General features: G+C 51.7%; 106 protein-coding genes and 2 pseudogenes (2 of these 108 running past the window's edge). 66 read left to right on the forward strand and 42 right to left on the reverse strand.

The genetic code is table 11. The annotated features are described in order from the left end of the window. Nucleotides 1–381 carry the 5' end (the start) of a type I pantothenate kinase gene (gene coaA / locus IDM48_RS03310; RefSeq protein WP_190618020.1) on the reverse strand. The gene continues 576 nt to the left of window position 1, outside the view, so the window shows 381 of its 957 coding nt (coding positions 1–381); it begins with the start codon at nucleotides 379–381; its stop codon lies off the left edge, out of view. Nucleotides 382–530: 149 nt separating this feature from the next. Here coaA and glmS point away from each other — a divergent pair, with 149 nt between their 5' ends. The 3 genes from glmS (at nucleotide 531) to IDM48_RS03325 (ending at nucleotide 4,568) form a co-directional block, all read left to right on the forward strand. Continuing rightward, a complete protein-coding gene (glmS, locus tag IDM48_RS03315; RefSeq protein WP_190618606.1) occupies nucleotides 531–2,414 on the forward strand; it encodes a glutamine--fructose-6-phosphate transaminase (isomerizing) in 1,884 nt (627 codons plus the stop codon). A 127-nt stretch (nucleotides 2,415–2,541) separates the two neighbouring features. Continuing rightward, nucleotides 2,542–2,988, forward strand: coding sequence for a holo-ACP synthase (locus IDM48_RS03320; RefSeq protein WP_190618022.1), 447 nt, complete (start codon nucleotides 2,542–2,544; stop codon nucleotides 2,986–2,988). After that, the gene (locus IDM48_RS03325; protein WP_190618024.1) at nucleotides 2,985–4,568 is read left to right on the forward strand and encodes an NAD(P)H-hydrate epimerase; all 1,584 of its coding nucleotides are present in this window, start codon (nucleotides 2,985–2,987) and stop codon (nucleotides 4,566–4,568) included. Before IDM48_RS03320 ends, IDM48_RS03325 begins: the two co-directional genes overlap by 4 nt. 73 nt (nucleotides 4,569–4,641) lie before the next feature. On the opposite strand, the gene IDM48_RS03330 is transcribed toward IDM48_RS03325, so the two are convergent. The 3 genes from IDM48_RS03330 to IDM48_RS03340 all read right to left on the reverse strand — a co-directional run bounded on the left by IDM48_RS03330 (nucleotide 4,642) and on the right by IDM48_RS03340 (nucleotide 8,450). Further along, on the reverse strand, nucleotides 4,642–6,117 hold the full coding sequence (locus IDM48_RS03330; RefSeq protein WP_190618026.1) for a sugar transferase: 1,476 nt from the start codon (nucleotides 6,115–6,117) through the stop codon (nucleotides 4,642–4,644). Between the two features lie 275 nt (nucleotides 6,118–6,392). Further along, the gene (locus IDM48_RS03335) at nucleotides 6,393–7,178 is read right to left on the reverse strand and encodes a phosphatase (RefSeq protein ID WP_190618028.1); all 786 of its coding nucleotides are present in this window, start codon (nucleotides 7,176–7,178) and stop codon (nucleotides 6,393–6,395) included. A 15-nt stretch (nucleotides 7,179–7,193) separates the two neighbouring features. Beyond that, complete coding sequence (locus IDM48_RS03340; protein ID WP_238398023.1) at nucleotides 7,194–8,450, reverse strand: glycosyltransferase; 1,257 nt, start codon at nucleotides 8,448–8,450, stop codon at nucleotides 7,194–7,196. A gap of 123 nt (nucleotides 8,451–8,573) precedes the next feature. On the opposite strand from IDM48_RS03340, the gene alr reads away from it, so the two are divergent. Genes alr through tsaD form a run of 5 tightly spaced genes read left to right on the forward strand, consistent with a single transcriptional unit; the run spans nucleotide 8,574 to nucleotide 12,738 of the window. Next, on the forward strand, nucleotides 8,574–9,797 hold the full coding sequence (gene alr, locus IDM48_RS03345; protein ID WP_190618030.1) for an alanine racemase: 1,224 nt from the start codon (nucleotides 8,574–8,576) through the stop codon (nucleotides 9,795–9,797). Between the two features lie 3 nt (nucleotides 9,798–9,800). Beyond that, nucleotides 9,801–10,409 carry a tRNA (adenosine(37)-N6)-threonylcarbamoyltransferase complex ATPase subunit type 1 TsaE gene (gene tsaE, locus IDM48_RS03350; RefSeq protein WP_190618036.1) on the forward strand — a complete coding sequence of 203 codons (609 nt, stop codon included), beginning with the start codon at nucleotides 9,801–9,803 and terminating at the stop codon, nucleotides 10,407–10,409. Between the two features lie 27 nt (nucleotides 10,410–10,436). Further along, complete coding sequence (gene tsaB / locus IDM48_RS03355) at nucleotides 10,437–11,147, forward strand: tRNA (adenosine(37)-N6)-threonylcarbamoyltransferase complex dimerization subunit type 1 TsaB (protein ID WP_151145531.1); 711 nt, start codon at nucleotides 10,437–10,439, stop codon at nucleotides 11,145–11,147. Beyond that, a complete protein-coding gene (gene rimI / locus IDM48_RS03360) occupies nucleotides 11,148–11,645 on the forward strand; it encodes a ribosomal protein S18-alanine N-acetyltransferase (protein WP_190618038.1) in 498 nt (165 codons plus the stop codon). Beyond that, nucleotides 11,638–12,738, forward strand: a complete 1,101-nt coding sequence (gene tsaD / locus IDM48_RS03365; protein ID WP_190618040.1) for a tRNA (adenosine(37)-N6)-threonylcarbamoyltransferase complex transferase subunit TsaD — start codon at nucleotides 11,638–11,640, stop codon at nucleotides 12,736–12,738. Before rimI ends, tsaD begins: the two co-directional genes overlap by 8 nt. On the opposite strand, the gene IDM48_RS03370 is transcribed toward tsaD, so the two are convergent. Together IDM48_RS03370 and IDM48_RS03375 are read right to left on the reverse strand one after the other, a co-directional pair. Next, complete coding sequence (locus IDM48_RS03370; RefSeq protein ID WP_238398024.1) at nucleotides 12,722–13,879, reverse strand: glutamate--cysteine ligase; 1,158 nt, start codon at nucleotides 13,877–13,879, stop codon at nucleotides 12,722–12,724. The two genes, tsaD and IDM48_RS03370, sit on opposite strands and share 17 nt — an antisense overlap. 124 nt (nucleotides 13,880–14,003) lie before the next feature. Beyond that, the gene (locus IDM48_RS03375) at nucleotides 14,004–15,290 is read right to left on the reverse strand and encodes a class I SAM-dependent methyltransferase (protein ID WP_190618043.1); all 1,287 of its coding nucleotides are present in this window, start codon (nucleotides 15,288–15,290) and stop codon (nucleotides 14,004–14,006) included. A 209-nt stretch (nucleotides 15,291–15,499) separates the two neighbouring features. Between IDM48_RS03375 and groES the strand changes: the two genes are divergently transcribed. From groES to IDM48_RS03425, 10 genes are all read left to right on the forward strand, one after another. After that, nucleotides 15,500–15,796 (forward strand): co-chaperone GroES, encoded by a 297-nt coding sequence (groES, locus tag IDM48_RS03380; protein WP_198924120.1) that lies wholly within the window; start codon nucleotides 15,500–15,502, stop codon nucleotides 15,794–15,796. Between the two features lie 33 nt (nucleotides 15,797–15,829). Next, nucleotides 15,830–17,416, forward strand: coding sequence for a chaperonin GroEL (groL, locus tag IDM48_RS03385; RefSeq protein ID WP_145175079.1), 1,587 nt, complete (start codon nucleotides 15,830–15,832; stop codon nucleotides 17,414–17,416). Between the two features lie 213 nt (nucleotides 17,417–17,629). Continuing rightward, entirely contained in the window at nucleotides 17,630–19,720 is a 2,091-nt protein-coding gene (locus IDM48_RS03390) for an acyltransferase family protein (RefSeq protein ID WP_190618045.1), read from the forward strand. 50 nt (nucleotides 19,721–19,770) lie between these two features. After that, complete coding sequence (locus IDM48_RS03395) at nucleotides 19,771–21,804, forward strand: acyltransferase family protein (protein WP_190618047.1); 2,034 nt, start codon at nucleotides 19,771–19,773, stop codon at nucleotides 21,802–21,804. 181 nt (nucleotides 21,805–21,985) lie between these two features. After that, the gene (gene guaB / locus IDM48_RS03400) at nucleotides 21,986–23,503 is read left to right on the forward strand and encodes an IMP dehydrogenase (protein ID WP_068169442.1); all 1,518 of its coding nucleotides are present in this window, start codon (nucleotides 21,986–21,988) and stop codon (nucleotides 23,501–23,503) included. A 57-nt stretch (nucleotides 23,504–23,560) separates the two neighbouring features. Beyond that, nucleotides 23,561–24,691 (forward strand): GuaB3 family IMP dehydrogenase-related protein, encoded by a 1,131-nt coding sequence (locus IDM48_RS03405; RefSeq protein WP_068169437.1) that lies wholly within the window; start codon nucleotides 23,561–23,563, stop codon nucleotides 24,689–24,691. 109 nt (nucleotides 24,692–24,800) lie between these two features. Continuing rightward, nucleotides 24,801–25,769, forward strand: coding sequence for an SURF1 family protein (locus IDM48_RS03410; RefSeq protein ID WP_190618049.1), 969 nt, complete (start codon nucleotides 24,801–24,803; stop codon nucleotides 25,767–25,769). Further along, complete coding sequence (locus IDM48_RS03415; RefSeq protein ID WP_068169432.1) at nucleotides 25,766–26,332, forward strand: DUF3817 domain-containing protein; 567 nt, start codon at nucleotides 25,766–25,768, stop codon at nucleotides 26,330–26,332. The genes IDM48_RS03410 and IDM48_RS03415 overlap by 4 nt, the downstream gene beginning before the upstream one ends. A gap of 81 nt (nucleotides 26,333–26,413) precedes the next feature. Continuing rightward, nucleotides 26,414–28,006 (forward strand): glutamine-hydrolyzing GMP synthase, encoded by a 1,593-nt coding sequence (gene guaA, locus IDM48_RS03420; protein ID WP_190618051.1) that lies wholly within the window; start codon nucleotides 26,414–26,416, stop codon nucleotides 28,004–28,006. A gap of 629 nt (nucleotides 28,007–28,635) precedes the next feature. Next, nucleotides 28,636–28,776 (forward strand): hypothetical protein, encoded by a 141-nt coding sequence (locus tag IDM48_RS03425; RefSeq protein WP_190618052.1) that lies wholly within the window; start codon nucleotides 28,636–28,638, stop codon nucleotides 28,774–28,776. Between the two features lie 129 nt (nucleotides 28,777–28,905). Here the strand turns inward: IDM48_RS03425 and IDM48_RS03430 are convergent, their stop codons facing one another. Next, on the reverse strand, nucleotides 28,906–29,133 hold the full coding sequence (locus tag IDM48_RS03430) for a VOC family protein (protein ID WP_202939904.1): 228 nt from the start codon (nucleotides 29,131–29,133) through the stop codon (nucleotides 28,906–28,908). Beyond that, nucleotides 29,106–29,255, reverse strand: coding sequence for a hypothetical protein (locus IDM48_RS03435; RefSeq protein ID WP_190618054.1), 150 nt, complete (start codon nucleotides 29,253–29,255; stop codon nucleotides 29,106–29,108). The genes IDM48_RS03430 and IDM48_RS03435 overlap by 28 nt, the downstream gene beginning before the upstream one ends. Nucleotides 29,256–29,422: 167 nt before the next feature. Between IDM48_RS03435 and IDM48_RS03440 the strand changes: the two genes are divergently transcribed. Beyond that, a complete protein-coding gene (locus IDM48_RS03440; RefSeq protein ID WP_190618056.1) occupies nucleotides 29,423–29,938 on the forward strand; it encodes a hypothetical protein in 516 nt (171 codons plus the stop codon). Nucleotides 29,939–30,010: 72 nt separating this feature from the next. Here the strand turns inward: IDM48_RS03440 and IDM48_RS03445 are convergent, their stop codons facing one another. The 3 genes from IDM48_RS03445 to IDM48_RS03455 are packed head-to-tail and all read right to left on the reverse strand — an operon-like array spanning nucleotide 30,011 to nucleotide 34,370. Further along, a complete protein-coding gene (locus IDM48_RS03445; protein ID WP_190618058.1) occupies nucleotides 30,011–31,750 on the reverse strand; it encodes a glycoside hydrolase family 13 protein in 1,740 nt (579 codons plus the stop codon). Nucleotides 31,751–31,760: 10 nt separating this feature from the next. After that, nucleotides 31,761–33,479 (reverse strand): glycoside hydrolase family 13 protein, encoded by a 1,719-nt coding sequence (locus tag IDM48_RS03450; protein ID WP_238398026.1) that lies wholly within the window; start codon nucleotides 33,477–33,479, stop codon nucleotides 31,761–31,763. 12 nt (nucleotides 33,480–33,491) lie between these two features. Further along, nucleotides 33,492–34,370 (reverse strand): endonuclease/exonuclease/phosphatase family protein, encoded by an 879-nt coding sequence (locus tag IDM48_RS03455; RefSeq protein ID WP_068168206.1) that lies wholly within the window; start codon nucleotides 34,368–34,370, stop codon nucleotides 33,492–33,494. Nucleotides 34,371–34,618: 248 nt separating this feature from the next. Here IDM48_RS03455 and IDM48_RS03460 point away from each other — a divergent pair, with 248 nt between their 5' ends. The 5 genes from IDM48_RS03460 (at nucleotide 34,619) to IDM48_RS03480 (ending at nucleotide 41,998) form a co-directional block, all read left to right on the forward strand. Further along, nucleotides 34,619–36,283: an alpha-glucoside-specific PTS transporter subunit IIBC gene (locus IDM48_RS03460; RefSeq protein WP_190618060.1), complete on the forward strand. Its 1,665-nt coding sequence runs from the start codon at nucleotides 34,619–34,621 to the stop codon at nucleotides 36,281–36,283. A gap of 80 nt (nucleotides 36,284–36,363) precedes the next feature. Continuing rightward, complete coding sequence (locus IDM48_RS03465; protein WP_238398027.1) at nucleotides 36,364–37,152, forward strand: MurR/RpiR family transcriptional regulator; 789 nt, start codon at nucleotides 36,364–36,366, stop codon at nucleotides 37,150–37,152. Then, nucleotides 37,149–37,607, forward strand: coding sequence for a hypothetical protein (locus IDM48_RS03470; protein ID WP_068168212.1), 459 nt, complete (start codon nucleotides 37,149–37,151; stop codon nucleotides 37,605–37,607). The genes IDM48_RS03465 and IDM48_RS03470 overlap by 4 nt, the downstream gene beginning before the upstream one ends. A 271-nt stretch (nucleotides 37,608–37,878) precedes the next feature. Continuing rightward, nucleotides 37,879–41,793: a DEAD/DEAH box helicase gene (locus IDM48_RS03475; protein ID WP_238398028.1), complete on the forward strand. Its 3,915-nt coding sequence runs from the start codon at nucleotides 37,879–37,881 to the stop codon at nucleotides 41,791–41,793. After that, the gene (locus IDM48_RS03480) at nucleotides 41,777–41,998 is read left to right on the forward strand and encodes a hypothetical protein (protein ID WP_141669322.1); all 222 of its coding nucleotides are present in this window, start codon (nucleotides 41,777–41,779) and stop codon (nucleotides 41,996–41,998) included. Before IDM48_RS03475 ends, IDM48_RS03480 begins: the two co-directional genes overlap by 17 nt. A 96-nt stretch (nucleotides 41,999–42,094) precedes the next feature. Here IDM48_RS03480 and IDM48_RS03485 read toward each other — a convergent pair whose 3' ends face one another. After that, nucleotides 42,095–42,292, reverse strand: coding sequence for an FmdB family zinc ribbon protein (locus IDM48_RS03485; RefSeq protein WP_068168218.1), 198 nt, complete (start codon nucleotides 42,290–42,292; stop codon nucleotides 42,095–42,097). 46 nt (nucleotides 42,293–42,338) lie between these two features. Continuing rightward, nucleotides 42,339–42,968 carry a 5-formyltetrahydrofolate cyclo-ligase gene (locus IDM48_RS03490; protein ID WP_190618063.1) on the reverse strand — a complete coding sequence of 210 codons (630 nt, stop codon included), beginning with the start codon at nucleotides 42,966–42,968 and terminating at the stop codon, nucleotides 42,339–42,341. Nucleotides 42,969–43,134: 166 nt separating this feature from the next. Between IDM48_RS03490 and galU the strand changes: the two genes are divergently transcribed. The 5 genes from galU (at nucleotide 43,135) to IDM48_RS03515 (ending at nucleotide 48,537) form a co-directional block, all read left to right on the forward strand. Beyond that, nucleotides 43,135–44,037 carry a UTP--glucose-1-phosphate uridylyltransferase GalU gene (gene galU, locus IDM48_RS03495; RefSeq protein WP_068168224.1) on the forward strand — a complete coding sequence of 301 codons (903 nt, stop codon included), beginning with the start codon at nucleotides 43,135–43,137 and terminating at the stop codon, nucleotides 44,035–44,037. A 132-nt stretch (nucleotides 44,038–44,169) separates the two neighbouring features. Further along, entirely contained in the window at nucleotides 44,170–45,084 is a 915-nt protein-coding gene (locus IDM48_RS03500) for a hypothetical protein (RefSeq protein ID WP_190618065.1), read from the forward strand. A gap of 95 nt (nucleotides 45,085–45,179) precedes the next feature. Next, nucleotides 45,180–46,832: a CYTH and CHAD domain-containing protein gene (locus IDM48_RS03505; RefSeq protein WP_190618067.1), complete on the forward strand. Its 1,653-nt coding sequence runs from the start codon at nucleotides 45,180–45,182 to the stop codon at nucleotides 46,830–46,832. Between the two features lie 291 nt (nucleotides 46,833–47,123). Continuing rightward, nucleotides 47,124–47,570, forward strand: coding sequence for an SNARE-associated domain-containing protein (locus tag IDM48_RS03510; RefSeq protein ID WP_190618068.1), 447 nt, complete (start codon nucleotides 47,124–47,126; stop codon nucleotides 47,568–47,570). A gap of 28 nt (nucleotides 47,571–47,598) precedes the next feature. Then, on the forward strand, nucleotides 47,599–48,537 hold the full coding sequence (locus IDM48_RS03515) for a LysR substrate-binding domain-containing protein (RefSeq protein ID WP_190618070.1): 939 nt from the start codon (nucleotides 47,599–47,601) through the stop codon (nucleotides 48,535–48,537). A 46-nt stretch (nucleotides 48,538–48,583) separates the two neighbouring features. On the opposite strand, the gene IDM48_RS03520 is transcribed toward IDM48_RS03515, so the two are convergent. After that, the gene (locus IDM48_RS03520; protein ID WP_238398029.1) at nucleotides 48,584–49,645 is read right to left on the reverse strand and encodes a mechanosensitive ion channel family protein; all 1,062 of its coding nucleotides are present in this window, start codon (nucleotides 49,643–49,645) and stop codon (nucleotides 48,584–48,586) included. Nucleotides 49,646–49,736: 91 nt separating this feature from the next. Here IDM48_RS03520 and IDM48_RS03525 point away from each other — a divergent pair, with 91 nt between their 5' ends. Genes IDM48_RS03525 through IDM48_RS03535 form a run of 3 tightly spaced genes read left to right on the forward strand, consistent with a single transcriptional unit; the run spans nucleotide 49,737 to nucleotide 52,613 of the window. Next, nucleotides 49,737–50,240, forward strand: coding sequence for an NUDIX hydrolase (locus IDM48_RS03525; RefSeq protein ID WP_083147094.1), 504 nt, complete (start codon nucleotides 49,737–49,739; stop codon nucleotides 50,238–50,240). Next, entirely contained in the window at nucleotides 50,234–51,382 is a 1,149-nt protein-coding gene (locus IDM48_RS03530) for a glycine betaine ABC transporter substrate-binding protein (RefSeq protein WP_190618072.1), read from the forward strand. Before IDM48_RS03525 ends, IDM48_RS03530 begins: the two co-directional genes overlap by 7 nt. A gap of 10 nt (nucleotides 51,383–51,392) precedes the next feature. Next, on the forward strand, nucleotides 51,393–52,613 hold the full coding sequence (locus IDM48_RS03535; RefSeq protein WP_190618074.1) for a pyridoxal phosphate-dependent aminotransferase: 1,221 nt from the start codon (nucleotides 51,393–51,395) through the stop codon (nucleotides 52,611–52,613). A gap of 106 nt (nucleotides 52,614–52,719) precedes the next feature. On the opposite strand, the gene IDM48_RS03540 is transcribed toward IDM48_RS03535, so the two are convergent. Next, a complete protein-coding gene (locus IDM48_RS03540) occupies nucleotides 52,720–53,004 on the reverse strand; it encodes an exodeoxyribonuclease VII small subunit (RefSeq protein WP_190618075.1) in 285 nt (94 codons plus the stop codon). 9 nt (nucleotides 53,005–53,013) lie between these two features. Further along, on the reverse strand, nucleotides 53,014–54,324 hold the full coding sequence (gene xseA / locus IDM48_RS03545) for an exodeoxyribonuclease VII large subunit (protein ID WP_190618077.1): 1,311 nt from the start codon (nucleotides 54,322–54,324) through the stop codon (nucleotides 53,014–53,016). Nucleotides 54,325–54,453: 129 nt separating this feature from the next. On the opposite strand from xseA, the gene IDM48_RS03550 reads away from it, so the two are divergent. Both IDM48_RS03550 and IDM48_RS03555 read left to right on the forward strand, forming a co-directional pair. Continuing rightward, nucleotides 54,454–55,608: a bile acid:sodium symporter family protein gene (locus IDM48_RS03550; protein WP_190618079.1), complete on the forward strand. Its 1,155-nt coding sequence runs from the start codon at nucleotides 54,454–54,456 to the stop codon at nucleotides 55,606–55,608. 5 nt (nucleotides 55,609–55,613) lie between these two features. Beyond that, nucleotides 55,614–56,711 (forward strand): 4-hydroxy-3-methylbut-2-enyl diphosphate reductase, encoded by a 1,098-nt coding sequence (locus IDM48_RS03555; RefSeq protein WP_190618081.1) that lies wholly within the window; start codon nucleotides 55,614–55,616, stop codon nucleotides 56,709–56,711. 190 nt (nucleotides 56,712–56,901) lie between these two features. On the opposite strand, the gene IDM48_RS03560 is transcribed toward IDM48_RS03555, so the two are convergent. Further along, nucleotides 56,902–58,416: a DNA recombination protein RmuC gene (locus IDM48_RS03560; protein ID WP_190618082.1), complete on the reverse strand. Its 1,515-nt coding sequence runs from the start codon at nucleotides 58,414–58,416 to the stop codon at nucleotides 56,902–56,904. Nucleotides 58,417–58,716: 300 nt separating this feature from the next. Between IDM48_RS03560 and IDM48_RS03565 the strand changes: the two genes are divergently transcribed. Together IDM48_RS03565 and ychF are read left to right on the forward strand one after the other, a co-directional pair. Beyond that, nucleotides 58,717–59,043, forward strand: coding sequence for a DMT family transporter (locus tag IDM48_RS03565; protein ID WP_151147847.1), 327 nt, complete (start codon nucleotides 58,717–58,719; stop codon nucleotides 59,041–59,043). Nucleotides 59,044–59,169: 126 nt separating this feature from the next. After that, complete coding sequence (ychF, locus tag IDM48_RS03570; protein WP_145175023.1) at nucleotides 59,170–60,255, forward strand: redox-regulated ATPase YchF; 1,086 nt, start codon at nucleotides 59,170–59,172, stop codon at nucleotides 60,253–60,255. 98 nt (nucleotides 60,256–60,353) lie between these two features. Here ychF and IDM48_RS03575 read toward each other — a convergent pair whose 3' ends face one another. Continuing rightward, the gene (locus IDM48_RS03575; protein ID WP_190618084.1) at nucleotides 60,354–61,895 is read right to left on the reverse strand and encodes a hypothetical protein; all 1,542 of its coding nucleotides are present in this window, start codon (nucleotides 61,893–61,895) and stop codon (nucleotides 60,354–60,356) included. Nucleotides 61,896–62,194: 299 nt separating this feature from the next. On the opposite strand from IDM48_RS03575, the pseudogene IDM48_RS11630 reads away from it, so the two are divergent. Further along, nucleotides 62,195–62,773: pseudogene (locus IDM48_RS11630) on the forward strand (dihydrodipicolinate synthase family protein). Nucleotides 62,774–63,187: 414 nt separating this feature from the next. Then, nucleotides 63,188–64,483, forward strand: coding sequence for a CoA transferase (locus IDM48_RS03590; RefSeq protein ID WP_190618090.1), 1,296 nt, complete (start codon nucleotides 63,188–63,190; stop codon nucleotides 64,481–64,483). A gap of 17 nt (nucleotides 64,484–64,500) precedes the next feature. On the opposite strand, the gene IDM48_RS03595 is transcribed toward IDM48_RS03590, so the two are convergent. Next, the gene (locus IDM48_RS03595) at nucleotides 64,501–65,007 is read right to left on the reverse strand and encodes a tetratricopeptide repeat protein (protein ID WP_190618092.1); all 507 of its coding nucleotides are present in this window, start codon (nucleotides 65,005–65,007) and stop codon (nucleotides 64,501–64,503) included. A gap of 55 nt (nucleotides 65,008–65,062) precedes the next feature. Between IDM48_RS03595 and IDM48_RS03600 the strand changes: the two genes are divergently transcribed. The 3 genes from IDM48_RS03600 to IDM48_RS03610 all read left to right on the forward strand — a co-directional run bounded on the left by IDM48_RS03600 (nucleotide 65,063) and on the right by IDM48_RS03610 (nucleotide 67,212). Next, complete coding sequence (locus IDM48_RS03600; RefSeq protein ID WP_190618094.1) at nucleotides 65,063–65,881, forward strand: hypothetical protein; 819 nt, start codon at nucleotides 65,063–65,065, stop codon at nucleotides 65,879–65,881. A gap of 99 nt (nucleotides 65,882–65,980) precedes the next feature. Then, on the forward strand, nucleotides 65,981–66,475 hold the full coding sequence (locus tag IDM48_RS03605; protein WP_238398030.1) for a S41 family peptidase: 495 nt from the start codon (nucleotides 65,981–65,983) through the stop codon (nucleotides 66,473–66,475). A 206-nt stretch (nucleotides 66,476–66,681) separates the two neighbouring features. Beyond that, the gene (locus tag IDM48_RS03610; protein WP_083147137.1) at nucleotides 66,682–67,212 is read left to right on the forward strand and encodes an O-acetyl-ADP-ribose deacetylase; all 531 of its coding nucleotides are present in this window, start codon (nucleotides 66,682–66,684) and stop codon (nucleotides 67,210–67,212) included. Nucleotides 67,213–67,291: 79 nt separating this feature from the next. Here the strand turns inward: IDM48_RS03610 and IDM48_RS03615 are convergent, their stop codons facing one another. Next, nucleotides 67,292–68,134, reverse strand: a complete 843-nt coding sequence (locus tag IDM48_RS03615; RefSeq protein WP_190618095.1) for an APC family permease — start codon at nucleotides 68,132–68,134, stop codon at nucleotides 67,292–67,294. Nucleotides 68,135–68,334: 200 nt separating this feature from the next. Next, entirely contained in the window at nucleotides 68,335–68,607 is a 273-nt protein-coding gene (locus IDM48_RS03620; protein WP_145173576.1) for a hypothetical protein, read from the reverse strand. A gap of 179 nt (nucleotides 68,608–68,786) precedes the next feature. Between IDM48_RS03620 and IDM48_RS03625 the strand changes: the two genes are divergently transcribed. Genes IDM48_RS03625 through IDM48_RS03635 form a run of 3 tightly spaced genes read left to right on the forward strand, consistent with a single transcriptional unit; the run spans nucleotide 68,787 to nucleotide 70,953 of the window. Then, the gene (locus IDM48_RS03625) at nucleotides 68,787–69,713 is read left to right on the forward strand and encodes a patatin-like phospholipase family protein (RefSeq protein ID WP_190618097.1); all 927 of its coding nucleotides are present in this window, start codon (nucleotides 68,787–68,789) and stop codon (nucleotides 69,711–69,713) included. A gap of 39 nt (nucleotides 69,714–69,752) precedes the next feature. Continuing rightward, nucleotides 69,753–70,106 carry an MFS transporter gene (locus tag IDM48_RS03630; protein WP_186303144.1) on the forward strand — a complete coding sequence of 118 codons (354 nt, stop codon included), beginning with the start codon at nucleotides 69,753–69,755 and terminating at the stop codon, nucleotides 70,104–70,106. Then, the gene (locus IDM48_RS03635; protein ID WP_186303143.1) at nucleotides 70,042–70,953 is read left to right on the forward strand and encodes an MFS transporter; all 912 of its coding nucleotides are present in this window, start codon (nucleotides 70,042–70,044) and stop codon (nucleotides 70,951–70,953) included. Before IDM48_RS03630 ends, IDM48_RS03635 begins: the two co-directional genes overlap by 65 nt. Nucleotides 70,954–71,032: 79 nt before the next feature. Here the strand turns inward: IDM48_RS03635 and IDM48_RS03640 are convergent. Beyond that, a pseudogene (locus IDM48_RS03640) lies at nucleotides 71,033–71,452 on the reverse strand (P-loop NTPase family protein); the annotation flags it as partial. A gap of 146 nt (nucleotides 71,453–71,598) precedes the next feature. On the opposite strand from IDM48_RS03640, the gene IDM48_RS03645 reads away from it, so the two are divergent. Then, nucleotides 71,599–72,591: a DMT family transporter gene (locus tag IDM48_RS03645; protein WP_190618099.1), complete on the forward strand. Its 993-nt coding sequence runs from the start codon at nucleotides 71,599–71,601 to the stop codon at nucleotides 72,589–72,591. A 63-nt stretch (nucleotides 72,592–72,654) separates the two neighbouring features. After that, nucleotides 72,655–73,152 (forward strand): thiol peroxidase, encoded by a 498-nt coding sequence (gene tpx / locus IDM48_RS03650; protein WP_068168965.1) that lies wholly within the window; start codon nucleotides 72,655–72,657, stop codon nucleotides 73,150–73,152. A 208-nt stretch (nucleotides 73,153–73,360) separates the two neighbouring features. On the opposite strand, the gene IDM48_RS03655 is transcribed toward tpx, so the two are convergent. After that, the gene (locus IDM48_RS03655; protein WP_190618101.1) at nucleotides 73,361–73,705 is read right to left on the reverse strand and encodes a branched-chain amino acid transporter permease; all 345 of its coding nucleotides are present in this window, start codon (nucleotides 73,703–73,705) and stop codon (nucleotides 73,361–73,363) included. A 63-nt stretch (nucleotides 73,706–73,768) separates the two neighbouring features. On the opposite strand from IDM48_RS03655, the gene IDM48_RS03660 reads away from it, so the two are divergent. Further along, complete coding sequence (locus IDM48_RS03660) at nucleotides 73,769–74,227, forward strand: OsmC family protein (RefSeq protein ID WP_068168969.1); 459 nt, start codon at nucleotides 73,769–73,771, stop codon at nucleotides 74,225–74,227. Between the two features lie 120 nt (nucleotides 74,228–74,347). Then, nucleotides 74,348–75,835 (forward strand): amino acid permease, encoded by a 1,488-nt coding sequence (locus IDM48_RS03665; protein ID WP_145173559.1) that lies wholly within the window; start codon nucleotides 74,348–74,350, stop codon nucleotides 75,833–75,835. A gap of 101 nt (nucleotides 75,836–75,936) precedes the next feature. On the opposite strand, the gene IDM48_RS03670 is transcribed toward IDM48_RS03665, so the two are convergent. Continuing rightward, on the reverse strand, nucleotides 75,937–77,274 hold the full coding sequence (locus tag IDM48_RS03670; protein ID WP_190618103.1) for a DUF2252 domain-containing protein: 1,338 nt from the start codon (nucleotides 77,272–77,274) through the stop codon (nucleotides 75,937–75,939). Nucleotides 77,275–77,430: 156 nt separating this feature from the next. On the opposite strand from IDM48_RS03670, the gene IDM48_RS03675 reads away from it, so the two are divergent. Continuing rightward, nucleotides 77,431–78,054, forward strand: a complete 624-nt coding sequence (locus IDM48_RS03675; RefSeq protein ID WP_190618104.1) for a thymidine kinase — start codon at nucleotides 77,431–77,433, stop codon at nucleotides 78,052–78,054. Between the two features lie 76 nt (nucleotides 78,055–78,130). Here the strand turns inward: IDM48_RS03675 and IDM48_RS11810 are convergent, their stop codons facing one another. The 5 genes from IDM48_RS11810 to IDM48_RS03700 form a co-directional block, all read right to left on the reverse strand. Next, on the reverse strand, nucleotides 78,131–78,307 hold the full coding sequence (locus IDM48_RS11810) for a CBS domain-containing protein (protein WP_190618624.1): 177 nt from the start codon (nucleotides 78,305–78,307) through the stop codon (nucleotides 78,131–78,133). A gap of 36 nt (nucleotides 78,308–78,343) precedes the next feature. Next, nucleotides 78,344–78,571, reverse strand: a complete 228-nt coding sequence (locus IDM48_RS03685; protein WP_190618106.1) for a CBS domain-containing protein — start codon at nucleotides 78,569–78,571, stop codon at nucleotides 78,344–78,346. Between the two features lie 107 nt (nucleotides 78,572–78,678). Beyond that, on the reverse strand, nucleotides 78,679–79,455 hold the full coding sequence (locus IDM48_RS03690) for a transposase family protein (RefSeq protein ID WP_190616923.1): 777 nt from the start codon (nucleotides 79,453–79,455) through the stop codon (nucleotides 78,679–78,681). 507 nt (nucleotides 79,456–79,962) lie between these two features. Further along, nucleotides 79,963–82,356: a P-loop NTPase gene (locus IDM48_RS03695; RefSeq protein WP_190618109.1), complete on the reverse strand. Its 2,394-nt coding sequence runs from the start codon at nucleotides 82,354–82,356 to the stop codon at nucleotides 79,963–79,965. A gap of 239 nt (nucleotides 82,357–82,595) precedes the next feature. Next, nucleotides 82,596–84,815, reverse strand: a complete 2,220-nt coding sequence (locus IDM48_RS03700) for an NADP-dependent isocitrate dehydrogenase (RefSeq protein ID WP_190618111.1) — start codon at nucleotides 84,813–84,815, stop codon at nucleotides 82,596–82,598. 193 nt (nucleotides 84,816–85,008) lie between these two features. On the opposite strand from IDM48_RS03700, the gene IDM48_RS03705 reads away from it, so the two are divergent. The 4 genes from IDM48_RS03705 to IDM48_RS03725 all read left to right on the forward strand — a co-directional run bounded on the left by IDM48_RS03705 (nucleotide 85,009) and on the right by IDM48_RS03725 (nucleotide 89,714). Continuing rightward, on the forward strand, nucleotides 85,009–85,398 hold the full coding sequence (locus IDM48_RS03705; RefSeq protein ID WP_190618112.1) for a DUF488 domain-containing protein: 390 nt from the start codon (nucleotides 85,009–85,011) through the stop codon (nucleotides 85,396–85,398). 30 nt (nucleotides 85,399–85,428) lie between these two features. Beyond that, nucleotides 85,429–86,427, forward strand: a complete 999-nt coding sequence (locus tag IDM48_RS11635) for a TIGR00730 family Rossman fold protein (RefSeq protein ID WP_190618114.1) — start codon at nucleotides 85,429–85,431, stop codon at nucleotides 86,425–86,427. 40 nt (nucleotides 86,428–86,467) lie between these two features. Next, complete coding sequence (locus IDM48_RS03720) at nucleotides 86,468–87,418, forward strand: VOC family protein (RefSeq protein WP_238398031.1); 951 nt, start codon at nucleotides 86,468–86,470, stop codon at nucleotides 87,416–87,418. 211 nt (nucleotides 87,419–87,629) lie between these two features. Beyond that, nucleotides 87,630–89,714 carry an alpha/beta hydrolase family protein gene (locus IDM48_RS03725; RefSeq protein WP_202939905.1) on the forward strand — a complete coding sequence of 695 codons (2,085 nt, stop codon included), beginning with the start codon at nucleotides 87,630–87,632 and terminating at the stop codon, nucleotides 89,712–89,714. 6 nt (nucleotides 89,715–89,720) lie between these two features. Here the strand turns inward: IDM48_RS03725 and IDM48_RS03730 are convergent, their stop codons facing one another. Further along, complete coding sequence (locus tag IDM48_RS03730; RefSeq protein ID WP_190618118.1) at nucleotides 89,721–90,185, reverse strand: hypothetical protein; 465 nt, start codon at nucleotides 90,183–90,185, stop codon at nucleotides 89,721–89,723. Between the two features lie 35 nt (nucleotides 90,186–90,220). On the opposite strand from IDM48_RS03730, the gene IDM48_RS03735 reads away from it, so the two are divergent. Beyond that, nucleotides 90,221–90,901 (forward strand): pyroglutamyl-peptidase I, encoded by a 681-nt coding sequence (locus tag IDM48_RS03735; RefSeq protein ID WP_202939906.1) that lies wholly within the window; start codon nucleotides 90,221–90,223, stop codon nucleotides 90,899–90,901. Between the two features lie 3 nt (nucleotides 90,902–90,904). Continuing rightward, nucleotides 90,905–91,396, forward strand: a complete 492-nt coding sequence (locus tag IDM48_RS03740) for a DUF805 domain-containing protein (protein ID WP_190618120.1) — start codon at nucleotides 90,905–90,907, stop codon at nucleotides 91,394–91,396. Nucleotides 91,397–91,542: 146 nt separating this feature from the next. On the opposite strand, the gene pgi is transcribed toward IDM48_RS03740, so the two are convergent. Continuing rightward, complete coding sequence (gene pgi / locus IDM48_RS03745; RefSeq protein ID WP_190618122.1) at nucleotides 91,543–93,219, reverse strand: glucose-6-phosphate isomerase; 1,677 nt, start codon at nucleotides 93,217–93,219, stop codon at nucleotides 91,543–91,545. Between the two features lie 374 nt (nucleotides 93,220–93,593). Here pgi and IDM48_RS03750 point away from each other — a divergent pair, with 374 nt between their 5' ends. The 6 genes from IDM48_RS03750 to IDM48_RS03775 all read left to right on the forward strand — a co-directional run bounded on the left by IDM48_RS03750 (nucleotide 93,594) and on the right by IDM48_RS03775 (nucleotide 102,518). Next, entirely contained in the window at nucleotides 93,594–95,519 is a 1,926-nt protein-coding gene (locus tag IDM48_RS03750; RefSeq protein WP_238398032.1) for a BCCT family transporter, read from the forward strand. A 358-nt stretch (nucleotides 95,520–95,877) separates the two neighbouring features. Continuing rightward, nucleotides 95,878–97,785 carry a translational GTPase TypA gene (gene typA, locus IDM48_RS03755; protein ID WP_190618124.1) on the forward strand — a complete coding sequence of 636 codons (1,908 nt, stop codon included), beginning with the start codon at nucleotides 95,878–95,880 and terminating at the stop codon, nucleotides 97,783–97,785. A gap of 94 nt (nucleotides 97,786–97,879) precedes the next feature. After that, nucleotides 97,880–99,235 (forward strand): PIG-L family deacetylase, encoded by a 1,356-nt coding sequence (locus IDM48_RS03760; protein ID WP_238398033.1) that lies wholly within the window; start codon nucleotides 97,880–97,882, stop codon nucleotides 99,233–99,235. A gap of 144 nt (nucleotides 99,236–99,379) precedes the next feature. Then, nucleotides 99,380–99,703 carry a ferredoxin gene (fdxA, locus tag IDM48_RS03765; RefSeq protein ID WP_068171450.1) on the forward strand — a complete coding sequence of 108 codons (324 nt, stop codon included), beginning with the start codon at nucleotides 99,380–99,382 and terminating at the stop codon, nucleotides 99,701–99,703. A 244-nt stretch (nucleotides 99,704–99,947) separates the two neighbouring features. After that, nucleotides 99,948–101,033, forward strand: a complete 1,086-nt coding sequence (gene dapC, locus IDM48_RS03770) for a succinyldiaminopimelate transaminase (protein ID WP_238398070.1) — start codon at nucleotides 99,948–99,950, stop codon at nucleotides 101,031–101,033. A gap of 198 nt (nucleotides 101,034–101,231) precedes the next feature. Beyond that, nucleotides 101,232–102,518 carry a citrate synthase gene (locus tag IDM48_RS03775; protein WP_151147264.1) on the forward strand — a complete coding sequence of 429 codons (1,287 nt, stop codon included), beginning with the start codon at nucleotides 101,232–101,234 and terminating at the stop codon, nucleotides 102,516–102,518. 102 nt (nucleotides 102,519–102,620) lie between these two features. Here the strand turns inward: IDM48_RS03775 and galE are convergent, their stop codons facing one another. Beyond that, the gene (gene galE / locus IDM48_RS03780; RefSeq protein WP_190618129.1) at nucleotides 102,621–103,634 is read right to left on the reverse strand and encodes a UDP-glucose 4-epimerase GalE; all 1,014 of its coding nucleotides are present in this window, start codon (nucleotides 103,632–103,634) and stop codon (nucleotides 102,621–102,623) included. A 98-nt stretch (nucleotides 103,635–103,732) separates the two neighbouring features. Next, nucleotides 103,733–104,689, reverse strand: coding sequence for a 2,3,4,5-tetrahydropyridine-2,6-dicarboxylate N-succinyltransferase (gene dapD / locus IDM48_RS03785; RefSeq protein ID WP_190618131.1), 957 nt, complete (start codon nucleotides 104,687–104,689; stop codon nucleotides 103,733–103,735). Between the two features lie 97 nt (nucleotides 104,690–104,786). On the opposite strand from dapD, the gene dapE reads away from it, so the two are divergent. After that, nucleotides 104,787–105,926 carry a succinyl-diaminopimelate desuccinylase gene (gene dapE, locus IDM48_RS03790; RefSeq protein ID WP_190618132.1) on the forward strand — a complete coding sequence of 380 codons (1,140 nt, stop codon included), beginning with the start codon at nucleotides 104,787–104,789 and terminating at the stop codon, nucleotides 105,924–105,926. A 71-nt stretch (nucleotides 105,927–105,997) separates the two neighbouring features. Here the strand turns inward: dapE and IDM48_RS03795 are convergent, their stop codons facing one another. Genes IDM48_RS03795 through IDM48_RS03810 form a run of 4 tightly spaced genes read right to left on the reverse strand, consistent with a single transcriptional unit; the run spans nucleotide 105,998 to nucleotide 109,210 of the window. Next, on the reverse strand, nucleotides 105,998–106,900 hold the full coding sequence (locus tag IDM48_RS03795) for an amino acid ABC transporter permease (protein ID WP_190618134.1): 903 nt from the start codon (nucleotides 106,898–106,900) through the stop codon (nucleotides 105,998–106,000). Continuing rightward, on the reverse strand, nucleotides 106,897–107,580 hold the full coding sequence (locus tag IDM48_RS03800; RefSeq protein ID WP_068171431.1) for an amino acid ABC transporter permease: 684 nt from the start codon (nucleotides 107,578–107,580) through the stop codon (nucleotides 106,897–106,899). Before IDM48_RS03800 ends, IDM48_RS03795 begins: the two co-directional genes overlap by 4 nt. A 30-nt stretch (nucleotides 107,581–107,610) precedes the next feature. After that, nucleotides 107,611–108,462 (reverse strand): glutamate ABC transporter substrate-binding protein, encoded by an 852-nt coding sequence (locus IDM48_RS03805; RefSeq protein WP_190618630.1) that lies wholly within the window; start codon nucleotides 108,460–108,462, stop codon nucleotides 107,611–107,613. Nucleotides 108,463–108,481: 19 nt separating this feature from the next. Beyond that, a complete protein-coding gene (locus IDM48_RS03810; RefSeq protein ID WP_190618632.1) occupies nucleotides 108,482–109,210 on the reverse strand; it encodes an amino acid ABC transporter ATP-binding protein in 729 nt (242 codons plus the stop codon). 211 nt (nucleotides 109,211–109,421) lie between these two features. Between IDM48_RS03810 and IDM48_RS03815 the strand changes: the two genes are divergently transcribed. The 3 genes from IDM48_RS03815 to IDM48_RS03825 all read left to right on the forward strand — a co-directional run bounded on the left by IDM48_RS03815 (nucleotide 109,422) and on the right by IDM48_RS03825 (nucleotide 111,348). After that, nucleotides 109,422–109,742, forward strand: a complete 321-nt coding sequence (locus tag IDM48_RS03815; RefSeq protein WP_068171423.1) for a DivIVA domain-containing protein — start codon at nucleotides 109,422–109,424, stop codon at nucleotides 109,740–109,742. Then, the gene (locus IDM48_RS03820; protein ID WP_238398034.1) at nucleotides 109,735–111,054 is read left to right on the forward strand and encodes a hypothetical protein; all 1,320 of its coding nucleotides are present in this window, start codon (nucleotides 109,735–109,737) and stop codon (nucleotides 111,052–111,054) included. Before IDM48_RS03815 ends, IDM48_RS03820 begins: the two co-directional genes overlap by 8 nt. A gap of 129 nt (nucleotides 111,055–111,183) precedes the next feature. Then, nucleotides 111,184–111,348, forward strand: coding sequence for a DUF3117 domain-containing protein (locus IDM48_RS03825; protein WP_068171418.1), 165 nt, complete (start codon nucleotides 111,184–111,186; stop codon nucleotides 111,346–111,348). Between the two features lie 69 nt (nucleotides 111,349–111,417). Here the strand turns inward: IDM48_RS03825 and IDM48_RS03830 are convergent, their stop codons facing one another. Further along, complete coding sequence (locus IDM48_RS03830; protein ID WP_145173508.1) at nucleotides 111,418–112,089, reverse strand: hypothetical protein; 672 nt, start codon at nucleotides 112,087–112,089, stop codon at nucleotides 111,418–111,420. Between the two features lie 143 nt (nucleotides 112,090–112,232). Continuing rightward, nucleotides 112,233–112,889, reverse strand: a complete 657-nt coding sequence (locus IDM48_RS03835) for an O-methyltransferase (RefSeq protein ID WP_186303140.1) — start codon at nucleotides 112,887–112,889, stop codon at nucleotides 112,233–112,235. 99 nt (nucleotides 112,890–112,988) lie between these two features. Here IDM48_RS03835 and IDM48_RS03840 point away from each other — a divergent pair, with 99 nt between their 5' ends. Continuing rightward, the gene (locus IDM48_RS03840) at nucleotides 112,989–113,360 is read left to right on the forward strand and encodes a twin-arginine translocase TatA/TatE family subunit (protein WP_068171410.1); all 372 of its coding nucleotides are present in this window, start codon (nucleotides 112,989–112,991) and stop codon (nucleotides 113,358–113,360) included. On the opposite strand, the gene IDM48_RS03845 is transcribed toward IDM48_RS03840, so the two are convergent. The 3 genes in view from IDM48_RS03845 to IDM48_RS03855 are tightly spaced (at most 32 nt apart) and all read right to left on the reverse strand, a layout consistent with a single transcriptional unit that may run on beyond the window. Next, nucleotides 113,357–114,514, reverse strand: coding sequence for a P-loop NTPase (locus tag IDM48_RS03845; protein ID WP_190618136.1), 1,158 nt, complete (start codon nucleotides 114,512–114,514; stop codon nucleotides 113,357–113,359). The genes IDM48_RS03840 and IDM48_RS03845 overlap by 4 nt on opposite strands. A 32-nt stretch (nucleotides 114,515–114,546) precedes the next feature. After that, the gene (locus tag IDM48_RS03850; protein WP_083147266.1) at nucleotides 114,547–115,188 is read right to left on the reverse strand and encodes a DUF1003 domain-containing protein; all 642 of its coding nucleotides are present in this window, start codon (nucleotides 115,186–115,188) and stop codon (nucleotides 114,547–114,549) included. Beyond that, nucleotides 115,181–115,343 carry the end of a magnesium transporter MgtE N-terminal domain-containing protein gene (locus IDM48_RS03855; RefSeq protein ID WP_068171404.1) on the reverse strand. It continues 1,157 nt past the right edge of the window, so the window shows 163 of its 1,320 coding nt (coding positions 1,158–1,320); the start codon falls outside the window, past its right edge; its stop codon occupies nucleotides 115,181–115,183. Before IDM48_RS03855 ends, IDM48_RS03850 begins: the two co-directional genes overlap by 8 nt.

A 115,343-nucleotide genomic window follows, 5' to 3' on the forward strand; every position in this document is an offset into this window, starting at 1 on the left:
GGTAGTAACGAGTTGTACACGAGGGGTGGATGGCCAGCGGCGCAAAAGTGCTTGCAGAATACGAGCTGTGGTTGACTTCCCGGCAGCCACCGAACCAGCGACTCCAATAATAAATGGAACACGGCGCTGGGAGACCCCAAGGAAATCATTAGTCATATGGTTGAGAGAGCTGGTGGCATTCACATAGAGATTCAGCAGCCGAGAAAGGGGCAAATAAACTTGCCGAACTTCCTCAACATTCATTGTTTCCCCTAAACCACGAAGGTCTTCAATCTCCTCTTGGGTGAGAGGAACCTGAATTTCTGAAGCGAGTCGAGCCCATGTAGTTCGATCAAGCTCGGTGTACGGGGAGAACTTTGGCAACAATGAAGCGGCGCTCATTGTCAATATCTTAGTTATACGAATGCCCGCAACCTAATCTTTAGAGCTTAAAAGACTTGAAGGATGAGATAAACGCAATAGATAACCGAAGAGTGGACAACACGAGTGTTTACCAGTACATACACCTGCTCTCAGGTATTATTACCCACATGTGTGGAATTGTTGGATATGTAGGTCTGGGTCATACCCTAGACGGTAAAGAATTCGGTCATGGTGCATACGATGTGCTCCTGGAAGGTCTCCGCCGCCAGGAATACCGTGGTTATGACTCCGCTGGTGTAGCAGTCATTGGTGACGAAGGTATTGAGTACCGCAAAAAAGCGGGTAAGCTGGTCAACCTTGCCAATGAAGTAGAAGCTCACCCTCTCTCAGAATCAAACATCGGAATTGGACACACCCGCTGGGCAACCCACGGCGGACCTACCGATGCAAACGCTCACCCCCATGTGGTCGACGGCGGCAAAATGGCTGTTGTGCACAACGGCATTATCGAAAACTTCGCAGAGCTCCGCACCGAACTTCTCGCTGAAGGTGTGGAATTCAAGTCAGAAACTGACACTGAAATCGCAGCAAACCTCATTGCAAGCATTTACAACAAGCTTGAGGACAAAAACCTGACCGAGGCTCTTCGCCTCGCTTCGAATCGTCTTGAAGGTGCCTTCACCATCTTGGCTATTCACGCAGATCACAAAGATGAAGTAGTGGCAACCCGCCGCAACTCACCTTTGGTTATCGGTCTGGGCGAAAACGAAAACTTCCTTGGTTCTGATGTTTCCGGTTTCATCGACTACACCAAGAGCGCAGTTGAAATGGGCCAGGATCAGATCGTTACCATTACCGCTACCTCCTACAGCATTATCGACTTCGAAGGTAACGCTGCAGAAGGCAAGCCCTACGCTATCGAGTGGGACGCAGCAGCTGCTGAAAAGGGCGGCTTTGACTCCTTCATGGAGAAAGAAATTCACGAACAGCCCGCGGCTGTGCGCGATACCCTGATGGGGCGTTTCGATGAAAAGGGTAACCTGACTCTTGACGAGCTCAAGATCGATGACTCGATTCTGCGCTCCATCGATAAGATCATCGTGGTAGCTTGCGGTACCGCTGCCTATGCAGGTCAGGTTGCACGCTACGCTATCGAGCACTGGTGCCGTATCCCCACCGAAGTTGAGCTCGCACATGAGTTCCGCTACCGGGATCCCATTGTGAACGAGAAGACCCTGGTTGTTTCCCTTTCTCAGTCCGGTGAGACCATGGACACTCTGATGGCTGTGCGCCATGCACAGGAACAGGGCGCCAAGGTTGTTTCCATCTGCAATACCACCGGCTCCACCCTGCCTCGTGAATCAGACGCTGCTCTGTACACCCACGCAGGTCCTGAGATTGCTGTTGCCTCCACCAAGGCATTTCTGTCCCAGATCGCCGCAGCTTACTTGCTGGGTCTATACCTCGCACAGTTGCGCGGCAACATGTACAAGGACGAAATCCAGAGCGTTCTGAAAGAACTGCAGGCTATGCCTGAGAAAATTCAGGCAATCCTGGACAACGAACAGCAGATCAAGGATCTGGGCATTGAGATGAAGGACTCCGATTCGGTGCTCTTCCTCGGCCGCCACGTTGGCTTCCCCGTAGCGCTAGAAGGCGCTTTGAAGCTCAAGGAAATCGCTTACATTCATGCTGAAGGATTCGCCGCTGGCGAGCTCAAACACGGTCCGATCGCTCTGGTCGAAGAGGGTCAGCCCATCTTCGTGGTTGTTCCTTCACCTCGCGGTCGCGATTCCTTGCACTCCAAGGTCGTATCGAACATTCAGGAAGTCCGCGCCCGTGGTGCAGTAACCATTGTGATTGCAGAAGAAGGCGACTCCACAGTGGAGCCTTACTCCAACCACATTATCCGTTACCCCCAGTGCCCCACTTTGCTGCAGCCTCTGCTGGCTACCGTGCCTTTGCAGATTTTCGCTTGCGCACTCTCCGGTGCTAAGGGTCTGGATGTTGATCAGCCTCGTAACCTTGCAAAGTCAGTGACTGTTGAGTAAACAGACTACTCACTAGCTTGAGCTAAGGTGAAGTAAAAAGGGACGCTACCTGCCAGGGGGGGCGTCCCTTTTTCGTGCCCTGATAGCGCAGGTGTCTAAACTGGATACAGAAGAAAGGACCGCCGCAGTGATTATAGGTACGGGCATCGACGTGGTAAACCTTGACCGGTTTGCCTCCATTATTGAGAGAAATCCTGCGCTGATAGAGCGCGTATTTGTGCCGGCAGAAAGGGGAAAAACGCTCCGATCATTGGCGGCTCGTTTTGCGGCTAAGGAGGCAATCGCTAAGGCATTGCGTGCACCGAGTGGCATGGTATGGCAGCATTGCTGGATTGAAAATACTGACGACGGCGCGCCCTTCGTAGTTACTACGGGCACGGTTGCGGATCGCGCAGCATCCTTAGGTATTAATCGCTGGCATCTGACTATTACCCACGATGACCCTGTTGCAATTGCCTCTGTGGTTGCCGAACACCTCACGCTAGAAGAACAGGAAATTTTACTGCAGATTGACGCTGAGGGGGCTCACCAGCTCATATCAGTGGAACCCGCCGTGGAAGGAGAAAGCCGATGATTTCTGCCTATTCAGGAAGTACTATTCGTGCTATTGAAGAGCCGGTGGTCAGCGCACCGGACTACGACGGTTATCTGATGCAACGCGCAGCCCTGGCGTTGAGTAGCTCCCTTGAAAACTATCTGGGCGCGAAGAACAAAGTGCTGTTGCTGGCGGGGAAGGGTAATAACGGTGCTGATGCTCTGTTTGCCGGCGCATCTCTAGCTCAAGGAGGAACCGCTGTAGATGCTCTCCTTACCGAGGGTTCCGCCGTCGAACATGCCTTAGATGCTTTCCTCGAAGCCGGGGGAGAAGTCCTGGCAGGGCTGCCCGAGTCGTTGGACGACTACGCCGTAGTGGTCGATGCAATTCTGGGAACTGGGTCCCGAGGGGGATTACGGAACACTTCCCAGCAGGTAGTGCAGAGTTTGAGGGAAATTCAGCTACGTGGGGAGCTACCGGCGGTCGTTGCCTGTGATCTTCCCTCCGGTATAGACGCCGATTCAGGGGAAGTATTTGAACCGGTTCTGCGGGCGCAACGCACCGTGACTTTCATTGCAGCTAAGACCCCTTTCCTCACTTCAGCCGAAACTCTCTGCGGGGAAATGGTGGTTGCTGATTTAGGAATTTCTGATTTGTTGAGGGAGACAACAGCTGACGCGGTTCGCTATTGCGATGCTGAACTGGTCGGTTGTTTGCCCCAACCCGGAGCATTTGACCATAAATACACGCGCGGAGTTTTGGGGATGATTTGCGGAAGCGAAGAGTATCCCGGAGCCGCTTTAATGAGCACCCAAGCCGCCGTCCATACGGGACCCGGTATGGTTCGTTTCGTAGGAACAGACCGCCTCAACTATCAAATCCAGCTCAATACACCTGAAGCTGTGTGTAGCCAGCAGAAGCCGGAGGAACTTCACGTACAAGCATGGGCGGCGGGATCAGGGGCTAATCCCGAATATCGACAGCAGGACCTCCTACATGCTATCCAGGCGAAAGAGGCAGCAGTTTTGGACGCCGCCGCTGTCGAAGTAGCTGGCCGCTGGGTGGCGATGGAAGCAATCCTGGGTAGCCATAAAATTCTTACTCCACATGCCGGCGAATTGGAAGGTTTTCTGCAGTGGATACAAGTACTCGATGCCCAGCGGTGGGAAGAGAAGATGGGGGAAGAAAAAGCTCCCTCCCGCGCAGACATAGAAGCGCATCCAGTTTTCTGGGCGCGACGAGCAGCTGTGCTGAGCGGAGCAACAGTGCTGTTGAAAGGGGCAACTACTCTGATTGCGTCCCCCAGCGGAAAAGTTATCAGTGTTGCTCCAGGAACTCCCTGGCTAGCCACTGCAGGCAGCGGAGATACGCTATGCGGGATTCTCGGTGCCCTGCTGGCTCAATATGAAGCGTCTCTTGAACAAGAAAATTCAACCATGCCAGCATCGGGAGAAGAGAAGCCTGAACTTGAAAATTATGCACGGATTGCAGCCTGTGCCGTTCGAATCCATCATCTAGCAGCGGACGTCGTCCACCAGGGCGGTCTGCAGGGACCTGTGCCGCCGTCTCAGGTTGTCCGACATATTCCGCAGGCCGTGGCTACTTTCTTAGCTTCCTAGGTGCTTTCAAGCGCAAAAATGCCGGTTGCTTCTTCACAGAAGTAACCGGCATTTTCTTCTCATCCCTACATGTTTAGTAAGCGCCTTCCTGGGCGAATACAGCGCGAACTGTGCGGAAGAGAATGACCATATCGCCAATAACGGACCAGTTCTCCACATAGTAGAGATCCAAGCGAATGGACTCTTCCCACGAAAGATCAGAACGGCCAGAAACCTGCCACAAACCGGTAATACCGGGCTTTACCAACAGACGGCGATAAGCGTCTTCCTCATACTGCTCTACTTCAGATTCCAGAGGTGGGCGAGGACCTACCAACGACATATCGCCAATGAGTACGTTCCATAGCTGGGGGAGTTCATCGATTGAATACTTACGAATGAACTTACCAATTTTGGTAATGCGAGGATCGTCAGCCATCTTGAAGAGAATGCCGTTACCCTCGTTCTGCGACATCAGCTCTTTTTTCAGCTCTTCAGCGTTAGTTACCATCGAACGGAACTTCACCATGTGGAAAGGACGACCGCGGTAACCTACACGCTGCTGCAGGAAGAAGATCGGTCCTCCGTCAGACTTCACAATCAAAGCTACAACGAGCAAAAGAGGTGAGAGAAGAATGAGACCGAAAGATGCCGCGACGATGTCAATTGTGCGCTTGACCAGAGCAGAGAAACCCTCCATGCGCGGGGTCGAAACGTGAATGAGTGGAACACCGTTGAGCGGCTGAGTGCGAATACGCGGACCGGCAATGTCAGTCATTGCGGGGGCAACGATCAGTTTGACGTGGCCAGCTGCCAGGTCCCAGCCCAAAGACCGAAGCTCTTTAGGGGTAAGACGGTGACCCGAAGAAACAGCAACCGCATGAATATTGTGAGCGCGGCAGGCTTCGAGAATCTCCTGGGAATTGGTGCTGTACCCCAACACAGGTACGTCGTACCCAGCAACGGTAGTGCCGGCTTCAAAACCGGGAAGATAGAAAGCGACCGGGTTAAGACCGGACTGCTTAGCACCATGCAAAGTGTCATAGAGGTGAGCGCCGGAAATTTCGTCGGAAACCACCATAACGCGAGTAAGCGCACGTCCCTTGTTACGCCAGTGCACTAGATAGCGGCGTAGGCACCACCGCGTAATGAGCAAAAGTGCAAGACCCAAAGGGTAGGCAACCAGAATGTAGGCACGGGCAAAGTCAATAGTCGTGACGTACGAGAAAATTGCTACCGCACAGAAGAAATACGTGGTTGCTTTGATAACTAGGCGGTATTCGTCGTTGCCTTGACCTAGATAGCGAATATTTCGTGAGTTAGCAATCTCCAAGGAAATGAACCACAAAATGCCAATGATGATTCCGGTTGCGCTGTAATCCAAAGTTGCTTCGGCACGACCGAGTACGTTGGCATCACGCCAACCAAAACTCACCACGTGTGCGACGATGATAGTAATTGTTATTGCGAGAAAATCACCGATATTAAGAGCGGCAACGATTTTAGGTTGCCACGTGCGCGTGTCGCGAGTTTCTGCCCAGCGCTCTTCGATGATGGATTCGTTCTCCACCTAGTTAATCCCCTTTTTATTTGCCCTCTGCCTCTATGAGGATACTTTTCGTCAATGCGACGAAAAGACCCTATTACCTCATAGAGTTCTATTCTAAACTTCATATTTCTATATCAGTATCAAAAATAATATGCGTGTTATATGCTCAGTCGGTCTTGCAACACCGACTGTTCCCTAAACCGGGGACAAAATACCCTCTCACTAGGGTATAAGTATCCTGCTATTTAGGGGGGTAAACGTGGGCAAGATGATAGAAAAAAGATAGAGGATGCCTCTTATCCCAGCAAACCTGCCTTAGTTAAGATAAATTCGGTTACCGGCTGGTAAAGATGAGGATTTACATTATCGTCCATAGGAACCGCTACCAAAAGTTGCCCCTGCTCAGCCGAAACAAATAGACCGGGATCGTTACAATCTGCAATGCCGATTGTGGCTAGCCCAGCGCTAGCAGCATACCCAGCCAGACCATGATCAGCAATCACCAGATCAGGTTCGGTTCCCCGTTCTCTGAGCTGACGGAGAGAAAGCTCCATCGGACCGGGAAAATGCGTGTGCTGTAGGTTGCCATACTGTTCAAACATCACTACATCAAGAATCTGCCGAATTTCGCCGTCGAGAAATTTATCTCCCTCTTGAATCTGCAAAATTTCTGCCCCAGCACTCTCAGCGTAGCGCGCTAGCTCGCAGTAGATGGGGAAAAGTCCGGCAGGGTGGCCGGTTCCGAATAGTAATTTTTGCTGGTTACCGACCGCACGTCCGAAGATTTCTGAATACTCATAGAGAGCCTCAATACATTTTTCTGCGCTGATGGAATCCTGACCTTCGAGGAAAGAAGCCTCATCCTTTGTTCCCACCCGCCGTGCCATCAGCTCTAAAATATCTTCATAGGTCCAATCCCTGGTCCACTTCACACCAAATTCCAGGTGCTCGTTGCCCTCCACGAATCCGTGCATGTGGCTGATGTTGTTCTCGCGAGTGGTCGCTATATCGCCGCAAATACGGGCCTGATTCAGATAATCTGCAAATTCTTGGTCAGTGAGCGTAAATTTTTTGAGTTTCATGGAAGCTCCTAGTCTTTAGCGGTCAGTAAAGGACGGTTTTGAAAGGGAAGAATAAAGTTCAAAGAGATGTTCTGCGGTGAGGACCCACGTCTTGCGAGCAGCTCGTTGTGCGGCAAAAGCCCCAAGATTCTGGCGTAATTGGGGGTGGCGCACAAGGTGTTCTATAGCCTGTGCCCAGTCCGCAGGGGTCCGGCTGGCAACCAATACACCTGAGCGTTGATTCTCAACGGCAGCCGCTAATCCATCTGCATCGGTAGCAATGACCGGGGTTCCGCAAGCCTGAGCCTCTAAAGCGACCAGCCCAAATGTCTCCGACGACGAGGGACACGCCACTATATCTGCCCTTCTGAACTGCTGGGCAAGATCGCGGGAAGAAACCGGAGGAATAAGTTCTACCTGCTGTTCTAACCCGAGCTCCTGGGCGCGTGCCAGAAGCCGCTCCTCAAAGTCGGTGTTCGAGCGCCCTATGATCGTAAGGTTCACCGCCAGGTCTGCAGGGAGTAAAGCCAGGGCTTCCACCAGAATTTGCGGCCCCTTCAGGGGCTGAGGACGACCAGCAAAAACAAGATGCGCGGAAGTGGCAGAGCCCGCATGCTCAGCTTGTTCACCGGTAGTCGGCTTAAAAATACCGGTATCTACGCCGGGCTCAATAATCGAAATCTTGGCAGGATCCGCCGCATAGAAGCGAACCATCTGCTCTTTCTCTACCGCGGTATTGACCACCAGTGCCGCACACTTCTCGACAATTTCCTGTTCAGCACGGCGTCGTTCGGCCGGCTCATGCGGCTCGCCGGCGCCTGCCCGCGCGTTCTTAGCTGCGGCGGTAGTGTGCATGGTATGAACCACCGGGATATCCTCGCCATACTGCAATGCCACCAAACCTGAGAGCCAATAGTGAGAATGAATGATGTCGGGGGAGCGGCGGGACTTTTGCTGAACTCGGCGCGCAAATTCATCGATGAAACCAGGGAGCTCGGACTTCTTAGCACCGAACGCTTCTTCAATCTCAATCATATGGACGACTGCGCGCTCGGAGACCTGCTGGCAGGAGCGTTTCAAACGTTGCGGCGCCAGAGTAAAAATTTCAACGGAGAGCTGAGGAAATTCTGCCAGAAGTGCTCGTAGCGAACGGTCAATATACACATTCATTCCACCGGCGTCGCCCTCACCGGGTTGAGCTAGCGGGGAAGTATGCATCGAAATGATGTGAAGGTGCACACCGTTCTCCGAGGTTTGTACCTTGCACTCATCTGCAGTAAATATCTCATTCACAGCTCTAACTCTAGGACACACTCAGATGCTGCTCAAAGATTAAAGAAAGGTGCGCTTAACCGGGATAATACGCAAGGGCGTAAGATTTAGAAAGCAATGACCCTCTACGTTCAGGAGAAACGCATGTCTGCCACGCCATCTTTTACACCCGTGCTTGCGCCTGGTGCTCCCGAGCGCATGGCTGTCATTGACCTGAACGCTGTACGCCACAACGTGAGACACCTCAAGACTGAGATAGGGGAGCGTACCCTCATTGCCGTGGTGAAAGCTGATGCCTACGGACACGGCGCTATAGAAGTAGGACGAGCGGCGCTAGAAGCGGGAGCAGATATGTTGGGCGTTGCCCACATCCGTGAAGGTTTGTCCCTACGTCGTGCTGGAATCGACGCCCCGCTACTGGCCTGGATGCACACTCTCAACTCTGATTTTTCCCGGGCGCTGACAGGAAATATTGAGCTGGGGGTCTCGGGTTGGGATTTGGACGCCGTCGCCGAGACTGCGCAAAAAGTAGGAACCCGCGCCGTCGTGCATATAAAAGTTGATACTGGCTTGGGGAGAAATGGCTGCACCCTCGCTGATCTGCCCGCTTTGCTGCACCGAGCTCGTGAGTATGAAGAGCAAAATCTCGTGACCGTACGAGGTGTCTTTACCCATCTGGCAGTAGCCGACGAACCTGCCCGTACCGAGACTCTCACTCAGCTGGAAGCCTTCAACGCTGCTGTCAATCATGTACGCCAGGCAGGGCTGAACCCCGAACTTTTCCATATAGCTAATACACCCGGCACGCTGATGCACGGGCAGGAAGCAATTCCTGAAGAACTCCTGGGTAACGCGGTTCGAGTAGGTTTGGGTGTCTATGGACTATCGCCCATCTCCTCACATGATCCTGAAGATTTTGAGCTTCAACCGGTCATGACCTTTCAAACCTTTATCAACTCCGTCAAAGAAGTACCTGCCGGACAAGGTGTTTCTTATGGATTGAACTATCGCACCGAAACCCCCACCACCCTTGCACTGGTGCCTGTGGGGTACGCCGACGGGGTTCCGCGCGTCGCTTCCAACGCCCCCGTGCGCATCTACCCTGCCGGTGCACAAGCCCAGACTTATCAGGTGGTAGGTCGAATTGCTATGGACCAAATGGTCATTGACTTAGGTAAACCCGGACTATCTGACCCCGAATTTGGGTACCTAGGTGCGCCCGTCGTCCTCTTTGGCAACGGAGAAAATCCGTCAGTGACCGAATGGGCAGAGGCTGCAGGTACTATCAACTACGAAATCGTCACACGCATATCCTCTCGTGTGGACCGCGTATTTATTGACGAATCGACATCAACCAGCGAGAGCTAACAAATGACCGCACTTTCGAAAATTGATATTGCATTACAAGGCCCCGAACATACCCGATCGGTAGCACTAGCCTTAGCGCCGCTCCTGCAACCGGGTGATTTGCTTATTCTCACGGGAGAACTAGGGGCAGGAAAAACTACTTTCACTCGCTCTCTGGGGGAGGGGCTTGGCGTCCGAGAAGGTGTCATCTCACCCACCTTCGTTCTCTCACGAGTGCATCCCAATCTCCCCGACGGTCCTCGCCCCGGTGGCCCCGATTTAGTACACGTCGATGCTTACCGCTTGAGCTCCGCCGAAGAAATCGACGACCTCGACCTCGAATACTCAATGGATCAGTCCGTTACCGTTATTGAGTGGGGTAGAGACAAAGTGGAGCATCTGGCAGAATCACGATTAGATCTTGAACTCACCCGCGTAACAGGTGCAGATATCGAAGCTGGTTTAGAATTCGTTGCCACCGAAGAACACGATCCCTGGGAAGAAAACGAGGAAGCTGAAGAAGATGCTCCCGAGCCGCGTTCCCTGAGAATCCTCGCCTCCGGCCCCCGCTGGGAAGGCACAGCATGGAGCGAACTATCTCAGGCGCTTGAGAGCGCGCCCCTCACTGCATAACCACCACTGGAAGTTGATACAAATACCGTGCTTGTACTTGCTTTAGATTCCTCGGCAACCGCCTCTGTAGCACTCGCAAAGATCCACCAGGACAGCGGAGAAGTCGAGATGCTCGCTCACCGACGTACCTCAGATACTCGTTCACATGCTGAAGTCATGGCTCGCTTTGTAGAAGAGACCCTTCACGATGCCGCAGTTGACCCCTTTTCGATAGATGTCATTGTATGCGGCACCGGCCCCGGACCTTTCACCGGATTACGCGCAGGTATCGTCACCGCCCGTACTGTGGGATTTGCCTGGAACAAGCCGGTGCTGGGGCTGATGAGCCTCTATGCACTTGCAGAGTACGTGTTTGAAGACGCGCGAAGGGCGGGAAACGACAGCTTCGTGATTGTAACTGACGCGCGACGCCGCGAAGTTTATTCCGCGAAATTCTTACTGGAGAACAAGGGGTACACCTTGGTTTCTGGACCCTGCGTGGGACCTGCAGAGGAAGTTCCCGACGTCGCCGCATACGGCAAAGGTGCTGGGCTCTACTCCGATGTGATGAAGACCGTGGAGGGTTTCGAAAACCATCAGCCTGACGCCGAATATCTGCTGAAAGCCGCTTCTCGGCTGGGACTAGAGAACCTCTCCGAGGACACTTCAGCACTTTATCTCAGGGATTCTGACGCCAAAGTTCCTGCTGCCCGCAAAAAAGCAAGTATTTCTGCCGTTACCGTGCCGGGTGAAAAATAAATGCTGCATTCCGAACTGCCTGCCGTGGCTCACGCAATAATGCGTGAAATGACCCTTCACGATGTAGAAGCTGTGCATACCGCAGAACTCTCCCTTTTCCCCGCCGATGCCTGGCCACTGGAAATGTTTTTTGCAGAGATTCAGCACCCTACCCGCGCCTATGTCGTCATTGAAAAAGAGGGCGAAATCGTAGGTTATGCCGGTGCTATGTGCATAGCAGATACCGCCGATATTCAGACCATTGCGGTTCTGCCGCAGTATGAAGGGCAAGGGTACGGCAGGGCTATGTTGGATTTCTTACATCGTGAATCAGCGCAACGAGGCGCTCAGCGTATTCTCTTAGAAGTTCGAGCGGATAACCTGCGGGCTCAAAATCTCTATCATCTGAACGGATACCGGCAGATACACTGCCGCGCCGGGTACTATAACGACGGTGTAGACGCCCTCATCATGGAAAAATCTCTGACACTCAATTCACCGGGAGCAACGCATGACTAAAGAACCTCTAGTGCTAGGGATTGAATCATCCTGCGACGAAACGGGTATTGGCATTGTGCGAGGTAATACTTTGCTCACCAATGCCGTGTCATCTTCGATGGATGAACACGTGCGGTTTGGGGGAGTTATCCCGGAGATAGCATCTCGTGCTCACCTGGATGCTTTTGTTCCTGCTCTGCAGAGTGCGTTGCGGGAAGCCGATGTCACGCTCGATGAGATTGATGCCATTGCAGTGACGGCAGGGCCAGGGCTTTCTGGTGCTCTTATGGTGGGTGTCTCTGCCGCCAAAGCTTTATCCGTTGCTACGGGCAAACCGCTCTATGGTATCAATCACCTGGTAGCGCACGTCGGCGTGGGATTACTGGAAGACTCTGGAATCGAAGGTCACGGTGCTGAACTGCTCGACCAGCTCCCCCGCGAAGGACTTGGAGCGCTCTTAGTTTCAGGCGGTCACACCGAGATTCTGGCGGTTCGAGACATTACCTCGGATGTTGAACTCTTAGGGGCAACCCTGGACGACGCCGCCGGCGAAGCGTACGACAAAGTCGCGCGTTTGCTAGGTCTCAACTATCCAGGTGGCCCCGCCATCGATAACGCGGCACGAGCTGGTCACCGAAAAGCGTTTAACTTTCCCCGCGGATTATCCGCGCGCAAGTTCATGGGCACCGCCGAAAATCCCGGTCCCCACCGCTATGATTTCTCTTTCTCAGGCCTCAAAACAGCTGTGGCACGAGTAGTCGAAGGATTCGAAACGCGAGGAGAGGAAATCCCCGTTGCAGATATCGCGGCGTCCTTCCAGGAATCCGTCGTGGACGTCATTACTAAAAAAGCAATGCTTGCTTGCCAAGAAAAAGGAATCAAAACGTTGCTTCTAGGCGGGGGAGTAGCGGCAAATTCCCGCCTGCGCCAGCTCGCTGCCGACCGTTGCGCTGAACACGGGATTACCCTGATTATTCCCAAACTCTCGCTGTGCACCGATAACGGGGCTATGGTCGCCGCTTTGGGCGCACGACTGGTGGCAGAAGGTAGAGAGCCTTCTGGAATCGATTTTGAAACCGATTCTTCGCTACCGGTGACTACCGTGCTGATCTAAAGTACGGAGACTTGGTCTGCTCCACGAGATAGCGCACGACGGCGGTCAAATCATTATTGCTCTCCTGCGCTATCTTGCGTTGCTGGGCAGTGCTGCCGCCGTCCTGAATCATCCGTTCAATCTGCGCTAGATCATCTGAGCAATCTAAATCGCGGGCAATAGGTTCAAAGATATTAAGCAGACGCTCAATATCTTCGGTCACTAGCAACTCGTTATTGTCGTTGTCTTGGATAATAATCGCATCCAAGCCGTAGCGAGCGGCGCGCCATTTATTTTCCTGCATATGCCAGGGTTTTAGCGGCGCTAAAATTTTTCCCGCTTCATAATCGCGTGAGAGCGATTCCACCAGGCACTGATCAAACGCTACAAGCCCGGAAATATCGTTGAGCGAAGACAAACCATCGCATACGCGCATTTCAACAGTGCCGTAATGAGCTACCGGGCGGATATCCCAGCGGTTCTCGCTAGGATCATCAATCACACCGGTCACCATCAAATCTTTCAAAAAGACTTCGTAATCTTCCCAGCTCTCAAACGAGAAGGGCAGACCTGCGGTGGGCAGCTGCTGGAACATGAGCGCACGCTGGCTCGCATAACCGGTATCGAAGCCCTCCCAGAACGGAGAGGACGCCGAAAGCGCCAGCAGATGCGGATAGAAATTACTCAAACCATTCAATACAGGCAATGCCTTGGCTTTACTATCAATACCGGTATGAACGTGCACACCGTAAATCATCATCTGCCTACCCCAGTACTGGGTGCGATCCAGCATCTTCTGATAGCGATCTTTATTGGCGATAGGTTGGTCAATAGAACGAGAAAAGGGATGAGTACCCGCCGAAAAAATTTCAATACCCAACTGGTCGGTGGCGACCATAAGTTGTTCTTTTGCTTTCTCTAACTGGTGGACCGCTTCGGCAACATTGGCGGAAACGCCGGTAACGAGCTCCACCGTATTATCTAAAAATTCACCGGTAATATGCGGGCCGGTGGAAGCATCTAACAGTTCAGGAGAAAGTTCCTCTATCACATCGAATACTTCTTGCGCTCGCGAGGTGAGCTCCATGCTCTTGCTATCGACGAGCGCTAATTCCCACTCAACACCGAGGGTTGATTGAGCCGATTTGGCGAATGAAATCACGGAGGTTCTCCTGAATGATGAGAAGTGAGGCATCTGACCTTAATTATAGGTCAGCGAAAAAGTGGATTTTACATACGAGTACACATAGTGAGATGTCTCTCAGGGTGCTAGAAAAGGGAGGCTCTTATCCGGTAAAAGTCATCAGCGGTTGGGCCGATAACGCCAAGCGTCGAGATGCTGTGCCTTCCCCTAGCCTCGTGACAATCAGAGTGCCTTCAACGGAACCCTTTTTCTTCTTGCTCTGCCCCAGGAGCTTTTTACGGAGTTGCTCAGGAACAATATCTACCCCGCGTTTTTTGATGGTAAGCGTACCGATGTTTTCTTCGCGCACCCATTTTTTCAACACTTTTTCTTGCAGAGGCATCTCGCCAAGAATTCTATAGCCGCTCACGGCAGGGGAGTCTAGCTCCTTGTCGGCGCTGAGATAGGCAAGGTGTTTGTCTATCAAATGTGCATCGAGCTGGTCCGCGAGTTCACTCACCAGGTGCGCACGCACAATAGCGCCGTCGGGTTCGTAGAGGAAATCTTCAATCTCGCCCGATTCCGCCGGGGGAACCTCAACGTCATCGATAGCGCTGGTGATTTCAAAGAGTATTTCAGGTTCCAGTGGGTGAGGGGAAAGCAACGTTGCACTGCGGCGCACGTTCTTACGGGCGAGCGCATTGAACCACAGAACTACTTCTACCACTTGGCCGCCGTGGCTAATCCATTGGGCTTCGCACTGCTCGGGAATTTCATGATGGGGGATTCCCGGCCCCATCTTCACACCCATGGGGATACCGGTTTGAGCCAGTTTCACCACAAACGATAGGGGAGGAGAGAACGCTTCGGCGTCGAAAATTCGAGACGAGGTTCGCCCCTGCTCCACTGTGCGTCGGGCAGGATCTAGCCAGAGCCCTTGAACGGGGTTTCCTTCGTTATCTTTTAGCTCAGATATATCGAGGTGCTCAACATTTCCCACTTTCACCATCGAACGAGGGTAGTCGGAGAGATTATGGGCAGTCATAGCGGCGGTAGCTTCATCAAGCTCCACCGCAAGCACGCTCATGCCCGCGCGCGAAAATTCTAGAGAATCTGCTCCGATGCCACACCCTAAGTCTGCAACTGACACCACGCCAGCTTCTTTGAAACGCTGAGCATGCAAACGCGCCACTGACGTACGGGTTGCTTGCTCGAAACCAGCCTCGGTCAACACCATTTTTTGAGCGGCTTCGCCAAATTTAGAGAGTGCCTGCGTGCGCAGCTTCGCTTGATTCAAAATGGCGGATACGGAGGGAGGGGCAAACCCTTCAGCTCGCAGAGCACTGGCATATTCCAGAGCATTCTTCTGCAGGTAAGGGACGAATCGGTCCACGGTTTCAAGTTCTCGCACAGATAGTGCAAGCGCCGGAGGCGAAGAAAGTAAAGACATCACTGCTCATCTTAGCGAAGACATTCGATGCGCTCATCGCGAAACGCCCGTGCTTTCTTGACCCTGAAACGCCAGCGGTTCTAAAGTTTGTATTAGCACTTGACCGCTCACAGTGCTAAACGCCTTCGAGGGCGGCACCGCGACGACGTCCTTGATAGCTCTCTGGAAACGGTCACCCATCATAAGATTTCATCATCGATGAAGGAGTAATAATGTCTTCCATCAAGCCTCTTGAAGATCGCGTAGTAGTTCAGATTGTTCAGGCAGAGCAGACCACCGCGTCAGGTCTGGTAATTCCCGATACCGCTAAAGAAAAGCCCCAGGAAGCTAAGGTCGTAGCTGTTGGCCCCGGTCGCGTAGACGACAAGGGCAACCGCCTTCCCGTCGACGTAGCAGAAGGTGACACCGTTATCTTCTCCAAGTACGGCGGAACCGAAGTTTCCTTCGAAGGTCAGGACTACCTGATTCTTTCTGCACGCGACGTTCTCGCAGTAATCTCCAAGTAAATTATTCCCACAAACTAAGGAGCTGATGAGTTCATGGCAAAACAGCTAGAATTCAACGATGCTGCTCGCAAGAGCCTCCAAGCCGGTGTGGATAAGCTTGCAGACACTGTCAAGGTCACCCTGGGCCCTCGCGGCCGCAACGTGGTTTTGGATAAGCAGTGGGGCGCACCCATCATTACCAACGACGGTGTTTCCATTGCCCGCGAGATTGAGCTGGATGACCCCTACGAAAACCTTGGTGCACAGCTTGCCAAGGAAGTAGCGACTAAGACGAACGACGTTGCCGGTGACGGTACCACCACCGCTACCGTGCTTGCTCAGGCTTTGGTTGCCGAAGGGTTGCGTAACGTTACCGCAGGTGCGGCACCTGGCGAGGTTAAGCGCGGTATCGAGCTAGCTACCCAGGCAGTTTCGCAGCGCTTGCTCGATAACGCGCGCGAAGTTCAGGGCGAAGAAGTAGCTCACGTGGCTGCTATCTCAGCCCAGTCACCTGAAATTGGTGAGCTTCTCGCAGAGGCATTTTCTAAGGTCGGTCAGGACGGTGTCATCACCATTGAAGATGGCTCCACCACCGAAATCGAGCTGGATATCACCGAAGGTATGCAGTTCGACAAGGGTTACCTCTCACCTTCTTTCGTTACCGACGCAGAGCGTGCCGAGGCAGTTCTCGAAGATACCGCAATCCTGCTCTACCAGGGCAAGATTTCCACGGTTCATGAGATTATGCCCCTGCTGGAAAAGATTGTTCAGGCGAAGAAACCGCTGACCATCATTGCTGAGGACGTAGAAGGCGAAGCTCTCTCTACTTTGGTCGTCAACAAAATGCGCGGCAACCTCAACGTTGTTGCGCTGAAGGCACCCGGTTTCGGCGATCGCCGCAAGGCTATCTTCGAAGACCTTGCCATCTTGACCGGCGGCACGGTTATCACTAACGAACTCGGCGTCACTCTAGATTCAGTCACCATGGAGCAGCTTGGCTCTGCCCGCCGTGTGACCGTAACAAAGAACAACACCACCATCGTTGACGGCGGAGGTACCTCCGATGCCGTTGCTGATCGTGTGGCTCAGCTCCGCAAGGAGATTGAGCGTGTTGATTCTGAATGGGATCGCGAAAAGCTCAAAGAACGTCTGGCGAAGCTGGCTGGCGGCGTCGGCGTCATCAAGGTGGGTGCAGCTACTGAGGTCGAGGCTAAAGAACGCAAGCACCGTATTGAAGATGCTGTTTCCTCCACTCGTGCGGCTCTGGAAGAGGGCATCGTAGCAGGTGGCGGTACCGCTCTGGTTCATGCTTTGGCAGCTTTAGACGAGGTTTCACTCGATTCTAAGGACGCCCAGACCGGCGTAGAAATCGTCAAGCGTGCACTTGTTCAGCCCCTGCGCTGGATTGCAGAAAACGCTGGCGAAGACGGCTATGTGGTTACTTCAAAGGTTGCTGAACTTCCCTTGGGTTCGGGCTTCAACGCGAAGACCGGTGAATACGGCGACCTCATGGGCGCCGGCGTCATCGATCCTGTGAAGGTTACCCGTTCAGCTTTGGAGAACGCATCTTCTATTGCTGCGCTGGTTCTTACCACCGAAACCCTTGTAGTGGAAAAGCCTGTAGAAACTGAAGACGACTAGAAGAATTTGTTCTAACCCGTCTTGACTAAACAGACAATTCCCCTCCTTTGTGATTACTCACAAAGGAGGGGAATTCTTATTTCGCCGACTGATTCGTCAGTAAACTTCAGGTAACGTGTTCATAGCCAAATTGGTAATCACACCCTTAGGAAATATTCACTCTTGTCTCCTTTCAGAGCGAGATGTGAATACCGCACCAGATGATTGAAGCAGATGACAAATTCCCACAACATGTCTTCTGTTCCCTTAAGCAATAAACAGGGAACTCAGATTATTAACAATCAATCGAATCGCAAATTCCGCCCTGAAATTCAGGGTCTGCGCGCGCTTGCATTGCTCTTGGTCGCCGCATACCATCTGTGGTTCGGTAAAGTCTCAGGCGGCGTTGACGTCTTCCTGCTCATCTCAGCTTTCTTGATGACGGGGTCGTTCGTCCGCCGTATGGAAAACAATAAGTTTGCCGGCTTCCGCTCGGTGGTTGACTATTGGATTCACGTGTTCAAACGTATCCTGCCGTTGGCTTCTGTAGTGGTCGTTGGAATCCTGCTGGGTTCTTACCTTTTCCTTCCCGCTGACCGGTGGGAAAGCCTGCTTTCTGAAGCAAAATCTGTAGTTTTTTACTACCAAAACTGGTGGTCCATTTCTAACCTGGTGGACTACTATGCCGCTGACTCCTCTGTGGCATCTCCTTTCCGCCACTACTGGTCTCTATCAGTGCAGGGTCAGATTTACCTCTTGTGGCCGCTGATCTTTTTGCTGGGATGGCTGATTATTCGTGCAACGCGGGTGAACGTCCGCGGATTGATGCTTCTCATCTTCGGCACCATCTTTGCCGGTTCTTTGGCATATTCGATCTTTGTCACCGCAACGAGCCAGCAGACTGCTTACTTCAATACTTTTGCGCGTTTGTGGGAATTCGCGTTGGGTTCTTTGGTGGCTATTGTGATGCCCTGGCTCAGTATTAACCGCTATGTGCGTGCGGCAATGGGCTGGGCAGGTATCGCCATGATTATTAGCTGCGGTTTCATTTTTGACGTCGAAGGCGTCTTCCCTGGCTACCATGCGCTGTGGCCCACACTTGCGGCATCGATGATTATTATCGCCGGAGATACTCAGACTGCATTCGGTCCAGAACGTTTGCTGACCTTGAAGCCACTCATGTGGTTGGGTAACTATTCTTACGGCCTCTACCTGATTCACTGGCCGCTTCTGGTATTCTTCCTCTCACGCAACCACACAGAAAAAGCAGGTTTCGTATCGGGTGTAGGACTACTGACCCTTTCTGTTCTTTTCTCCTACATCATCACCCGCTATATTGAACAGCCGTTGCGCGCATGGAAGGCTCCCGACCTTTCGCCGATTCGTGGGCTCGCTGTGGTGGCTGCCTGCATCGCGCTCGTCATGATTCCCACTCTGGGATGGCAGGGCAAGCTCGCCTACGATGCTTATAAAGCAGAATCACTCAAGGCACTTAACAACCCCGGTGCAGCTGCTCTGGCAGCAGATTTCAAATTTGAGGGTGACGCTAATGCGGCACCATTTCCCACCCTCGCTCAACTACCTGACGACTGGGCGAACGTAGGCACACCCTGCACTGCAGATAACTTGCCGTTCTCAACAGATGTTGTGCTCAAAGATCACTGCAATACTGCTAACCTGCCAGAACACCCCGATAAAATCGTGGTCGCTGTAGGAAACAGTCATATGCAGGTGTGGTCACCAGCGCTGACCGAGTACGCCAAAGAAAACAACTGGGCACTGTACTACTTCCTAGAAGGTGGTTGCTTCTTTGATCAGTTCAAAGACGGGGATCCTAACGTCTGCGCTAATTTTTCCAATCAGGCAGACAAATTTGTTCACGATGCTGGAGCTGAAACGGTTGTAGTAACCGGGTCCCGATCAGTTCCGAACGGTCCTGATGAAGTAACTGATGGAATGAAGGACCGCATTGGGTCTCTGACTGGCGAAGGGTTAGAGGTCATTGCGCTACGTGACCACCCTCGTTTTGATTCCAGTTTTGCTGACTGCAATAGCAAGGGAGAAATTTGTTCTAAGCCAGCTGGGCAAGACATACATAACAACCCGTTGGACTCGTTAGAGCAACAGTACCCAGGCTTCTCTACAGTCAATCTCACCGATTTAGTGTGCCCTGATGGTAACTGCCCTTCGATCATTGGAAATGTATACACCTATATGGATGCAAACCATATATCTAAGAGCTACATAGATACTGCTATCCCTAATTTCATTGACCGTTTTGAACCGGCTGTAGAACGAGCAGAAGGCTCTACGAAATCTGAATAACGGACGTTGTACCGCACGCCGTACCTCAAAAATTATTCGTCGGAGGAATGATGAACAGCACTCCTAGTTCACCGCGCAAGTTCCGCCCTGAAATTCAGGGGCTGAGAGCTTTCGCGGTGACGCTGGTGGCTATCTACCACATTTGGCTGGGGCGCGTATCCGGCGGTGTGGATATCTTTCTTCTGATTTCGGCTTTTTTGATGACTCTTTCGTTTACTCGAAAGATTGAAAGTGGTCAGCCGATTTTTGCACGGGCTGTATTGAGGTATTGGGTTCATACTTTCAAGCGGATTCTGCCGCTTGCTACGGTGGTTGTATTGGCGACGCTCTGGGGGACCTGGCAGATACTGCCCGCACCCCGCTGGGCGGGCATCATGGAAGAAGCCAAAGCCGTTATTCTCTATCGAGAGAACTGGTGGTCCATTTCAAATATGGTGGACTATTATGCGGCGGATTCCTCCGAAGCTTCACCGCTGAGGCACTTCTGGTCCCTTTCGGTCCAGGGGCAGATTTTTATCATCTGGCCTTTGCTGTTCGCTTTGTGCTGGGTGCTGTATAAGATTTTTCGCCGTCGCCCGCGCGTCATTCTCTTCAGCGTTTTCGGAACCGTGTTTGGCCTTTCACTGGCTTATTCTGTATGGCTCACTGGCGCTGACCAGGAGATCGCTTACTTTTCGACGTGGACCAGGCTCTGGGAATTCGCCCTGGGATCGCTTCTTGCCATTGCTCTGCCGTGGATTAGAATTCCGCAGCGCCTTCGAGGGATGCTCGGCTGGGTGGCGCTGGTAGCTATCGTGAGTTGTGGAATCATCCTCGACGTCGAGGGTGCCTTCCCCGGATATATTGCGCTATGGCCCACTCTTGCTGCTGCTGCAATCATCGCAGCGGGTGAATCCGGCACACGATGGGGCGCAGACCGTTTCCTCTCGACCAAACCCATGCTGTGGTTGGGCAAATATTCTTACGGGCTGTATCTAATTCACTGGCCGCTTTTGGTGTTTTACCTCTACAAAGTACAGCAGGAGAAAGCCGATTTATTTGCCGGTTTGATTCTTCTTCTCGTATCGGTGGCGCTCTCCTGGATCCTGACGAACGTTATCGAACGCCCCCTCCGGTCTTGGTCCTGGTTAGATGCGCGGAACTGGCGTTCAGCACTCGTCATTGCGGCGTGCACCCTGGCTGTTATCACCGTATCTAACCAGTGGTCAGCAGATTTGCAACGTCAGCAGGCAGAAATTCAGGCTAATGCGGCAGTTGATAATCCGGGTGCTCAAGTTCTTCAAAAGGGTTTTGACAAGCCAGTATCTACCGATGCTCAGTATTTGCCACTTTCTGCCGAGCGATATGATGATCGCCCCATTTACGCTAACCATTGCGCCCCCGAGGTTTTGAAAAAATATGGTTTTGAGGAATGGAACTGCAACCAGTTAGTGGCGAATGAGAAGCCAACTCAAAAAGTGATTGCTGTCGGAAATTCTCACATGGACCAGTGGGGAGATGCTCTGATTGCCCTCGCGAAAAAAGAAGGCTGGGACTTGCAGTATGTGCAGTTTAACGACTGCTACTTTCTAGAGCCCAGCATGAACACTGAAAAGCCTGACTGCCAGGCATGGGTAGAAAATACCCAGCGCTATATCGATGGCATGCACCCGGACCAGGTTATTATCATCGGTACCATTAGCTTGCCGGACGAAGGCGGAGAAATTGTGCCTACCGGTTTGAGAGATTTCGCGAACCATATGCAGCAGCAAGGAATTGAGCTCATTGCGTTGCGAGATAATCCCCGTTTCAAAGAGACACACGCAGATTGTGAAACTCGCACCAAAGGATTATGCGATTTTGATTCGGAGCTAGCGAGAACGCCAAGCCCGCTCACTCAGTTTAAAGATATTCCTGTTGTAGCGCCGGTGGATATGACGGATATTATTTGCCCGAATGGTTCTTGCCCATCGGAGATCGGCAACGTCTATGTTTACCGAGATGACTCTCATTTGACACGAACTTACGTGCTCTCTGCTAAGAATATTTTTATTCAGCGAGTGGAAGATGCCATAGCAGAGCGGGAGGCTCGCAACACTCAATAGGTAGTGGGGAATAAGCTGAACCGAATAGGCGTTGAGGTGGGCAACATCGCCAGTGTCCTTTTAACCGCAACACAGTGGGGTTCGAAGAATCCTCGATGGGGTTTAGAATTGAGACTGGATATCCAATTTTTGGCGAACTGCGACCACCGAAAAGCACAACAACCGAAAGGTTCGGGCATATATGTCAACTCCCACCGCTCTCTCCGAAGACCCCTTTGGCTTCACCGGTCTGACCTACGACGACGTCCTACTGCTTCCGGGCAACACTGACGTCAATCCCGCAGATGCTGATACCAGCACTAAACTTTCCAAGCGTATTACTCTCAAGACGCCCATCATTTCAGCGGCAATGGACACGGTGACCGAATCTGATTTGGCGATTGCTATGGCTCGTCTGGGCGGTATGGGTGTGCTTCACCGTAACCTTTCGATTGAGGATCAGGCATCCCACGTTGATCGCGTGAAGCGTTCAGAGTCGGGCATGATTACCAACCCCGCAACTATTGGCCCCGATGCAACTATTGAAGAACTTGACCAGGTCTGCGGTCACTTCCGCGTATCTGGTCTACCCGTAGTGGACGAGAACGGCGTGCTGGTTGGCATTATCACTAACCGTGACATCCGCTACCTTCCCGAGAGCGATTACACCACTCGCACCGTGCGCGAAATCATGACTCCTATGCCTCTCATCACCGGTCGTGAGGGCATGGACAAGGATGAAGCTTTCAAGCTCCTGGCCGATAACAAAATCGAAAAGCTGCCCTTGGTCGATAACGACGGCAAGCTCACCGGTTTGATTACGGTCAAAGACTTTATCAAGACCGAGCAGTACCCCGATGCCACTAAGGACGACGAAGGCCGCCTCCGGGTCGGCGCAGCTGTTGGCTTCTTCGGTGACGGCTACGAGCGAGCGATGACCCTGGTTGAAGCCGGTGTTGATGCGCTCTTTATTGATACCGCCAACGGACACTCTCAGGGTGTCTTGGACATGATTGCCCGCCTGAAGAAGGATTCAGCTGCAGCGCACGTCGATATTATTGGCGGCCAGGCAGCAACCCGCGAAGGCGCTCAGGCAATAGTTGATGCTGGCGCAGACGCCGTCAAGGTGGGCGTTGGTCCCGGTTCAATCTGCACCACCCGAATTATCGCCGGTATCGGCGTACCCCAGGTAACCGCCATCAATGAGGCAGCTAAAGCTGCTATCCCCGCGGGTGTCCCTGTTATCGCCGATGGCGGTATGCAGCACTCCGGTGAAATCGGAAAAGCTCTCGTTGCCGGCGCTGATTCAGTCATGATGGGCTCGATGCTGGCAGGTACTGCCGAGGCTCCCGGAGATCTCATTTTTGTGGATGGAAAGCAATTCAAGGCATACCGCGGTATGGGTTCACTAGGGGCTATGGTTTCTCGTGGCCGCCATAAGTCATACTCCAAAGACCGCTACTTCCAGGCAGATGTTTCCTCCGAGGAGAAGCTCATCCCCGAAGGTATCGAGGGTCAGGTTCCCTTCCGCGGGCCTCTTTCCTCTGTTCTGCACCAGCTTGAAGGCGGCTTGCGCCAGACAATGTTCTACACGGGCGCTCGCACCATTGAAGAGCTGAAGTACAAGGGTAAGTTTGTGCGTATCACCCCGGCAGGTCTGAAGGAATCACACCCTCACGACATCATGATGACCGTAGAAGCCCCTAACTACCGCCGCTAAAAACGTATTCAGCGTGGGAACTCCGATTAAAGCTCCCACGTGCTGAAAGGAAAATTCGTGACCGAGATTGAAATTGGATTGTCCAAGCGTGCTCGCCGTACGTATTCTTTGGACGACGTAGCTCTGGTACCATCCCGCCGTACTCGTGACCGCGCCGATGTTGATACCAGCTGGCGAATTGACGCATTTACGTTTGATACCCCTTTGATTGCTGCTCCTATGGACTCAGTGATGAGCCCTCAGACTGCTATTGCTCTGGGTAAATTGGGTGGATTGGGTGTGTTGAATCTTGAAGGTTTGTGGACTCGTTATGAGGATCCTCAGCCTTATCTCGATGAGATTACCGCCTTGGATCTGCAGGATCATGTGGCTGCTACTCGTCGGATGCAGGAGATTTATTCTGAACCGATTAAGGCAGAATTGATTACCGAGCGTCTGCGGGAGATTCGCGAATCTGGCGTAATCGTAGCCGGCGCACTGACTCCACAGAACACTCAGGAATTTTATGAAACCGTGGTGAAGGCTGGAGTGGATATCTTTGTGATTCGCGGGACTACTGTTTCGGCAGAACATGTGTCTTCAAACCATGAACCGTTGGATCTTAAGAAGTTCATTTATGAGTTGGATGTTCCCGTGATTGTGGGAGGTGTTGCAGGTTACACGCCTGCGCTTCACCTGATGCGCACCGGTGCTGCTGGTGTACTCGTAGGTTTCGGTGGCGGCTCTTCTAAGACCAATCGCCGTGGACTGGGTATTCAAGCTGCGATGGCAACAGCCATCGCAGATGTTGCTGCGGCTCGTTCTCGTTACTTGGATGAATCTGGTGGTCGTTATGTGCATGTTATTGCCGACGGTGAGCTTGGCCGGTCAGGCGATTTGGTGAAGTCTTTGGCGCTCGGCGCTGATGCTCTGATGATCGGTGCACCTTTGGCACGCGCCGAAGAAGCTCCTGGTAAGGGCCTCTACTGGGGTAATGAAGCCCACTCCACCGATTTCCCTCGCGGCATCCGTACCCAGCTGGGAACCAGTGGAACGATGGAAGAGGTTCTTTATGGGCCCTCCCATCACACCGATGGTACTTCTAACATCATGGGCGCTATACGCCGTTCGATGGCAACCTGCGGTTTCACAGACCTCAAGTCCTTCCAGCGTAGTGAAGTTGTATTGAATGGCTTCCACGCGGAATAAATCATAGGATTGCGAACGGCTCAACGTTTGCTGTGAATGCCCTGCCACCTCCGAATAATCAGCGGAAGGGGCAGGGCATTTTCTATCAAAAACAGATAGGCTGGAAAGCGTGTTCAAATTAGCTCTCGCTCCTCGCTGGATCGCCGCATTACTGCTTGTGCTGGCAGTGGCATTCGGTTTTGTGATGCTCAGTAAATGGCAGCTTAACGCGTCAACTCTAGGGCAGGTGAGCGCGGAGCCCGCTAAAGAGGTGGTGCATCCCTGGGATTCGGTGCTGATTGAACACGAGCCTTTGACAACTACTGAAGCGGACACCATGGTGAGCGCTACAGGAAAGTACGTTCCGGGTTCTTCATACCTGGTGGCCGAGAAGCTGCATGAGGGTGAAAAAGGATACTGGGTGATGAGCGAATTCACCCCGGACGATGGAGCGCAAGTAACGGCTGCGGGCAAGGTTCAACAGCGCAGCATTGCGGTTGCTCGCGGATGGACTGCATCACCTGAAATACCTCAGGAACCTTCAGGCGAGGTGACTATTGCAGGTCGCGTAGTTGCCAACGATGCTCCGTTCTACTCTTCCGACCTGACCGAGGAAGAGAAAACCCAGGGAAGAACTTTGGGCTCGGCGTCGGCTGCTCAACTCAGTAATATATGGGACGTGCCGCTATACGGTGCGTTACTCACCAACGACGCTGAGGTGCCCGCCTCAGAAAAACTGCCGCTGAACGAAGACGGCACACTATCTGACTCAGCAACTATCCTGGGTCAAAGCGAGCAGCTTAAACCGGTCCACGCTCAGCAGGTAACCGATGAAGAGGTCAACTGGCTCAATATCTTTTATGCTCTGGAATGGATTGTCTTCGCAGGATTCGCGGTGTACCTCTGGTGGCGGATGCTTCGCGATTCTTACCGCGAACAAAACAATCCAGCCCTGTACTTCGAATACGAAGGCGAATACTGGCTAGATGAAGAATCAGGCCGTTATTATTACTGGGATCCAGCAGACCAACAGTATTATTTCTTTGACGACGTCCCGCGTGATGACCGCGCGGGCAATGACGGAAAGTTGCATCAGTGACTGAACACAATACTCCGCGACCTGCACCGCAGGTTCGCCCTACCGAACGAACCGATGGTAAGAAAGTTACTCTTTCCGAAGGAGGACGTGCCGACGGCAAGGGCGGGTTTACCGTTCGTAAGAAATTTGGTGGCACTGAATCACAGATTCGTGGTGCGCTCACTTTCTATAAATGGTGCGCCTGGATTTCCGGTACTTTCCTACTCCTTTTGGTCGCTGAAATGGTCACCCGCTATATCTTTGGCTATGACCTCATCGCCGGTGGCGCCAACGCCCAAACCGGCGAAACGGTTGCCCTGGGCTGGTTAGATCGGGATATGGGAAACCTTACCGGTGGTATCAACATTTCTACCTGGATTCTCATCGTTCACGGTTGGTTCTATGTGGTGTATCTCTTCTCCTGTTTCCGCCTCTGGTTGCTCATGCGTTGGGGTCTGCCTCAGCTCATCGTGATGGCGCTCGGCGGCGTAGTCCCCTTCCTCTCCTTTATTGTGGAGAAGCGAATCCATCGCGAGACCCTGGAATTGCTTGACGCTAACCCCCAGGCGACCAAGCGTTACTAGGCCTCGTGCTTTAGAATGGCTTTATATCCATTTCGTGTGGTGAATCCATACGAGAAAACAATCGATCATATAAGGTGACTCGTGACAACATCAGCACATTCAACCGAGCTCGAAGAGCGTCCGGTTCTGGTGATTGACTACGGCGCTCAGTACGCACAGCTTATCGCTCGTCGCGTCCGTGAGGCCGGAGTTTATTCCGAAATCGTTCCGCATACTCTTGCCACAGAAAAGATTTTGGCAAAGAACCCTGCCGCTATCGTGCTCTCCGGTGGTCCTTCCTCGGTCTATGCCGAAGGTGCTCCTGCAGGAGATAAGGCTCTGTTTGAAGCTGGCGTACCGATATTCGGTATTTGCTATGGTTTCCAGTTGATGACTCAGACTTTGGGCGGAACCGTATCTCATACTGGCCGCCGCGAATATGGCGCGACCGACGCTACGCTGTGTGCTGAGAATTCTTCCTTCCTCACCGGAACCCCCAAGGTGCAGAACGTGTGGATGTCCCACGGGGATTCCGTTTCCGCAGCTCCCGAGGGATTCGAAGTTTTGGCAACTACTCCCGGTGCAGACGTCGCTGCGATGGTTGATGAAGGGCGAAAGCTGGGTGGTGTGCAGTGGCATCCTGAGGTCAATAACTCTGATTACGGTCAGCAGGCGCTCGAGAACTTCTTGTATAACATTGCCGGTGTAGAGAAGTCGTGGTCCACCGGCAACATCATTGAAGAGCAGGTTGAGAAGATTCGTGAGCAGGTTGGTTCTGCTCGGGTGATTTGTGCTCTTTCCGGTGGCGTTGATTCCTCGGTTGCTGCGGCTTTGGTCCATAAGGCTGTGGGCGATCAGCTAACCTGTTTCTTTATCGATCACGGTTTGCTACGCCAGGGTGAGCGCGAGCAGGTTGAGAATGATTACGCCTCCACCATGGGTATCAAGGTTGTCACCATTGATGAGTCAGAACGTTTCTTGACTGCTTTGTCTGGTTTGACTGATCCTGAAGAAAAGCGCAAGGCTATTGGACGCGAGTTCATTCGCTCGTTTGAGGACGCTCAGCGCAAACTTATTGAAGAAGCTTCAGGTGAAGGCGGCGAGATTAAGTTCTTGGTTCAGGGTACCTTGTATCCCGACGTCGTTGAATCCGGTGGCGGTGAGGGTGCTGCGAATATTAAGTCTCACCACAATGTGGGTGGTCTGCCTGAGGACATGACCTTTGAGCTGGTGGAGCCTTTGCGTACTTTGTTCAAAGACGAGGTTCGTGCGATTGGCCGCGAGTTGGGTGTGCCCGAGAAGATTGTGGCTCGTCAGCCGTTCCCTGGCCCTGGCTTGGGTATTCGTATTATTGGCGAGGTTACTTTTGACCGACTTGAGACTTTGCGTGCTGCGGATGCGATTGCGCGTGAGGAGCTCACTAAGGCTGGTCTGGATGAGGAAATCTGGCAGTGCCCTGTTGTACTTCTTGCTGATGTTCGTTCGGTGGGTGTGCAGGGTGATGGTCGTACTTATGGTCATCCGATTGTGTTGCGTCCGGTTTCTTCTGAGGATGCGATGACGGCGGATTGGACTCGTTTGCCGTACGATGTGTTGGCGCGGATTTCGAATCGTATTACTAATGAGGTGTCTGAGGTGAATCGAGTGGTGCTCGATGTGACGTCGAAGCCGCCGGGAACGATTGAATGGGAGTAACCGCAATTTTCCGAGCGCGCGAGGAAGTAAAAATTGCGGTTACTATCCTGAGGCGGAGCCGAAGGAGATAATGTTTCAGTTTTTCCGAGCGCGCGAGGAAGTAAAAATTGCGGTTACTATCCTGAGGCGGAGCCGAAGGAGATAATGTTTCAGTTTTTCCGAGCGCGCGAGGAAGTAAAAATTGCGGTTACTCGGCGAAGCCGGAGTTTTGTTTTCGGTAACGAAGGTTTCCGAACGCGTTAGTTCCGCTGTCGGGCGAAGTCAGAGGCTCTCATTTTCTTGTTGTTTAGAGAATGGGAGCTTTTGTTTTGCTATTGATGGGGGTCGAGATACTCTTTTGAACGAGTAGTTCATGTGAAGTACCAGAAAGGTAGACGAGGTACCGTCTTGATACGGTACCTCGTTTACTTTTCTGGTATGTCGCCGGGGGGGGAGGGGACAGGACGGTCTGGGACGAGAGTAGTCAGCCGCGTAAAACCTCAAAATATTCTTCAGATAATGATTTTTTGTCGGTATCCATGAAACAGCTCACTACTAACCCTACTTATTTTCTGAAATTTTCCTGTATACTAAGAGAGCTAAAATGAGAACCTTTCAACAACGATGAAAGTGAATTAGGGGGAAAAATTATGAATACTCTTTTGAATAAATTACGTATTAAGCTCACTGAAATTGCTCGCGATCCTAAGAATCAGGAAAAGATTCGTCAGTATGCGGGTAAGGCTGTTGAAGTTGTGCAGGGCTTCCTTCGCAACCGCAAGCGCAAGTAGCATGAGTTGAAAATTCCCCGTCCTCTGTTGAGGGCGGGGAATTTTTGTCGTCCGGGGAAGGGCTTAGTCACCAATGTTGAAGAGCCATGCAATACCGAATTTGTCGGTAAACGAACCAAAGTGTGCGCCCTACGGAGCTTCAGCGAGTGGCTGCAGGTTGGTCGCGCCGTCGGATAGCTTATTGAACCATTCGTTTGCTCGGTCGAGGTCGGAGAGGTTACCCAGAATTGCGGCTTCCATGTTGGCGGTCGCGTTGTTTTCTGGTTTCTGGATGGCGGCGCCGTCGGATGCCTGAAGGGTGAAAGGCTCGGCGGTGAGTTCGCCGTGCATCACCATGTCGGTATATTCGGGGTCCACGGGGCGTGGAAATCGTTGAAGTTGGCAATGTGTAGCTCGCCGCCGAAAACGCTCTGGTAAAAGTTGAGTGCTTCACGGGCTTCACCGGTGAAAGTGAAATAAGGATTGAGGCGAAAAGCCATCAAAATCTCCTAGTGGGGAAGAAATGGCGGATAATCTATCCACCGAAATTAGTTTACTCAGCAAAGAAAAGATAGGGGTAAACGCCTCGGAAGGAAACTTTAACTTTCTTCTAGGAGTTCCCTGAGCGATTTGTAACATATACTGGCTAAACCGATAAGGGGAACCCATGTCACGTATCTCTACATCTCTTTCAAAACTTGCCATCGTTTCTGGTCTACTCCTAACAACATCTGGATGCACAACTCACGAGGTAGAACCGAATACGACGGCATCATCTGAGATAGCTACGACAACGGATGCTGGTAGCCCGTCTGAAATAGCTCCGGGATATTCTGCTGAAACACCCCTGCACAGTGACGAAGAAATCGCGGTATTTCAGGAGCAAAAACGACAAAACCTTATTGCCCAAGGGCTAGACCCTGAGAGTATTTATGCGAAGTACCCGGATATTATGTGCCACGGTGCTTCATTCGGTAGCGAAGAGGATATTAGGTCTTCTCTCGGGGTAGTGTCCGCGGAAGAAGTTGACCGACAGCTTGAATTTATGCGCAATGCTCCTGCAGAAGTTAAACAAATGAGTGAGCGGAATTCACATGCGCTGGTGGGTACTTTAACTGTGATGACCTGGGCAGATAAAGAGCAGTGTGACCTCTATGGAGAGGGTATTCAGCTTGCCGGTTAAACCCGCAATGGTGAGGATAACTCATAAGATGCCTGCACCTGATGAATCAACCTCACCATCCTTGAGGGAAAATTATCCTTCAGCGGCGATACGATAGACCTTCGACTCGTAAGGGCGTAGCGTTTCGCCCAAGTCATCCTCATAATTAGAAATGACTAGGGTGCGCTGCGCTTCGAATTCTTCAGTGAGCAACTCGAAATCGCGGATAATCTCTCGATCGGTGAAGTTATTAATCACCAGGAGCTTCTCGCCGTTGTTTGCATGACGTTCATAGGCGTAGACGGCGGCGTCCTCTGGATCGATCGGGACAAAACGTGCGTAGACCATCAACTCTTTGAGTTCGCCTCGGCGAAGTTCAATGAGCCGCTGGTAGTGATAGAACAGCGAATCTGGATTGGCTAGTGCGGCGTCTGCATTGATGCTCTGATAATTTGCATTCAACCCTATCCAGGGGGTGCCGGTGGTGAACCCCGCATTAGCTTCGGCGGACCACTGCACAGGGGTGCGCGCATTATCGCGGCCCTTGGCATAAATCATCTGTAGTACGTCGTCGGCTGAATATGTACCGTGGCGCTCCACCAGATTTTCATAGAGGTTAGTGGAATCAAGATCCCGGTAATCAGAGATAGAGGGGAATTGCACGTTAGTCATGCCGAATTCTTCACCCTGATAGATGTAGGGAGTACCCTGCATGAAATGCAAGGTAGTTGCTAGCATTTTGCCCGACAGCTCGCGGTATTCGGCAGAGTCATTGCCAAAGCGGGAGATAACGCGGGGCTGGTCATGGTTATTCCAGTAGAGCGAACCCCATGCTTTACCGTCCAGCTTGACCTGCCATTCGTTGAGCACTGCCTTCAAATCGCGCAGGTCGTATTCTTTGACACCCCATTTGCCAAGCCCCAGCGACTCGTCGCTATCGACACCCATATGTTCAAAGTGGAAGAGCATATTGAGTTCTTCTGCTTCGAAACCTGCAAAAAGGAGAGCTTCGTCGGCGGGAGTTGCCGACATTTCGCCGACAGTCATGGCATCGCGGTTTGCGACAGTAGCTAGGTTGAGCTCGTGCATCCACTCGTGAACCCGGGTGCCGTTGTGGATGATGAAAGCGGTGGAGGGGGAGTGCTTTTCGGGGTTGACGTTGGGGTCATCGGGCAAGCCCTGAGGTTTTGAAATGATGTTGATGGCGTCCAAGCGGAACCCATCAATTCCCTTATCGAGCCACCAGTTAATCATCGAATAGAGCTCGTTGCGGAGGGCGGCATTTTCCCAGTTGAGATCGGGTTGCTTGGTGGAGAAAACGTGCAGGTACCATTGGTCGGTTGCAGCGTCGTATTTCCAGGCTGGTCCGCCGAATTCCGAGATCCAGTTGTTGGGTGGGAGAGCATTTCCTTCCTTATCGGTGCCTGAAGAGTCCCGCCAAATGTAGTAGTCCCGGTAGGGGTTCTCGCGCGAAGCACGGGATTTTTGGAACCATTCGTGCTCATCAGAGGTGTGGTTGACGACGATGTCGAGCAGAATCTTGATGCCGTGCGCATGCGCGGTAGTCAGTAGCGTGTCGAAATCTGCCATCGTGCCGAATTCGCTCATGATGTCTTGGTAGTTACTGATGTCGTAACCCATGTCGTCATTCGGGGATGCGAACATGGGGCTCAACCAGATTACATTGATTCCCAACTTCGCAAGGTAGGGGATGCGCGCGGTGACACCGGGAAGATCCCCGATGCCGTCGCCATCAGAGTCTTGGAATGAGCGGGGCCATACCTGGTAAACCACTGCTTCTTTCCACCATTGTTGTCCGGCATATGAAGTCATGTTTTTCTCCTTAGCGGTTCGAAATTCGGTAGACCTTGCCCTCATAGGGGCGCAGGGTTTCTACGGCGTCGTCTGGATAGTTTGAGATGAGGAGCTCTGCTGAATCGTCGAGTTGCTCGAAAGTTCGGGTGAGCTGGCGGTCTGTAAAGTTACAGATCACCAGAAGTGATTCGTCGTCCCCGGTGCGCAGGTAGGCATAGACTTCCTCATCGAGGGGATTTTCTGCATTGTCGAGTAGTTCATACGTGCCGGTGATCATCAAGGGAGTGCTGTGGCGCAGCTCGATGAGACGGCGATAGAAATGGAATATTGAGTCTTCATCAGCTACAGCCTGCTCTGCATTGATTTCCTTATACCGGGGATTCAACCCCAGCCAAGGTTTTCCGGTGGTGAATCCAGCGTTTTCCTCTGCTGACCACTGCATGGGAGTGCGCGCGTTGTCTCGCCCGGATGCCGAGATGAAACTGAGCATTTTTTCAGGTGGAATGAGCTTCGATTCTTCGACGTATTCCCGCCAAGCATTATGGATTTCGAGATCGTCGTAGTCTTCTACCTGCTCGAAGAAGACGTTGGTCATGCCCAGCTCTTCACCCTGGTAGATATAGGGTGTGCCCTGCATAAAATGCAGGTTAATCGCTAGCATTTTGGCGGAGAGCACCCGCCAGGCGGGGGAGTCGTTACCAAAACGGGAGACGGCGCGAGGCTGGTCGTGGTTATTCCAATAGAGGGAATTCCAACCCTTACCTGCCAGGTCGTTTTGCCATTTGCTGAGTACCCGTTTGAGATCAACGAGCTTGAACTTTTCATCGTTCCATTTGCCAAAGCCCTCCGGGTTAGAATCAACGTCCATGTGCTCAAACTGGAAGACCATCTGTAGCTCATCGCGGTCAAAACCGGTGTACTTGAGCGCGTCTTCTGTGCTGACATCGGGGGTTTCACCCACCGTTACCACATCGTACTTTGAGAGCACTTCACGGTTCATTTCCTGCAGGTACTCATGGACGCGCGGACCGTTGGCCGCCATCCAGAGCGCTGACTCATGTCCGCCGGCTTCTACCTCAGGATCGTTGGGGTAGGCAGGATCTTTAGAAATCAGGTTAATGACATCCATTCGGAAACCCGAGACACCCTTATCCAACCAGAAACGCATGATGTCATAGACTTCCTGGCGCACGGTGGGATTATCCCAATTCAAATCCGGCTGCTTCTTAGAGAACAAGTGCAGGTAGAACTGTTCGGTTCCCTCGTCCCATTCCCACGCCGACGGCGCAAAGGCAGAAATCCAGTTGTTAGGAGGGAGGGGAGTGCCGTCGTCGTCATAACCTGCGGCGTCCTTCCAGATGTAATAATCGCGGAATTTATTGTCACGAGAAGACCGTGCCTGCTGGAACCATTCGTGCTCGTCAGAGGTATGGTTGACCACCAAATCCATCATGATTTTGATGTCGTTCTCTTGTGCGACCGCCATCAGCTCATCAAAATCTGCCAGAGTACCAAACTCATCCATAATCTGGCGGTAATCGCTAATGTCATAGCCATTATCATCATTGGGCGATTTATAGACTGGGGACAGCCATACCATGTCCACACCGAGCTGTGCCAAGTAGGGTATACGCGAGGTAATACCGGGCAGGTCCCCGATACCGTCGCCGTTAGAGTCCTGGAAACTACGAGGATAAATCTGGTAGATGACCGGCTCTTGAAACTTCATGATGTCTGAGTTGCTCATGGGAGTTAACCTTTACTGTTGCTTCGGGGAAGTCAGATCGGCAGTCTGCATTAATGTAGCGGCGTCGATCTCAACCACAATTCCTGAATGATCCGAAATAGCATCCTCGCTATTATCGGGAAAAACTACGGTGTACTTCTCGAAGGGAACTTTCTCAGAGGAGAACACAAAATCAATGCGCATTTCGCGAGTTGCACTTTCCCATCCTGAAATTTTTTTGTGCACGGTGAACTCACCTTCTTTGAGCTGCGCTAACTCAAAAGCGTCATGCCAGCCCGCTTGGAGAATCTGCCGGTAGCCTTCGTCCTCAATAGCGGCATCGTTATTGAAATCTCCCAGCAAAACAATGGGGGAATCACCGGCGAGATCGCGCATCTGCTGATCGAGAACCGCAAAATCATGTTCAAAGAGGTGAATATCGTGCATCAGCCACCAGTTCATGTGCACACTGGCAATCCACAAACTCTTTCCCTGCACCTCTACCTCTGCGGCAAGAGCGCACCGGCGAAATACATCGGTGTAGGTAAAACGAGCCTCGCTCAATTCAAGTAGCTGAACTCTGCGAACCGGAATACGAGAGAGAATAGACAACCCCTCGTCATAACGATTCCACCCTTCATGTGAATCTCCCCAGCTCCATCGGTATTCGCCGGTTCGTTCCTGAATAAATTTCATGAGAATGAACGCGAAGTTACTCTCTTTCAGAGGCACATCAGTGGCAGGTAGAAACGCTTCGCCACCGTCTACCGGAGCACTCACCAAGTTTTGATTAATCTCCTGAAGCGCGACGACGTCGATCTGCTCATCCACAATAAAATCAGCAAGAATCTTGATTTTGTGAATCTGGTGGATTTCCAGCCAACTGTGCGTATTCAGGGTTAAAAATTTCACGGTGTGGTCTCTATCGTTGTGCCTGCAGTGTTGTCTTCTATTCTAGGAATCCGCCACGAGTCGAATCCTGCGAGCGTCCTCGATTTCCTGCCATCTTTTGACACCTTTGTGCCGGATTCTGAAATTCTTGCCAGAATGTGGCAACTTATAGTGAACACGAAGTTAAATCATCCATACTCACCTATAGTTCACAGTGAGAAAACACTCATAATTCATTTTCATTCTTCTTGGTGAAAGGGGTCTCTCCAATGATGGAAAAGATCCAGAGGTTCGGTTCGGCGATGCTCGCGCCCGTCCTCATCTTTGCTTTCGCTGGTCTCGCAGTTGGTATCGCAATTATTTGCAAGAACGAGCAGTTGCTCGGTTCTATTGCCGCTGAGGGAACCGGTTGGTATAACTTCTGGTCTGTTTGGGAATCCGGCGCTTGGACCGTATTCAACCAGATGGAACTCCTCTTCGTTCTTGGTCTGCCTATTGCGCTTGCCAACAAGGCTCAGGCACGTGCGGTTCTTGAAGCCGGTATGGTTTACCTGACCTTCAACTACTTTGTGGGCTCTATCCTCAGCATCTGGGGCCCTAACTTCAACATCGATTTCAACCAGGACATCTCTGAGTCCGCCGCTGGAACCGGTTTGAAGATGATTGCTGGTATCAAAACCCTCGATACCGGTATCTTTGGCGCGATTATTATTTCAGCAATTGTCGTGTGGTTGCACAACCGCTACTTCGAAAAGAAGCTTCCTGACTTCCTCGGTATCTTCCAGGGAACTCAGTATGTCTACGCTTTGGGCTTCTTCCTAATGATGCCTGTTGCTCTACTCTTCTGCTGGCTATGGCCTTTCGCTCAGCAGGGTATTGCTTCCATGCAGGGTCTGTTCATGTCCTCGGGCGTCTTCGGCGTATGGCTGTACGTTTTCCTCGAACGTATCCTCATTCCTACCGGTCTGCACCACTTCATCTACACCCCCTTCGTCTTCGGTCCCGCTGTTACTCCAAACGGCATCACCAAAGACTGGGTGGCAGCACTACCTGAAATGGCTAACTCCACCAAGCCCCTCTCTGAGCTATTCCCTGGTGGCGGTTTCGGCTTGCACGGTAACTCTAAGGTCTTTGCACCTATCGGCATTGCAGCAGCGTTTTACTCCACCGCTCGCCCTGAGCGTAAGAAGGAAACCCTTGCTCTGCTCATTCCTGTGTGCCTTACCGCAGTTCTAATTGGTATTACTGAACCTTTGGAATTTACCTTCCTGTTCTTGGCGCCTCCACTGTTTGCAGTTCACGCGGTGTTGGCAGCAACCATGGCAGCTACCATGTACGCCTTTGGTCTGCGCGGTAACATGGGTGGCGGTCTGATTGACTTCCTCTTCCAGAACTGGATTCCCCTGTGGAGCAACCACCACAGCACCTACATCGCTCAGATCATTATTGGTCTGATCTTCACCGCCATCTACTTTGTAGTATTCCGCTTCCTGATTCTCAAGTTCGACTTCAAGACCCCCGGTCGTGAAGACACTAACGAATCACCCAAGCTGTACTCCAAGGCAGAATACAAGCAGGCGAAGAAGGACGGCACGCTCAAGGCTGGTTCAAGTGTAGCTGCAGGCTCAGCCGCCGCAGCTGGCGTGGCAACAGCAGAGGCTCCCTCCGACCTTTCGGACGATCCTTACTCCCAGCGAGCTAATGACTTCCTCGCATTGCTAGGCGGAGCTGAGAACATTACCTCGGTTAACAACTGTGCAACTCGTTTGCGCGTGTCCGTTGATGACCCAGAGCTTGTAGCAACTGAGGGCGACTTCAAATCTGCAGGTGCTCTTGGCCTGGTCAATAAGGGCAAAGCTCTTCAGGTGATTGTTGGAATGGACGTACCTCAGGTGCGCGACCGCTTTGAAAGTATGGTCAATTCCGGCAAGTAACCTTCCCTGGGTAAACGCCTGCAAGAAATAAATAAAAGGCTCTTGGGTTATCGGGCATGTAGTATCTAAGAAGATACTTGTTGCCTGATACTCAGGAGCCTTTTGTGGATTTGCAAACTTTAGTGAACAAGCATCAGTCTCACTTTTCTGAGACTGAACGAGAAATTCTTTCTTTTATGCTTCAGCACGAAGAGTTTGTGGCTGAGGCAACTATTTCTTCGCTGTCCAATCGCACTTTTACGTCGACGTCGAGCATTATTCGTCTCACCAAAAAGCTGGGGTTTTCTGGTTTTGCAGAACTCAAATATTTTGTGAAAACATCCCTTTCCCAGCTGGTGCCGCAAAATTCGGACTTTGTGCAAAGCGGTCGCGACGATGTTTTTAACACTTTGGAGACCTTAGAAAACACCGACGTTGAACGTATCCTGAAGGTCATCCATGACGCCCGAACCGTCTACTGTTTTGGTACAGGGTATGCCCAGCGCAATGCCATTCAGGAGTTTGCCAAAGCAATGCTGGTATGCGGAAAATTCATGCATGTTATTCCCGCACGGAACGAATTTGCCGGATCCCTATCGGTCATGAGCCCCCAGGACGTGGTGATTGTGGTATCGCTATCGGGTAATACTGCATCGGTTTTGGATACCATCAAGCTGCTGTCCGTACGTAAGATACCCATGATTGCCATTACTGCCGAAGGCGTGAACGTCATTGCTAGCCACCCCACATACAACCTTCACTACCACTCCACACCTACGCGCTTGAAGCAAAATAGTAAGCCCTACCACTCTTTCATAGGGCTCAACATCCTCTTGGATTATCTAGTGCGTAAGTACATTGGATTTATAGATCAAGAAGAAATCTCATGAGAACTATCCTGGCTGTCTTAAACAACCCTCATAAGCTGTACACATATTTGCTGGCTTACTGGTTGATTAGCCCTCTGTTGTACCTGATTTATGTCTATATAATTTCGCAAAATGCGGGCACACCGTTTCGGGAGCTTCTCAACACGCCCACCGTCGCTCTGGCATTTTTGATCGCGTGCATGACTTTGGTTCTAGCGGGAATGCTGAAACTAGCACACGATGAAAACGAGAATACGGTACGAGTGTTCGCACTCTACTCGGCAGTTCAACAGCTCTTAGTAGGAAACCTCATCGGCGTATTACTGTCCGTTTTTCTTACCCGTTCACTCTGGTGGGAACAGCGTGAGCAGTTCGGTCCCCGCTTCAAGTGGGTGTTGGTAGCTGGGATGGTTCTCATTGCTTTTCTTACTTTCCTGGTACTTTTAGCCGGAATGAACTTCTTCCACGTCGTCTAATAAAACTGCCCCAGCGCCAACGAATGTTGACGGTGGGGCAGCAGTTACTTAATCCGTATGATGTTATAGAGAGATTAATTTATAAGGTATTCCTGCAGCCAGGTACAGCGTGAGGCAAGCTGGCTGGGTCTGGCGTGAATCGCCTCTGTGAGCGCTAGCGAACCAGGCGAGAGGGATTGCTTGCCGACGCTGTGCCGGGCAGAAGACGGCCATAACTTTTGAATAAATCTCAAAACCGTGAACACCAGACCGTATGAAAGAGCAATTCTTCGTGAACGAACAGTCAAACGCCGCATCAACCTCTTCGAATCCGCAGGGTTCGCAAGGGGGCAATTCTGCTCCTGCGCCGGTGTCGTTCCCCGAACCTCCCACGGAAGATACCCGGAACCACTCTATTGAAGAAGGTTTGGACGCCTGGGGTAAGCAAATGGATCTTTACACAGGTCCCGATGCTCTCTTGGATTTTAATCAGGTCGATTACGTCCACATCGACATCACCGATGCCAACCCTTCCGGTCTTGCCCAGCTGATGATGGGACGTAAAACCAGGCTTTCCACGATTATCCGTGATAAATCTAAATTGCAGTCGGCTATGGACGCCGCGCAGACCTTGCGGAGCAAAATCTTTGAGTTAGAAACCCATCACGGTCTCTCTGCGGGCTATTTTGCTGCAGGTACGGCGTCGTGGCTTTCTCGGTCTGTGCAGAAAAACGGCATGATGACCGAAAAGCGATTTATTGCGCCCATTCTTCTGGCACCGGTTTCGATTTCAGTGCACCCTACCAGTAACGATTTTGAAATTAAGCTCACTGGCGCAGCTCAGCTTAATCCCGCGATGGTGCGGCAAATCAATAAAGAGTACGGAATCAACCTGGAGAACATGGATATTGCAGAACTTGCAAACTCCATGAGCAAGCTAGATCCCGAGCCCGTGATTGATCGTATGCGAACCTCGGTGAACCATATTCCCGGGATGATGATTGAGTCTAAGTATCTGATTTCTACTTTTGCTGACGTCAAAGAAAGCACCTCGGAGCTCCCCGACAAAGCACTCACACCGCTCGTCCAAAACCTTGCGCAGCTTGCCCTCGAACCAGAAGACACCATGTGTCCGGAAGTTTTCGTCAATAACAGTGCGCTTGATGTGGACCACCGCGATCCTGAAAACGAGATGTTGGTCTTTGACGCCGACGCCGCATCGCAGGACGTCATTGATTTAGCGACTGCCGGGCATTCGTTGGTGGTTACCTCTGCCTCCGGTACAGAACCTCTAGAAACTGCTGCGAATATCGCAGCTTCTCTGATGAGCCGCGGCAAATCTGTGCTGGTAGTGGGGGAGAAGAGCTCCACCGTGGAGGAATTCTCCGGTCTCATCAAATCTGCTGGGATGCAGGAGCTTACCCTTGATTTGCTCAGCGAAAGCACACCGGAAAACCTGCGGGATCTTATGGTGCGCGCTATCGTTCGCAACGAACAAGTTGCCGAGCCTAACATGCGCGAAACGTTTGAGACACTTAAAGAAACGAGAGAGCGGTTAGCTAACCACACTGCTGCACTAAAATTCACCGAATCCCGCTGGGGCTGCTCGGTCTATGATGCGCTACAGACCTTGGCTGCCCTCACCGCCCAAGAAGAGGCACCTGCAACTTCTATTCGTTTTAGTCGCGAGGTTTTGGACAACCTTACTGACCGCGCTGACGTTACGGAGAAACTGCAGAAACTCGCTGATTTAGCTGCTTTCAAGCCTTCCACTCATCTTTCTGCATGGAAAAACGCTAAGCTCATTACAACCGATGAGTGCAAGGCAGCCCACGAATTAGTCATTTCACTGCGGGATTCGATGGAGAGCCTACACCGGAAAATGAGCGCACTTTGCGCCGAAACCGGAATGCGTTTGGGGCGCACCCTGGAAGAATGGACCGAGCAGCTTTATCTTTTGGAGCGAATCGGCGCTACGCTGACTCGATTCCGCGTCGATGTCTATGACCGACCCGTCACGGATCTTATGGCAGCGACGGCCTCTGGCTCATGGCGTCGCGAACACGGCGTGGAAATGAGTAGCATTCAGCGCTCCCGCCTACGCAAAGCGGCAAAAGAATACATTCTTCCGGGCATCCATATCGGAGATCTTCACGAAACTCTTCAAATTATTCAGAGCCAGCGCGAAGAATGGATTAGTTGGGCAGAGGACCCGCGCGAACCATCAGTTCCTGCAGAAACGATGGAAATCAAGTCTGCCCTTCGGTTGCTCAAACTTGAATTTTCCGGGCTGGAAATTGTTTTAGAAGACAGCCCTGAAGGTAACGAATTTGAATCGATTGATGTTTCTATCGTTCTTCAGCGCCTTATGAATCTTGAGGCTGACTACCGTAACCTGATGACCCTGCCCGAACGCGACCAGCTTACCGCTGAACTTAAGACGCAGGGACTTGAGGCCTTGATGTCTGATTTGCTAGAACGCCAGGTTTCCCGCGACCTGGTAGGTGCAGAACTTGAGCTGGCATGGTGGCAGAGCGCCCTGGAAATGATGATGTCTTCGCAGGAACTTGAAATCCTCGATGGCGCAACCCTGAGAGAGCTTGAAGGCAAGTTCCGCATGGCAGATTCTGCCCATATCGCTGCCGGCGCTGCCCGTTTGAGTGCTGCAATCGCTCGCAACTGGAACCATAAAATTGCTCAAGATACCGAAGGCTCTGCCTACCTCAAGAGCCAACTCACCGGCCACGAATTCCGGTTTGATCAATTGCTAGAAAACGCTCCTGGCATGGCAACAGCGCTGTACCCGCTGTGGATTACAAGCCCCTTTGCCTTGAGCCGACGTATTTCCCCGCAGATGCGTTTCGACTGCGCCATCTTGCTCGACGCCGAATCGTCGCCCATGGCGGCAAACCTTCCCGCAATCACCAGAGCTGATCAGGTCATTGCCCTGGGTGACCCTCACTCGGGTTTCCCCGCACCGTTCATGGTCTCCGCTGTCGCCAAATCGGCACCGGTGGATACTGACCATAACATAGTGAGCACCTACTCGGCACTCTCCAAAATCCTGCCCAAGCGCACGCTCTCACTGCTCAAAGATCGCGCGGTGGACCCCGCCGTCTTTGCCTACCTGAACGAGCATTTCTACGATGGCAAACTACGGGCATACCCCTGGGGCGAAGAAATCTCCCAGACCACCCCGGCATTCATCGCAGAATACCTCGACTCCACAGGCAAGATTAGCGATAACTCCAACCTCGATTCCCCTGAATTCGAAGTACAACGAGTTGCCCAGCGCGTCCTCGAACACGCCTATAAAAACCCCAACCAATCGTTGGCTGTGGTGACGGCATCTCCCCGCCACGCCCGGCGCATTGCCGAATCGGTGCGCTCCATGCTTGCCCAGTATCCGCAGATGGCGCCGTTCTTCAGCGGCGGTCGCGAACCTTTCCGCGTGGTCGATTTAGCGCGAGCGGGCGGAATGGTACGAGACGTTATCATTTTCTCCCTGGGTACAGGAATTGGGCGTCAAGGTGCTGTCAACCACCAGCTGGGTCAGCTCTCTGAAGAACACGGTCGCGAGCTTCTAGTTTTAGGCCTATCCCGCGCTCGCCATCTGACACGTTTCATGGCTTGCGTTCAGCCCAAAGATTTGGATCCCGAGCGTCTGGAATACGGTGCGCGCGATTTGTACAATATTTTGCGTGACCATGAGGCTTACCTCGAACGCCAGGGCCTAGAGCAGACGGCAACTATTACCGATAAAATTCCTGCCAACGAATTCCTGAAGAATACCGATATCGAAGCAATCGATATGGGGGATTGGCTGCTGAACGATATGGTTCGCCGTCTGCATGATCGCGGGGTAAAACTGCGAGAGAGCGAATACGACAATATCTCTTTGGTGGCATTGAGTTCCGAGGAATCGTTGATGGCTGGTTCAACGTTGAGCCCCCGCCAGCGCAAAATGGGAACTGAAACCCCTCCTTTGAAAGTAAATCTGCCGTTGGCAGCGATTTCAGACGGGTCTGAGGAGTTTGCGCGAATGAGTGTTCGTGAGCGTTCTCGCCTGGTTCCTGACCGTCTATCGAAGACTGGCTGGAACTATCTAACGCTATGGACCATTGAGGTCTTTTCAGACCCTGAGTCCGTGGTCGATCGGATGTGCCTTTACCTGGGAATTGAGGGGTCAGATGATGACGCCGAATGAGGGGAGCGCCTATTCACCAATTCCCCGCAGACGTCGAGGCAACCGTCGGGCAACTTCAGGTGAGTCTGAGTTCAAGCAGGAACCACGTCTTGCCGGTCTGGAAAACTCTGCGCATCCAATTCAGCGCGACCCTGCGGAGCTGAGCGAGCAAACTGAGCGCGACCGCTGGCTGAAGGAGCAGAAGCCTCCGCACCACTCGCTCTAAGTTGCACCATTCCCTCTCAACCGAGCGGTAAGAGCATGTAAAAGATTCGGCGGTACAGAATACACATTCTGTACCGCCGATTTTTTATGTTAAGTGCTAGGAATCTGAAGAGCCTGAAGATTTATCGGTGCTGTAGAAACCCGATCCTTTAAAGACCACTCCCACATTTCCATATTTTTTGCGGAGCTGATCTTCGCCGCAACTGGGGCATGTTTTGAGTGGGGCGTCTGAGAAAGACTGATGTTCCTCAAAAACAAAGCCACAGTTTTTGCACTGGTATTGGTAGACAGGCATTTTTCTCCCTTGAACAACTTTTCGAAGATAATCTTACTCTGCCGCGTTAGCTTTTGAGTTTCGTGATTCCTTCTTCGGTGAGGACCTGCTCCAGGTGAGAGTCCCATGTGTCGGTGGGGAGAGCGTCGAGTATCTCTCGGGCAAAGACAACACCGAAGGTAAAGGGGCTTTTCGCTATTTCTTCGGTCAGGAACCTGTCGTAGTACCCGCCGCCTTGGCCTAATCGTGCCCCGTTGACGTCGTAGGCTAGAGCGGGAACGAAGTGGACGTGGGCGTCGAGAAATGCCTGGGTATCTAATTTTTCTCCCAGCGGCTCTTCAATGCCCATGGAGTTTTTGGCGAATTCAGTCTCAGGCGTCCACCGTACCCAGCTCAGTTGGCGTTGGGGCTCTACTCGCGGAACCAAAATAGTGTGGCCGGCTTCGGAGAGAGCGGTGAGACCGGGGATGAGCGGTGGCTCGACGTCTACGGGCAGGTAGGCGGCGATGGTGAGGTGGGTTTGTCCCAATTGTTGACAAGCCTCGTGCACAATATCTTTCATGTTCTGCTCAAAGTTCTTAGACCACTGTGGAGGATGGGGAAGTGCTGCAGCGCGACGGGCTCGAATAGACGCACGGAGAAGTTTTTTATCTGCGGCAATCTTCTCAGCAGTATTGGGGTGGCTAGGGGACATCATTATTTTCCTTCTGTCAGTAATGTTCTCTTCCCAATGTATGTAAGGGAAGCGTTCATGCAAAGTGCTTTCAGAATAAAGTAAAAAGCTTTGTCCCCAAATCTGTCATTTTTCTCTGTTGTCCTCAGATGAGCGTTGATTTTTGGTCAACTCAGGTATCGTAATTCTTATGACTGACAAGAATAAGAAGCCTGTAACTAAGGCTGTGATCCCTGCAGCTGGTCTCGGAACTCGCTTCCTCCCAGCCACCAAAGCAACTCCTAAAGAGATGCTTCCGGTAGTGGACCGCCCTGCTATTCAATATGTAGTGGAAGAAGCTATCCGTGCAGGTTTGAATGATGTTCTGATGATTACCGGCCGCAACAAGCGTGCCCTGGAGGATCACTTTGACCGCGTTCCTACGCTGGAAGACCAGCTAGAAGAGCAGGGTAAAGACTCCTTGTTGCAGAAGGTACAAGATACGAACGATATGGGTGAAATCCATTATGTTCGCCAGGGTGACCCCAAAGGTTTGGGCCACGCTGTGTTGCGCGGAAAGATTCACGTGGGCGACGAGCCTTTCGCTGTACTTTTGGGTGATGACCTCATTGATGAGAAGGAAGACCTTCTCTCTGAAATGGTTGCTGTACAGGAGAAAACCGGCGGCTCTGTTATTGCTTTGATGGAAGTTCCCGAAGATCAGATTTCAGCCTATGGTTGCGCTGCTATTGAAACCGTTGAAGGCGAAGATTTCTTCAAAGTGACCGAACTGGTTGAGAAGCCTGCTAAAGAAGAAGCTCCTTCTAACTATGCAGTAATTGGTCGCTACGTTCTTTCTTCGAAGGTATTTGAGGTACTGGAGAACACCGCACCTGGTCGCGGTAACGAAATTCAGCTTACCGATGCTCTTCAGACTCTAGCTAAGGGCACCGGTCAAGGCGACGGCGTCTACGGCGTTGTTTTCAAGGGTCGCCGTTTTGATACAGGCGATAAGCTGAGCTACCTGAAGGCAAACGTCATTCTAGCTGCAGAACGTTCCGACCTCGGACCGGAACTCAATAAGTGGCTCAAAGAATTCGTCAATAACCAGTAATTGATTATTCTTCAAAGCGAGATTACTTATTATGAGTAATCTCGCTTTGGTGTACCCATATTTGGGAGTACCTTATGTAAGATTGAAAGTCCTAGAGATATCGTGAACTTTTGATGAAAAGTGGTTTTGGCTATGGCTTCCTCTTGGCTTGGGGCAACGAGCGTTCTGCTCGTTCTCGCTGTCATTATCTTTTTGGCACTACCCAAGTTATTGCAGCGCTCACAAGACACCACTATCGCTGCAGAACGGTTTGCTGAGGATATTTATCTCGATGCGCAGACTGGCCTAGCGGGGGAACCGCTCGCTCATACGGCAGTACCTCACTCACGCTTAGCAGCTCCATCCGAGGAACCCACTCAACTACGGGATGCCGAACAACCAGCTTTCACTATCTATTGGGGCCGCGTTCTCATCTTTGGGGTGGGCGTCTTTGCATTGCTGACCGCTTTCTTCACCTCACTTATCGCCCTATTTACTGCTCTTTCATGGGCTATGCCCGCTACTAGCTTGTTGGTTGCCGGTGCCTGCGTGGCAACTCTGCGTGCCTTTGCTTTGCACGATGCTAAGAAGCGTGGTCACCATGCGGTAGCCACCCGTCCAACCATAGAACACGAAGAAATTGTGTTGCGCCCGCGGGAAAAATCCCAGGAGAAAGCCCCGCTTACCCTGGAGAATCTGCCTGAAAACGCGAACGTCCGTATCAAGCCTTCAAAAACGGATGATCAAGTACCCGTGGCTTTTGCCGCCAAATCTTTGCGCTATGCCCGCACCCACCATCAGTCCGAGCGCCCGGTACTTGAAGGCACCGCCACTTCTACTCCTTTAGAAGAACGCCGTTTGCCGGAAGAACCCTTTGAATCTGCCGTAGCTGAATGGCAGCCCACACCGCTTCCCGAACCTATTTACACAGATTTCGAACTGGTTCGGCCCGAAGGTCAGAGCTCGATCCCTGCAGAGTTCACGTTGCCGGTGCCGCCGTCGTCGTCACCGACCATCGTTTCGGGATCATCGCTCGATGATATTCTGAATCGCCGACGCCGCCCCTAAAATTCCAAGCGCCTGTTTTCCTTCAGAGAAAGCAGGCGCTTGTACTATTTTGAGTAGAGAATCCTCTGCACAGCTCACGAAGGAGAAGACCGCCCATGGTCGAGCATCATCTTGAAGTGGAACGTAAGTACGAGTTTGTCGGTGGAGACGGGGAACCGACTCATGTTGACTGGTCAGCTCTGGATGGATATTCGGTGCAAAAGCCGGTTGAGGAGCATCTAGAAGCGTCCTATTTTGATACCGCCGATAACGATTTGAGCCGTAATCTCGTAGCACTGCGCCGTCGGCTGGGCGGGTATGACCAAGGATGGCACATCAAATTTGATGATCGCGCTGGCGCTCGCCATGAGATGCACTTTGACTTGCTTGCAGATGAAATGAAAATGCCCGCGCGGGTTTCTAAATTTGTACGTTCGGTAACACTGGGGGATGAGCTGCATGAGATAGTTTCGCTCATTACTGATCGAATCCGCACGGTTCTCAAAGATTCTAACGGCGTGAGTGTAGCTGAAATCTGCCAGGACGCCGTTCACGCTCACGACTTTTCAACGGGTATTGAACGTCAATGGAATGAATGGGAAATTGAACTTTTGGAAAGCGGCGAGAAAAGCCCCGCTGAAATCTTTGCTGATTGTGAAAAGATTTTATTTGAAGCAGGTGCGAAGCCCTCAAAGTCTCCGGCAAAAATTGCCCGCGCGCTGGGGCAAGACGGCGAGTTTGAGGCTAGACGACAGGGGAAAACTCTTTCTGATGAGCAGCTCGTCAAGAAGACAAAGAAGAACGATAAGAAGAACAAACGCCGCGTTCAAGACACCGCACCCCAAGACTCTTCAGAGCTGCTTCAGCACGTTCTGCACATGCTCACCAGTAACCTCATGCTGTGGGAGCTTAAATTCCGTGCGGGCACACCTGAAACTGTGCACGGGATGCGCATTGGAACGCGGCAGATTCAATCCGTCTTGCGCTATGCGGTGCGCCCGTATGTGAAGAATGAGGTCGAAGCCGAAGCGGTAGAGCAGCTGATTGGTTCTTTGAAGAAGCTGATGAAGGGTCTCTCTTCTGCGCGAGATATTGATATTCTGACTGACTTTCTAGGATCAGTTGAGGTAAGACCGGGTTTGGTGAGCGAAAAATCCCGTGAGGAACTCGAAGAATATCTGGCGTTAGATGACGAAGACGCCTCAAAGAGCGTCCTGCGGCTCTTGGATTCTGAGGAGTATTTGAAGCTTCGTGTGGCGTTGATTGAGCTAACACAGAATTTGGATATGGCTGTCACGCTACCTCTCAATGCAGAGAACTTTGTAAATAAGGTAGCTAAGCGCATTCGCAAACACCTGAGCAGCTTTCTCAAAGCCGACTATAAAGATTTATGGGAGCTGAATCCTTCTGCCTTCGCCTACGACGAGGTACATAACGATGTTCTGTTTGAAATACGCCGTGATGCGCAAGCCGCACGCTACTGTCTCGAAGCTTTTGAAATTGCGGGAATTAAGCTTTCTAAAGATCACAAGAAACTGCGTAACTACGCCGGTGAGCTCCATCGGGAGATTTCAATATTATCTGATGAAAACGTAGTGGTACGCTGGCTGGAAAGAAGTAGCCGACGCGCAATGAACCACCAAAGTGACCGGCTGGGCATTGGATATCTGCTCGGGCGCTCCAGCTATTATGCGGTGGGCTTGCGTATGACTCAGCATTCTTTTGTGCCGGCTGAGCTCAAACGCATCAAGAAGCTTGATTTGAAATAAGAAGCAGGGACATACAACCCAACTTAAAGTGCGGGGGTGGTCAACCAGCGGTTGACCACCCCCGCTTCACACACAGGAAGAAAAGTCTTCTGAAAAAGCCGCCGATTTTCGTCTTCCCACAAGGCGTAAATCATTAGCTAATAAAAATATAACCTAATTACTTTGTGTTGACCAGATATTTCTTTTAAAGAAATGAAGAAACTCTGGAATCACCTCACCCTATGCTGTTCTTCACGCCGAGCAAAGAAGCAGATAGCTCCGAGGGAAGACCACACAGGTAGTATTGAATGCGTGTTCGAATGGATCGACAGCTTGCACTGGTCCTTAGCAATCGTTTTCTTTTGGATCATAGGAATCCTTCGCACCAGCATCGTATTCGCTCTAGGGTGGAGCGCCTCTGCCGGTACCGAACGATTTAAACGACTTCAACGAGCTATGGATAGCCCCATCTACCGGCGCGCGCAAGCATTTATCAACCAATGGGGCGCCCTTGCTGTGCCCCTGTGCTTTCTCACGGTCGGATTTCAGACCGCCGTCATCCTAACTACCGGGTTCACCCGTATGCCCTTAATTCGCTGGATTCCCGCCATGCTTTTGGGAACTCTGCTCTGGGGAATCATCTATGGCACTATAGGCATGGCAGTCTTCTGGGCATGGCTCGAAAGACCCTTTATGGCCCTGGCGCTCATTGCAGTGGTGGTACTGGTGATTATCGTCGTGCGGCGTCGTCAAAAATAAGACCTGCAGACCGTGCTACCTTTGCGGTATGACTCTTGTGCACCTGGAAGATTTTCATCCGCTGCTACTTCAGCCGGAGAAAGCAGAATATATTGGCTGGGCGCCGGACGCCGAACAACTGCGCGTGGGATATGTACCGGGTGTTATGCCTGGAAAATGGTTCAACCGCTGGCATCAGCGCTATGACATTCACCGCGCCCTTATAGAAATTCCCCTGGCGGAAAAGCGCGGAGTTGATGCGCTGAACCAAACCCATGAAGGAAATCCGTTAGCGCACATGGTGTTGTTGCGTCCAGAAGAAGAACCCGACTGCTTAGATAAGAAACGCTTTCACGCTATTAATCTCTACCGGGAAAAGCAAGTAGTAGTGCTTCCTACCGATCATGTGCTTACTGTATATGAAGATTCTGTTCCGCTGGCAGAACTTGCGGAAGAATTCATGCTTCAAGACCCTCAAACGGTACCGCAGTGGGCAGAAATTTCTGCTGCTTATCGGCAGGCGAATCCGCAGAAGTTACCGGCGACGCGCCATATTCACGATGCGGTTGAGCTGGTGGCAGCGGGACTGGGGCTACTTATCGTTCCGCTATCGGTCGCTCGTTATCACCACCGTAAAGATTTGACCTACCGGTATGTTGAAGAGCTGGATGAATCGGCCGTCAGCCTGGTGTGGGAGCGAAAATTCCGCTCGAATGAGGACGAACAGATCATCCAAGATTTTGTGGGTATTTGCCGCGGACGCACGGCGGGATCAGACCGAGGATCTGAAAGCCTGCAAACCCTCAAAGAAAAAGCCGCGAGGGAAAAAGAAGAAGCCAAGCAAAAACGACGTGCGGCGAATGCGCGCCGGGAAACCCGGGACCGCAAGGCGCGTAACGCCAAAAACAATGGAAATGTCCGCCAACATCAAGCTCAAAAGGGCAAGAGTGCTCCACCGCGCGGTTCAGGCGGCCGCAAGAAGCGCTAGAGAAAACCCACCTCAGCCTTGTGGCTGAGGTGGGTAGAAAACTCTCTTAGGAAGAAGCTTCGCCGGGTTCAGGATGTATTCGAGCAACCACGGGCATTTCCTGGGTCTTAGGATTGAATGTTCGAACCAGCGACTGGTTAGCTAGCGGAATACGAGCCCCGTTTTCATCGAGAGCCCGCTTCAGCGCCACTCGTAACACCCGCGCTACAGCCCACTGTTCACTGGGCGCGGTCTTAACAGAGATACGCAGGGTAAGAGATTCACCGGTCACAGATTCCACCCCGAGAACCTCTGGCTCACCCATAATCGAGCGTTTAATATCCGGGTTGCTCAGTGCGCGGTGCGCAGCTTGGAGTAGGATTTCACTAATTTCTTCGATGTCCGAATCGTAAGGGACAGGCAAATCGATATTGGTACGCGCCCAGCCCTGAGAAGAGTTACCCACCCTCAAAATTTCGCCATTGCGCACATGCCAGAGCGTACCGTTGACGTCGCGTACCTGAGTGGTTCTCAACCCGACTGCTTCAACTGTGCCGGAGGCTTCGCCCAAATCGACGACGTCCCCAATTCCTAGCTGGTCTTCTGCCACAATAAAAATACCCGAGAGAAAATCTTTCACCAGTGATTGCGCACCGAAAGAGAGCGCCACGCCGGCGATACCCGCCGAAGCAATAACTGGGGCTATATTGTATCCCAGTTCAGAAATAATCATGACGATAGCAACGGTCCAAATCACGATGGCCGAAACCGAGCGAAGAACGGAACCCACCGTTTTGGCGCGTTGGGACTGGCGTGAATTGCTCTGCAGATTATCGGGCACATACTGAGTTGCCTGCGTGTGCGGGTCTTTGGCAGGAACAATTCGGTATCTTGTTCCCTTGGCTACTTGGTTGGTGATATGCCGAATGGCAACCCCCAGCACAAGTCGCAGAATCATAGCCCCCACGATGATAAGCACGATACGCAACGGCTTATCCAACCAAAAGTCAGTACTCAGCACTCGCTGAAACAGATGAGTCGTTTCATCCGCAGTGTTTTCTAGCGTATAAATATCACCGGTGAGGGCTGCGCCCAATGGAAAAAGAAGCATATTTTTAAGAGTACTCACCGCGAGCGCAACCCCCACAATTTCTGGGGAGTTTTCAGAGAACATTGACTGTACTGTGAGGAGTAGCTGAGACATTCGTTAAGATAGAACCATGCCCCTCGTTATGGATACCAGACCTGCCGCCTACTGCGTGATTGTGCGCGAAGGCAAGATACTTCTTACTCATTTTTCAACGGTCACCGCTGCGGGGCATCGCATTTCTGGGTGGACTCTGCCCGGCGGAGGAATGGAAAGAGGGGAACAGCCTGAGCAGACTGCCCTTCGAGAAGTCTTTGAAGAAACCGGTTATGAGGCACAGGTTGACGGGCTAGTGGGTGTGCACGCGGGGTATTCTGATCGCCCAGATGGTTCCACCTTTTGTGCTTTGCGCACTGTTTTTACTGCTCGAATTGTCTCTGGCGAATTCGCAATCGAAGCTGACGGTAGCACTAACGACGCTCGATGGGTTCCCCTGAACGAGCTCGACCTCTATATCCCACAGGCTTCAAAACATTCAATGTCACCGCATTTTCTGACTGCCGTAGTAGCCATGATGGGTTTCGATTCTGCCCTGGACTGGAGCAAAGCCGTGGAAAAGGAGCTACCTGCATGCTGAACCTCTCTCACACCCTCTCTCGACGACGCGCGGTAGCTTTGAGTAGCGTCGGACTCCTTGCAGCCCTGAGTGGCTGCGGTGGTACAGGTGGGATCCAAGAAGACCCTCAAGCCGCGGAATTTGGAACCATCAAAATCTCTAAGGGACTCTCCCAGGAAACTGAAACGGTAGCTAATATCTATGCGCAGGCACTTCAAGAAGCGGGCTACTCTGTTGAAATCGTAGATACCGGCGATACCCGCGAAGACTACCTCAACGCCATGGGCGGGTTGGAAGAACCAGAGGCTTCTACCGCCTCAGCTTCTCCCACCGGAATTACACCTTCTGCCGATCCAGCAACAGTCGATCTCACCCCTGATTATTCGGGTAATTTGTTGTACGAGCTGACTGACAACGGCGCTTTTAGTACTGCTTATATCGAACAGCAACGTAAAGCCTCTGCAGAAGCAACTCAGTCTGCCTCCGCTGAAGTCACCTCCGCTGAATCCGCTGAAGCAAATGAAACCCCCACCGCTTTAGCCACACCATCACCCCAGGAAACCTCCCTGCAAGCGCCCTCTATGTCCTCTAGCGACATTCTCGATTCCATTGACCGCCTGCTACCCAGCACCCTGCAGTTACTGGCAGCTTCGGACGGCCAAAACCGCGATGCGCTCGTCGTCACTCAAGCTACAGCTGCTAAATACGAACTTAACTCCATGACGGATCTCAGCGACTTCTGTAAAAAACTAACCTTCGGAGTCACCACAAAATTTAGTGAGAAGCCCCATGGGCTGAAAGCACTCTCAGAGTATTATCAGTGCAAACCAAAAGCTGTAAAAATCTTTGACGATCAAACAGAGCTCTCCCGAGCACTGGCGTCCAACGAGGTACAGGTAGCGGATATATATTCGGCATCGTCTCAAATCAGCCAAAACGCATATAAAGTTCTGGACGATCCCGCAGGAATCTTTATTCCCCAGCAAATCGTGCCGATTATGCGCGTCAATGAGTTGCCCTCCAGCGCTCAAGACGCCGTCAACACCGTATCCCGCCAAATCACAACCGACGATCTCAAAACCTTTGACAGACTGACCCACGGCTCAGAAGCAATGACACCCGAAGAAGTGGCAAAATTCTGGCTCGAACGTTCAACGGAGTAACCTAGGCACTATGGCATCTTTTAAACAATCCGCAAAACTTCAAAACGTTCTCTACGATATTCGTGGACCGGTACTCGATGAAGCTCAGCGTATGGAATCACAAGGGCACCGTATTCTCAAGCTCAATATCGGTAACCCCGCGCCGTTTGGCTTTGAAGCCCCAGATGCCATCATGATGGATATTATCCAGCACCTTCCCGAAACTCAGGGCTACTCTGATTCACGTGGTCTCTACTCGGCGCGTACCGCCATTGTGCAGTACTACCAGACCAAGGGAATTCTGAACCTCGAACCTAACGACGTTTATCTGGGTAACGGCGTTTCCGAGCTGATTCCCATGACCTTGCAGGCGCTGTTAGATCCGGGCGACGAAATTCTTATTCCAACCCCTGACTACCCGCTGTGGACGGCATCCACTGCGCTCGCCGGGGGTACTCCGGTGCATTATCTGTGCTCCGAAGAGGACGACTGGCAGCCAGACTTTGAAGATATCCGTTCGAAGATTACCGAACACACCAAGGGAATTGTGGTCATCAACCCCAATAACCCCACCGGTGCGGTCTATAGCAAGGAAGTTCTGCAATCTATCGTAGATATTGCCTATGAATTTGGGCTCATCATTTTCACCGATGAAATCTACGAAAAAATTACCTATGACGGCGTTGAAGCCATCAACATGGCAACTCTGACCAAAGACGACGTCCTGTGCCTCACCTTTTCCGGACTCTCCAAGGCATACCGCGTGTGCGGTTACCGCGCTGGCTGGGTTGCCATCGCCGGCCCCAAATACGCAGCCCGAGACTACATTCAGGGCATCAATCTGCTGGCATCCATGCGGCTGTGTGCAAACGTGCCCGCCCAGCATGCCATTCAAACGGCGCTGGGGGGTTACCAGTCTATTAATGATCTGATTCTGCCCGGTGGACGCCTCAAAGAGCAACGCGATCTTTCCTTTAAGATGCTCAACGAAATCGACGGCGTGAGCACCAAGCAGGCAGACGGCGCGCTGTATCTCTTCCCGCGCATCGACACCGATAAATTCAACATCACCAGCGATGAGCAGTTTGCCTTTGACCTGCTGAAAGAACAGAAAATTCTCGTCAGCCACGGATCAGCCTTCAACTGGAAGCAACCGGACCACTTCCGCCTGGTTTTCTTGCCCGATACCCAGACTTTAAAGTCCGCATTGGAGCGGCTGGGGAATTTCCTTGATGACTACAAGCAGAACTAGGCAGTCTTTTGCGCTGATTGAGCGCTAGTTCTTCTGAAAGACCGGTGTCCCTGGTGGGGTTCACCGGTCTTTTGTCTGTTACTTGGGATGGGCTACTCCCAACGCTCTATTCGGTATCTGAGGATGAACGCGCCTCTTTAGCTGCAGTAAGACGTTGACGGGCGCCGTCCAACCACGCTTCACAGCGGGTAGCAAGTTGCTCCCCACGCTCCCACAAAGCAATAGTTTCTTCCAAATTCGAAGACCCTGACTCCATGCGCGAAACCACCTGCATGAGTTCTGCCCGAGCCTGCTCATAGGAGAGCTCTTCAACCGGTGCGCCCTGAGCGGAAACGCTGAATTCGATGTTCTGGGCTGCCCTTTTATGTTCGGTGTTGTTCTGATCTGACATGATGTTTCCTTATTCTGATGTTGAGATATTTGAAGAGTAAGTGGCGGAGACTGTGGCTTCTGCCGATCCGTGCGCGGCACGCACAACAATCTGCTCACCAGGTTCTAGAACTGCGGCGTCTTTGACGAGCGTGCCGTCAGCTTTTTGAGTAAGCGTATAGCCACGCTCTAAAGTGTGCTGGGGTGATAGGGCCCGTACCCGGGCTTTGAGCTGAAAGACGACGTCTGAGGCTCGATTAATCTGGAATTGTGCCGCAGCGAATCCCCGCGAGCGAAGCCGATCAATATCTTCTTCTCGTTGAAGCAACGTCGAATCAGGTTGAGCCAGCGCCGGTCGACTCCTCAGCTGTTCTAGCGCGTAACTTTCTCGTTCGATGAGCTGCTCTACAGAGCGTTGTAAATAGACTCTCGCTTGGGCAACGCGCAAACGTTCTTCTTCAACATCAGGCACTATTCGCTTTGCCGCGTCCGTAGGCGTAGACGCCCGTAAATCTGCAACGAAATCGAGAAGCGGAGAATCCGCTTCGTGCCCGATAGCAGAAACTACCGGAGTCTCAGCGGCAAAGACAGCTCTTACCAGCGCTTCTTCGGAGAAAGGCAATAGATCTTCCATAGAACCGCCGCCGCGAGCAATCACGATGAGGTCGACGTCGTCGCGCCCATCAAGCTCCTGAAGAGCTTCAGTGACCTGCCGGAGCGCGTGCACTCCCTGTACCGCTACTTCACGAATTTCAAATTCGACAGAGGGCCAGCGCAGGGTGGCGTTGCGGATGACGTCTTTCTCCGCATCTGAATCTCGACCGGTAATCAGTCCAATCCGATGGGGCAGAACGGGCAGAGCTTTTTTGTGGTGAGCTTCGAAAAGCCCCTCTGCAGCGAGTTGCTGCCGTAACTTTTCGATTCTCTCTAACATGGTGCCCAAACCCACCGGTCGAATATCGTGACCGAGCATCGACAGCCTACCGGTCTTGACCCAAAAATCAGGTTTGAGCTGAACGACTACCCGCTGACCGCGCTCTAAATCGCTGGACAGACGGGCAGTTTCCTGGGCGAAAAGAGTGACCGGCACCGAAACTTCTTCATTGACGTCGCGCAACGTCAAATAGGTAACGCGCGCTCGCTTATTGAGTTCGATAATCTGCCCCTCCACCCAGGTAGGGGAGCACTGTGCAATATACCCATTGAGCTTGTGTGAAAGCATATGCAGCGGCCAGGGATTATCCGGGGTGGTTTGCGCAGCGCGCGCCGGTAAATCACGCCGAGCATCTGATGGGTCGGCTGTGTTATCCGGAACCAAAGTGGGTTCGAGAGAATCGCTCATGCACATATCATGGCATCGACCACTGACATTTTAGAAAGTTTTTAGCTTCTGCCTGAAAAAATTTGAAACGTGGGCAGGTTGACTTTCAACTCACAGCGTAAATAGATATTGATTCTGTACGGTTAACACATGGCGAACCAACAGCATTCCGGTTCTTTTTCAGCGGAAGAACCATCTTCACGCCCTCACGCGGCGTCGAGCAGAGCTCCTGAAAACTCAGGTAGCTGGCGCAATATTACAGTTGAAGCGGAAAACCGTAGAAGGCGACCAGCACCTTCTGTTACCGCGAAAGAGGCTTATGCAACGCGGCCCCGTCCGCGTTTTTCCGCTGCCCGTAAATTTTTGGCGGTTCTTTTGGCTCTGACGGCGCTTCTGCTGGGGGCTAGCGGTGCCACAGCCTATTGGGCTCAGAAAAACTTTGTTGAGCCCGCTGGATTTTCTGCCATCAGCGCCAACATGGCTCAGGACAAAGAATTTCAGCATGAGCTTGCCCAAGGCGTGGCTCACGACGTCATGCAATCTGACAACATCAAACAGTATTTGGGCGAAGGCGATTCTAAAGATATATTCAACCCCTTAGATATCATTGGATCCTTAAAAGACTGGGGTTATGACCAGGTTGAGGGCGTAGTAACAGGCGCGACGACGGCTGTTGTAGATTCGGAAAATTACCCCCAGGTATGGAATCAAGTCATGATGGACACTCACGCCTATAACCTGGACGAATCGAAAACAGACTCTGTTATTGACATCACGGCGGTTTACCAGCAAGTGGACCAACAGGTTGGCTCCATTATGGGATTTGACCCCGATTTAGTCGGTAGCGACCGCCACCTCATCACCTTGGATGCAACAAATGGTACGTCCCTGCGCGACGTCGTCACCGGTGTGAAAAATTTTGCTGCAACCTGGCAGACACAGCTTATTCTTGCAGCGGTTGCTCTTTTCCTAGCATTCTTGCTCTGGCCTCGTGGACGTCTTTTGTTTATCGGCATCGCGGTATTAATTGCTGGAGGGTTATTGTGGTTCGGTTCATTAGCCACCGAGGGAATATCTACGGCGGCTCGCTCGCTGAATTTAACGTCGAGCGTAGGGCAGGTCTTCATCCAAGGCCTAGCTAACCAGTACGCCCATTCGCTCTCAGGTTTTGCAGGATCGTATGTTGCTCCATTTTTGATTATTGGTGCGGTGCTTGTCGCGTTAGGTATTGCCGCTCAGATCGCGGGGCTCTCTACCAGGAACCGTTCCGCCCGCTCGCTCCCATTTCAGAACACAGTAGGATAGAGGGTATGTCCACAACACAGGTTGATTCTTCAGTATTACTCGGCTTTCCGCAGGTGCCTCGTACGCGCCGTTCTCGTGAAGAGATCGAAGCGGCTGCTGCAGTGAACGGAGAGAAAAAAGTTTTGCTCGCTGCCCCTCGTGGCTATTGCGCCGGGGTTGACCGCGCCGTCATCGCCGTTGAAAAAGCGCTGGAGCACTATGGGGCTCCGGTTTATGTGCGTAAGCAGATTGTTCATAACCGCCATGTGGTAGAGACCCTTGAATCTCAAGGCGCTATTTTCGTGGATGAGGTAGAAGAAGTGCCTGAGGGCGCTGTGACCGTCTTTTCGGCGCACGGTGTTTCACCTGCAGTTGTGAATGCTGCTGAAGAGCGTTCTTTGAATACGATTGACGCCACCTGCCCGCTGGTTAATAAGGTTCACCGTGAGGCGGTTCGGTTCGCCAAGCAGGATTACGATATCTTGCTGATTGGTCACACTGGCCACGAAGAAGTTGAAGGTACCGCGGGAGAAGCCCCAGAGCATATTCAGATTGTGAATTCACCGGATGAGGTGGATCAGGTGGTAGTACGTGATCCCGATAAGGTGGTTTGGCTGTCGCAGACGACTCTCTCCGTTGACGAGACCTTGGAGACTGTGGCGAAGTTGCGGGAGCGTTTCCCCTCTCTGCAGGATCCTCCGTCGGACGACATTTGCTATGCGACGTCTAACCGTCAGGGAGCTATCAAGGAGATTGCTCCGCAGGCGGATCTGGTGATTGTGGTGGGTTCGGCAAATTCGTCCAATTCGGTGCGGTTGAAAGAGGTCGCTCTGGAGTACGGTGCGCGTCGTGCTGAGCGTGTTGACTTTGCTAACCAGGTTGATGAAGCCTGGTTTGAAGGTGTGGCGACGGTCGGATTGACCTCCGGCGCTTCTGTGCCTGAGGTTTTGGTGGAAGACGTATTGCGTCTTCTGGCTGATTACGGATATCAGGATGTTCAGCCGGTAGAGACCGCTAAGGAAGATATTTTGTTCTCTTTGCCGAAAGAGCTGCGCGCGGCGTTGAAGAATGACGGCGATACCAGCAATCAGTTGGGAGGACGAGGAGCGAAGCCGACCCGCTAACGGCGTAGCCTATAGCGGGTCGACTTCGCGACGAAGTCCTCATCCGTTAAAAAATCGCCCCAGTGGGGCGATTTTAGGATGTGAGGTGCGAAGCCGACCAGATGAGCTTCGCGGTTCCGAGCGTGCGAGGAAGTAAGAGCGAAGCGAATTGGGCAGGGCGTGAGCTCCTTTTTCAATCCAATCTCGTGATTTATTCGTTCCATGAGTCGTAGTCGAAGGGCTGCTCACCGCTCGGGTGAGCGGCTCTTTTGCTGTCTGCGCCTTGGTCAATGGGGCGCTCGGTGATGATAGCGGGGCCGTCGTAGTCGTCGTCGAGTTCATCGTTGAAGCCTTCGGGATATTGGTCCCACAGCGGTACATTTTCGAAGGTGGGTTCGTAGGCTGATTGTTCTGGATCGAGGATGTGGTCGCTCGCATCTAAAGATGAAGGTTCTGGGTCGTCGAGATCGCCGTTGTTGAAGGCAGCTAGATACTGCTGATAGGAGTCGTCCGCTGCATCTGAGTTTGTTGTTTCGGCAGCGGAGTCGGTCTCGGATTCGTCGAGAAATTCGACGGCGGTAAGAGGCTTGACGGTGGAGCTAATAGGTTCGGTCTGTAAATCGTCCACGAGGTTTGCCGAATCTAGCTCGGCAATTTTTCGCGCGGTGACAAAGACGCGGGTTTCGAGGGAACCGACCAATCCGTTATATGAATCGACCGTGCGGCTGAGCATACGACCCATGGACGCTAAATGTGAACCGGCTGTTCCTAGACGGTCGTACAGTTGTTTGGAGAGCATAAATAGTTCGCGGGCGTTGTCGGTCAGCGCATCTTGACGCCAGGAGAATGAAATCGCTTTGAGCGAGGAAAGTAAAGAGACCGGCGAAACGAGAGCCACGTTCTTCGATGCGGCGTAGTCCAATAGCGTGGGGTCTGCCGTCAGCGCAGCAGATAAGGCAGATTCAGCGGGTATAAAGCACAACACCAGTTCGGGAGAAGCCTCGAATCCAGCCCAGTATTTTTTATTCGCCAGCGCATCAACATGCGATTTCACTGCTTTAGAATGGCGCAAAAGTTCGGCTTTTTTCAGCTGGTCGTCGTCGGCATCTTGCGCTCGTAAATAGGAATTCAGCGGTGCTTTAGAATCGGCGACAATGGTTTTGTTGCCGGGTAGATTGATGACCATATCGGGGCGGACCGCGCGGTCTTCATCTTTGCCACTGGTTGCGGTGGCTGAAACTTGCTCGGAGAAGGAAACATGGTCGGTCATCCCTGCCGCTTCAACCACGCGCCGCAGTTGTGCCTCGCCCCAGGTACCGCGCGCAGAGCTGGAACGCAGAGCGGTAGAAAGTGTTGAGGTGACGTCACGCAGCTGTTCCTGTGTTTGTACAGAATTCTTCAATGCCTCGGATACTGAGCCAAACTGTTCGGCACGCTGGGTTTCCATCGAACGCACCGATTTTTCCATGGTGGCGAGCTGTAGTTTGACCGGGGCGAGTGCCTGAAGCACATCGGCATCGGCGCGGGAGCGTTCTTCTAAGGATTCCACGCGTTCTGCCAGCAAATCGCGGGCTTGCGACGCCGCTGCAAGATCGGCACGCAACTGGGAGTTTTCGTTCTGCAGGGCGCCGGATGGGCCAGCGCCCGCGCGTCCTAAAAACCAGCCCACCGCAATACCAAGGATGAGCGCCAGAGCTAGGGCAAGAACCAGGGTCAAAGAATTCATGGTTCAACATTGCCACGAGTGACTGACAAAATAAGAGTAATTAGCCGATCCTTGCAGAATTTCCCGCACGTCTCTGGCGAGATACCAGAAAATCACGCGAGATACCGTCTTGAAACTGTACCTCGTGAACTTTTCTGGTACCTCATATGAGGTACTCGTTCAAAGTAATAGCTCAACCTTGTCGGTAGCGTTCATCGCCTCCACCACATGTTTTGCAGCGCTGGGTTACACGAGAGATATCCTTATCTTCTAGGGAGGCTTCCCCTCAAAAATTCAACTGTTCTTCGAAAGTGGGCTCGTGTGCCTTATTTGTTTCTTGCGCTAGCTATTGGTGCTGAGCTGCTGGCAACTTCTTTGCTGAAAAATACGGATGGATTCACTAAAATACTGCCGACTTTGCTGTGCCTGGGGCTCTACGGGGTTTCTTTCTTTGGGCTAGCACAGGCAGTACGCGATATCCCGGTAGGCGTGGCTTATGCGATGTGGTCGGGTCTTGGAACCGCCGCAATCGTTGCCATTGGCGCTATCTTCTTAGGCGAACCGCTAACGGTTACCAAGGTCGTGGGCGTGGGCCTCATTATCGGCGGAGTGGTGCTGTTGAATCTTGGGGGAGCGGCGAGCCACTAGAGCCAGTTTTATACGTTTTGTCACTGATTTAGACTGACATTTGTCATGGTCTAAAGTTTGGTTTAGAGATACTTCACTCGCCCGGATTCTTAGGGCTTGCACATCAAAGAAGGTAAGGTAAAACCTGTGGCTTTAACTATCGGAATTGTGGGTCTGCCCAACGTTGGCAAATCGACCCTTTTTAATGCATTGACCAAGAACACCGTTCTGGCGGCGAACTACCCCTTCGCAACCATCGAACCTAACATCGGCGTCGTGAACCTCCCAGACTCGCGCTTGAACCGTTTGGCTGAAATTTTCAGTTCCGAACGCATTCTGCCTGCAACCGTGTCCTTCGTGGATATCGCAGGTATCGTGCGTGGCGCATCAGAGGGTGAAGGGTTGGGCAACCAGTTCCTCGCCAACATCCGCGACGCGCAAGCAATTGCGCAGGTTGTTCGCGTGTTCGACGACCCCGACGTCATTCACGTGGACGGCAAAGTTGACCCCGTTTCCGATATGGAAACCATCAACACCGAGCTCGTTCTAGCAGATATGCAGACTCTTGAAAACGCTATTCCTCGCCTCGAAAAGGCTGTGAAGATTAAGAAGGGCAACGCCGCCGCACTGGAGGAATACAAGAAGGCGCAGAAAGTTCTTGAAGAGGGGCATACCCTTATTTCCCAGCAAAAAGAAGCTGGTCTAGATTTCTCCCTGCTCAAAGAATTGAACCTTCTCACCACCAAGCCTTTCATCTACGTGTTCAATGCAGACGAAGGTGTTTTGGGCTCTGAAGAAAAGCAGCAGGAACTGCGCAATCTCGTTGCACCTGCAGAAGCCGTATTCCTGGACGCAAAACTCGAAGCTGACTTGGTCGAACTTTCAGACGAAGAAGCTGCAGAGATGCTTGAAATGAGTGGACAGGACGAGTCTGGTCTAGATCAGCTGGCTCGTGTTGGCTTCTCCACACTGGGATTGCAGACTTACCTCACCGCAGGTCCGAAAGAATCACGCGCTTGGACCATTAACCAGGGCGATACCGCTCCTCAGGCAGCGGGTGTTATTCACACCGACTTTGAGCGTGGTTTCATCAAGGCTGAAGTTGTGTCCTTTGAAGATTTGGACGCCGCCGGTTCAATGGCGGAGGCAAAGTCTCGCGGTAAAGTCCGCATGGAAGGCAAGGATTACGTGATGCACGATGGCGACGTCGTGGAATTCCGCTTCAACGTCTAGTCTCTAGAACACTAAAAAGCCCCTGTTCACTCGCATAGCGTGGGAGAACAGGGGCTTTTAGTATAAGAAGCTACATTTATGAGTAGATTCTTAGTACATTACTTAGTTGTCAGTTCAGTAACCTGGCCGGTTTTAGGAGACCAAGACAGAGTCTTTCCCTTACTGAATTTGACGGTGACGGTGCCGTCCTTCTGCACAGTTTCATCTGTTACGGGGTAGCCAAACTTTTCGACGGAACCCCAGTTCTTATAAGCGTTATTAATGCCGCCCTTACCCACGAGTGTATGGGTTCCGGTCTGAGCCGACCAGTAGAAAGCTGTTTCTGAACCATCTGATCGGCGGAAAGTTTGAGTAGCTCCGCCTTCAGCCATCGCTGATTCATTGGCTGCGGGGAACCCGTATTTGCCCGTTCCACCTTCTCGAGTGAAGCGGCCACCGATAGCGCCAGGCTCCCACACCTTATAGGTTCCTGTGTTGGGCGCCCAGTAGAATGCTGTTACCTTACCTGTGGCAACATTTCTAAATTTCTGCATGGCTCCGCCTGCAATTGCGGTCTCGTCAAACATGGGGTAGCCGTGACCGTTTTCATAACCGCCCGCGCGGTAAGCTGCGCCTATGCCGCCGTTATAGTTCACCGCATGGGCACCGGTTGCATCAGTCCAGTAGACGGTCGTGTTGTTACGGAAATTCTGCGCCGCGCCGCCGTCCACGGTGCTGAATTCATTCGTGGTGGGGGCGCCAAGAGTAGAGGCATGACCGTAATAGTAATTGCCGATTGCTCCCATGAGTTTGAAGGACGAGCGCTTTTGAACGCCTGCCTCGTTGAGTGATTTTTCCAGAATCCAGGGGAAGTCGTAGGCGTAGTGGTCACCGGCAGTATGGTTCATGTTGGTGTTGTAGAAACCGCTATTGCGGTATACCGAGTTACCGGCATGTGCTGCACCCCAGGCTGACCAATTCGTCGGCCAGGTGACTCCTGCACCATCACCGTAACCTACGTACCAGTCCATAGGCATGCCCTTAAAGTTGCTTGAAGGAGCGGTGAGAATACCATTTGAATTTCCGCCGCCCACCATGATGGAACCGCCTCCCGTGCGCCACGATTCTTGATTGCGCGCATTAAGTTCAAAGGTTTCAATTTCGGCGCCTCCCGAGTAACCGAGCGTCCATACTTTCGAACGATCAACGGCAGTATTGCTAATAAACCAGTTAGCAAATGAACGGAAATAGTTACCGTTTGAATACTGATTTTCCCACCAGGTAATGCCGTCGCCGGATGGATTTTGGTCAGGGGAAATAACGGGAACGAAAAGCATGTTTCGTTCGTTGGCGACTTTAGCCATACCCGTTAGCGCTGGGTCGCTGGGGTTGTGTACTTTTGATTGCCATTTTTCCCAGTAGTCGCCGTCCAGGTAGAAGACGACGCCGACGGGCTGGGACCAGTCAATTCCGTTGGCGTACACGTGGTACTGGGAGTTTCCGTAAGGGCGAAACTGCCCGGTTGTTGTATATGCCTCGGCGGGCGCTGTGGAGATGGTTGCTGAGAATGCCGAACCTGCGACGAGGGCGAGAGCTGCGAGGGTTTTGGTAGATTTTTTGGGGGCGCGCGATTTGGGCACACGGGGGAGTGCGAAAGTCATCTTTACCTTCATATGAAATCAGAGGGGGGAATGTATGCGGCTGAGAGCAAAAGTTTTCAGCTATTTTTAGAATACTAATATTTGAGTATTGATATTGAAAATGTGGAGTGTGGTGGAAGAAATACCTTTGACGATTATGATTTTTTCACTGGATGAAAAACGAATGGCTTGAATCTTTCCATTTTTTGTTACCGGTGGGTTATAAGGGCATCTAAAAGTTATTCGCCGTACCAACTAAACTAGCCCTATGAGTGAGCTTACTTTTACTGACATCAGCGCTTTCCCTCTCACCCCTTTTCGTGAGCGAGATAGATCAGCAGAGTTTTGTTACTTTGCTTGAACGACTGGAACAATCGCAGGTTGGTTCAATCGTTGTACTTGGCTCTACCGGCTCTTATATGTATATGAGTCCGACCGAACGCGAGCACGCCGTCGTCCTCGCTGCGGAAACGATGCAGAGCAAACCGCTCATCGTGGGTGTTGGTGATGTGGCAACTCGGCAGGTTCTAGAACATATTAAAGTTGCTGAACAAGTAGAAGCTAGTGCGGTGCTGGTTGCACCTGTGAGCTATTAGCCTTTAACCGCAAATAAGGTGTTAAATCATTTCGCTACCAACTGTCAGAACACTGAACTCCCGGTGATTGTTTACGACAATCCTTCCACCACACATTTCAATTTCGATATAGAACTTTATGCCCGTCTTTCAGAATTGCCAGGAACCAAATCAATCAAGATTCCGCCCGGTTTTGTGGTAGGTGAGAATCCTGGTGCGGCAATAGCTGCTCTGAAGGCAGAGATTTCGGACGACGTCAGTATCGGTATTTCTGGCGATGGTGCGGCGGCACGCAGGTTAGTTGCCGGATGCGATCTCTGGTAGCCGGCAATTGCGGGAATCTTACCTCATCTTGCGTAGGAAATTTATGGTGCTGCGCGCTCGCAGAGACCTGAAAGCGCTTTACAGGTTTCGTCAAAGTGCCAACCTCGGGGGGATTTATTCGCCGAATGCGGTGGAATCGCTCGCGCGATTGCCGCAATAGCGGAGTTGAAGGGGTTGGTTCCTTCACCCTGTTTACCGGAACCGTTCTTGGTTTGGCCTAACTACCTGCAACAAAGAATAAATGAGGTGGTGGGTTCTCTGGCGTTGTGATATTAACGATTAAGTAATTTTAGCTTTCAATACACAGCTTAAAATCGGTGTGAAGTTTTATCAGATTATTGAAATGTATGCTGTTTCAAACGGATATATAAAGATAATTGACTGTCAATAGATGGGGTACGGTAGGGAGACCTAATGAATGAACGCCAATATGAGGAATGGAAATCTTGTCCTCTCGACGTTGAAACTCTAGCTAAACACTCAGTTCGTTCGGCTTCCAAAGCGGCTCAAATGGTAGCGGATACCAGAGGTATAAAATGTAGGATTTCTAGCGACTTAGCGCAGATACCATTCTCATTTTCGAGCTTAGAGAACCTAAAAGTTGATGATACTCCTACGATTGGTTGGGGCGACCTATCGGGATTCTTTCAGGCATCTGATGGGTGGGTCCGGTTACATGGAAATTACGACCATCATGCAACCGCCATAGCTAGCACTTTTAAAATAAAAAGCAAAGAAGAATTGAGGAAGATTCTTCCAACAATTTCAAAGTATGAAATCGAAGAATCTATCATAGACCGGGGAGGAATTGCATCAGCAGTTAGAGAGGTAGGGGAATGGCAACGGCACCCCCAAGGGATAGTAGCGGCGTCTACTCCGTGGGTGGAGTTGGATTTAGAGCCTCAATCTGCTGAAATTTATCAAACGAAAAATCCCTCCCTTCCTTTGGAAGGAATAAGAGTGCTGGATTTGACACGAGTTATTGCCGGTCCAACTTGTACTCAGCTCCTTGCTTGCCTTGGTGCGGAAGTTTTAAGAATAGACCCTCCTGCTTTACCAGAGTTAAGGGATCAATATATTTCTAATGGTATGGGGAAAAAATCCGCTGTCGTTGATCTTTATATCCATAAAGAATTAATCCATAAACTTCTGCCTAAAACGCACATTTTAGTTATGGGTTATACTCCCAGGTCGTTAGATAAGTTTGGTCTGAGTATTGAGGGATTGAGACATAGATATCCAAATCTTCTTATCGCTAGTTTGTCTGCTTGGGGAGATTCTGGTCCTTGGGGCTCACGAGCTGGATTTGATTCAATCGTTCAAGCAGCCACAGGAATTTCTGAACTATGCAGTAAATCTAATCCATTAGAGGGCGGAATTCCAGGGGCTCTACCGGTTCAAGCTCTTGATCATTCCACTGGATTTATCCTCGCGAAGTATATTCTTGAATCTCTAGCTCATCATAAATCGGGTGTGATTAAAACTAGTCTTCTTGGCGCAGCTCGAGCACTAATTAGTATGAATAATAGACAACCTTCTCATGATAAATTCGAAAGTTTTACACATAAGAATATATCTTTAATTCATTCTCCGTATGGAAAGCTGTCGATGCCATCGATACCTATCACTTTTAATGGAATATATTTGAAAGGAAAGATTGTTAAATATGGTTCTAGTCTCCCAATGTGGTCTAGCCTAGAAGTTTCTTAGGTTCGCAAATTCACGACTTATTTAATAAATTCACTACTTTTATTCATTTGATAAGTATTTAACTTCATAAAATCATAAGCCTGTTGTGAAGATGCAATTATTTCAGGGGCTACCCCCAGGGATTTTCTGAGGGTAAGAGACTGGCGGAACTCATCTAGTGCACTTTGGTAGTCTCCGGCGTAGAGCAGAATCTTTCCCAAATGTTGATGCAACGTTGCTTCTATACAAGGGGCAGAAACGTTTTTGAGTAAGTCACGATAAATCTGTTCTGCTTCTGGGTATCTTTCTAAATCTCTAAAGCAGTCAGCTATAAGAGCCTGCCGGCGAGTTGAAACGGGCTTCTTATCCAACAGTCGAAGCGCTTGCTCTGGATAGCCCGTCCATAATAATTCCAAAGGAACAAACAGATTATCTTGCTCGAATACTTCTCTGAAAAGAGTATGGTCGGTTATTTCGGGAAGTAACGTTCTGCCAGAAATCATCCACCCAAGGCCACCTTCTATATCGTAAATAGGTTGAAACATTAGTTCGCCCCTGCAGACTCGCTTGGTTGTTCAAAACTAAAGTTATAGTAAATCCATGGTGGCTTTTAACTTAGATTCATCACTCACCCTGTACCTTGAATTCGAAGAGTGGCTGAATGAATCAATGCTCAATCTTATTGCACAAGAAATTGATGAGTATGAGGCTGTCCTGGGCGTCAAAGTAAAGGTGGGTAAGGCACCGCAGGCCGCCCCAAAATGGTGTATTGAAGAAGTACCTCAAAAGGAATTTCCGTCGTTGGCATGGGACGACAAGAACCGCATTCTAACGAGTCACGTCAGTGATGAGAACCAGTTTCTTGCTTCTCTCAGTTTGCTTCATTCGCTTGCGAACTCAGCGGACGGCGTAGTTCACGGGAAGCAACCTGAAACTGTTGAAGACGCCATCGAACTTCTCATTCAACAGTGCAAAAATACCTATCCTTATTTCGAATTACGCAGGTTGGACTGGGATTCCATTCTCGCCAAAGCACTTTCAAATCTGCCACTTACCTGGGATGAATTTGGCGTTTGGTCTCAGGAACTAGTTGCTCAACTCGGGGACGCTCATACAGCTGTTATCGACAGCCGTTTATGCGGTTATAACCCGCCTTATACAGGAGAACTTAGAGACGGAATAATAGTGCTCACCGAAGTACCTCCTCATTCAGCTGCTGTCTTAGCTGGGGTCCAGCAAGGCTGGGCTATAGAAGTTGAAAACGCAGAATTTTGGGAAAGAATAACAGGTGCCTCGCCTCAGCAATATAGATTCATCACTGCTCGCAACGCGATGGCAATTCCCCAATCTTCACGTGTTTTTCATGCGGTATCTTCGGATTCAACTCAGCAAGCGTCATGGCTAGAAGAAGCACGATAGCCCTCACTTCCCGAGGTTTTCCAACTAAGAACCCTCGATGAGCACACCGTTTATCTGAAGCTGACAAGTTTTCTTTCCGGTATAGGTATTCCAGAAGAAATGGAAAAGCTCTGTAGAGAGTACTCCGGCGATAGCACACTCATTCTCGATCTCAGAAATAATACTGGCGGTAATATCCAACTTGCCAACACAATGCGTAGCTATTTTCTTCGGGAGAAAATATTGATTGGATATTCTTCCTTCACCACCGGTACAGGTCAGTTATCCAAAATGCGGGAGCGTTGGGCTGAGCCTCACCCTTCTTCCCGATGGAAAGGCAAACTTATAGTTCTGGTCAATGCTATGACGTATAGCGCTAGCGAAGATTTCCTCTGGGGTCTTCAATGGCTAGACCACGTCCAAATCTTGGGGACGACGACCGGCGGTGGTAGCGGACGCCCGCGTGAGCTACCCCTCGGCTCGCATCTTGATTTGCGCCTTAGCACCTGTATTACCTACGACCGCCACAAGCGTCCCATCGAGTTCTTTGGAATAGAACCAGATGGGGGTATCCCGGATCATCTAGAACAAAAACTTAGTCAAATGCATCGATAATCCAACCCTCTGATATCGAGTAAAAACCGCTGCCTCATCCGTAAACAGAACAGTTCATAGCACTCTGAAAAAGTACACCGTTTCAGCAAAAATACATGCTGCAGATTGTATTTTTGTGGGAAAGGTGTATTTTTTGGCAGAGGGTGCGGAAAGCTTTTGTATAAGTATGGCTCTGCTACATACATTTTAGGTTTGAGGAGATTCGCATGAAGATTAAGGTTGTATCCGGTGACATCACGGTGCAAAAGGTAGATGCGGTCGTCAACGCCGCTAATTCCAGTCTGATGGGCGGTGGGGGAGTCGACGGTGCTATCCACCGGGCGGGCGGCCCTGCCATCCTCAAAGAGTGTAAAGAACTACGCGCGAAGCAGTATTCCACTGGTCTACCGCCCGGACAAGCCGTGGCAACGACCGCTGGCGATTTACCTGCGCATTGGGTGATACATACGGTTGGTCCCGTCTATTCAGCCCGAGAAAATCGTTCCCATATTTTGTACAGCTGCTATGAGAATTCACTCAAAGTTGCCGCCGAGTTGGGAGCACGTTCGGTAGCATTTCCAACGATTTCCGCCGGGGTTTATGGTTGGCCGATGGACAGCGCCTGTCAGATTGCGGTTGACGCTATCCGCACCTTCGAGCAACACCACCAGCATTTATTGGAAGAGGTGCTACTGGTAGCTTTCAACCCCGACGCACGAGCCGCCTATGAACGGGCGTTGGGCGCGCCGTCGTCCTAGTTGCCCTCCATTCATCGAGGACAAAAAAGGAGAGGGCCACCCTGAGGTGACCCTCTCCTTGCATATATCAGAGAAGAAATTACTGCATAATCAGTGGTTCTTCTTCAAGATCGGGAACGTTCTGTTCCGCCTTACCAAACTGACGGGTGGCGATAGCGTAAATCAAACCTACAGCCAGCCAAATCACTGCGACAATCTGAGCCAGCGGATTCGCCGCGATAATGACGAAGACGAACATCAGAGCGCCGACGGCGGGAATAACACCGTGGGAGAACCAGGTGCCGCGAACGCTAGCCTTCTGGCGTACCAGGTAGTAACCAATCACTGAGGCGTGCAGTAGTACGAAAGCAACCAGCGCGCCCATGTTCACCAGCGAGGAGAGCAAATCAAGACCGTCGGGGCGGGTAGAAGTCCACAGTGAGACGCCAATGCTGCAAATAGCAACTACAATCACAGCGAGTGAGGGAACCTGGCGCTTGGCGCTGACCTTGGATAGAGCGGTAGGTAGCTGACCTGAGCGAGACATATCGAGGATGATGCGGGCGCCTGCAGCCTGACCAACCATGGCGCAGAAAGCCATGCCGATGCCCGCAATCATAAATGCAATCGAAGGCACCAGAACATAATCGAGCAAAATCATCCAGCCGGCAATGTTGCCGGTGCGCGGACCAATGCCGGCGTTAGCGTAAGCGAAGACTGAGTCAGCGCGAGGTACTTCGCGGGACATCCGCATGTAGCTCGAACCGGTCAGTGCTAGCGCGAAAGTAGCCACGAGATAGACGGTTGCTACTGCGCCATTTGATTTAGCATCCAGGGTTCCGAAGATACCGATGGGAGCCAGCGGGCCAATAAATACGAGGCCCATAAAGATAAGTTTCGACATGCTCAATGATCGTTTGAGCTCGCTACTGGAAGTAGTCATAAGCAGAAAAATATTCTAGTAATTCTCAAAACGTTCTTTGGCATTCGCCAAATCTCATATATTGAACGCCCCGTTATCCAGGTCGCACGTCAACCTTCCCCTTACCCATTCTTAATAAAAGAGGAGGAGACCCGCGGGTCCCCTCCTTATTGCACAAAAGATATTCAATGAAGCTTAGAAAAGTCTGGCTAAAGACTTTTCTAGAAATCGCAGTTTTCCTGGAAGCGACGCTTCCCTGCGATAGTAAGCCAAGTTCCAGCGCCCACTGCAACGGTGCCAAGACCGGCTTTTTGCAGTACCTCCCCAGCAGAATTTTCTGGTGTCTGCTGAACCTGGGCGATATCTTGAGTAGATTCTGTTTGTTGGACTGATTGATGCGATCCGGTTCCAGTGTCTGCTGTTGCCGGAGTTAGAACGAGTGATAGTCCACCAAGTATGAGCGCAAAGAGTGCGCCCCAGAAATGATTTTTCATCAAATTTTCCCCTAATTAGATGATTATTTGTCCCTATTTACTTATGTGCACAACTAAAAATTCTACCCACTTGGGGGACATGAAACTATGCGTCTTTAGTTGATTTTGAGGGCAAGAATTGCAAAGTCTTTCATCCTTAAGACGGAGGCACACGACACCCACCCACTAAAGTGATGTATATGCACACAACCCTGGAAATCATCCGTCAGCGTCATCAAAGCGGCTCTCAACCCGGTCAACGAAACGACGACGCGCGGCTCGTCGTCGTTCTTGAAGGCGGCTCCTCTCGTGCAGCTTTTGGCGGTGGAATGGTAGGAGTGTTGGAGGAGCACGGACTGCTTCCCGTTTTTGACGCGGTATATGGTGCTTCTGCTGGGGCGCTCAATGGGGCATGGCTCATTTGCGAAAAAGCGAATGAGAACATACACGGCTGGTGGACGCCTGAATCGATAAAAGAGATTATCAAGCCTGCAAATTTTGTGCGGGGCAAGCCCATCGTCAACGGCGATTTCCTAGTGGACGAAATGTATGAGAGTTTCACCCGCATGGGTTTTGAGGAAATTCTGGCGAGCCCGGTGGAGTACCACCCCCTAGCCACGGATGCCGATAGCGGCGAATCCGTTGATCTTGCGCCGTTTATCACAGACCGCGCAACCTTGAAAACCGCCATGAAAGCAACCACGCGCATTCCGGTACTGTCGGGGGATCCGGTTTCTCTCGGCGGGCGCCGCTTTATTGACGGGGGCATGGCAGAGAATATTCCCATCGAAACGGCGCTCGCCCAAGGCGCCACCCACTTGCTGGTGCTGAGAACGCGCCAGCCCAGCGTCGATTTAGCCAGCACCCATAAACTTAAACAGCAAGCTGTGGCTCTCTGGATGAGAAAGAACGCCGCTGGGGCATTACACACGTGGGAGAACCGCAACCGGCGTAAGCAACAGCTGGAAGTTCTTTTGCGCGATTCACCCCAGGTTCTGCAAGTTGCTCCGCCAGAGGGCGCACCAAAAATTTCTATGATTGGGCAAGCGACAGAAACTCAAAAACTTGCAGTAGAGATGGGTAAAGAACAAATGCGCCAGGTGTTGCGAGAAGCAGGTATCAGCTAAATTACTTTTCCTTGACCGACTGATTGAAAGATGATGAGAATGCACAAAACCAGTAACCTCAAATTTTTGATGTGGGCACTGAGCGTTCTCACCTACGTTCTGGCAGCGGTCAACCGTAGTTCGTTCTCTGCGCTCGGAATTGTTGCCCAGGAGCATTTCTCGGCGGAGGCTGCTCTGATATCTACCTTCGTGGTAGTTCAGCTGGCGGTCTATGCCGCCGCACAGATTCCTGTGGGCATTTTGCTGGATCGGCTCGGCGCTAGCGTCATGCTGTGCGCTGGATTGTTTCAGTATCAACCAGATCAGCGGTTTGATAGGGCAAAGCGGCATGCTCATTGCGGTGACACCCTTGGCGGCATCAGTAGCTTTGCTGGGCTGGACGGGCGCGTTTAGTTCCCTTGCCTTGATTGCGCTTGCTTTGATGGTGCTGATTTTTATCTTGCTGAAAGATACACCGGGTAGCCTTCCGCTGGCACGACGTCTTTTTAAACCTCAAAATACTGCCACCGAACAGCGCACCTCAGCTACCACCGTGGCGGTCCCGATTACCGATGCACTTCCTGTATTAGGTCCTGGTTCCAGCGGAATAGTGCCAGCTTTGAAATCACTGCTCAAAAGACCCGGCGTACGTCTAGGTTTCTGGGTTCACTTTGCCACCTGTTTCTCCACCAACTCATTTGTGTTGCTGTGGGGCTTACCTTTTATGACCGGTGGGCTGGGCTATTCATTCGCCACAGCCTCAACTATCGTGAGCCTCAACGTGGTAGCGCTTATGGCAGCAGGGCTGATTGCCGGGCCGCTTTTCACCCGATTCATACGCCAGCGCGTAGAAATCGTCACCGGTCTGGTAGCTGTGATTGCCGCCCTCTGGTGTGCTGTACTGCTGTACCCCGGTGGCGCACCTGTATGGCTGATGACGCTCACCGCCATGATCGGCGGCATAGGAGGCCCTGCCTCCATGGTGGCTTTTGAAGTCGTACGCACCCACGCACCGTATACTCAGCGGGGAATCGCCACAGGCATCGCCAACATGGGCGGCTTCCTCGGCGCGCTCGTGAATGTTCTAGCCATCGGTCTCATTCTGGACTTCACCGGGGCAGGGACACCTGACACCTACAACCTAGAATCTTTCCGGTGGGCCATGGCATTCCAAGTACCCCTGATGATTCTGGGCATCACCATGATGCTAATCGAGCGTCCCAAAGCGCAGAAATACTTGCGCGAAAAGGGTTTGCGCTAAGCGGTGTACCGCGCCAAATGCTGACCAGTGAGGGTCTCCTTCTGTGCCACCAAATCGGCAGGAGTACCCTCAAAGACCACCGTTCCGCCGTACGAGTACCCTGGGCGCTCACTGTCGCCACATTGAAGGAGTAAGCATTGGGACCACCAATAAAAGGTTCTGCCACACGGGAGAACAAAATACGCAACAGCGCAGTAGCATCGGTAGCAGTCCCCACGGTTGAGCGCGGATTACCGCCCATCCGCTCCTGATCGACGACGATCGCCGTCGTCAACCCCTCCAAAATATCCACCTCGGGGCGCGGCAAATTAGGCATAAATCCCTGCACAAACGCCGGGTGCGTCTCGTTAATCAACCGCTGCGACTCAGCGGCAATCGTGCCAAAAACCAGTGAAGATTTACCCGAACCCGAAACCCCTGTAAAAACCGTGAGCTGACGTTTAGGGATCTCAACATCCACACTCTTCAAATTGTTCTGATGGGCACCGCGTACACTAATAAATTCCTGATGAACGGCGGGGGACTACTCTGCGCTCACGCTAACTCCAATGATTGAAGGCGAAAATAATTACCTTCATACTAGACGGGGGAGTCCGACAGGACGAGTAAAGTAAACCATGTTGAGCAGGTAGAAGAAGGTACTTTATGGCAGGTCTATTTTTTGGCATTTTCATTGGGTTACTACTCCCTATTCAAACCTGTCTCAACTCGCGGTTACGCCAGTCCGTAGGGTCTCCCTATCTCTCGTCGTTGGGTTCCTTCTTCGGTGGAACGCTTTTTCTGGCTGCGCTCGCTCTGGTAGTAGAGGGTACCGTTTTCTTTTCCTGGGACGACGTTGCCCAGCAGCCGCTGTGGATTTGGTTGGGTGGTCTTTTCGGCGTCATTGGACTCACTACTAACATTCTAATTTTTCCCAAGCTTGGCGGAGTTCAAACCACTGTGCTGCCGATTTGCGGGCAAATCCTGATGGGACTTCTCATCGATCATTTCGCATTGTTCGAAGCTCACCGGGCGGCGCTGACTCCGTTGCGCGTCATCGGCGCGGTTCTGGTTCTCGCCGGTGTAGTGGGAGCTGTTACGTTGGGTGGGCAACGTATTTCTCGCCAGTCTTCTAAAACCCGCGAGGCACGTTCAAATACCGGAGCACTGCGCCAGGTTTCTGCAAATTCATCTCCCCAAGCGGAACCTTCGCTCTGGGGGTGGCGCGCTTTGGCTTTGGGTACAGGGTTTCTGATGGCATCACAGTCTGCAATCAATGGACATCTAGGAGTGCTGATTGGTTCGCCCACTCAAGCCGCTTTAGTGTCTTTCACCGTGGGCACCACTGTCCTATTTCTTCTGGCATTGGTGTTACGTCTGAAATTCCGCGTTCGCGTGCCTGACGGGCAGAAAAAGAACCCCTGGTGGATGTGGTTCGGCGGGTTTCTGGGCGCTATTTATGTCTTTGGAAATGCTTTCCTTGTTCCTCTCCTGGGAACGGGACTTACCGTGGTCGCCGCATTGGTTGGCATGATTTCTGGTTCACTTCTTGTCGATAAATTGGGGTTACTCCAAGCACCCAAGCGCCAGGTTGGTTTGGCGCAGGTGCTCTCACTTGTACTCATGCTGGGCGGGGTCGCTTTGATTCGTTTGGTCTAACCACGGCATCCTCAAAATATAAGAGGGCTTGCTAGTTGTGCGCTAAAGCAAGACAATGGAGCTATGGCACAAACTAAATTTCAAGGAAATACTGTAAATACCAATAGCGACCTTCCCTCGGTAGGATCGCAGGCACCTGAATTCACCGTCACCGGCTCAGACCTAGCTGATATTTCAGCAGCTGACTTCAAAGGCAAGAAGATTGTACTCAACATCTTCCCCTCGGTAGACACCGGCGTATGCGCTCAGTCAGTTCGCACCTTCAACGAAAAGGCAGCGGACCTTGATAACACCGTAGTACTGTGCGTTTCCAAGGATTTGCCCTTCGCCCACGAGCGTTTCTGCGCAGCCGAAGGCATCGAGAACGTAGTTTCCGGTTCAGCATTCCGTAGCTCATTCGGCGAAGACTTCGGCGTACTTCAGGCAGATGGCCCCATGAAGGGTCTTCTGGCTCGCGCTGTGATTGCACTGGATGAAGACGGCAAGGTTATCTACACCCAGCTCGTTCCCGAAATTACTGAGGAACCCGACTACGAAGCAGCTTTGGCAGCTCTCAAGTAATCATTTGCTTATTGTAAGAAATGCTCGGCATCGTCAGGTGCCGAGCATTTTTGTGTGCGGAGAGAATTGGGTTTAAGCGGTTGTTCCTGGCGTCCGGCGCAGTGTCGGCAAGCAATCCCTCTCGCATGGTTCGCTAGCGCTCACTAATGCGATTCACGCCAGACCCGACCAGCTTGCCTCACACTGCGCCGGGCTAACGGAACAATCCCTAAAACACCCAGTTCGCCAAGACCACGCAGGTCGCCGTGCCTAACAAAAGGCTGAGCGCAATGTTCTTGCGCCACAGATGGACGACCACCGTCACCACCGCTGCAATCAGGTAGGGGAGCGCCGTCGTCGTGGAGGAGTAATCAATTTCTGCCATCACGTAGACGCCCAGAATGAGGATGGCACCCATGGGAATCCACGCTGCTAAATCGGCAATGAGCTTGTTATCTTTGAGAATACTTTTGATGCCAAACGGAATGAGCCTGAGAACGAAAGTAATTCCTGCAGCGATCCCTATGCCAGCTCGTGGAAATAAGAGGGGAGTTAGAGTTGTTAGAAATAGCAAAGCAACTACCCCTACAGCCTGGCGTAGCGTCGGTAGGCAATCCCTATTACCTTAAGGAATCTCATGAGCGAATCAAACACTGTAACTAACAGAGAGAGCGATCCGAATTATCGCTCGGTCAAGGTCGAGCGAGTTGAAAAGCAGCGTTACCGCGCAACTAATAGTGAAGGTGCGTCGGTGGAGTTCGGACAGGGTGAGGGCCTGCTGAATCCGGTGGAGATGCTCCTGGCTGCTATCGCCGGTTGCTCCGCCATCGACGTCGATGTGGTGACCTCCCGCCGTTCCGAACCTGAGGTGTTCGAGGTAAAACCTTCTGCGATAAAGCTCAATGAGGACGGCGCTGTGCGGCTGGACGACGTGGAGGTCAGCTTCAACGTGCGATTCCCCAACGATGCCAAGGGCAAGCAAGCCGAGCAGTTGGTTGACAGACTGATGAAGCTTTCGCATGAGAAAGACTGCACGGTGTCCCGCACCGTTGAATACGGCGCGAACGTCCGGTTTATCAACGAAAACGCATCTTAAATAAAATCAATTCAAGCACCGAGAAAACACTGATTTCTCGGTGCTTGTTTGTTTCTACAGTGGTAATCTGAAGTTTGTCTTAATTACCCTTAGATTTTCTTAAGACCGGAAGGTCGGATTATGTCTGAACGCGTGAGGGAAGAGCTGCCCCCGTCAGAAAAGCAGCTAAACCGCGGTCTCAAGAGCCGCCACATGCAGATGATTGCCATCGGCGGCGCCATCGGTACGGGTCTGTTCGTTGCCTCCGGTGCAACCGTGGCAACAGCCGGTCCAGGTGGAGCTTTGCTGGCTTACTCTGTTATCGGTTTGATGGTTCTTCTGCTCATGCAGTCCTTGGGCGAAATGTCGGCGCATTTGCCGGTTCCCGGTTCTTTCCAGACGTTCGCGACCCGCTACGTCTCGCCGTCCTTCGGTTTTGCTATGGGCTGGAACTACTGGTTCAACTGGGCAATTACCGTGGCAGCGGAACTGGTAGCTGCCGGTATTGTGATGAATTTTTGGTTGCCCGATGTTCCTAGCTGGGTGTGGGCAGCGAGCTTCTTGCTCATTCTCTTTCTGATTAACGCGCTGTCCGCTCGTGCTTATGGTGAAAGCGAATTCTGGCTGGCGACAATCAAGGTGATTACCGTGATTGTCTTCCTGATTGCAGGCGTCGCCATGATTATCGGTATTTTGGGCGATAATTCACCCGGTTTCAGCAACTGGACTACCGGTGACGCTCCTTTTGTGGGCGGCTGGATGTCTATTATCTCCATCTTCATGATTGCGGGATTCTCCTTCCAAGGCACCGAAATGGTTGGTGTTGCCGCTGGCGAATCGGAGAACCCCCGCCGCGACGTCCCCAAGGCAATCCACTCGGTTTTTTGGCGGATCTTGTTGTTCTACATCGGTGCGTTCGTCATTATCGGTTTCTTGATTCCTTACACCGACCCCAACCTTTTGCGCTCGGACGCCACCGACATCGCGTACTCACCCTTCACCCTGGTGTTTGAACACGCTGGTGTGGCGATTGCTGCTTCGGTAATGAACGCCGTCATTCTGACCGCTATTCTCTCTGCAGGCAACTCCGGTCTGTACGTTTCCTCCCGTATGCTTTATTCGCTGGCGATTGAGGGTAAAGCGCCCAAGATTTTCTCGCGTGTTAACAGCCGTGGCGTTCCCATGCCCGCGCTGATTGCTACTTCCGCCGTAGGTCTCTTTGGGTTCCTCACGGCAATTATGGGCGAGGGCAAAGCCTACGAATGGCTGGTTTATGTGTCCGGTCTTTCAGGTTTTATCGCCTGGGTTGGCATTGCTATTTGCCACTATCGCTTCCGCCGCGCTTACCTTAAGCAGGGAAAGAGCCTCAAAGATCTTCCCTACGTTGCACCATTCTTCCCTTTGGGGCCGATTATCGCTTTCGTCATGTGCGCCCTCGTTATTGTGGGTCAGAACTACGAAGCGATTTTTGCCGGCGACTGGGCAGGTGTTGCCATGGCTTACATCGGTTTGCCCATCTTCCTTGCTCTGTGGCTAATTCATAAGTTCGTGACTCACGGCAAAATGGTTCCGTTGGAACAGGTCGATGTTTCTGGCATTGACGTCGAAAGTCAGCGTTTGGTCGACTAGTTGGCTCTGACCGGCTCGGAGTTGAGCATAAAAGCGCCGCGCGTCCTTTTTTCCCGTATGAGGGAGGACGCGCGGCGCTTTTGCTATGCGGCTAAACCGGGTTAGAGGGCGTACTGCACGGGGAGCTGCCCTTTTTCAACCGCTGCCCGCAGGGCATGAAAATCTTCGGTACAGGTTTGGGCGTAGGAGTGAGCGAACTTTCCTAGCTGGTGGTCGAAGAACTTATCTGACTCGCAGTAGACGGCGATGTCGTCGATATGGCGGGACTGCGCGTGCGCACGAGCCAGCAGAGAAGAACAAATCTTAGCGGTCTGCTTGAGGCCGTCGCGGTCGAGTGCTGAGAGGTTGATGGACCCCTTCATATCGCGGAACTGGCGTACATAGTAGTCGGTGGTACCTCCCTGGCGGGTAGGTACATTCTCAATCCAGCCGAGGAAAGGGTCAGACTGCGACTGCATCACGCGCTGACCGGCTACCACACGGAAACCATTGCCCATAGGGCGATCGGGGAAGCCGAGCGACTCGGAGGTCTGCTCAATCTTGCCGTAGCTGTGCAGAACGGTGTCTTGAGCTTCTTTAATCTGGATGAAGAGCGGGTTCTTACGCTGGTCTTCAAGGAGCGCAATAAAACAGCGTGTGCCCACCGAACCTACGCCCACTACGCGAAGCACGTGGTCGCGAATCTTGAAGTTACGCAGAAGGTAGCGAATATCTGGGCGGGCAGTGTATTGGTATTCGGTCCAGAGCCGTTGCAGGTCTTCTTCGGCAATCTCATTGTGGTGCATGGTCAGTGGGGGCTGATCGATAATGCGGTGGTTGCCGTTATCGTCTTTTACCGCGAATTTGTGGAGTGCCTGTTCGGAGTTGCGTGTGCGTGCCTTGCGCTCGAACTTGTCAAAGAGCGGTTTGTATTCTTCTTTGATGAGACTCTCGAACATGTCCGTGTTCACACGCGAGTAATAGCGGTTGAGCGCGCTTTCCTCGTTCATACGCAAGATGGTCTGGCGGTAGTACTTAGATGTTTTCTCAGCCAAGACGGTGGCGGTTTCTTCAGACTCGCCGTTGTCGGTTGCTGCAAGGTACACCGAGGTAGCCAGGCGTTTGAGGTCCCATTCAAAGGGGCCTCGGCCAGCTTCGTCAAAGTCGTTGAGGTCAAAGAGCAGGTTGCGCTCGGGGGAGGCGAAGTAGCCAAAGTTACCGATGTGCGCATCGCCGCAGATGAGGGGCATAACGCCGGAGTTCGGCACGGTGGAAAGGTCTGCTGCCATGGGGCCGGCTGTTCCGCGATAGTAGGCGAAGGGCGACTCGGACATACGCCCGATGCGTACGGGAACCAACTCGGTCAAACGAGATTTGTTTTGCTCGATGATGATACTGAGCGGGTCCCTATCTCGTGCTGGAGGAGCCATGAGAGCTTCAATATCACTGTGCGAAATCATCGTTGAACCTTATGCGTTGGTTGCGGTTTGCCTACACAAGTATAAAGGCGGATGGTCTGCATGGGCATGCCGCAACTCGTTCTTCTCATCTCACTTGTGCTGGGTAGCGAATTGTTTAGCTAGAATTGCAGGAGTTCTTTTGAAGGAAGGTCTCTGGTGGCAAAGCTTTATTTCCGATACGGCGCAATGAACTCTGGCAAGTCAACGGGGCTTTTGCAGGCTGCGTATAACTATGAGGAGCGCGGCCAGCGGGTTCTGATCGCTAAGCCACAACTTGATACGAAGGGCGACGCCGACGTCGTTTCTCGGCTAGGGGTAACGCGCCATGTTGATTTTTTGATTGGTGCTGAGGAGAACGTGCGGGAGCTTTTCTTGCATGCGGCGGAGAATGCGCACCCTGATTCAGCGCACAAGCATTTGCCTGTTTCTTGTTTGCTGGTGGATGAGGCGCAGTTTTTGACGTCAGACCAAGTGGATGACCTGATGCGTATTGCTGTGCTCGATGGTGTGCCGGTGATGTGCTACGGGATTCGTACGGACTTTCAGACGAGGGCTTTCCCTGGTTCGGCTCGTCTGCTGGAGATTGCGCACACGCTGGAGGAGCTGAAGACGATTTGCCGTTGCGGGAAGAAGGCGCTGTTCAACGGACGCACGGTGGACGGGCGCTTTGTTTTCTCAGGCTCCCAGGTAGCAATCGACGGCGTACACGTGGGCTACGAGTCGCTGTGCGCCAACTGCTACCTGGAGGAGTCCGGGGGAGTGTTGAATCCTTCGGCTTGACACACCCCTGGGCAATATAAAAAAACTTCCGCTGTCCTCGATGAAAGTCAAGGCAACGGGAGTTATTGTATAGGACTTAAGTTAGATAAGTCCCAACGAAGCAGCGGTTAATATCGGAACGGTTGAGAATGCCGATAACTGTTCCGGAGGCATCGACTACCGGCGCTTTTTTGAGGTGCTTATCTGCAAACAGAGTACTGACATGACCGAGGTCGCTGTTTGCATTTACAGTGATAACGCTTGCGGTAGCGATAGAAGAAGCAGGTTGACCGAAAACCGCTGCAACGTCTCAATCAAATTCGCTCTCTCCTTGTCTTCGTTCAGCAAGGAATGAATACGGCGTGGTGTAAAGCGGAACTTCGCGGCCTAGATGAGCGAGAACGTAGCCATCGGAGACGAACCCAGCAAGTCGCTCGTCTGCAATTAGCGGAGCACCAGAAATATTCTTTTCAACAAAGAGTTGTAAGGCATCGCGGATCATGCTGGTAGGCATGAAGTGGTAGATATCCGTATTCATCAGCTGATCAATCTGAATATGCGCGGAAACAGACTGCTGACAGTGCTCATAAGTCCAATAAAGCTGCTGTGTTTCTCTAGGAGGGTGATATAGAGAACTAGAGAGGCTTATTCAAAAGTCCTCCCAGCCGCATAAAACACCAGACCCCGCACCACCGAAAACACCTGCCGATACAAACTCAACGGCCGCCTAAACCCCGAATAAAGAACCCGCCAGGTCTTCACTTGAGCGATAACCCGCTCCACCACAGCCCGTAATCTATTGATAATGCGATTATTATCCTTGACACCCTGAGGCACTTTCACACCAGGCTTACGCCTGGTCGGGGTTGCTAACCCCAGGCCTATATAGCCCTTATCGGCCAGAGTCGAGGAATCCAGTAGCTGATCTAGCCCGTGAGCTCTGAAAGCATGAGCATCATGCCTTGCCCCGGGTAGCGGGTCAGTGATGACTAAGAGCCTGCCATCGAGGGTGCAGATGACTTGGTGGTTGAAACCGGTTCGTTTATGTTTGCCCGAAAAATTTGTTTTTCCTAGTGAACGCCAGTTCCAGGTGGGTACAAGAGTTCCATCGACAACCAAAGAACCTGGTACATCCAGGCTCATTTTCAAAGGCTGTTCTAGAGGTTTGAAGACCTTTGCAAGCGCCTTTTCGATAGTGTTGATGGTCCGTGAGATAGTAGGTTGCGAGACGGTGAAGATTTCAGCAAGTAGCTCTTCGGTGAGATTGTGTCGGTGGTAGAGCAGAGTGGTTTTGAGTGCCTGAGCTGGAGTGAGGGCTGGTGGTCTTCCTCCTGGTTTACCCCAGATGAGTTGGTTGGTCAGGGCTGTCAGTAGAGCGGCAAATTGCGTGGCGGTAAGGCCGGTTGTACGCTGGTGGTGCAACGGTTCTTCCTGGTGCGGTTTGAGAATATTTGTGGTTATTTATCCTCAAGGTTGCCGCTATGGTGGGGCCGTTGTCTAGTTGGTGGGTGTGAGGTGTGTGCATACTTTTGAATAAGCCTCAGAGTCTTTACGGCCATAGATACGAGCAAAACGGCGCGAAGAAACTGGATAAAGCGGCTGCGCAACAGAACCGAGAAGCTTGGCAAGATAGCGGCGAAGAATTACAGTAAAGCAATTTATTTGCTGTAACCTGGAGGCAAGTGATGTTTATGTAGTTAAAATATTTTTTTTGAGCTAAGCGCGATTCATATTGGTTCTGAGCTTTCTAGCCTGGGAAAACTCAGAACCTCAATTTTAATCTAAACTGATTTTGTCGTCTAACTCCTAAATTTGCGAGTACATAGAGAACCTAGTGATTTGTGGATTTCACTCTGTATTCTGATACGAGTTAGGTTTTGAAAGTTCGAAAGGGGAACACTAATTTTTCCCTTATAAAATATAACCTTCTTATACTATTATACTATTATTCAATATCCATTTTTCTGCATCAAAAACTTTATCGGCTATTTTAGGATTACCAGAATATTTATATTTCGCTCTTTGAATCACTGATTCCATATTATCTTTAAGCCTAATTCGTTCTGCAACTTCAAGGGGAGGCTTTGATTTTAATAGTTTTAAAGAAAAATCAATAAATACTTCACAGGAATGAGGTGAATTATGTGCTTCCATCGCTATCGGGAGAAGCTCAGATAAAATACTAAGACAGTTTTCAGTTTCTCCTAATTTTTTTCTATTTTGGAAAGATTGGATTAATGATAAATAGTATTTTGCGGTTTTAATTTGAATATCTTCGGGCGATTTTCCTGCTGCCTGATTTAAAAAGGTGTTTGCTTTATGATAATCACCATATGAAGTTTCGAAGCTTCCCCGCTGTAGCCAGAAATGAGATTGAGGGCTTAATATTTCTTCAACGTTCGAGTAAACTTCTCGCCCACCTACTGTTCCCACCAAATTTTGAATGGTATCGTGTTTAATTAATCTAATGTAGAGACGGCCATGCTTAGAGCTACCTGGGTCGATGGGGTCAGACTTTGAATAAAAGAACTTAATAATAGTTGAAACAGCTTTAGGGAGTTTACCTGCTGACTTATAGTATCTTATTGACGACTCTGAAATCACCCGGTGTCTAGCAAGTATTTTAAAATTCTGCATAATTAGAATTCTTGACTTTAACAGCTTTTTCAATGAAGAATCTACTTCCTCAGGTGTGTATTCAGCCATTGCGCCGACCGTAAATATCTCATCGCGTGAGGGCAGATATCCGTCTAACGTCATTGAGAGACACACAAAAATATAAATGAATTCATCTACATTCCTTAACTCTTCACATTCATCCGCAATGATATCATCAAATTTTCTTCCGGATACTGCTTCCTTTAAGCAAACAATTAGTTGTCTATCGGAATCTCTTAAGAATGATTTAAGTTGTTCTTGATGTGATCGCCCTTCGAGTGCACCTAATCGGTGTGCTGCTGCCAGCGCTTTTATAAGATTGGATGCGTCATCTGGAGAAAGTTCATGCAGTATGTGCTTAATCTCAAATAATTGTTTCCTTTCATATTCAAGACCGATATATCGATGATGGCGCATTGCAACAATAATTTTAGTATCATATTCTTTGCATCGATTGAGTATCTGTTCTCCTTGTTCGGAAAATCGATCAAAATCATCAATTAGAATGAAATCTAATTCTTTGAGGCTGTCAAGTATTTCTCCAAATGAGGAGTGTTCACTGGTTTCTGAATCCATCCATCCTATTTTGTATCCTTCTGCGTGGAGTAAAACAGCAATTCTCAATAATGATGTAGTCTTACCAGAACCAGCAGTTCCAAGAATAATAGCAGAGGTTTGCATTCTCTGGATTTTAATAATTAAATCTTTGTCCTGGTCAAATTCGACAGCGTACCCACGGGTTACATCTAAAATAGTTGGCGCATTGCCTAATAAGAAATCTTTAAATGATTCTTTTGTTCTGGACTCTTCCAATAATTCGTTTACCAAAGAGTATGGCAATTTTTTAACTTGATTCTCAGGGTAATGCTCTGGTCGAAGATTGATAATATTTGGATGTAAATATTCTTCATAAAATTCCTCTTCATTGTCATCAATAAATTCGAAGTTCAACTTTTGTAAAGTCTTTCTCTTTGTAATATTGATGTTGGGTGAAACATACCAGGATTTAGGTCGCATTTCCTTTCGATGGGATTGAATCTCTCTTTTTCTTAAGTGGTACCAGAGTGGAGGTTCTTCAAGCTTAGAGCCGATGACTAAGACATGGTTGGTTGATATATCTGTAATAAACTGACTGTAAATAGCACTATCATTTAACATCCTGTCGTTGAAATCATCTACTGTGAATGTGACATTAGGAAAATCATCTATTCTGCCATTTAGATGGATCACATTCAATCTATTACTTTTTAAATTTGCCAATGAATCAGAAAAAGTAGAGATTATATTCATGTGATCCGCTAGCTGATTAGCAATAATATCGGTGCTATCATCAACGTTTAGGGTATAAACAGCTTTCCAAGGAAATTGATACCAAATATTGAATCTTTGTGGCAAGGAATTTGGGTCCACGTGAAATATTTTATCTAATTGCTCCTTTAATCCTATTTTGCTTTCATCTAATGCAAGCTGGAATATTTCTGATAAGGAAGTGCTGTCATCGAAGGGTTCACTTCCGAAAACTAGTGGCCAAATCTCTTTAGCAAGAGATGTTCCAATAGGAAGGTGATCACCATAAAAATCTTTAAGATCTGCTGAAAAACCAGCGCCAGTAATTAAAACTACTTCCCCAGACATTATTTTTTTTATTAATAATTCTTTATTCATTTTTTCCTAGATTATCTAAATATAGAAGTGTGCTTTTTATGGAGTAATAATAGTGTTTCGGCTTGACTATAAGAGGTATTAGGAAATCGGACACAGCAGGCGACAATCAGACTGAGTGTGACGTAAATTGCACTAGCTTTAGGGAAAAGCGGGAGAGAATCTACTTATCGCCCGCTGTGTCTGACTCAAAATTCCATGATCTTTATGGTTAAGCCTGAGAATTTTTATGATAATCTGCTCTATTTGGTTGAAGCCACAATCTCATTCAGCTTTGCCGACGGGCGCATCGCTGCGTCTGCCTTCTCATCTGAGGGTTTGTAGTAGCCGCCCAGCTCAACTGCTGAACCTTGAACGCCGAGCAGCTCGGCGTTGATTGCTTCTTCGTTCTCAGCTAGAGCCTTCGCAATAGGCGCGAACTTCTTAGCCAACTCAGCATTATCCTTCTGGTTAGCCAGTTCCTCAGCCCAGTACTTCGCCAAGTAGAAGTGCGAACCGCGGTTGTCGATCTCGCCTACCTTGCGTGAAGGGGACTTGTTCTCGTTCAAGAAAGTACCGGTTGCCGCGTCCAAAGTATCTGCCAGAACCTGAGCAGCCTCGTTGCCGGTCGTCTTAGCCTGGTGCTCAAAAGAAGCCGCCAAAGCCAAGAACTCACCGAGTGAATCCCAGCGCAAGTGGTTCTCTTCCACAAGCTGCTGAACGTGCTTAGGCGCAGAACCGCCCGCACCGGTCTCAAACAGACCGCCGCCATTAATCAAAGGAACAATGGAGAGCATCTTTGCAGAAGTGCCCAGTTCCAAAATGGGGAAGAGGTCGGTGTTGTAGTCACGTAGCACGTTGCCGGTTACCGAAATAGTGTCCTCGCCCTTACGGATGCGCTCAATCGAGAACTTAGTAGCCTCGATGGGGGAGAGGATACGGATATCCAAACCTTCGGTGTCGTGCTCGGGTAGGTACTTGTTGACCTTCTCAATGAGGTTGCGGTCGTGAGCGCGAGACTCATCCAACCAGAAAACGGCAGGAGTTTCAGACGCGCGGGCGCGAGTCACAGCGAGCTTGACCCAGTCCTGAACAGGGATGTCCTTGGTCTGGCATGCACGCCAGATATCGCCAGCCTGAACGTCGTGTTCAATGAGAACATCACCAGCGGAGTTTACAACCTGAACCTTACCCTGAGTTGCAATCTCGAAGGTCTTATCGTGTGAGCCGTACTCTTCAGCCTTCTGCGCCATCAAGCCAACGTTAGGAACAGTACCCATAGTGGTGGGATCGAACGCGCCGTTCTTCTTGCAGTCATCAATTACTGCCTGGTAGATGCCAGCGTAAGAAGAATCGGGAAGCACAGCCAAGGTGTCCTGCTCTTCGCCGTCCTTATTCCACATGTGGCCGGAGGAGCGAATCATTGCAGGCATGGAAGCATCCACAATGACGTCGGAGGGAACGTGCAGGTTAGTGATTCCCTTGTCAGAGTTCACCATTGCCAAAGCGGGCCCTTCGGTAAAGCCCTTTTCGATTTCTGCGCGTACGCCGTCCTGAATATCAGCGGGTAGGGAATCAATGCCGGAAAGGATGGCGCCCAGACCGTTGTTGCCATTCAGACCTGCGGCTTCAAGCTGCTCGCCGTACTTGGAGAAGAGGGAGGGGAAGAACGCGCGAACCACGTGGCCGAAGATGATGGGGTCAGATACCTTCATCATGGTTGCCTTCAGGTGCACGGAGAAGAGCACTCCGGTTTCCTTGGCAAGAGCAATTTCGTTCTTGAGGAACTCATCGAGTGCTTCAACGTTCATGAAAGTGCCATCGACGATTTCGCCGGCAAGAACGGGTAGCGACTCCTTCAGAACAGTGACGTCGCCATTAGCGGCAATGTGCTGAATCTTCAGAGTATCGTCTGACTTCATCACAACTGACTTCTCGTTATCGCGGAAATCAGCCTTGCCCATGGTGGCAACAGAAGTCTTGGAATCGGCAGACCAAGCACCCATGGAGTGGGGGTTCTTGCGAGCAAAGTTCTTTACAGACAGGGGAGCGCGGCGGTCAGAGTTACCCTCACGCAGAACGGGGTTCACAGCCGAACCCTTCACGCGGTCGTAGCGTGCGCGCACGTCCTTATCTTTCTCGTCCTTGATTTCCTCGGGGTAATCAGGAATCGCGTATCCGGCAGCCTGCAGTTCAGCTACAGCAGCTTTGAGCTGGGGAACCGATGCCGAAATGTTGGGAAGCTTGATGATGTTAGCTTCAGGAGTCTTAGCCAATTCGCCCAGATCTGCCAAGGCATCAGCAACTTTCTGATCCTCTGCCAAGTAATCAGGGAACTGGGCAAGAATACGACCTGCCAGGGAAATGTCGCGGGTTTCTACCTCAATACCGGCGCTTGCTGCAAACGCTTCAACAATGGGCTTGAAGGAATAAGTGGCGAGCAAAGGTGCTTCATCGGTGTGGGTGTAAATAATCTTTGACATTGAGAAACTCTCCCAAAATAGGCGTCTATGTTCTCATCTAGAATACCCTCCTGTGCCTGCCACCACAGAATACTTAGCGTGGAATGAACCTTATCTTTTGTTTTATGACGGTTTGTGAGAGGGGAGCTGGCGTAGCTTTTTGGCTCGTGAGAGGCTGGTAAAGACACCAAGCCGGCAAAACTGAGGAGAAATCATGAAGATTCACATCAAACGCATCTTTGAAGATAAGGCACAGGGTGACGGTACGCGCATTCTCGTGGATCGCATCTGGCCCCGCGGAATCAAGAAAGAAGACGCTGAGATCGACGACTGGGCGAAAGTTCTAGCTCCTTCGACTGAGGCTCGTAAAGACTTCAACCACGACCCCGATAAATTTGAAGAATTCTCAGAGCGCTATGAGCAGGAGCTCGAACAGAGCGACGAAGTGCAGGACTATATCGACAAACTCAAGGCTGACAAGCCCCAAAACCTCACGCTCCTTTTTGCCGCCAAAGATACCGAACATAACCACGCGCTCGTCCTGCAAAAGTATCTGCAAAAACACATCGCTGGAGCCTCTTTGGGTAACCGTCCGAAGGGGTAAAGCTAAACCAGGAGGCATATAGTTAACCCCATGGCTTCATTTATCTGTGTCTCTGCTGTCGTCTTTCGGAACGAATCGGGAGAAGTGCTTACCGTGCGAAAGCGCGGAACAACCGGTTTTATGCTTCCCGGGGGAAAACCCGAAGAGGGAGAGGGGGCCGCAGCTACCGCACTTCGAGAAGTATATGAAGAACTGAACCTCAAACTCACCAAAGACGATATCGAATACATGGGCACCTATGTTGCCCCTGCCCTGAACGAGGCAGGTTTTGAGGTGCGTGCTCACGTTTTCGAATGGCAGCCCGCCGACATGGGATCTTTTGAGATGCTCCGCGACCTGAGCCCTGCCGCCGAAATCGAAGAGGTACTGTGGGTTCACCCTGAAACCGGCGACCACCACAATCAGGCTCCTCTGAATACTGAGTGCGTTTTTCGCAAGCTAGAGAAAATGCCGCTACAAATTGAGGAACCCGCGGCAAAACATAGTCAGCCCCAGAAAGCTTTAGCTGTGTTCTTGGGGTCATCGCAAGGCAATGACCCTCGATTTTCTCAGGTTGCGCGTGAGCTAGGCGGTGCGCTGGCGGAAAACAATATTGCACTGGTCTACGGCGGTGGACGAACGGGTCTCATGGGCGAGCTCGCCAACGGCGCGCACGAGGGTGGCGGCACGGTCTATGGCATTATTCCCCGTTTCATGGTGGAAAAAGAGAAAGCGCATACGGGTATTTCTAACCTGGAAATCGTGCGCGACATGCATGAGCGTAAAGCCCGTATGGCGAGCCTTGCCGATGCATTTGTGGCTCTGCCTGGTGGTCCGGGAACGTTAGAAGAATTCTTTGAGGTGTGGACGTGGAACTATCTGCAGATTCACCGTAAGCCCGTCATATTACTCAACGTTGATGGGTTCTGGGATCCGCTACTTGCCATGATCTCTTCGATGCAGGATGCAGGTTTTGTGAACCCCGTGTATATGGAGAAGCTCAAAGTGGTGGATTCGGTAGAAGGCTTGCTGAATCTCTTGTCAAAATAATACTTGAAGCGTAAAGTAATCAATCAAGAAGAAACTTTACGTGGAAAGTATATCAATGTTTGGTATTAACCAAGAATCTACCCCGACAGAAAACAAGCTCCCCGCTCTGACCACCATGGGCGCCGTGCGTCTGCGCGTCAAAGACATGAACGCCGTCTATGACTTCTATACCAAGGGAGTTGGTCTCTATGAAATCAACTCATCCAACGGTGAAGTGATGCTCGGGCTTGCAGATCACGATGAACAGGGCAACCCCGTTGAGCGAGTCATCTTGATTCTCGAACATGACCCCGAACTGCGCCACCCCTCGCGCACCGACGCCGGTCTGTTCCACACCGCAGTTCTGTTCCCCACCAAGGTAGACCTCTCGAAGTCACTGGTGAGCACCCTCAACAAGTACCAGGAGCTGTACACCGGCGCCGGCGAGCACCTGGTGAGCCAGGCATTCTACTTCGCAGACCCCGAGGGCAACGGCGTGGAACTCTACTGGGACCGCCCCCGCGAGGAATGGACATGGTCAAACGGCGAAGTCCGCATGGACACCCTCTACATTGACCCCATCCAGTTCATCCGTGAAAACCTCACCGAAGAAGAAATCGTGAAGGCTGCTACTTCCACCGATCCACTGGGGCTAACCGGCACCATCGGTCACGTTCACCTACAGGTGGGCGATACCGCCGTCGCTCAGAACTTCTACGTCAAAGCACTGGGCTTTGACCGCACCTTGGGCATGGGCAACCAGGCTCTGTTCGTTTCCGCAGGTGGCTACCACCACCACATGGCAATGAACATCTGGAACTCTCGCGGAGCAGGACCCCGCGACAAGACCCTGGGTCTAGGCATCGTCAATCTGCAGCTCCCCGGCCAGGAATCCATTGCCCAGGCAGCAGACCGCCTCAAATTCCACGGCATCAAGAGCGAATTCGACGGCAACGCACTGCGCGTGAACGACCCCTGGAACAACACGCTGATTCTCAACCCCACAGCATAAAATGGGGCAGAAGTCGAAGAGCTCGGCAAGCACAGCAGTAAGGTGAACTGGCTGGGTCTGGCATGAATCGCCTTTGTGAGCGCTAGCGAACCAGGCGAGAAGGTTAGTTCACCGTTGCTGTGCTTGCCGAGCGGCTAGATTGACAATTAGTGCCCGCCTCACATATTGAGCCGGGCGCGCGTGTTTTGCGGTGGCTCTGTACTCTAGTGCCATGATAGAAAACACTTACTTGGACCAGCTCATCGGGGCTGCACGCATCACCGACCTCACCGCTAACCGCAACGGGGACGTCGTCGCCAGCGTCCGCACGTTATCTTCTGACGGTTCCAAGTACCGCAATCAACTTTTTTCTATGGGCGTGGCGGGGGAGAACTTCTCCTATTGGCCGCTGACTGCCTCTGATTCTGGCGCCCAGCTACTGGCGCTGTCGGCTGCCGGTGAAATTTATTTCAGCCTGGATAAAGAAATCGACGGTGCAGAATTCGACTGCGAAAAGGGCGTCTATAGTCTGCCCCGCCGCGGTGAACCCCAGCTTGCTTTCACTTTTCCGGGCGGAATCGACCATTTAGAGGTGCGTGGCCGCGCATCCGGCGAGCTATTCATCTTCTCTGCCGATGCCGTGGACCGCGATTTTGAAAGCGCAGCTCAGCTTATCGACGATCGCAAGAAGCAGGGCGTGAGCGCTGTATTGCACGATGAATTCCCCACCCGATTCTGGGATAAAGACAAAGGAATCGGCGAAAAGGCGCTGTTCGTCAAAGAACTGGACAAGCGAATTCGCCGCATTGAACTTCCCTCTGGCGTACTCACCGATTTCACGGTGGACCGCACCGGACGCCGTGCGATGGTCAACATTAAACGTGAATTACGCGGTGTGCATGAACGGAACCATATTTTTCTAGTGGACCTCTTCGGTAAAGAAGAAACGGTTCTTCTATGCGAGGGTAACGAGCGAGAATCTTTTGAGGTAGCAAATTTCAGCCCCTCAGACCGCCGTGCTTTCATCTATCGCCACAGTCACTGGTTGCAAGATCAAACCATGAAAGTGGAACTCTGCATCTATGATTTCGAAAAGAAAGAGCTAACTACTCAGCTCTGCGACCAGGATATTTGGGTCACTAAAGCGGTTTGGATTGACGACAATAACTTTGCGGCGGTAGCTGACTATCAGGGTGCTTCAGCTATTTTCCGCTCGGTCGTTGACGGCGAATCCAAGCAACTGACCGACGACCAAAACAACTACTCATCGCTGAATTATTCACGAGGGCGTTTGGTGGCTCTGTGCGATAACCACCAGCAGGCGCCGTATCCGGTGCGGATTAACGACGATACGGGCACGGTGAGCGATTTTCCCGACGCACCGGTGAACAAATTTACCGCTCCCGGGCGTCTAGAAAAACTCACCACCGTGGTGGAAGACGGAACATCCATAACCTCCTGGCTGGCTCTACCTGAACATTCTGACGGACCCTTGCCCCTGGTAGTTTTCGCTCACGGTGGCCCTTGGGGCTCGTGGAATGCCTGGACCTACCGCTGGAATCCCTGGGTATTCACCGAGGCTGGGTTTGCCGTCCTTCTTCCCGATCCCGGTATATCCACCGGCTACGGTCAACAGATGATTGAACGAGGCGGTCACTCTATTGGCGCCGAACCTTATGCCGACATCATGGCGGTCATCGACGACGTCGTACAGCGCGAAGATATTGACGGCGAACGCATGGCGTTTATGGGCGGTTCTTACGGCGGGTACATGACGAACTGGGTAGCCGGTCAGCAGGGCGAAAGGTTTAAGTGCTATGTCACCCATGCTTCGATTTGGAACCAGGAGCACATGTACTTCACCACCGATAACGGTGGGTGGCACGAGTGGATGTGGGAATCGGAGGATAACGTTCGCAATATCTACTCACCACATCAGTTTGCGCAGAATATTCAAGCGCCCATGCTGGTGATTCATGGCGATAAAGACTACCGTGTTCCCATCAGCCAGGCGCACATGCTGTGGTTTGACCTCAAGCGCTATTCATCGCATTTAGACCATAAATTCCTGTATTTTCCCGACGAAGGTCACTGGATTCTGAGACCGGGTAACTCAAAGATTTGGTACCAGACGGTGCTGGCATTTTTGAAAAAGCATGTGATGGGTGAAGAATTTGAGGCTCCACGTTTGTTGGGTAATCCCCACCCTCAGGGGCGGTATCAGAAGCCGGAGGAACAGGTGGTAACGTCCATGCTGCCCATCATTCAGCCGGTTCCTGAATTTTTGCCGGAACATCAGTCTGGCAAGGACGAATAGAGGGGACTAGATGCCGGCGGGGTCGCGGTGTTTGCGATAGTTCTGGAATCTCTTGATGAGGTTGATGGTGGGGGTAATGTGCACAATTAGCCATACGGGCGCTACTACAATCACCAGCATGTAGAGAACTCGGAATAATGAGGACACCGCATCCCCGCCGGTATGCACCACCGACGCCATCCACACCATCAAAGTGAACATTAGTACGGTAGAGACCACAGCGTAGCTCATGCCCCACACCAGTTCTGAGGTGCTGGAATAAGCCCGCGAATTTAGATACAGGTGAAAATACCGATAGATACCCTGAAAAAGATTGGCATCTTCTTGCGCAGGAACACGGGGCTTGTTCTCTGATTGGATGTCCTCATCCTCATCGAAACCATCCACCGATACAGCTCCTAAATCGTCCTGAGTAGGAGCATCATAGGTATAGAGGCGGTTTGAGCGATGGGGCTGTTCAGTTGGAGACATAGGGGTAACTTTACCTAAAGGAAGGAAAGTTCGCAGTGACTCAGAAAGTACCTCAATCCATGCGTGTTTTGCTCACCTACTTTGGCGCTTTTGAGGGTGTGCCGGTGAATCCTACTGATCGGTTGGCTCATGCGGTGCACGCTCACTGTGAGGAGCATCCCGAGTGGGCAGTGGAAGTTATTCTTCAAGAGTTACCCGTTGTCTTTGGTGAGTCGGCACGACGGTTGAATGAAACCATAGCCGCCGAAACACCTGATGCAGTCATTGCCTTGGGTGTAGCGGTGGGGCGGAATAAAGTCAGTTTAGAGCGTGTAGCCATAAACCTGGATGATGCGCGAATCGCAGATACTGAAGGCATTCAGCGCAAAGATTCTCCCATCGTGGCAGACGCACCTGCCGCCTATTTTTCCACGTTGCCCACACGCGCCGTCGTTGAAAAAGCTCAGGCACTAAATTTGCCTGCAGAACTGAGCTATACCGCAGGAACCTACGTGTGCAACCATGTTTTTTATTCGCTGATGCACGCGGTTGCCGGCACAACTATTCCAGCCGGGTTTATCCACGTTCCTGCCTTGGAATTTGAAACAGGACCACAAAACCAACTCGTTGCCCATGTGGACGCCGGGGGAGTAGAAGGCACAGCAATACCTACAATTTCGGTCGAAGAAGCGAAGCAAATTATTACTCTAGCCATCCTAGAAATTTCTGAAAGGTAAACCATGACTCAGAACCACTTTCCGCCACCGACGCCTTACTCGTATGTTCCGCAGCCGCGTCCGTCGGTGTCCTTCAAACAAGCTATGCGCAACAACAAAAGGTACCTGTGGCATTTCAGCGGACGAGCCTCCCGGAGCGAATTTTGGAAGCCCTGGGGACTGTGGGTAGCGGTGTGTATTCTGCCTCTTATCGCGGGTTATATCGGTTGGATAGCGATTGTTTTTAATATGGGCTCACAACCAGGTTCTGCTTTCGCTAGTTTTGTCCTGATTTATTTCTTGGTCTACGCCTTTTTGGTTTTTGCGCTGGGAATTACCTTCACTCTGATGACGCTTTCCCTGGGCTGGCGTAGGTTGCAGGATGCCGGATTCCCCGGCGCTCTGTGGCTGCTAAATTTCATCGGGATTGGCATAGTGCCCTTGGTGATGTGCATGATGCCAGCATCGCCCAACGGGTTGAGCTACGACGGCCCGCAAGACTATAACCGCCCGTAAGTTTAGAGGCTGAAGTTGTAGATACGAAAAGTGACCGGCATCGATGACCGGTCACTTATCTAAGCCACGCCTTTTACGGTACTGCCGCCGGCGCCCCGTCACAACCTCGGCTGTGACGGAGCGCCAGGCGTATACCGTGAAGACTTCTACTTACGTTGAGTGAGGTAGAAACCGATGAGGTTCTGAGTGGAAGAATCTTGTTCAGCGAGAACTTCACGGTCTCCCGCTACAGCAGGTGCTAGCTGTTGAGCGAGCTGCTTGCCGAGTTCCACGCCCCACTGGTCGAAGGAGTCGATACCCCACACAACGCCCTGTACGAAGGTGATGTGTTCGTAGAGTGCAATGAGCTGCCCCAGCACGGAAGGCGTGAGCTTGGACGCCATGATGGACGTCGTCGGGCGGTTCCCGGTAAAGACGCGGGCGGGAACGATTGCTTCATCGGTGCCTTCGGCGCGAACCTCATCTGCGGTTTTGCCAAAGGCTAGTGCTTTCGTCTGGGCAAAGAAGTTTGCCAGGAAGAGCTCGTGAACGTCCTGGTCGCCGTCTTTGGTGGCGTGTACCGGGTTGGCGAACGCAATGAAGTCGGCAGGGATGATGCGAGTTCCCTGGTGGATGAGCTGGTAGAAGGCATGCTGACCGTTAGTGCCGGGTTCTCCCCAGAAAACTTCACCGGTGTTGTAGATAACCGGTTTACCTTCGGCGGTGACTCCCTTGCCGTTGGATTCCATGGTGAGCTGCTGCAGGTAGGCAGGGAAGCGGTGCAGGTACTGGTCATAGGGGAGTACCGCGTGCGTTTCAGCGCCGAGGAAGTTGACGTTCCAAATATTCAGCAGACCCATGAGCGCTGGAACATTTTCTTCAAGAGATGCGGTGCGGAAGTGCTCGTCCATGGCGTGGAAGCCAGCGAGGAATTCTTCAAAGACGTCGGGACCCAGCACAATCGCCAGAGAAGTACCGATGGCTGAGTCGACGGAGTAGCGACCGCCTACCCAGTTCCAGAAACCAAAAGCGTTCTCGGGGTCGATGCCGAAGTCCTTGACCTTATCGAGTGCGGTGGAAACGGCAATAAAGTGGGACGCTACGGCGTCGTTTTCTTCTTTACCGTCGAGCGCACCGTTCTCGCGGAGGGAATCGAGAAGCCACTGACGGCACACTCGGGCGTTGGTGAGAGTCTCTAGCGTTCCGAAGGTCTTTGAAGCCACAATGAAGAGCGTGGTTTCGGGGTCCAAATCAGCTACGGTCTCTGCGGCGTCGGTGGGGTCAATATTAGAGATAAAGCGTGCTTCCAGGCCATCCTGCGCGTAGGGCTTGAGAGCTTCGTAGACCATGACCGGGCCCAAGTCTGAGCCACCAATACCGATATTCACTACGGTTTCAATCTTCTTGCCGGTGATACCGGTCCACTCGCCGGAGCGCACGCGGTCGGCGAAATCGTACATACGACCGAGTACTTCTTGCACATCGGCATCAACGTTCTGACCATCTACCTGAAGTTCTGGGGAAATACCAGAGGGACGGCGTAGCGCAGTATGCAGTACAGCGCGATCTTCGGTCACGTTGATATGTTCGCCGGAGAACATCGCCGCACGGCGTTCATCGAGCTTAACCTCGGCTGCAAGTTTCTTCAGCGATTCGAGAATTTCGGTGTTGATGAGGTTCTTCGAGAGGTCAACGAGCAAATCTGCAGCCTCGAATGTGAAGCGTTCTGCACGCTTAGAATCTTCTGCAAACCAACCGCGCAGATCAGGCTTGAGATTCTTGCTGTGCTCATTTAACTCAGCCCAAGCGGATGTGGTCGTGGGATCAACAATATTTTTAGTCATGGCTCAATTTTCCCACTCGTGTGCCAACGATGCCAGCTCTAGCACAAGATGACGGGCGGGTTTATTCTCCGGGTTACTCCTACCATCAGGGGCAGCCTCGGCAAGCGATCCCTCTCGCCTGCCTCGCTAGCGCTCGCAAAGGCGATTCACGCCAGACCCAGCCAGCTTGCCTCCAGCTGCCCCTGGTTGCCGGTTCCCCCTAAATAAAGAACCCAAGACTCTCTTGTGATTTCTCTCAGCTTGCTTACTTCAATCTGGTAATACGCCGTCAATTTCGTTACGTTAGATAAGGCTATTGTCATCCTTGGGCGGAATTACGCCCAACAACACATCACATTTTATTGGTACGTAACTAGATTCATAAGGTATTTTCTATGGCACATTCACATGCGGCTCCGCCGGGCGATGCCCCTGATATCCGTCACGGCGATATTGACGCACAGGCAGAAGAAAATATGCGCGAGGGTACACTTGCACCCCGCGTTTTCTGGCCAGCTGCTATTATCATGGCTATTTTTATTGGCCTCACCTTGGCTTTTCCCCAAAAAGCAAAAGGTATTTTTGACGCTCTGCAGTCAGACGTCATCTCATATTTTGGCTGGTACTACGTTGCCATCGTTGCCTTCTTTGTAGTCTTTGCGCTCTACCTGGGTTTTTCCCGCATGGGCGATATCAAGCTCGGTAGCGATGACGACAAACCCGCCTACTCGTTCCGAACCTGGTTCGCGTTCCTCTTCGCAGCAGGTATGGGTATTGGTCTAGTTTTCTACGGTGCAACTGAACCGCTGATGCACTTCGTTTCCCCGCGCCCCGGGGTCGATGGAACTCCTGAGCAGGTTGCTCAAGAAGCAATGAGTCAGTCTTACCTACACTGGGGTCTGCACCCCTGGGCGATCTATGTGATCGTTGGTTTGGCTATTGCCTACGCTACGCACCGTCTGAAGCTACCCCTATCTATCCGTTACTCGCTGAAACCACTGCTGGGGGATCGAGTCAAGGGTAAATGGGGCGACGTTATTGATATCGTCGCTCTGGTAGGAACTCTCTTTGGTGTGGCGACCTCCCTGGGCTTGGGTGTGATGCAGATTGCCGCTGGTCTGGGTTTTCTGAACATCCCTGCAGAGGGCAACCTCTGGCTGACCGGAATCATCTTGGTTCTCATGGGCATCACCCTTTTCTCGGTGGTAACCGGTCTTGAAAAGGGCATGAAATGGCTCTCCAACGGCAACTTGATTCTTGCAGCTATTGTTTGTCTTTTCGTTCTAGCAGTTGGTCCCACCATCTTCTTGCTCCGCGAATTCATCGGTTCACTGGGGCACTACTTCCAGAACGTTATTTACATGACCTTCGATACCCTGGCAATGTATGGGGACGACGGTCAGAAATTCCAGGCAACCTGGACTACCTTCTACTGGGGCTGGTGGATTTCATGGTCGCCCTTCGTAGGCATGTTCATTGCGCGTGTTTCTAAGGGTCGTTCGGTCCGTGAATTCGTCGTCGGCGTACTGCTTGTTCCCGCGTTTACTTCCTTCTTCTGGTTCGCTGTGATGGGCGGTACTGCACTTCACCAGGAGCTCTTCGGCGATGTGACTTTGCGCAACGAAGACGGCAGCGTAACCGCTGAAAATGCCCTCTTCCATATGCTGGGCAACCTGCCCGGTGGCGTCGTCCTCACCATTGGCGCGGTAATTTTGATTACCGTATTCTTCGTAACCTCCGCTGACTCTGGCGCGCTGGTTCTGGGCATGATTTCCACCAACGGTTCACCCGAACCCAAGACATGGATTCGCGTGTTCTGGTGCTTGGTTGCTGCCTTTACAGCAATCGCCCTGATCTGGGCAGGCGGCACAGATTCCCTGTCAGCTATCCAGACGGTAGCGATTTTGACGGCAATCCCGTTCTCCCTCGTCATTCTGATGATGTGTGTATCGCTCTACAAGGCACTGAGCTTTGAACACAAGCTCTTTATCCGCGCTCAGCGTCGTAATGCTCGTGAAGAAATCGCTCTTGAGCTACGCGATAATCTTGGTGAACAGGTTGATGAGATGGTTGCTTCCGGTGTGGACCGCCGTCTGGCAACAGCAGTGGATGAAGCAGTTGAAGAAGCAGTGGACGCCAAGGTCGAGCGAAAGGTTAACCTCGCCGTCAACGAAAAACTCGATGAACGGGTTGAATCCGCAGTTGCTTCCACCGTGGACGAAGTTGCTTTCCAGGTGCAGGCAAACACCGTTGCAATCCAAGAGCTGAAAGAAAACTCTTCTGGTTCTGAATCAGCAAGCAACGGACCCTGGGATAAGTAGCTGTTTAAGTGGCGCCTTAGCGTGGCACAGCGGGCGGCAAGCTGGCTGGGCCTGGCATGAATCGCATCAGTGAGCGCCAGCGAACCCATACGAGAAGGATTGCTTGCCGCCGCTGTGTCAGGCTATAGAGCGCAAATAAGCGGTGCATCTCCTCGCCAGTTGTGGCAGGAGATGCACCGCTTTGCTATATCTCCTAGGTTAAAGAATTATTGGGAGGTTCATCACCGCATTACCTTGTTTTAGCGTTCTAACGCGTATAGTTGCTAGCAAGCCCTCACCCGCGAGTGCTCATTTCCTATGCACAGAATCCGGGTTATTGGGCAGTAACACTCCCTAGACTTAAGCGAGATTTATACGCATGTCAGAAAACACAGCTTCACGTAGCGATTTGCGCAACGTAGCAATCGTGGCGCACGTTGACCACGGTAAGACCACCATCGTTGACGCAATGCTAAAGCAGACCAACGCTTTCTCCACTCACGGAGACGTTGAAGATCGTGTCATGGACTCGGGCGACCTTGAAAAAGAAAAAGGTATTACCATCCTGGCAAAGAACACCACAGTGTTCTATGAAGGTCCCTCGGCCAATGGTGAAGCAATCACCATTAACGTGATCGATACTCCCGGCCACGCCGACTTCGGTGGCGAGGTTGAGCGCGGTCTTTCCATGGTTGATGGCGTCGTTCTGCTTGTTGACGCATCGGAAGGCCCCCTTCCTCAGACTCGCTTCGTGCTCCGTAAGGCACTTGCAGCAAAACTCCCCGTTATCCTCGTGGTCAACAAGGTTGACCGCCCCGACGCTCGTATTGAAGAAGTCGTTGGCGAGACCATGGACCTTCTTCTGGGCTTGGGCTCTGACCTCGCAGATGAGGTTCCCGACCTTGACGTCGACGCCCTCTTGGACGTTCCCGTTGTGTACGCATCAGGTAAAGCTGGTGCGGCATCCTTGAACCAGCCTGCTGACGGCGGCTTGCCCGATAATGATGATCTGGAGCCCCTGTTCCAGACCATTCTTGAGCACGTTCCTGCTCCTACTTATAACCCCGATGAGGTTTTGCAGGCGCACGTTACTAACCTTGACTCCTCACCCTTCCTCGGTCGTCTTGCGCTACTGCGTATTTTCAACGGCACCTTGCGCAAGGGCCAGACCGTAGCTTGGGTACGCCAGGACGGTCAGACCAAGAACGTTCGTATCTCCGAACTTCTGGCAACCAAGGCACTTGAGCGCGTTCCTGCTGAATCAGCTGGCCCCGGTGAAATCGTGGCAGTTGCGGGTATCGAAGACATCACCATTGGTGAAACTTTGACTGACCCCGAGAACCCCAAGCCGCTGCCTTTGATTACTGTGGACGATCCCGCGATCTCTATGACCATTGGTATTAACACCTCACCTCTTGCAGGTCGTGTTAAGGGCGCGAAGGTAACCGCTCGTCAGGTGAAAGATCGCCTGGACAAAGAACTCATCGGTAACGTTTCTTTGAAGGTTCTTCCCACCCAGCGCCCAGACGCTTGGGAAGTTCAGGGTCGTGGCGAACTTGCTTTGGCTATTTTAGTGGAGCAGATGCGCCGTGAAGGCTTCGAGCTCACCGTAGGTAAGCCTCAGGTAGTGACCAAGACTATTGACGGCAAGATTCACGAACCTATGGAACATCTCATTATTGACGTTCCCGAAGAGTACCTCGGCGCTGTGACTCAGTTGCTTGCTGGTCGTAAGGGCAGCATGTCCGGTATGACCAACAACGGCACCGGCTGGGTTCGCATGGAATTTGATGTGCCCGCTCGTGGCCTGATTGGTTTCCGCACTCAGTTCTTGACTGATACTCGTGGCGCAGGCATCTCGTCGTCCTACTCCATCGGCTACGAGCCGTGGGCAGGCGACATCGAATACCGCACCAACGGCTCACTGGTAGCTGACCGTGCCGGTGTTGTGACTCCTTACGCCATGATTAACCTGCAGGAACGCGGTTCGTTCTTCGTGGAACCCACGACTGAGGTTTACGAAGGCATGATCGTTGGCGAGAACTCCCGTGCAGATGACATGGAAGTTAACATCACCAAGGAAAAGAAGCTCACTAACATGCGTAGTGCTTCTGCAGATAACTTCGAAAACCTTACTCCTCCCAAGAAGCTCACTTTGGAAGAGTCCCTAGAATTCGCTCGTGAAGACGAGTGCGTTGAGGTTACTCCCGAAGCTATCCGTATCCGCAAGGTTACGTTGGACGCTAACGAGCGCGTGCGCGAGTACCGCCGCCGTCACCGCGCCTAATCACTTAGCTGGCTCTTTGAGCCGGTAAACTTTCAGGGGACTGCCGTAAGGTGGTCCCCTGAGTTTTATGTTGGTCTTCTTTCAGGAGTATCTTTTGACGAGTCAGTCAGCGCCGCAGCAGCCGGCGGTTCCAGAGAATCAGCCTTATTACCCTGAACAGGGTAATTTTGTGGCTGCTCACGCGGTGTATTCTCTTTTGCCTGCGGGAGTAGATGCGCAGAATGCTCGCGTCTTATTTATTCACGCGCATCCGGATGACGAATCGACGTCTACCGGCGCCACTATGGGTGCACTCGCTGAAGAGGGCGCTCAAGTAGATTTGCTGACTCTCACGCGTGGCGAGATGGGTGAGGTAATTCCTGAGGACCTCAAACATCTTGAAGCCGCGCACCCGGGCACCACAGATTTTGGGGCAGCGCTGGGAGAGTATCGCGCGCAAGAGCTGGCTCAGGCGCTCGTTGCCCTCGGCGTAGATCGTCACTTTTTTCTGGGGCAGGACGTCGCCGCTGTTCCGGGCGGGCGGAAATTTTTCCGGGATTCGGGCATGGTGTGGGGTGCTGACGGTCGCGCTGCCGCTAACCCAGACGCCGCCCGAGACTGCTTGACAGCGCTAAATCTAGAAGAAGAAGCGTCAGGAATTGCTGCGGTGATTCGTGCACGCCGCCCGCACGTAGTGGTGACTTACGATCACGGTGGTGGTTACGGCCATCCCGATCATTTGCGGACCTATGAGGCGAGCATGAAGGCGCTTGAAATGGTAGCTGGTTCGGACGCCGAACCACTGTTGGTCTGGGGACTGGAAGGCGAAGCTGATCCAGCAGATACCCGCCAGCAGGCTGTCATCCAGGGTTCGCTGATGCGCAAACGTGCTGCTATGCAAGCGCATCGTACACAAATCATTGTGGTGGATGATGAGACTTTTCAGTATTCCAACCTTGTACCGCAAAAGATTTCTGCGCGGGAAACCTACCGCCTCTTGCAGAGCAAGGTTCCAGAACACACGATGGAACTTAATTCGCTGGGCGGTAACGGTCCTCTCTCCAGCCGGAACGCTGATATTCATCCCAGCGTAGGGAATTCTGTACTGACAGGTATCGCTTTGGGGCTGCTCGTAGGTTTCATTGGGACGATGTACCATGCGTCCATTTGGTACATTAATGAATCCTTTTACATTCCCTGGGGCGCGTTGTTGGCACTCATTTTGGTGTTCTCTGCGGCCACTTGGAATTCCCTTCGCGCCGGAAGAAACTGGGCTGGCTCGCTGGTAGGGATTATTACTTTCTTGGTAATTGCACTCTTTGCATTTGCCAAGCCCCATTCGATTTTGGTGCTCGTCAATCCGGCGGTACCGGTGGGGGTCGCGGGAACTATGTGGATGCTTGGTTCTTTAGCCGCGACTATCGTTTCTAACGTCTGGGTGAACCGTTTGCGGTATCGAGCGCACAGATAAGCTGAGCCCATCCCCGGTTTTCTGCTGTCAGCTACACCACTAAACTATTTACCTGATGTTGTTCAGGGCTACCATTGAATAAGGTTTCAAAGCGCACACTGATTCTTTACGTGCGTAGCTCACTTGCCCAGAAAGGCCCACCGCATGACTTACGTTATTGCCCAGCCTTGCGTTGATGTCAAAGACCGCGCTTGCGTTGAGGAATGCCCCGTTGACTGCATCTACGAGGGTGAACGCACCCTCTACATTCACCCTGATGAATGCGTAGACTGCGGTGCGTGTGAACCCGTATGCCCCGTAGAAGCAATTTACTATGAGGACGACGTTCCCGAGCAGTGGGAAGAGTACACTCAGGCAAACGTCGATTTCTTTGACGATCTCGGTTCGCCCGGTGGCGCGGCTCGCCTGGGCAATACCGGCAAAGATGTCGACTGGATTGCAGCTTTGCCCAAGCAGAATCAGAGCTAAATTTCATGGCGAGAACTCCCTACAGCTAAAGCTGTGGGGAGTTTTTTTAGATGGAGTTGTTCCAGGTGAAATGCGGAACAGCGAGGGTGCTCGTCTTTTAGCTGACAACTTAGTGCAGTGGCTCGTTGCCGTCATAAAATCGGAGATTTGATCCCAGAACACCTAGAATAAGTGACAAGATTCCCCACGTTAGGACACCACTGTGAGCTTTGGTCTTGAACTGCCCGATTATCCCTGGGACCGCATGGCCCCCTATAAAGCGAAGGCTGAAAAACACCCTGATGGATTAGTCAATCTGTCCATTGGCACGCCGGTAGATCCCACCCCTGAAACGATTGGTAAAGCATTAGCTGCTGCAACTGATGCTCATGGCTATCCCACGACACACGGCACTGTAGAAGTTCGTCAGGCAATTGTGAATTGGTTTGCTCGACGACGCAACGTGCCCGGTCTTTCGGTAGAGCAGGTCATGCCTACGGTAGGTTCCAAAGAACTGGTGGCATGGTTGCCTTTCCTATTGGGGCTGGGGGAGGGCGACGTCGTCATGCGACCGACCGTTGCCTACCCTACCTACGATATTGGTGCTCAGCTGGCAGGGGCAGACCATGTAGCGGCGGACCATCTGGAAGATTTAGATGAAGAAACCCGTTCGCGAGTAAAACTCATCTGGGTCAATTCACCGGCAAACCCCACCGGTATTGTGCGCCATAACAAGGACCTCAAAAATCTAGTGGACCAAGCGCGAGCACTGGGCGCAGTAGTGGCATCGGATGAATGCTATGCCGAGCTAGGCTGGGGCGAATGGGATGTGCAACAGGGCGGTAAGCCTGTGCCTTCCATCCTTGACCCGGAAATCAGTGGCGGAACTCAGGATCTCCTGTTCAGTGTTTATTCGCTCTCCAAACAGTCTAATTTGGCAGGCTATCGAGCGGCTTTCATCGCGGGCGATCCCGCGATTATGCCTAATCTGATTAATTCTCGTAAGCACGCGGGAATGATTGTTCCTGCACCCATCCAAGCGGCAATGGTAGCAGCACTTTCTGACGATACGCACGTCCAGGGGCAGAAGGATCGCTACCGACGACGTCGCGAACTTCTCCTACCTGCAGTGGAGAAATTTGGTCTAAAAGTTGAGTACTCAGAAGCGGGGCTTTACCTCTGGGCGACGGCGGGAGAGGACACCTGGCGCACCGTTGACCGTTTCGCAGAAAAGGGCATATTGATTGGCCCCGGCGTGTTCTACGGCGAGCAAGGCGAAGGGTTCGTACGTATTGCGCTCACTGGAAGTGATGCAGATATCACCGCCGCAGCACAGCGTTTGAGTAAATAATCGCTTCATATTGGGTCAAACAGCGTGAAATCATGTCAGAAACACTTTATCGATGTGACCGTGGACATGAATCCGAGTAACCTATAATCAAGATCATTTGTTTGCTCCGCCTATTGCATATCTTGCACCAACCCCGGTGGCGCGCTCAACGCAGTAAGCGGAGCAAATATTTGCTCCAACACACGGAGGAAAATTTTTATGACTAACGCCAAAGACGCTGAACTCTCCTACGGAGAGAAAAAACTTACCCTTGAGCACATTGACTCAACGGAAGGCAACGGTGCGTTTAACGCCGCCGGTTTGCTCAAAGAAACCGGGCGCGTTGCCTACGACCCCGGGTTCATGAACACCGCCAACGCAAAATCAGCAATCACCTACATCGACGGCGATGAAGGTATTCTGCGCTACCGCGGTTACCCCATCGACGAACTGGCAGAGAAATCAAACTTTGTTGAAACCGCATATCTGCTGATTTACGGAAACCTTCCCTCTGCATCAGAGTACGAAGAATTTGAAACCATGATTCGTCGCCATACTATGGTGCACGAGGATTTCAAGACCTTCTTCGATGGTTTCCCCCGCGACGCGCACCCCATGGCCGTGCTGGCTGCATCAGTCTCTGCCATGTCGACCTTCTATTCTGACTCGCTGGATCCTTTTGATGACCGCCAGGTAGAAATCTCCACTTTCCGCTTGCTCTCCAAGGTACCCACCCTTGCCGCTTATGCCTTCAAGAAGTCTAAGGGCGAGCCGTTCATGTACCCCCAGAACAAGCTTAACTATGCAGAGAATCTGTTGCAGATGTGCTTCGGTTTCCCCACCGAGGAATACGAAGTTGACCCTGTGATGGCGAAGGCACTCGATACCCTCTTGCTTCTGCACGCTGATCACGAGCAGAACTGCTCGGCATCCACCGTACGCTTGGTGGGTTCGGCTCACGCCAACATCTTCACTTCAATCTCAGCGGGCATTAACGCCCTCTATGGCCCCCTACACGGTGGTGCCAACGAAGCTGTTCTGAACATGCTCCGTAAGATTCAGGCTGAAGGAATTGAGCCTGAGCAGTTTATGGAAAAGGTCAAGAACAAAGAAGACGGCATCCGCCTCATGGGCTTTGGCCACCGCGTCTACAAGAACTACGATCCGCGCGCTCGCATCATTAAGAAGACCGCTGACGAGGTTCTGGAACAGATGGGTAGCAATAACGAGCTACTCGACATCGCGCGCCGCCTTGAAGAAAAGGCTTTGGCGGATGATTACTTCATCGAGCGTAAGCTGTACCCCAACGTGGACTTCTATACCGGCATGATCTACAAGGCGATGGGCTTCCCTGAAGAAATGTTCACTGTTCTCTTCGCCCTGGGGCGAATGCCCGGCTGGATTGCTCAGTGGCGCGAAATGATTCAGGACCCTGAAACCAAGATTGGACGCCCCCGACAGGTTTACATTGGTGAAGGACTGCGCCACTACCCGGGTGCTAAATAGCCTTCAAAACGAATAAAAAAGTACACTTTTAGCTCATCAATACAAGCGTTAGCTTGTACGGATAGAGCTAAAAGTGTACTTTTTGTTTGGCTCTAAAAACCTTTAGGCTTCGTAACCGTTGGGGTTGCTCTTCTGCCAGTTCCAGTGATCGCGAACCATGGTCTTGATGTCACGCTGTGCGGACCAGCCCAAATCTGCCAGAGCAGAAGAAGGATCAGCGTAGGAAACTGCGACGTCGCCGGGGCGGCGCTCCACAATTTTATAGGGGAGCTCCTTGCCACAGGCTTCTTCGAAAGCGTGCAGAACTTCTAGAACCGAGTAACCGTTGCCGGTACCCAGGTTCCAGGTGTGCAAGCCACCGTTCTTCGCGATGAAATCCAAAGCTTTCAGATGGCCATCTGCAAGATCAACTACGTGAATGTAGTCACGGACGCCGGTGCCGTCTACCGTGGGGTAATCGTTGCCGAAGACACTGAGGAACTCGCGACGTCCTACAGCAACCTGAGCGATGAATGGCACAAGGTTGTTAGGAATACCCGAGGGGTCCTCGCCAATACGACCTGATTCGTGTGCGCCCACGGGGTTGAAGTAGCGCAGAAGCGCGATATTCCACGAGGAATCTGAAGCGCCTAGGTCACGCAAGATGTCTTCAATGTGCTCTTTGGTGCGACCGTAGCAGGACTGCGCGTCCATGTTAATCTTCTCGGTCAAAGGCATCTCTTCAGGCTCGCCGTATACGGTTGCCGAGGATGAGAATACGATGGACTTGCAATCAGCGGCTTCCATCGCTGCCAGCAGGTTCAGAGTACCGGTGACGTTCGTGCGGTAGTACCACAGTGGCATGGACGCGGATTCGCCGACAGCTTTCAGACCCGCGAAGTGGATTACCGCTTCGGGCTTCTCTTCAACAAAGAGATCTTTCATGCCTTCCGCATCGAGCAAATCAACCTTGTGGAACTTTGCCTCTTTACCAGTAAGCTCTGCGACTCGGTGGAGCGATTCCTCAGAAGAGTTAGCAAGGTTGTCCATGACAACAACTTCATGCCCTGCATTGAGCAACTCTAAAACGGTGTGTGAACCAATGTATCCGGCACCGCCGGTAACCATAATCTTCATATTTCTCCCTTAAATGGTTTTGAGAACCACTTTACCGGGTCAATCCACCACAAATCATCAGCGGCTCAACCCAGAAAGTCCTACAAACTGTTTCCTGATTAGTTGGCGTGCAGAGCGTCGTTCAGTTCCACCGTGTTGTTGGCGCGGGGGAGAGCTTCAACCCGACCGGATTCTGAATTGCGACGGAACAGAAGATTTGAGACACCTGAAAGAGTGCGAGCCTTGACTACCCGAGGTTCTTGCCCCTCCTGTAAAACGCTAACGCGGGTGCCAGCGGTGATATACAAACCGGCTTCGACCACGCAGTCGTCACCAATAGCGATTCCGACGCCGGCTTCAGCGCCGATGAGGGAACGTTCACCAATAGAAACTCGTTCTGTACCGCCACCGGACAGCGTGCCCATAGTGGATGCGCCACCGCCGACGTCAGAGCCATCGCCCACGATAACGCCCTGGGAAATGCGCCCCTCCACCATAGAGGTGCCGCGGGTTCCCGCATTGAAATTGACGAAGCCCTCGTGCATCACGGTGGTGCCCGACGCCAGGTGGGCACCCAAGCGCACGCGGTCGGCGTCGCCAATTCGCACCCCGCCAGGAACAACGTAATCAATCATGCGGGGAAATTTGTCCACGTGTGAAATAGAAACGTGACCACGCTTGCGGAGCCCTGGAAGTAGAGCGTTGATCTCAGAGGCAAGAACCGGGCCATAGTTAGTCCAGGCAACATTGGTGAGCTTGCCAAAAAGACCGTCCAGGTTAAGAGTGTTTGGCTCTACCAAACACCAGGAAAGGAGATGCAGGCGTAGGTAGGCATCCGAGGAATCTTCAGGGGCAGCATTCAAATCAATAGTCTTCGAAACAACCTCGGTGCGGATATTGCGATCTGCTTCTTCACCCACTAGCTCTTCAAGTTGAGCGCGAGCAGATTCATCAGCTTTCGCGCCCAAGACAGGGTTGGGAAACCAAGTATCCAGTACGGTTCCAGCATTCTCGCCGGAGGCAACTACTGTAGCAAGCCCCAAGCCAGAGGCGGAACGTGAATTATTTTCAGTCATAGAACCAGCTTAAGGGGAAGCTCAAATTCGTGCACTCCCTTCGCATGATGTGAGACTAAACAATGGCGAAGAAACCAAAAACTGTAAAGTATTTTCTATGAGCCTCAAAGAATACACTGCTGAACAATTCAAAAAATTCGGGCCTGCGGAGCTTGATATCCATCAGGACGTCGCGCAGCTGACCGCTGATCTTCTCGATATTTACTCCGTTTCGGGCGAAGAAAAACGGCTGGCAGACGCCGTCGAAAATGCGCTGACCAACCTGGAAAACTTGGAGATTACCCGCGATGGCGATTCCATTATCGCTCGTACTGATTTCGGCAAAGATAAACGCGTGGTACTTGCCGGACATCTCGACACCGTGCCGCTGCCTGCTGTAGAAGGTTCTGAAGGTACCGTTCCTTCAGTATGGAAAGAAGAAGCAGGGGAGCGAGTTCTCTTTGGGCGCGGAGCTACCGATATGAAAGGCGGGGTGGCGGTTCAACTAGCCTTAGCAGCCCACCTGACTGATTCTGCCTATGACATCACCTACGTATTCTACGACCATGAAGAAGTGTCTTCGGAACTATCTGGGCTAGGTAGGCTCATGCGCAACCATGCAGAGAAGCTCACTGACGCGGATTTCGCCGTCCTGCTAGAACCTACAGACGGCACCATCGAGGGTGGGTGCAACGGCACCATGCGTTTTTGGATTCATACCCAGGGCTTACGGGCGCACTCTGGCAGGGCTTGGAAAGGTAAGAACGCGATTCATCAGTTGGCTGATATTCTGACTCGCCTTTCCAACTATGAGCCGCAGACCTACGACGTCGAAGGGCTCGCCTTCCGCGAGGGACTGAGCGCAGTAGAAATCTCAGGTGGGGTAGCAGGAAACGTGATTCCCGACGAGGCATCCGTCCATATCAATTACCGGTTCGCACCCAACAAAACGTTAGATGAGGCGATTGCACACGTTGAAGAAGTATTCGCAGGGTATGAGCTCGATTTTGTAGATCAGTCCTCTGCTGCCCGCCCGGGGCTGGACGCACCGATGAGCCGGTCGCTCATTGAATCGGTGGGGCAAGAGCCCAAACCTAAATACGGGTGGACGGACGTGGCGCGCTTCTCAGAAATTGGTATCTCTGCGGTTAACTTCGGCCCCGGAGATGCCCTTTTAGCCCACTCCGATAATGAACATGTGAAAGCTTCAGATATTCAGCGAACCTATGAGCAGTTGAAAAACTGGCTCACCGCCTAGACTCCTTACAAAGATGCCCCGTGCAGAGAAATCTGCACGGGGCATCTTGGTGAGGAAAAGTCCCTACTTATTTAGTTTTTAGGCAACTTGAATATCGCAATGGTTGCGGGATTCGGGTTGTCGATTTCGCCGGGGATGCCGTCTGCCTTCTTCACACCGGTTGAGGAGCGTGAGGAGAGGAATCCCGAGAGCCAAGTGGCGAGCATCGTTAGCGCAAAGTTGATAACGATGAACATGACCGCTGCCAGCACGAGGGTCTGCAAAATGTTACCTTCACCGGAACCAAAGCGGCGGGCAGAGGCCAGCAGCTCGGGGTAGGAGATGATGTAACCCAAAGCGGTATCCTTCAGAATCACCACGAACTGGCTGACCAATGAAGGAAGCATGGTCACCATTGCCTGAGGCATCAGGATAGATCGTAGAACCTTGCCAGGGGTCAAACCGATAGCAAGACCTGCCTCACCCTGGCCCTTCGGTAGCTGCTTCACGCCAGAGCGCAAGAGCTCAGCAATCACTGAGCCGTTGTAGAGGGTTAGACCAATAACGACGGCGATGAACGGCAGCTGCTGGGGCGAGAAAAGCGCGAGCTTTCCCAAGAACAGCCAGAAGAAAATCATCATTATCAGCACTGGAACTGCTCGGAAGAATTCAACAACCACGGTGGCAAACCACAGAACGGGTGCTGAAGTCGACAGGCGCATGTAGCCAAATGCCATACCAAAAATCAGTGAGGTAATGACGGAAAGAAGTGCTGCTTTGAGGGTCGAAATCAGACCTGGGATGAAGTAATACTCCCAAGCGCGGGCTGTGAAAAGCGCCGTCCATTTTTCAGCCTCTAGCTGGCCCTGGCGGTGCATAATAACCAAGACGTAAGCGATGAATGCCAAGAAAAGAATCAGGGCAATCACATTGAAAATACGTGTGAGGGCGCGGCCTCGGGGGCCGGGCGCGTCAAAAAGTACAGACGAACTCATCGTTTCACCGCCAATTTACGAGATGCCCAGGTGGTCAGAATACCAATGGGCACGACAATGACGACGAAACCCATGGCGAAAATCAAGAAGATGACGAAGATGAGATCCGAGTTGAACTCGATCATTGATTTCATCATTCCCGATGCTTCAGCAACCGAAGCCACGGTAGCTACGGTGGTGTTCTTTGCCAGTGCGATCAGGGTGTTGCCCAAGGGGGTAATTGAACCACGAAGCGCCTGGGGGAAAATGATATGCCGTGCGGCAGGGAAGAACCCTAGTCCAATGGCACGAGCTGCTTCCGCCTGACCAACCGGTACGGTATTGATACCCGAGCGGATTGCCTCACACACGAAAGCTGCGTGGTAGATTGCCAACACAATCACAGCGTAGATAAAGAAGTTTGCTTTGAAGTCAGATACCAGCTGAAGCTGGAACTGAGTCCACACGCCCAAAATTGCCATGGTCATCAAAATGGTCAGCGGGGTGTTGCGGAAAATATGCACGTACGCGGTGCCAATAAACTGCAACGACGGCACCGGAGAAATGCGCATAAGCGCAAGAACCGAACCAATGATGAAAGAACCTATAGCTGCCCAGAAAGTGAGCTGAACATTCACCCAGAACGCGCCCAGCACGTTATAGGTATCAAAGAGCGTGGAGAGCTGTTCGCCGAATGACACGGGAGCCTCCAATTCTAAAAGTATTGTTGTTTATTTTTTGTCTTCAGTGGGTTGAGCGCAGGTATCGCCAAGTTTGGGCGGGTTGAGCTCTTTGTTAAATTTGAACCCGGAGTCGCCGACGTTCTTTTCCAGTGCTTTTTCCCATTCGCCGGTTTCAACCATTTTGTTGATGGCGGAGTTAATGTCTTTGCACTTATCAGAACCCTTGGGCAGACCCACACCGTATTTTTCGGTGGTGAAGGTATTGCCCACGAGCTTGAGCTCGCCTTTGTTCGCTTTGGTAGCGCCCAGACCGGCGAGGATGATGTCGTCGGTGGTCACTGCATCAACCATGCCAGCGTTAAGAGCAACCACGCAGTCAGAGTAAGAATTCTGTTGGACGAGCTGCACGTTGGAGGCGAACTTGTCCTGAATCTTTTTGGCTGAGGTTGAGCCGGTGACAGAGCAGAGATCTTTGCCGTTGAGCGAATCGGGGCCGGTGATGTCGGTGTTGTCCTTCTGCACCAGCAAATCCTGACCGGCTACAAAGTAGGGGCCGGCAAAGTCGATGGTCTTCAAACGGGTATTGGAGATGGAATAGGTAGCAAAAATCATGTCTACCTGACCGTTTGAAAGCATGTTCTCACGGTTAGCAGAAGGCGCTTCGACCCATTCAATTCGATCTTCAGAGTAACCGAGCTCGTTGGCTACATAGCGGGCGACGTCGGTGTCGAAACCGGTGTAATCCTTACCGTCCTGGTAGCCCAAACCTGGCTGATCGTACTTAATACCAATGCGGATTTTATCGCCCGCATCATCGGTAGAAGCACATCCTGAAAAAGCCAAGGTGGCTGTAGCTGCCAGAGCCATAGCTGCCAGGCTTTTCTTCTTCAGATTCTTCATCAGAGCCATGTGATACTCCTTAGTGGTTGAGAATCTTGCCGAGGAAGTCCTTGGCGCGGTCTGACTTGGGGTTGGAGAAGAACTCATCGGGTGTAGCCTGCTCAACGATTTCGCCGTTGGCAAGGAAGACAATGCGGTCTGCTGCACGACGGGCGAAGCCCATTTCGTGGGTCACCACAATCATGGTCATGCCTTCGCGTGCCAGGTTGACCATGGTGTCCAGCACTTCATTGACCATTTCGGGGTCAAGCGCGGAGGTTGGTTCGTCAAAGAGCATGACCTTGGGGCGCATAGCGAGAGCGCGTGCAATAGCTACACGCTGTTGCTGACCGCCGGAGAGCTGCGCGGGCATTTTCTGAGCCTGGGAATCCACGCCCACTTTGCGGAGCAAAGCCATTGCTTCTTCTTCAGCTTCGGTTTTGGAAAGCCCGCGAACCTTGCGGGGTCCCAGCGTCACGTTGTCGAGAATGGACTTATGGGCAAAGAGATTGAATGACTGGAAAACCATTCCCACTTCGGCACGCAAATTTGCGAGTTCTTTGCCTTCTTCAGGGAGTATTTTGCCGTCAATGGAAATCGAACCGGAATCGATGGTTTCGAGACGGTTGATAGTGCGGCACAGAGTAGATTTACCGGAACCTGAGGGACCGAGCAGAATAATAACTTCGCCCTTGCCTACTTCCAGATTTATGTCCTTGAGTACATGCAGAGATCCGTAATGTTTGTTAACGGACTTCAGCTGAACCAACGCTTCATTCACGAGGGTTCCTCCTGAGGGATGTGTGAGCCGTGCCCTGCATCGTTATTCGAAGATGGGCGCGGTGTGTGATAGGTACAAGGAACACCTTACAGTGAACTGCGTTACCACTGTGTTACAGAACGCAAAGAAAATATTCATTTTCATGCAATATGGTGGTGAGGATATGACGGTAATGCAGAAAATGTGAGGGAATTGATCGGTGAATTATGTACTGGTTTTCATAACTTTTATAGTTCTGGCGCTAACGATGGTGAGTATTGCCCTCTTGGGTTCTGACCGGATTTTTCCTGCTCGAAATGTGTTGAATCATATATCGAATGATGGAATAGCTCCCGAGTCTGATCTTGAAATGCCTTTGGTTTTATCGTCGCGTCCTACAGTCGCTGAGGTAAAGAGGCAACGATTTTCGACGTCGTGGCGCGGGTACAATCCAGATGAGGTAGACCAGGCGCTGACGTTGCTGGCTGAGGAAAATACTCGTTTGCGAAGTCAGCTGGAAGAAAAACACCACCATGCTTAGACAAAGAGATGCACTTTCGTTGCGGGTCATGATGGCATGGGAAAGTTATCAGAAGGCCTTCCGCAGCGCAAATATTTATGTGCAGGTACTCATTATCTTTGCCGTCAGCCGTGTTTTTGGCTGGGTGCTTTTTACTGTCGTCGGAAAACAGGAAAAATATAGTCCGTGGAGCGACCAACCCATGGACTACCTCAGCTTTGTTAATATTTGGGATGCCGACTGGTATCGCAAGATTGCTGAGACTGGCTATCCTACTCAGCTTCCACTGACTCCTACCGGTACCGTTGCAGAGAACCCGTGGGCGTTCTACCCGCTCTATCCATTGGTAAATTCTGCTCTGATGAATCTCTTGGGAGTGAGCTATCCGCCAGTTGCTGCCGCCGTTTCCTTAGTGAGTGGCTTTGGAGCAGCGTGCCTGATATATCGTCTGTTCGAGACTTCTTTACGCACGTTGAGAGCGGGGCGTGTCTCGGCGGTTCTCAGCGAACCGTCCAGCGTAGAATCTATGGCTCTTTGGGGAGTAGCGGTATTTTCTTTCGCCCCTATTTCCCCGGTGTTACAGGTCGCCTACGCCGAATCTTTGAATCTATTGTTCGTGGCAGCGGTACTCTTAGCGCTGATGAATCGCAAATTCTGGTGGGCAGTGCTCCTCGCCATTCCTGCATGTTTTTCTCGCCCTGTAGGGGTGCCTCTGGGAGCAACAGCCGGTCTGCTCTGGCTTATCGCGTGGATTATCGACGCCCGCGGTATGCACACCGGCGCAGATCAACCGGGTGCGCCGCTGGGTTGGAGTAAGTCCTTCGCTCAGCATGCTTCGCAGCTTATTTCTGCCCTGTTAATCTGCGGGATTGCCTTGCTCTGGCCCCTTATCGCTTGGATCAGGACGGGGCGAGTAGATGCTTATACGGCCACCGAAACAGCGTGGCGGGGTAGCGATCTTTACTTAGTGGCGCCCTGGTTTAAGCAGAGTACCGAATATTTTGGGGCGGCAGGGCCAATACTTTTCATTGTTCTCCTCATTGGCTTTATCGTCTTGCTCAGCTCCCGTCTCATCCGCAGAACTCTTCACCCCGTCCTCATCATGTGGTGTGCGTGCTACGCGGCGTATCTGGTGCTTTTCCTTAACCCGCAGAGTTCGCTTTTTAGAATGCTGTTACCCCTGTTCCCACTAGCGCTGGTGACAGTAGCGGTTTCAGCTGATCGAGCGTATCGGATGCTTTTGGTGCTCGGTGGTGCCGCCCTTCAGTTCGGGTGGGTTGGCTGGCTCTGGCACTGGAAACAGCTTCCCACAGGCGGAGACTATCCACCCTAAGCCTAGAAAACGACATTTTTCCCAGCTGATGTACAAAATCTGACGATTATTCCGGGTTATCATGGGGCATATCACAGAATTGATCCCACTCGGTTCCCCGAACGTGGACTTATAACAAGGAGATTGAGTATGGCCGCACAAAAACCACGCACGGGCGAAGGGCCACTTGAAATCGTTCGCGAAGGACGTGGCATCAACATGAAGATTCCTATTGAGGGCGGTGGACGTCTCGTCCTGGAAATTTCGACCGATGAGATTGAAGCTCTGAAAAAGTGCCTCGAAGATTTTAGCTAATCAGCCATAAAAAGTGCCCTGCTGAAGAATCGGCAGGGCACTTTTTATGGGGCAACGAGGTGCTAGGTATTAATAGATTTCAACGGTATTAACCAGATTTTGGCTACCTACATACTGACCCACGGTAGCGGAGGGATACCCCTGCAATGAAGCTGAGACTTGTTGGGTAATCACCGGTATACAGGTCAGGCTTGTGCCCTCGGCGGGGCCATCAACCAGTTTTTGCTCTAGTAGTTGGCTCTGGGACTCGGTCATGACGTCCAGATAAGGCGCCGCATATTTGAAGGACATCCATGTGTGTACCGAACCACTGGATGAAACGGTGTTCACTGCGGTTTCCGTGAGTTGTTGCTGGGTAGCAGAGGACGAGCACAGTGAAGCCCACGAGCCCGACAGACCAGTGCTGCGCATCATTCCATTCATGGTGTCCTGGTCGAACGCAGGAAGCATATAGAAGGAAATATCATTTCCTTTTGCGGTCGTTCCTGCAAAAGATGTTTTGGAGGCATTTTGCGTCTTCTCAGGCATCGCATGAACCGGCGTCTCGGAGGGAGAGCTCGATGGCGATTCCGGTGCTTTACTCGACGACGCTGGCGCAGCCGTTGTCGAACTTGTGACGGTTGAACTGGGGGAGGCGCTGCGAGAGCTTGAGGCTGACTCCTCGGGAGCAGCGTTGTTGATATTGACGCAACCGGTCAGAGAAACCAGCGCAAGAGCAAGAAGGGGGAGAGTTTTCTTCATCGAAAGTCCTCAGTGCGAAAGAGTGTTAGGGGAGAGGAGCCTGCAGGCTCCATCAGATAGTTAACGAAAGGTTACCTATACCGATAAAACTTATTCTTACACTAACCTGAGTATTCTCAGGGGACATTGGGAAATATTACTTGCTAGCGTTTGTAGACCAAATACAAACCCAGGTTGGAGTGAACCAACGAAACGAACACATCGTGAGTGCATTCTTGGATTTCTTGAAGCAGCCGACGGTGCACAACGGTCTGTGGATCTCGGGCAGTAGGTTGAGCAACTAGCCCTTGGTTGAGAGCATTGTGCATGATGAGTAACCCGCCCGATTTGATGAGTGAGAGACAAGAAAGTACCGAATACTCTGCAGATTCTACGGATGTATCTACAAAAGCAAGATCGTAAGATCCTTGAGAGAGCCGGGGGAGAACTTCGGCGGCGTCGCCACAGATGGTGCGTACTCGGTGTTTTCTGCCGTGTGAAGAATTCTGAATAGCTAACCGGGCCCGTTGTAGGCGGGAATTATCAATATCTAAGGTGGTCATGGCAGACCCCGGTTCCATGCCCTGAAGCAACGCCAAAGTAGAGACCCCCGTGCCGGTTCCCACCTCTAAGATATTTTGAGCATGAGTAGACGCCGCCAAAACCCGCAACAAATCAGCCGTATGGGCGCTGACCGGCTGCACTCCGAGTTCTCGGGCAGCTTTCCGGGCATCCGTAATATCTGAGCTCTCCTCGGGAAATTCCTCGATAAAAGCCCAAATGCTGTTCCGGTCAGGTCTTATTTCGTCCTTTGAAAACACTGTTTGTTCCACCTCATCCACAAAACCCTGCTGTGTTCATCATATAGAACCCCCTCAAATTTTCAGTGTTCTTCAGGTTTTACTGGTAATCTTCCATATGTGTTAGGTATCAACGGTATGGAATTTTTGATACTGATCATCCTCGCTTTGGTGGTGATCGGTCCTCAACGCATGCCTGAATACGCCCAAAAGCTTAAAGAAGGCGTGAAATGGGTTCGAGGTATCGCGTTTGAAGCGCGAGATGACCTTAAAGAAACCATGGGAGAAAATCCACTGGGGGATTTCAACTGGAAACAGTATGATCCTCGCCAGTACGACCCTCGCACGATTGTGCGTGAGGCATTAGCTGAGGACGACGCCGAGCGAGCAGCTCGTGCTGAAGAGCAGATGGCGCTGAACCAGCCGGTTGAACAGAACCTTCGCCGTCTACCGCGTGGCGCTTATGCCCCTTTTGATACCGACGCTACCTAAGAAAAGTTTAGGGGCAGGGGTCTTCCTGCGAGCCCGCGACCCCGGTGGGCAAGTTCTTCTGCAATATGGGAAATAGTCTGCGCTGCTTCGGTCTCTGGCGCGCCCCAGACGATGGGCATTCCCTCATCGCCGCCGGTTCGCACGTTGGTTTCTAGGGGGATAGAACCTAGAAGCGGCACTTCGTATTCCAATGTGTCGGTGAGTCGATCAGAGAGTTGTTCTCCGCCGCCCGAGCCAAAAATTTCTAGCAACGAACCATCTGGCATTCGCATGGCTGCCATATTTTCAATCACACCGGCAACTTTTTGTTCGGTTTGCAAGCTGAGGGTACCGGCTCGTTCTGCAACTTCTACTGCCGCATGCTGTGGCGTAGAAACAAGAAGCAACTCGGCATGAGGGAGAAGTTGCGCCATCGAAATCGCAATATCTCCGGTGCCGGGCGGAAGATCGAGCAACAACACATCCAAATCACCAAAATGGACGTCGGTGAGAAACTGCTCTAATGCGCGGTGGAGCATGGGGCCTCGCCACGCTACAGGCTGATTTCCCTCGATAAACATGCCGATGGAAATAACTTTCACAAACCCGTGAGTTTCTGCTGTCCCGTCTGAAACGGGGGAGGCAGACGAAGGTACCTCAACGACCGGCGGGAGAATCATATCGTCCATTCGGGTGGGTGGTTGAGTAATACCCATGAGACCAGGAATCGAGAAGCCGTGAACATCGGCGTCTACAATACCCACGCTGAGCCCCTGCGCGGCAAAAGCAGCGGCAAGATTGGCGGTCATGGAGGATTTACCTACCCCGCCTTTGCCCGAGACGACGGCAAAAACGCGTGTCAATGATTCTTTGACAGCGAAAGGATTGGTTTTAGTATGACCCAGTGAAGACCGCAATGCCGAGCGTTGCTCGGGGCTCATAAAGCCCACAGAGACTTCTACCTGCTCTATTCCATCTAAACCCAGGGCAGCCTGGCGTACCTCTGTCTCGATGGTGGAGCGAAGCGGGCACCCCTCTATGGTCAGCAGGATTGAAACCTGAGCTAAGGAACCCTGAACTTGCGCAGATTCGACCATTCCCAATTCGGTGATGGGTTTGCGCAACTCGGGGTCATATACTTCAGCCAGCGCTTGAAACAGGGCTTCGTCTAACACGGGATTATCCTTAGGTTGCTGCGGTAAATAGGCTATTGGTTAGGGGAGTCGTGCTCGCTCTCATCGACATCCTTAACCTTTTTCTTCTTCCGCGATTCTTCAGTCACGATAGCTACAGAACCGGTCAGTGGATCTCGTGCTTCCGGCACATACTGATCTAACTGATTCTGCTTATCCTGAATTTTCTGTAGTTCTTCCATGATGTCGCGCAATTCGCTACGTACGTAATCGCGGGTGGCCACCTCGCGCAAAGCAATGCGCAAAGCGGCAATTTCACGGGTGAGGTACTGGGTCTCTTCCAGGTTTTCTTGGTCGCGCTTACGGTCCTGTGAGGCAATCACGCGGTCGCGGTCGTCCTGCCTATTCTGCGCCAAAAGGAGCAGCGGGGCAGCATAGGATGCCTGCAAAGAAAGCATCAACGTGAGCAGAGTGAAGTTCAATGAACGGGGGTCAAACTGCATCTCTTCAGGTGCCAAGGTATTCCACCCCAGCCAGAGACCGCAGAAGACCGTCATGTAGAGCAAGAAGGTGGGAGTACCCATGAATCGCGCAATAGATTCAGTGGCGCGACCAAAGCTATCGGGATTCGACGAGAAGGCAAACTTGCGACGAGCTGCCTGGGGCTGGGAGAGGTGTTCATCGGTGGAGGAACGGTCGCGGTTCTTATCACTCAAAACGGCGTCCTACCTTTCGAATCGGAGTTCCATCGTCATAGGTTCGCCAGTCTTCGGGCAAGATAGCGTCTAACACGTCGTCAATAGTAATCGCACCGACTAATCGGTCATGCTGGTTGACGACGGGTATGATGGTGAGGTCATACGTTGCGAGG

It is taken from the genome of Rothia amarae (genome assembly GCF_014705945.2).
Classification (GTDB): Bacteria; Actinomycetota; Actinomycetes; order Actinomycetales; family Micrococcaceae; genus Rothia; species Rothia amarae.

What these genes read in the sequence shown, in the direction of transcription:
- glmS (WP_190618606.1), top strand. Translation starts at nt 531, where the DNA reads ATGTGTGGAATTGTTGGATATGTAGGTCTGGGTCATACCCTAGACGGT.
- IDM48_RS03325 (WP_190618024.1), top strand. Translation starts at nt 2,985, where the DNA reads ATGATTTCTGCCTATTCAGGAAGTACTATTCGTGCTATTGAAGAGCCG.
- IDM48_RS03335 (WP_190618028.1), bottom strand. Translation starts at nt 7,178, where the DNA reads ATGAAACTCAAAAAATTTACGCTCACTGACCAAGAATTTGCAGATTAT.
- alr (WP_190618030.1), top strand. Translation starts at nt 8,574, where the DNA reads ATGTCTGCCACGCCATCTTTTACACCCGTGCTTGCGCCTGGTGCTCCC.
- tsaE (WP_190618036.1), top strand. Translation starts at nt 9,801, where the DNA reads ATGACCGCACTTTCGAAAATTGATATTGCATTACAAGGCCCCGAACAT.
- rimI (WP_190618038.1), top strand. Translation starts at nt 11,148, where the DNA reads ATGCTGCATTCCGAACTGCCTGCCGTGGCTCACGCAATAATGCGTGAA.
- tsaD (WP_190618040.1), top strand. Translation starts at nt 11,638, where the DNA reads ATGACTAAAGAACCTCTAGTGCTAGGGATTGAATCATCCTGCGACGAA.
- IDM48_RS03375 (WP_190618043.1), bottom strand. Translation starts at nt 15,290, where the DNA reads ATGTCTTTACTTTCTTCGCCTCCGGCGCTTGCACTATCTGTGCGAGAA.
- groL (WP_145175079.1), top strand. Translation starts at nt 15,830, where the DNA reads ATGGCAAAACAGCTAGAATTCAACGATGCTGCTCGCAAGAGCCTCCAA.
- IDM48_RS03390 (WP_190618045.1), top strand. Translation starts at nt 17,630, where the DNA reads ATGACAAATTCCCACAACATGTCTTCTGTTCCCTTAAGCAATAAACAG.
- IDM48_RS03395 (WP_190618047.1), top strand. Translation starts at nt 19,771, where the DNA reads ATGAACAGCACTCCTAGTTCACCGCGCAAGTTCCGCCCTGAAATTCAG.
- guaB (WP_068169442.1), top strand. Translation starts at nt 21,986, where the DNA reads ATGTCAACTCCCACCGCTCTCTCCGAAGACCCCTTTGGCTTCACCGGT.
- IDM48_RS03425 (WP_190618052.1), top strand. Translation starts at nt 28,636, where the DNA reads ATGAATACTCTTTTGAATAAATTACGTATTAAGCTCACTGAAATTGCT.
- IDM48_RS03435 (WP_190618054.1), bottom strand. Translation starts at nt 29,255, where the DNA reads ATGGCTTTTCGCCTCAATCCTTATTTCACTTTCACCGGTGAAGCCCGT.
- IDM48_RS03440 (WP_190618056.1), top strand. Translation starts at nt 29,423, where the DNA reads ATGTCACGTATCTCTACATCTCTTTCAAAACTTGCCATCGTTTCTGGT.
- IDM48_RS03445 (WP_190618058.1), bottom strand. Translation starts at nt 31,750, where the DNA reads ATGACTTCATATGCCGGACAACAATGGTGGAAAGAAGCAGTGGTTTAC.
- IDM48_RS03450 (WP_238398026.1), bottom strand. Translation starts at nt 33,479, where the DNA reads ATGAGCAACTCAGACATCATGAAGTTTCAAGAGCCGGTCATCTACCAG.
- IDM48_RS03460 (WP_190618060.1), top strand. Translation starts at nt 34,619, where the DNA reads ATGATGGAAAAGATCCAGAGGTTCGGTTCGGCGATGCTCGCGCCCGTC.
- IDM48_RS03470 (WP_068168212.1), top strand. Translation starts at nt 37,149, where the DNA reads ATGAGAACTATCCTGGCTGTCTTAAACAACCCTCATAAGCTGTACACA.
- IDM48_RS03480 (WP_141669322.1), top strand. Translation starts at nt 41,777, where the DNA reads ATGATGACGCCGAATGAGGGGAGCGCCTATTCACCAATTCCCCGCAGA.
- IDM48_RS03485 (WP_068168218.1), bottom strand. Translation starts at nt 42,292, where the DNA reads ATGCCTGTCTACCAATACCAGTGCAAAAACTGTGGCTTTGTTTTTGAG.
- IDM48_RS03490 (WP_190618063.1), bottom strand. Translation starts at nt 42,968, where the DNA reads ATGATGTCCCCTAGCCACCCCAATACTGCTGAGAAGATTGCCGCAGAT.
- galU (WP_068168224.1), top strand. Translation starts at nt 43,135, where the DNA reads ATGACTGACAAGAATAAGAAGCCTGTAACTAAGGCTGTGATCCCTGCA.
- IDM48_RS03500 (WP_190618065.1), top strand. Translation starts at nt 44,170, where the DNA reads ATGGCTTCCTCTTGGCTTGGGGCAACGAGCGTTCTGCTCGTTCTCGCT.
- IDM48_RS03505 (WP_190618067.1), top strand. Translation starts at nt 45,180, where the DNA reads ATGGTCGAGCATCATCTTGAAGTGGAACGTAAGTACGAGTTTGTCGGT.
- IDM48_RS03515 (WP_190618070.1), top strand. Translation starts at nt 47,599, where the DNA reads ATGACTCTTGTGCACCTGGAAGATTTTCATCCGCTGCTACTTCAGCCG.
- IDM48_RS03525 (WP_083147094.1), top strand. Translation starts at nt 49,737, where the DNA reads ATGCCCCTCGTTATGGATACCAGACCTGCCGCCTACTGCGTGATTGTG.
- IDM48_RS03530 (WP_190618072.1), top strand. Translation starts at nt 50,234, where the DNA reads ATGCTGAACCTCTCTCACACCCTCTCTCGACGACGCGCGGTAGCTTTG.
- IDM48_RS03535 (WP_190618074.1), top strand. Translation starts at nt 51,393, where the DNA reads ATGGCATCTTTTAAACAATCCGCAAAACTTCAAAACGTTCTCTACGAT.
- IDM48_RS03540 (WP_190618075.1), bottom strand. Translation starts at nt 53,004, where the DNA reads ATGTCAGATCAGAACAACACCGAACATAAAAGGGCAGCCCAGAACATC.
- xseA (WP_190618077.1), bottom strand. Translation starts at nt 54,324, where the DNA reads ATGAGCGATTCTCTCGAACCCACTTTGGTTCCGGATAACACAGCCGAC.
- IDM48_RS03550 (WP_190618079.1), top strand. Translation starts at nt 54,454, where the DNA reads ATGGCGAACCAACAGCATTCCGGTTCTTTTTCAGCGGAAGAACCATCT.
- IDM48_RS03555 (WP_190618081.1), top strand. Translation starts at nt 55,614, where the DNA reads ATGTCCACAACACAGGTTGATTCTTCAGTATTACTCGGCTTTCCGCAG.
- IDM48_RS03560 (WP_190618082.1), bottom strand. Translation starts at nt 58,416, where the DNA reads ATGAATTCTTTGACCCTGGTTCTTGCCCTAGCTCTGGCGCTCATCCTT.
- IDM48_RS03575 (WP_190618084.1), bottom strand. Translation starts at nt 61,895, where the DNA reads ATGACTTTCGCACTCCCCCGTGTGCCCAAATCGCGCGCCCCCAAAAAA.
- IDM48_RS03590 (WP_190618090.1), top strand. Translation starts at nt 63,188, where the DNA reads ATGAATGAACGCCAATATGAGGAATGGAAATCTTGTCCTCTCGACGTT.
- IDM48_RS03595 (WP_190618092.1), bottom strand. Translation starts at nt 65,007, where the DNA reads ATGTTTCAACCTATTTACGATATAGAAGGTGGCCTTGGGTGGATGATT.
- IDM48_RS03600 (WP_190618094.1), top strand. Translation starts at nt 65,063, where the DNA reads ATGGTGGCTTTTAACTTAGATTCATCACTCACCCTGTACCTTGAATTC.
- IDM48_RS03605 (WP_238398030.1), top strand. Translation starts at nt 65,981, where the DNA reads ATGGAAAAGCTCTGTAGAGAGTACTCCGGCGATAGCACACTCATTCTC.
- IDM48_RS03610 (WP_083147137.1), top strand. Translation starts at nt 66,682, where the DNA reads ATGAAGATTAAGGTTGTATCCGGTGACATCACGGTGCAAAAGGTAGAT.
- IDM48_RS03615 (WP_190618095.1), bottom strand. Translation starts at nt 68,134, where the DNA reads ATGACTACTTCCAGTAGCGAGCTCAAACGATCATTGAGCATGTCGAAA.
- IDM48_RS03620 (WP_145173576.1), bottom strand. Translation starts at nt 68,607, where the DNA reads ATGAAAAATCATTTCTGGGGCGCACTCTTTGCGCTCATACTTGGTGGA.
- IDM48_RS03625 (WP_190618097.1), top strand. Translation starts at nt 68,787, where the DNA reads ATGCACACAACCCTGGAAATCATCCGTCAGCGTCATCAAAGCGGCTCT.
- IDM48_RS03630 (WP_186303144.1), top strand. Translation starts at nt 69,753, where the DNA reads ATGCACAAAACCAGTAACCTCAAATTTTTGATGTGGGCACTGAGCGTT.
- IDM48_RS03635 (WP_186303143.1), top strand. Translation starts at nt 70,042, where the DNA reads ATGCTCATTGCGGTGACACCCTTGGCGGCATCAGTAGCTTTGCTGGGC.
- IDM48_RS03645 (WP_190618099.1), top strand. Translation starts at nt 71,599, where the DNA reads ATGGCAGGTCTATTTTTTGGCATTTTCATTGGGTTACTACTCCCTATT.
- tpx (WP_068168965.1), top strand. Translation starts at nt 72,655, where the DNA reads ATGGCACAAACTAAATTTCAAGGAAATACTGTAAATACCAATAGCGAC.
- IDM48_RS03660 (WP_068168969.1), top strand. Translation starts at nt 73,769, where the DNA reads ATGAGCGAATCAAACACTGTAACTAACAGAGAGAGCGATCCGAATTAT.
- IDM48_RS03665 (WP_145173559.1), top strand. Translation starts at nt 74,348, where the DNA reads ATGTCTGAACGCGTGAGGGAAGAGCTGCCCCCGTCAGAAAAGCAGCTA.
- IDM48_RS03670 (WP_190618103.1), bottom strand. Translation starts at nt 77,274, where the DNA reads ATGATTTCGCACAGTGATATTGAAGCTCTCATGGCTCCTCCAGCACGA.
- IDM48_RS03685 (WP_190618106.1), bottom strand. Translation starts at nt 78,571, where the DNA reads ATGAATACGGATATCTACCACTTCATGCCTACCAGCATGATCCGCGAT.
- IDM48_RS03695 (WP_190618109.1), bottom strand. Translation starts at nt 82,356, where the DNA reads ATGAATAAAGAATTATTAATAAAAAAAATAATGTCTGGGGAAGTAGTT.
- IDM48_RS03700 (WP_190618111.1), bottom strand. Translation starts at nt 84,815, where the DNA reads ATGTCAAAGATTATTTACACCCACACCGATGAAGCACCTTTGCTCGCC.
- IDM48_RS03705 (WP_190618112.1), top strand. Translation starts at nt 85,009, where the DNA reads ATGAAGATTCACATCAAACGCATCTTTGAAGATAAGGCACAGGGTGAC.
- IDM48_RS11635 (WP_190618114.1), top strand. Translation starts at nt 85,429, where the DNA reads ATGGCTTCATTTATCTGTGTCTCTGCTGTCGTCTTTCGGAACGAATCG.
- IDM48_RS03725 (WP_202939905.1), top strand. Translation starts at nt 87,630, where the DNA reads ATGATAGAAAACACTTACTTGGACCAGCTCATCGGGGCTGCACGCATC.
- IDM48_RS03730 (WP_190618118.1), bottom strand. Translation starts at nt 90,185, where the DNA reads ATGTCTCCAACTGAACAGCCCCATCGCTCAAACCGCCTCTATACCTAT.
- IDM48_RS03740 (WP_190618120.1), top strand. Translation starts at nt 90,905, where the DNA reads ATGACTCAGAACCACTTTCCGCCACCGACGCCTTACTCGTATGTTCCG.
- pgi (WP_190618122.1), bottom strand. Translation starts at nt 93,219, where the DNA reads ATGACTAAAAATATTGTTGATCCCACGACCACATCCGCTTGGGCTGAG.
- IDM48_RS03750 (WP_238398032.1), top strand. Translation starts at nt 93,594, where the DNA reads ATGGCACATTCACATGCGGCTCCGCCGGGCGATGCCCCTGATATCCGT.
- typA (WP_190618124.1), top strand. Translation starts at nt 95,878, where the DNA reads ATGTCAGAAAACACAGCTTCACGTAGCGATTTGCGCAACGTAGCAATC.
- fdxA (WP_068171450.1), top strand. Translation starts at nt 99,380, where the DNA reads ATGACTTACGTTATTGCCCAGCCTTGCGTTGATGTCAAAGACCGCGCT.
- dapC (WP_238398070.1), top strand. Translation starts at nt 99,948, where the DNA reads ATGGCCCCCTATAAAGCGAAGGCTGAAAAACACCCTGATGGATTAGTC.
- IDM48_RS03775 (WP_151147264.1), top strand. Translation starts at nt 101,232, where the DNA reads ATGACTAACGCCAAAGACGCTGAACTCTCCTACGGAGAGAAAAAACTT.
- galE (WP_190618129.1), bottom strand. Translation starts at nt 103,634, where the DNA reads ATGAAGATTATGGTTACCGGCGGTGCCGGATACATTGGTTCACACACC.
- dapD (WP_190618131.1), bottom strand. Translation starts at nt 104,689, where the DNA reads ATGACTGAAAATAATTCACGTTCCGCCTCTGGCTTGGGGCTTGCTACA.
- dapE (WP_190618132.1), top strand. Translation starts at nt 104,787, where the DNA reads ATGAGCCTCAAAGAATACACTGCTGAACAATTCAAAAAATTCGGGCCT.
- IDM48_RS03795 (WP_190618134.1), bottom strand. Translation starts at nt 106,900, where the DNA reads ATGAGTTCGTCTGTACTTTTTGACGCGCCCGGCCCCCGAGGCCGCGCC.
- IDM48_RS03805 (WP_190618630.1), bottom strand. Translation starts at nt 108,462, where the DNA reads ATGAAGAATCTGAAGAAGAAAAGCCTGGCAGCTATGGCTCTGGCAGCT.
- IDM48_RS03820 (WP_238398034.1), top strand. Translation starts at nt 109,735, where the DNA reads ATGCTTAGACAAAGAGATGCACTTTCGTTGCGGGTCATGATGGCATGG.
- IDM48_RS03825 (WP_068171418.1), top strand. Translation starts at nt 111,184, where the DNA reads ATGGCCGCACAAAAACCACGCACGGGCGAAGGGCCACTTGAAATCGTT.
- IDM48_RS03830 (WP_145173508.1), bottom strand. Translation starts at nt 112,089, where the DNA reads ATGAAGAAAACTCTCCCCCTTCTTGCTCTTGCGCTGGTTTCTCTGACC.